The organism is Phycicoccus sp., from assembly GCF_035325325.1.
Classification (GTDB): Bacteria; Actinomycetota; Actinomycetes; order Actinomycetales; family Dermatophilaceae; genus Phycicoccus.
In genome coordinates, this window is sequence record NZ_DAOLAC010000003.1 from 143,374 (window position 1) to 239,151 (window position 95,778).

The window sequence follows — 95,778 nt, forward strand, 5'->3', positions numbered from 1 at the left end:
CCGCCGACGCCGCCGAGGCGCACGTGCGCGGCCTCTTCGACGGGTTCGACGTCACCGTCCGCGACAACGCCCCCGGCGCCCGTCCGGGGCTGGACCGGCCGGCGGCGCGGGCCTTCGTCGAGGCGCTCGGCCTGCCCGTCGTCGCCAAGCAGGGCTGGACCGACGTCGCGCGGTTCTCCGCGATGGGGGTGCCGGCGGTCAACTTCGGTCCGGGCGACCCCAACCTCGCGCACATGGACGACGAGCAGTGCCCGGTCGAGCAGTACGTGCGGTGCGAGGACGCGCTGCTGCGCTGGCTGCGCTGAGCCCGGAGGCCGCGGGCATAGGGTGGCGCCCGTGGAGACCCCCGAGCACCGTCAGGAGCACGACTACCACCAGGGTCCGGTCGTCATGCGGCGCTCGAAGGTGCCGCGCTCGACGACCGACCAGCGGCTCCTCGACTCCGCCGACTCGGCCGACTGGCTGCACACCGACCCGTGGCGGGTCATGCGCATCACCTCCGAGTTCGTCACCGGGTTCGGCGCCCTGGCCGAGCTCGGCCCCGCGGTCAGCGTCTTCGGGTCGGCGCGGACCCGTCCGGACAGCCACGAGTACGCGCTCGGCGAGCGGGTCGGGCGGGCCCTCGCCGAGGCCGGCTACGCCGTCATCACCGGGGGTGGCCCCGGCGCGATGGAGGCGGCGAACAAGGGAGCGCTCGAGGCCGGCGGCACCTCGGTCGGGCTCGGCATCGAGCTGCCCTTCGAGGCCGGGCTCAACGAGCACGTCGACCTCGGCGTCAACTTCCGCTACTTCTTCGCCCGCAAGACGATGTTCGTCAAGTACGCGTGCGGCTTCGTCGTCCTGCCCGGCGGCTTCGGCACCCTCGACGAGCTGTTCGAGGCCGTCACCCTCGTCCAGACCCAGAAGGTGACGAGCTTCCCGATCGTCCTCCTCGGGACCGACTACTGGGGCGGGCTGCTCGACTGGCTGACCCACACCGCGGCGGCCGCCGGCACGCTGGGCGCGGTCGACCTCGCGCTGCTCACCCTCACCGACGACCCGGAGGAGGCGGTCCGCGTCGTCGTCGAGGCCGACCGTGCCGTCGCGCGCCGGGCGGCCGCACGGCACCCGGAGTAACCGCAGGTCGCCGCCGTAGGATCGGCCCGTGGTCCCGGTCCTCCTCGCCCTCGTCGCGGTGGCGCTCGTCGCCGTCGTCCTCGCCGTGGCGACCGGTCGGGTGGGCGTCGACCCGCTGGCCCCGGCGGTCACGACGACCCCGGACCACGGCCTGCCCGACGAGCCGGTCGCCGCCGACGTCGACGCCGTGCGCTTCGACACCGCCGCGCGCGGCTACCGCCCGGAGGACGTCGACGCGCATCTCGAGCGGCTGCGCTCCGACCTCGCCGCCCGCGAGCGCGAGGTCGACGAGCTGCGCCCGGACGCGGCGGGGGAGCCCTGATGGCCTTCACCGTCCGCCGCGCGACCCGGCTCCCGCGGTCCGCGGCCTGGGCCGCCGTCACCGACCTCCCGGAGCACACCCGGCACGTCCCGCTCACCGACGTGCACGTCCCGGACGGCGGGCTGGTCCTCGGCGCGGAGGTCAGCGCCGTGACCCGGCTCGGCCCGCTCGCCGGTGCGGACCGGATGCTCGTCACCGCCCTCGAGCCCGGCCACCGGCTGCGGCTGGTCAAGACCGGCTGGTTCCTGCGCGGGTGGGCCGACATCACGGTGTCCGACGCGGGCGAGGGCTCGCAGGTCGTCTGGGTCGAGGAGATCTGGCTGCCCGGCCTGCGGCGGCTCACCCGGCCGCTCGGCGACCGCCTGGGGCCGGTGCTCTTCGGCCGCGTCGTCGAGGGCCTCGTCGCCGCCGCCGAGCGGGCCCGGCCCGGGGTCGCGCCGTGACGTGGTCGGTGCTCGCCGCCGTGGGGGCGGTCGGGGTGCTCCTCGCCGCGGCGTGGTGGTTGGGCCGTCAGCAGCCGGCCGCGGCCCGCGGCGGCGACCCAGAGGTAACCACCTACCGGCTCGCGTTCCGCGGCTACCGGATGGACCAGGTCGACGACGTCGTCGGCACCCTCGAGGCCCGGATCGCGGTGCGGGACGACGAGATCCGGCGCCTTCGCGGAGAGGCGCCGATGCCGGGCGCCCCGGCCACCCCCGACGCGGGGGACGACGGGTGGCTCACCCGGCTGACCCCCGACCCGGAGGACGAGCCGCCCCCTCGACACCGTCCGGCAACCGGGCGTGACCCGGTTGCCGGACACCCCGCCCCGCTGCGCCCGGCCGACCTCGTCGCGCCGCTGCTCCACCTCGCCGTCGCCGCCTACGTGACGATGCACCTGCTCGGCGCGGTGCGCACCGGCTACCTGTCGCAGGGCGTCCAGGACCAGCAGGCCTTCGAGTGGTACCTCGGGGCCACCGCGCACAACCTCACGACCTTCTCGAACCCCCTCGCCACCGACCTCCAGAACTTCCCGACCGGCGTCAACCTCATGGCCAACGCCTCGGTCATCGGCCTCGGGGTGCCGCTCGCTCCGCTGACCCTCCTCGCCGGGCCGCAGGTCACCTTCGTCCTCGTCGAGCTGCTCGGCCTGGCCCTGACCGCCTCCGCCTGGTACTGGCTCGTGCGCACCCGCCTCCCGGTGCACCCGGTCGCCGCGTTCCTCGGCTCCCTGCTCGCCGGCTTCGGCCCGGGCATGGTCAGCCACGCCAACGGTCACCCGAACTTCGTCGTCCAGGCCCTCGTGCCGGTGCTCCTCGACCGCCTCCTGCGCCTCGCCGAGGGCCGTCGGCCGGTCCGCGACGGCGTCGTCCTCGGGCTGCTCGTCGCGTGGCAGGTGCTCATCGGGGAGGAGGTGCTGCTCCTCACCGCCGTCGGGGTCCTCGTCGGCGGCGCCGTCCTCGCGGCGCACGGCCGGGTCCGGTGGCGCCCGCTCGGCACCGGGCTCGGCGTCGGCGCGCTCGTCTCCCTCGCGCTCGTCGGCCTCCCGCTGTGGTGGCAGTTCCGCGGCCCGGGCAGCTACGCGTCCATCTGGCACCCTCCGGCCGGCAACGACCTCGCCGCCCTCTGGGGTCGCGCCACCCGCACCGTCGGGGCCGACCCGTGGGCCTCGGCGGCCCTCTCGATGAACCGCACCGAGGAGAACGCGTTCTTCGGGGTGTGGCTGTGGGTGGCCGTCGCCGCCACGGTCGCCCTCCTGTGGCGCTCGGTCGCGGTGCGCGCGCTCGCGGCCGTCGTCGTCGTCACGTGCTGGCTCTCGCTCGGGGAGGAGGTGACCCTCCACGGCACGGCGCTCGGCATCCCCGGTCCGTGGGCGCTGCTCGAGCACGTGCCGGTCGTCCAGAACGTGCTCCCGACGCGGTTCACGCTCGTCGCCCTGCCGTGCCTCGGGGTGCTCCTCGCGCTCGGGGTCGAGGCGCTGCGCCGCCTCGTCGACCGCGCCGCCGAGGTGTCCGGTCCCGGGGTGGTGGCCGGCACGACGGTGGGCGTGATGGCCCTGCTGCCCGTCGTGCCCACGCCGCTGGTCGTCGACCCGCGGCCGGTCGTCCCCGCGTTCTTCACCGACGGGACGTGGCGCGAGCACGTCGACCCGGGCGGCTCGGTCCTCGCCGCGCCGCCGCCGAACGTCGCCGACGCCCGGGCGCTGGAGTGGCAGGCCGCGGCCCGCTGGGGGTTCCCGGTCGTCGCCGGGTACTTCGTCGGGCCGAACGGCACCCCCGAGCGGGTCGGCCAGTACGGCGCCACCCCGACCGCGCTGAGCCAGTGGATGCTCGAGATCGCCCAGGCCGACCAGCCGATGCCGCTCGGCACGGCCGAGAAGAGCGCGTTCACCGCCGACCTGCGGGCCGGTCGGGTCGACGCGATCGTCCTGCCCGAGGACCGGCCGGCCGCCGAGTCGCTGCGGACCTCGCTCGTCTCGGTGTTCGGCGAGCCGCAGCGGGTCGGCGGGGTGTACCTCTGGGACGTGAGGAGTCTGACCGATGGCCAGGGCTGAGCTCGCGCCCGCCGCCGACGCGCCCCCCGAGGCCGCCCGGCGCTCGGTGCTGCGCCGGCTGCTCACCTCGCAGGGCCGGCACGAGCTGGCCGGCCGGGCGCTGCAACGGCCGGTGCTCACCCTGCTCGTCGTCTACGCCGTCTCGCGCGTCGTCTCGCTCGTCGCGATCTGGGTGGCGGCCACCTGGTTCCAGAACCCCGCGGGCGTCGGGCACCCCGACCCCACGGTCGGCGACATGGTGGGCCTCTGGGACGGCGTCTGGTACCACCGCATCGTCACCGACGGCTACCCGGTGCCCCTCCCGCGGGACGCGGACACCGGCTTCGTCACCTACAGCGCGTGGGCGTTCTACCCGCTCTACCCCTACCTCGTGAAGGGCCTCATGGTCACGGGGATGTCCTTCGAGGTCGCCGGGGTCGTCCTCAACCTCGTCCTCGGTGCCGTCGGGGTCGTGCTCATCCACGCGCTGTTCCGCACCACCTACCACGCGGCCCGGCAGCCGCAGCGCGAGCGGCTCGCCCTCGTCGCCGCGTGCCTGTGGTGCTTCTACCCGACGACCTCGGTCATGCTCAAGCCGTACACCGAGGCCCTCGCGGTCGCGCTCGTCGCCGCGGCGCTGCTCGTGCTCGTGCGGCGGCACTACCTCCTCGTCGCCGCCGTCGCCATCCCGCTCGGCTTCACCCGGGGGGTCGCCCCCGCGCTCGGGCTCGCGGTCCTCATCCACCTGGTCGTCCGCTGGCGCGAGGAACGGGCGCTCGGGCTGCGCCCGCTGGCCGGGCAGGGGTGGCGGATCGTCGTCATGCTCGCCGCGGTCGGGGTCAGCGCGGTCGCGTGGCCGGCCGTCGCCGGCATCGCCACCGGCGTCCCGACGGCGTTCTTCGACGTCCAGGCCGCGTGGGGGCAGAAGCCCGCCGACGGCCCGTTCGTCCTCTGGTTCCAGTGGGCCTGGGACGCCAAGGGCGTCTTCGGCGTCGTCGTGCTCCTCGCGCTCGCCGCCACCTACGGGGCCCTCGTGCTCGGCCGGCACGGGCGCTGGATGAGCGTCGAGATGCGGGTCTGGGCGCTGGCCTACCCCTTCTTCCTCTTCGCCGTCGTCCGGCCGATCACCTCGATGTGGCGCTTCCTGCTCCTCGACATGCCGCTCGCGGCGCTGCTCGCCTCGGTGGCGATGCGCACCGCCGACGGCCAGCAGGTCGTACCGCACTGGAAGCGCCGGGTCGGCGTGGTCCTCCTCGTCCTCGTGGGCGGCGTCCTCTGGTGGACCTGCACCCTCCTCACGTACACCCCGTGGGGCTCGTTCCCGCCCTGACCCGGTGGTTCGGATTTCGTCGTGTCGCACGGCTACGCGATAATGGACGCCTACGTCCGGCGGTCCGGCGACCGGGCAGCAACGCGGCGCGACCCCCGCTGCCGCGATGAGGAAGGGAAACACGCCATGGCGGCAATGAAGCCGAGGACGGGCGACGGCCCGCTCGAGGTCACCAAGGAAGGTCGCGGCATCGTGCTGCGCATGCCCCTCGAGGGCGGCGGGCGGCTCGTGGTCGAGATGACCCCCGAGGAGGTCCGGGCGCTCGGCGAGGCGATCGACAACTGCGAGGGCCTGTCCTGACCCGCCTCCCCTGATCCGCTGACCGAGCCCCCGCCCACCCGGTGGGGGCTCCGTCGTGTCCGGGGGGTGCCGGGGGTGCTGGGTGAGACGCGGTGGCAGCCGGCGGCCCGGGCGCCTACCGTCGGGACTCCGGCCGGGTTCGGCCGGGGACGACCACGAGATCGCCGCCGTCGGCGGCAGGAGGACATGGATGAACGCCGGGTACGGGCTGACGGTGCGCTGGTCACTCGAGGACGCGCCCGCGGGCGCCGCCGAGGAGCTGCGCGAGTACGTCGTCGGCACCTCGATCGCGCGGTTCATGTTCCTCGACGGCCTCGCCTTCAAGGTGTGGCGGATGCGCGAGGGCGAGTGGTTCGAGGGGACCTACGTCTTCGACAGCGAGCAGGAGCGCCAGCACTTCCGCGAGGACTTCGAGCCCGGCGCGGACACCTCGCCGGGCAGCGCGATCATCGGCACGCCGCCGGTCGCCATCGAGGAGTGGGAGGTCGTCGCGATCGCCGAGGGGCCGGCCGGCTTCCGCCGGGGAGCCGGCCCGGCGGTCAGCTGAGCGGGCGCGGCGCGCTCAGCGGCGCACCGCGACCAGGACGCCGTCGCTCACCGGCAGCAGCGCGGTGACGAGGTCGTCGTGGTCGCGCAGCATCTTGCCGAGGTCGCGCAGCGTGCTCGTCGTGTCGTCGCGGGCGGCGGGGTCGGCGACCCGGTCGTGCCAGAGCATGTTGTCGACGACGAGGACCCCGCCGCTGCGCAGCAGCCGGACGGCGTGCTCGACGTAGGTGGGGTAGGTGTCCTTGTCGGCGTCGACGTGGACCATGTCGTAGCCGCCGTCGGCCATCCGGGGCAGCACCTCGGCCGCGGCCCCGGTGATGACGCGCGTGCGCTGGTGCGGGTAGCCGGCCTCCGCGTAGGCCTGCCGGGCGAGGCGCTGGTGCTCGGCGGAGACGTCGATCGTCGTCAGCACGCCGTCCTCGGGCATCCCGGCCAGCAGCCACAGGCCGGAGGTGCCGGCCCCGGTCCCGACCTCGAGCACGTGCCGGGCCCCGACCGTGGCGGCGAGCAGGCGCAGCACCGCACCGGCGCCGGTGCCCACGGGGGACGCCGCGCCGAGCTCGACGCCGCGCCGGCGCGCGGCCTCGACCACCTCGGGCTCGGGCACGAACTCCTCGGCGTAGGACCAGCTGGCCGGCTTCAGTCCGCTCATGGCGGCAACCCTAGTCCGCGTGGCGGGGGTCGGCGCGCCACCGGGTTCCCAGCCGGCGTTCAGGCTTTCCGGGAACAATTCCCGGTTCCGACACGTATCGATGGGTGACATGACCAGCCTGGTGAGGGACGAGCCGATGACGACCGACGACGCCGCGCGGGGGAGCGCGGGCGCCTGGGTTCCGCCGACGTGGGAGGAGGTCGTCGAGCAGCACTCCGCCCGGGTGTACCGGCTGGCCTACCGCCTGACCGGCAACGTCCACGACGCCGAGGACCTCACCCAGGACGTCTTCGTCCGGGTGTTCCGCTCGCTGCACACCTACCAGCCGGGCACCTTCGAGGGCTGGTTGCACCGCATCACGACGAACGTCTTCCTCGACCGGATGCGGCGCAAGCAGCGGATCCGCTTCGACGCGCTCTCCGAGGAGTCCGCGGCCCGCCTCCCGAGCCGCGAGCGGGGTCCCGAGCAGACCTACCACGACACCCACCTCGACGACGACGTGCAGCGGGCGCTCGACGGGCTCTCGCCCGACTTCCGGGCCGCGGTCGTCCTCTGCGACATCGAGGGGCTGTCCTACGAGGAGGTCGCGGCCACCCTCGGCATCAAGCTCGGCACGGTCCGCTCGCGCATCCACCGCGGCCGGGCCCAGCTGCGCGAGGCCCTCGCCCACCGCGCCCCGAAGCCGCGCCCCGAGGTCTCCGTCCCCGCTCGCCGCGGCCCGATCGTCCGCCGTCCCGCCGCGGGAGCCGTATGAGCCGGCCCTCCGTCCGCTGCCTCGACGACGAGCTCTCCGAGTACGTCGCCGACCGCCTTCCCGAGCGCCGGGCCGCGGCGTGGGACCACCACCTCGTCGCGTGCGAGCTGTGCCGTCACGCCGCGGACCAGGAGCGCCGGCTGCGGGTCGCCCTCGCCGGGGCGCCGTCGATGCCCGGGGACCTGCGCACCACGCTCCTCGCCCTCGGTCGCGACCTCGAGGCGCCGGCCCGCACGGCCGCGGGCCCCGAGCCGCTGCCGCTGCTCGCCCCGGGCGCCCCGCCGTGCCACCGCAGCGCCCTCCGGGCGACGGTCGTCGCCGCGGCGGCCGCCGGCGTCTCGGCCGCCGCGGCCTGGAGCCTCACCGTCATCGGCACGCCGGGCACCGTGCGCCCGGGGGTCGCCACCGGCCCCAGCACCCCCGCCTCGGTGACCAGCCGAGGCGGCTCGCCGGCCGGGACGAGCGCGTTCGCGCAGGTCGGCTGGACCTTCCGTACCTCCTCGCCCGCGCCGACGCGGCAGCAGGCACAATCGACCCCATGAGCGAACGGGACCCCGGCACCGACCAGTGGCAGCCGTGGGACCGGGAGCCCCGCGGCCAGGGGCAGGACCCCGTCCCGGCGCCCGCCGAGGGGCCGGTGTGGGCGGCGGCCCCCGGCGGCGAGCCGACCGTCGAGGCGCCGCAGGGCGCCGCCCACGAACCGCCGCCGGCGGCTCCCTCGACCCCGCCGGCGTCCACGACGACGACGGCCCCGTACCAGCCGATCAGCGGCTCGTGGGCCGCGCAGCCCCCGCCCCCGGGCGCGCTCCCCGCCCAGCCCGTCTCGTCGCCCGTCCCGCGGCGCGGTCCGGGCTGGGGGGCCCTCGTCGGGGCCACCGTCGCCGCGGCGCTCGTCGCGGGCACGACCGGAGGCATCGTCGGTGGGTACCTCGCCGACGGTGGCGGGTCGAGCGGTGGCACGCGCACGGTCGCCGCCCCGGCACCCGGCGCCGGCGCGACCACTCGTCCGCAGGGCTCGATCGCGAACATCGCCGCCACCGCGCTCCCGAGCGTCGTCACCCTCAAGGTCGAGGGCGCCGACGGCGGCGCGACGGGCTCCGGCTGGGTCTACGACGACAAGGGCCACGTCGTGACGAACAACCACGTCGTCGCGGGGGCGGGCGGCTCGGGGAGCATCACCGTCGTCCTCTCCGACGGCAAGCAGGTGTCGGGCAAGGTGGTCGGCAAGGACGCCTCGTACGACCTCGCCGTCGTCCAGGTGCAGGGCGCCACGCTCGACCCGCTGCCGGTCGGGCGCTCCGCCGACGTCGTCGTCGGTGACGAGGTGATCGCCGTCGGCGCGCCGCTCGGGCTCGACTCGACGGTGACCAGCGGCATCGTCAGCGCGCTCGACCGGCCGGTGACGCCGGGTGAGCAGGACGACCAGTCCTTCATCAACGCCATCCAGACCGACGCCGCGATCAACCCCGGCAACTCGGGCGGCCCGCTGCTCGACATGGACGGCCGGGTCATCGGCGTCAACTCCGCGATCGCCCGCGTCCCGGGCAGCACGATCGGTGGCCAGAGCGGCAACATCGGTGTCGGCTTCGCCATCCCCAGCGACCAGGTCGTGACGACCGTCGACCAGCTGATCTCGACGGGCCGGGCGGAGCACCCCATCATCGGGGTCTTCCTCGACAGCCAGTACGACGGCCAGGGCGTGCGCATCGCCGACAGCGGGCCGGGTGGCGATCCCGCCGTCAACCCCGGGGGCCCGGCCGACAAGGCGGGCCTCAAGGCCGGCGACGTCATCGTCGCCTTCGAGGGCAAGCCGGTCGCCGACGACGGCGAGCTCGTCGTCAAGATCCGCGCCCGCAAGGTCGGGGACTCCGTGAGGCTGACCGTGCGTCGCGACGGCCGGGAGCGGGATGTCACGATGGTGCTCCAGGGGTCGCAGTGACCCCGGCTCCGGCTGGGCTCGAGAGGGTGTGACGCGGTGTTCGGTGTGAACGGGTGGGAGCTCGTCCTCCTCGTGCTCATCGCGTTCTTCGTGCTCGGCCCGGACAAGCTGCCCGAGTACGCGGCGAAGCTGGCCCGGGCCATCCGCAAGCTGCGGGTGATGGCCGAGGGCGCCAGGGAACAGCTGCGCGACCAGCTCGGTCCCGAGTACGACGACATCGACTGGCGCCAGTACGACCCGCGACAGTACGACCCCCGCCGGATCGTGCGCGAGGCCCTCCTCGAGCCGCTCGAGGACGCCGTCGCCCCGGTGCGTGGCGAGGTCGACGCCGTGCGCGACGCCACCCGGCTGCGCAAGAGCCACGCGGCGGCGGCCGCCGTGGCTGCCGCCGACGCCGGTCGCACCGCCTCCGTGGGCGAGTCGGGGTACGAGCCGGCAGTCGACGACGGTCCGGTCGACGTGCGGCCGTGGTCGGCGCCGCAGGGGTTCGACCCCACCCTGCCGACGCCCTACGACACCGACGCCACCTGAGGCGCCGCCCCGGGACGGCGGCCGCGGGTCAGCGGCCGACCGGAGAGAGGCCGAGCGAGCGCCCGGCGAGCCCGCGCGAGCGGGTGGCGAGACCGGAGGCGATGCCGCGGAGGGCCACTGCCGCGGGCGAGTCGGGCTCGCCGAGGACCACCGGGGTGCCCTGGTCGGCGCCGACCCGCAGCCGGGTGTCGAGGGGGATCTGCCCGAGCAAGGGCACCTCGGCGCCGATCGAGCGGGAGAGCGACTCGGCGACCTCGCGGCCGCCGCCGGAGCCGAAGATCTCCTCGCGCGTGCCGTCCGGGAGCTCGAGCCAGCTCATGTTCTCGATGACGCCGGCGAGGCGCTGGTGGGTCTGCAGCGCGATCGAGCCGGCCCGCTCGGCGACCTCGGCCGCGGCCTGCTGCGGCGTGGTGACGACGAGGATCTCGGCCCCCGGAACGAGCTGCGCGACCGAGATCGCGATGTCGCCGGTGCCGGGCGGCAGGTCGAGGAGGAGGACGTCGAGGTCGCCCCAGAAGACGTCGGCGAGGAACTGCTGGAGCGCCCGGTGGAGCATCGGCCCGCGCCAGACGACCGGCTGGTTACCGGGCACGAACATCCCGATCGAGATGACCTTCACGTCGTGGCTGACCGGCGGCATGATCATGTCGTCGACCTGGGTCGGCTTGTGCTCGACGCCGAGCATCCGGGGGATCGAGAAGCCGTAGATGTCGGCGTCGACGACGCCGACCCGCAGGCCCTGGGCGGCCAGCGACGCGGCGAGGTTGGCCGTCACCGAGGACTTGCCGACCCCGCCCTTGCCGGACGCGACCGCGTAGACGCGGGTCAGCGAGCCGGGCTTGGCGAAGGGCACCTCGCGCTCGGCCGTGCCGCCGCGGAGCTTCGTCTTGAGCTCGGCGCGCTGGTCGTCGCTCATCACGCCGAGGGTGACGCTGACGTCGGTGACGCCGTCGACCGCCGAGAGGGCGTTCGTCGTGTCGCGGGTCAGGGTGTCCTTGAGCGGGCAGGCGGCGACGGTGAGCAGGACGGTGACGGCGACCCGGCCGTCGTCGTCGCAGGCGAGGTCGCCGACCATCCCGAGCTCGGTGATGGGGCGCCGGATCTCGGGGTCGATGACCGTCTCGAGGGCGGCGTGGAGGGCGTCGGTGCTGACCTGCGGCATGCCCTGAAGTCTAGGTCGGCTGCGGCTCGCCGGCGTCCTCGCCCCCGGAGTCGCCCGGGGGCTGCTGCACGACGACGAGCCCGCGCTCCTCCATCTCGTCGAGGAGGTCGCGCAGCTCGCTGCGGACGAAGTCGCGGGTCGCGGTGTCGCGCATGGCCAGTCGGAGCGCCGCGACCTCGCGGGTGAGGAACTCGGTGTCCGCGAGGTTGCGCTCGTCGCGGGAGCGGTCCTGCTCGAGGGCGACGCGGTCGCGGTCGGCCTGCCGGTTCTGGGCGAGGAGGATCAGGGGTGCCGCGTACGAGGCCTGGAGGCTGAGCATCAGGGTCAGGAAGATGAACGCGTAGGGGTCGAACCGCACCGACTCCGGGGCCAGGGTGTTCCAGAGCAGCCACGCCGCGACGAAGACGGTCATCCCGATGAGGAAGTACGCGGTGCCCATGAAGCGGGCGAACTTCTCGCTGAGGATGCCGAAGGTCTCCTCGGTGAGCAGGGCCGGCATCGTGAACCGGCGGCGGCCCACCTCGCGCGGCTGGTCGATGCGCGTCCGGCGCTCGCGCTCAGCCACTGCTCACCTCCGTGTGCGAGACGACGTCGTGGCGCTCCTCGCGCCAGTCGTCCGGGAGGATGTGGTCGAGGACGTCGTCGACCGTGACCGCGCCGAGCAGGTGGCCGTCCTCGTCGACGACCGGCATCCCGACGAGGTCGTAGGTGGCGAGCATCCGGGTCACCTGGCCGAGGCTCGCGGTCGGCAGGAGCGGCTCCACGTCCTTGTCGAGGATGCCGCCGATCGGCTGGTGTGGCGCCTCGCGCAGCAGCCGCTGGATGTGGACGACGCCGAGGAACTTGCCGGTGGGGGTCTCCAGCGGCGGACGGCAGACGAACACCGTGCACGCGAGGGCGGTCGAGAGCTCCTGGCGGCGCACGACGGCCAGCGCCTCGGCGATCGAGGCCTCCGGCCCGAGGATGACCGGCTCGGTCGTCATGAGACCACCGGCGGTGTTCTCGTCGTAGGTGAGGAGGCGGCGCAGGTCGGCGGCCTCGTCGGCGTCCATCTTCTCGAGCAGCTCCTCCTGGCGCTCCGGCGGCAGCTCGGAGAGGAGGTCGGCGGCGTCGTCGGGCTCCATCGCCTCGAGGACGTCGGCGGCCCGGCCGACCTCGAGCCCGACGAGGATCTCGACCTGGTCGTCCTCGGGCAGCTCCTCGATGACGTCGGCGAGCCGCTCGTCGGTGAGGGCGGCGGCGACCTCGGCCCGGCGCTGCGGGGTGAGGTCGTGGATGACCTCGGCGAGGTCGGCCGGCTTGAGGTCCTCGTAGGTCTCGAGCAGCTTCGCCGCGCCCTGCCCCTCGCTCGCGTCGCGCAGGCCACGGACGTCCTCGACGGGCGCCACGAAGGTCTCGCCGCGCCGCCGCCCGAGGCGCCCGAGCCGGCTGGGGCGCGAGACCTCGAGGCGCACCGCGACGCGGGTGACGTTCCAGCCCCGGGGGCCCAGCTGCTCGACCCCGACGTCCTGGACGGTGGCCGGCACGACGTCGCCGTCCTCGGTGCGCACCTGGACCTGGCGCTCGAAGAGCTCGGCGACGACGAGGGTCTCGTTGGGGCGCTGCTCGAAGCGGCGCATGTTGACCAGACCGGTGGTGATGACCTGGCCGCCCTCGACCGAGGTGACGCGGGTCATCGGGACGAAGACGCGGCGGCGGCCGGGCACCTCGACGACGAGTCCGATGGCCCGAGGTCGGGTGCGGGTGACGCTGAAGGTGACGACGACGTCGCGGACGCGGCCGACCTTGTCACCGAGCGGGTCGAAGACGTCCAGCTCGGACAGGCGGCCGACGAAGGCGCGGGTCGGCGTGCTCACGTCCGACAGGCTAGCCGTCGGGGGGCGGTCGGCCCGTGCTCAGCGGGCCGTGTTGCGCCGGGCCCCGGCGCGGCCGCGCCAGTGCCACGGGCGCCACCGGGCGGTGGTGGGCGCGGCGGGGCGCACCGGACGTGCTCCGCTGGCGTCGTCGTAGTGGCCGGGCTGCTCGACGGGCCGGCCGTGCGGGGTGATGACGTGGATCGTGTCGTGCTCGCGCCAGCGCTCGGCCACCTCCTCGGGCGTGCCGGTGGCGTTCAGGCGCTCGGGGCGCAGCACCTCGACGGCGGCGTCCCACTGGTCGGTCCCGGGGTCGAGGGTGCGGACGGTCGCGTGCGTCGTGAGGAGGCGGCCGCCGGTGTCCTTGCTGCGCAGGACGACCTCGACCTCGTCCGGGAGCCAGGGGAGGTGCTGCTCGCCGGGGCCGGACACGACGTAGGCGGCCGGGCCGGTGCCGCGCTCGTCGCCGTCGTCGTGCCACACGTGCCACACCGGATGGGTCGCGCCGTCGGGCGTGCGGACCCACAGCAGCCCGGACTTCGTCGCGGCCTCGTTGGTGAGGCGCGTGACGTCGGCGCCGGCCGGCGGGGTCGGCGCGGCCGGCGGGGTCGGCGGCGTGGTGGGCGGCGCGGTGTCGGGGGTGTCGCTGGGCGCCTCGTCGGGCATGGGTCGCACTCTCCCACATCGGGTCTTCGGCGTGTCGTCGTCGGCGGCCCGACGACCCGTCGACCTCGGTTTCCGGAAGATGGGGATTGTCGTCAGTTTCATTCTGCTGAGGGCGAACTGCCGTCCACAGGACCTTGCCGTTCGAACGTGAGTTCGGTACGATGAGGCATGGACAGGGGGACGATCTCGAGCCGCATCGCGGCACTTCGTGAGGAGTGCGCGGCGCTGGGTCGTGAGCTGTCCGAGGACGGTCTGGGGTTGGCGCCGGAGGACGCGTTCGCCGTCGCGGGTGAGGCGCAGCACCTGGCGAACTCCGCCGACGGCCTGGTCGCGGTGGCAGCTTCCTTGGGTGCTCGGGTGGAGGTGCGGCTGTCCGGGGCGGGCCCGGTGGAGCGCGTGCACCCGCTCGGGTTCGTGGACCCGATGTCGCCGGCGATGTTCTGCCTGGAGGCCGGCCTGACCGAGGGGGTTGCCGGTCGGAAGGTGACGCTCGGCGCCACCTTGGGTGAGCGGTTCCCGCGGGTGCGTGGGCTGCTGGTCGAGGGGTCGGTCGGGACGATTGCCGCGCAGAAGGTCGTCGACGCGTGCGCCGGCCTGGACGTCGAGGCGTGCCTGCGGGTGGATGCCGAGCTGGCGGGGCGGCTGGCGTCGATGGACCCGGCCCGGGTGACGTCCGAGGCGCGGCGGGTGGCGACGCGGGTGGCGGCCGACCAGGTCGCCGTCCATGCCGCGACAACCCGGCGGGGTCGGTGTGTGGAGGTGCGGGCCGGGGTGGACGGGTTGACCGACTGGTTCGGGTCGCTGCCGACCGCCACGTCGGCGGCGATGTGGTCGGCGGTGGAGGAGCTGGCCGGGCAGTACCGGACGGTCGATGCCGACCTGTCCCTTCCGGAGGCGCGCGCGGATGCGTTGGCCGACCTGGTGCTGCGCAACGTGACCGTCTCGGCTCAGGTGATGCTCGGGGTCCCGGTGGTCACCGACGCCGCGACGCCGGAGCCGGCGCAGGGTGAACGGTTCCGGGTCCAGTGGGACGACGAGGACACCGTCATCGACGCGGTCACCGGTGAGGTGACCCGTTACGGCGACCTCGACCCCGCCTCCCGCGAGGAGCTGTCCTGGCGGGAGGAGCCGCCGGAGCTGACCGGCGACCTCACCACCGTCATGGCCGCGCTGGGGCCCGGGTCCTGCGTCTCCGGGGCCCAGCTGCCGGGCGTCGGCTGGGTCGACGCCACGACCATGGCCAACCTGCTCAAGACCCTGCCGCTGGAGGTGGCCCGGGCCGTCCTCGACGCCGAGACCGGGACCCTGGCCTCCCTGACCACAGCCGCCTACCGGCCCACCCGTGCGATCGCCGACTTCGTCAGGACCCGCGACGGCACCTGCCGGATGTGGGGCTGCACCCGACCCGCCGAACGTTGCGACCTCGACCACGCCAGGGCCTGGCCCGACGGGCAGACCATCCCCACCGGGCTCGAGGCCCTGTGCCGCCACCACCACCGCTTCAAGCAGACCCAGCGATGGCGACCGGTCCTCGACCCCGACGGCACCCTCACCTGGCACGGCCCGAACGCCGCGACCCGCACCACCGAGCCCCAGCACCGTGTGGTGCTCTGAGGTGGTGACCCCCGAGCACATCGCGCTGACCGACGCGGACCTGCGCGAGGTGGCCGCGTTCGCGCTGGCCAGCGCCGAGGAGGTGCTGCACCTCGCCGAGGAGCGCCTGCCCGGCGACCCCCGCCCCCGCGAGGCCGTGGAGGCCGCCCGCGCGTTCGTCGCCGGGGAGCCACGGTCGCGACGGCAGCGGGTCGCGGCGCTCGACGCCCACCGAGCCGCCGGGGCCGCCGAGTCGGGCGCCGGCCACCACGCCGCGATGGCCGCGGGTGACGCCTCCGCGTCCGCCTACCTCCACCCGCTCGCGCAGGCGACCCAGGTGGGGCACATCCTGCGCGCCACGGCCCACGCCGCCCGGGCCCTCGAGCTGGTGGCCGACGACCCCGAGGCCGCCGACCGCCACCTCCGCGAGGCCGTCGCGCGGGCCACCTCCGTCCTGCTCGACGTCCTGCGCCGGTACCCGACGGCGCCCACCGGCCGCACCCGCGTGGCCCTCCTCATGTCCGACCTCGATCGCCGCCTGCGCGCCCGGAGGTGACCGCCCGCGGCGTGGGTCACACCGTGACCTGGCTCATGCGACCCGACCACCGGCCGCTGCTAGCGTCCGACGAGACCGTGCACCCGCCTCGGAAGGCTCGATGATGCGCAGCCCCAAGGACTTCTTCGCCCCCCTGGCCGTCGGGGCCCCGACGCCGCTGCGGGAGGTGCCGGCGCGGCCGAGCCGGATGATCCACTTCTTCGACCCGAGCAACCCGAAGATGGCCGCGAAGGTGCCCGAGATGGTGGGCACCGTCGACGTCCTGCTCGGCAACCTCGAGGACGCCGTCAAGGCCGAGAACAAGGAGGCCGCCCGGCAGGGGCTCGTCGACATCGCGAAGGCCACCGACCTCGGCGAGCACACGCAGCTGTGGACCCGCGTCAACGCGCTCGACAGCCCGTGGGCGCTCGACGACCTCACCACCCTCGTCACCGAGATCGGTGACCGGCTCGACGTCGTCATGGTCCCCAAGGTGCAGGGGCCGGAGGACATCCACTACGTCGACCGGCTCCTCGCGCAGCTCGAGGCGAAGGCGGGCGTCACGCGGCCGATCCTCGTCCACGCCATCCTCGAGACCGCGCGCGGGATGGCCAACGTCGAGGAGATCGCCGGGGCCAGCCCCCGGATGCAGGGCATCAGCCTCGGCCCGGCGGACCTCGCGGCCGACCGCCGGATGAAGACGACCCGCGTCGGCGGCGGCCATCCCGGCTACCTCGTGCGCCAGGACCCGGAGGGGGGCGACGTCCAGGGCCCTCGCGCCACCTACCAGCAGGACCTCTGGCACTACACGATCGCGCGGATGGTCGACGCCTGCGCGATGCACGGGATCTTCCCGTACTACGGTCCGTTCGGGGACATCGCCGACGTCGTCGCCTGCGAGGACCAGTTCCGCAACGCCTTCCTCCTCGGCTGCGTCGGCACGTGGACCCTGCACCCGGTGCAGATCGCCATCGCCAAGAAGGTGTTCAGCCCGAGCGCCGACGACGTCGCGCACGCGCGCCGGGTCAGGGCGGCGATGGGCGACGGCACCGGGGCGGTGATGCTCGACGGCAAGATGGAGGACGACGCGAGCCTCAAGCAGTGCCTCGTCATCCTCGAGCTGGCGGACCGGTTGTCCGCCAACGACCCCGAGCTCGCCGAGCTCTACGCCGAGGGGAGCGACGCGTGAGCGAGTACCGCCCCCGCCGCTCGGTCCTCTACATGCCGAGCAGCAACGAGCGGGCCCTGGAGAAGGCGAAGACGCTTCCGGTCGACGGGCTCATCCTCGACCTGGAGGACGCCGTCGGCCCGGACGACAAGCTGACCGCTCGTGAGAACGCCTGCGCGGCAGCCGCATCGGGCGCCTACGGCCACCGCGAGGTAAGCATCCGGGTCAACGCGCTCGGGACGCAGTGGCACGACGCCGACCTCGAGGCCGCCTGCGCTGCAGGCCCGGACGGCATCGTCGTGCCCAAGGTCGGCTCTGCGGAGGAGGTCCGCGGCCTCGTCGCGGCGATGGAGCGGTTCGGCGTGCCGGACCACACGTCCCTCTGGGCGATGGTCGAGACGCCCGGGGCGGTCCTCGACGCCCGGGCGATCGCCACGGCATCCGACCGGCTCACCGTGCTCGTCCTCGGCACCAACGACCTGGTCAAGGAGCTCCGCGCCCGCTTCGTGCCCGGCCGCGGTCCGCTGCTCACGGCGCTGTCCACCGTCGTGCTCGCCGCGCGCGGCGCCGGCGTCTCGGTGCTCGACGGGGTCTTCAACGACGTCAGGGACCTCGACGGGCTCGCCGACGAGTGCCGCCAGGGGCGTGACCTCGGGTTCGACGGCAAGACGCTCGTCCACCCCGGTCAGGTGAAGGCGTGCAACGCCGCGTTCTCCCCGAGCGAGGCCGAGGTCGAGGACGCTCGCGGCCTGCTCGCGGCGTGGGAGGCCGGCGCCGGCCGTGGGGTCGTGACCTACGAGGGCCGGATGGTCGAGAACCTCCACGTCGAGGTGGCCCAGCGGGTGCTGGCGGTCGACGATGCGGTGCGCGCTCGTTCCTGACCGCAGGCTGTGCGTCCGGCAACGATGCGGTCACGGCGAGCGCGGCGATTTGCGCCCGACCCTCCTGATGCCGTCTCGTGGGAGGTCGACACGTTCTTCGACACCTCGGGGGAGGGGCACCATGCCGACCGGCCGACGACCCGCACTCCTGGTCACGGCCGCGCTCGTGGCGGCGACGGTCCTGGCCGGGTGCAGCCGCCTCGACCAGCTCGCCGGCGGGCCCGTGGTCCCGAGCGCGGAGCCCAGCGCGACGGCCACCCCGACGTCCGCCGGGGCGTCGCCGACGCCCTCGGCCACCCTGACGCCGACGTCCAGCCCGACCCCGACCCCCAGCGCGACCCCCAGCGCGACGCCCACGGCCACGCCGAGCCCGACCCCGTCGACGCCGGCGTCCCTGTCCTACGGCTCGACGGGCGCGCAGGTGCTGGAGCTCCAGCAGCGGCTCACCGCCCTCGGGTACTGGCTCGGCACCCCGGACGGCCGGTTCGGCTCGCTGACCCAGCAGGCGGTCTTCGCCCTCCAGAAGTCGGCCGGGCTCTCCCGCGACGGCGTCGTCGGGCCGAGGACCCGGGCCGCGCTCGCCGCGGGGACCCGGCCGCGGGCCACCCTGTCCGGCGACGGCGTCGAGATCGACCTCCGGCGCCAGGTGCTCATGGTCGTGCGGAAGGGCCGCCCGGTCCTCGCCCTCAACACCTCCACCGGCAGCGGTGAGCCGTACACGTCCAACGGCCACACGTCCACGGCGTACACCCCGACCGGCAGCTTCACCGTGTTCCGCCAGGTCGACGGCCAGGACGACAGCGACCTCGGCGAGCTGTGGCGGCCGAAGTACTTCTACCGGGGCTGGGCCGTGCACGGCTCCCCGAGCATCCCGCCCTACCCCGCCTCGCACGGCTGTGCGCGGCTGAGCAACGCGGCCATCGACATGATCTGGGCCGAGGGCCTCATGCCCATCGGCTCCCGCGTCCTCGTCCGCTGAGCCGACGGGTCAGGCCGAGCGCAGCCCCCGGGCGCTGCGGTAGGCGTTCTCCGCCTCGCGCCACGGCCCGCGCCGGCCGGCGAGGGCCGGCACGAGCGGCACGAGGTCGGCGGAGAACGCGACACTCGCCTCGCGCGGCAGGAGCGAGGGCAGGTTGTCGACGGCGATGACGTCCAGCGGGGGGTCCTCGTGCACCCGGCGCGCCGGCTCCTCCCAGGAGGTGATCGCCCGGTTGACCGGGACGAGGTTGTGCTCGGAGGTCACGTCGCACGTGACGTCCGCGACGACCCGCAGGGCACGCTCGGCCGCGAGGTCCTGCGGGCGCACGAACGCCGGCTGGGCAGTGGTGGACAGGACGCAGTTGACGAGGAGCTCGTGGTCGAGCAGGGCCGCGCGGTCGAGGACCCGGGTGTCCTCCCGGTCCCATCCGTCGACCCTCGCGCCCGCCGCGAACAGCGCGTCGAGGGCGCCGTGCCCGCTGCGGCCCTGCGCCCCCACGACGAGCGCCTCGAGACCGTCGGCCCCGGTGGCGCGCACCAGCGCATCCAGCTCCGCCTTCTCCATCGGGTGGAGCGGCTGGAGCGCTCCACGCGTCGCGAGGACACCGAGCGAGGCGCCGACGTACCCGGCCCAGTAGCCGAAGGCGATGACCCGGCGGCCGTCGACGGTGAGGTACTCGAGGTCGAGCAGCTCGCCGCCGCCCTCGGCGAACCGCCGGAGCAGGTCGCCGGCGCCGGCCTGGCCCTTGTAGGCGTGGCCGAAGAAGATGTGGCGGTGCCGCAACGCGTCCGGGGCCGCCGGCAGCTCCTTGATGCCGAGCACGTAGGCGTCGTCGGGGGCCTGCGGCCACGAGTCGGCCGGCACGATCTCGCAGCCGCCGGTGCGGTAGGCCTCGCTCGTGAAGACGCGCTGGGGCGACTCCTCGACGGTGACGCGGACGCCGTCGGCGACGAGCCGGGCCGCATCGTGCGGGACGAGCGGAGCCCGGCGCTCGGTGGCGCGGGTCTCGTGGCGGAGCCACAGGTGGAGGTCGGCCATGCCGGTCATTCTCCCGGGTAGGTGACGCCGACCTGTCGGCGGACCTCGTCCATGACCGTCATCACCGCACGGGTGGCCGTCCACGGCACCGACCACGGCTCGTGCCGCCCCTCGGCGACCGCGCGCGCCACCTCGGCCACCTGGTAGCGGAACCCGTGCTCGGGGTGCTCCGGAGCGAACGTGTCGACGACCGATCCGCCGGGCTCGACGAGCCGGACCGTCGTGGCGGCGCCGTAGAACCAGCCCGGCCCGGTCAGCTCGACACGCGCGGCGGACCCGGCGACGAGCGCGGCGCACGGCGTGGCCGCGGCCATCGTCGAGGTCATCCGGGCCAGCGCTCCGCCCCGCCGCGCGGTGACGCCGAGGGTGGCGTCGACCCCCTCGGGCGTCAGCACGCCGAGAGCCGCGACGTCCTCGAGGCCGCCGAGGACGTGGTGGGCGAAGTGGATCGGGTAGACCCCGAGGTCGAGCAGCGACCCACCGGCGAGGGCGGGGTCCCAGAGCCGCCGGGGACCGTCGGGCCACAGCAGCTGGCCGTGGTCGGCCTGGACGAGGGCGACGTCGCCGAGCGTTCCCTCGGCGACCGTGCGGCGGACCACGTCGTACTGCGGGAGGTACCGGCTCCACATCGCCTCGGCGGCGAGCACGCCGGCGGCGCGGGCGGCATCGAGCACCTCGTCGGTCTCCCGGAGGCTGCGGGCGAAGGCCTTCTCGACGAGGACGTGGCGACCGGCGGCGACGGCGAGCAGGGCGTGCTCGCGGTGCTCGCTGTGCGGGGAGGCCACGTACACGACGTCGACGTCCTCGTCGGCCACGAGCTCCTCGTACGACCCGTAGGAGCGGGTGACCCCGTGCCGCCGGGCGAACGCGTCGGCCCGCTCGGCGGACCGGGAGCCGACCGCGACGACCTCGGAGCGAGTGCCCGCGCGGACGGCCTCGGCGAAGGTGTTCGCGATGCCGCCCGGCCCGAGCACCCCCCAGCGGACCCGGGGGGCGGCCATCGGGTCGGGGACGGTCGAGGGGGCGAGCGCGGGCGGCGACGGCATGGGTGAACCCTAGGCGTTGCCGGCGTCGGCGCGCTCAGAACCGGGCCGTCGCCTCGGCGACGAGGTCGGCGACCAGCTCACCGTCGTCGACCTCGAGCCCCTTGCGCCGGAACCAGGTCGTCATCGTCAGGGCGTCCCGTTCGAGGAACTCGAAACCCTTGGGGTTGCCGATGACGTCGACCACCTGCGGCCAGTCGATGAGGACCAGCCGCTCCTCGTGGACGAGGACGTTGTAGGGGCTGAGGTCGCCGTGCGTCCAGCCGTGGTGGGCGAGGGTGAGCATCGCCGAGCGCAGCTGCTCGAACAGGTCGGCGAGCAGGTCCGGCTCGGGCCGGGTCTGGACGAGCCGGGGTGCGGCCACGGGCGTCTCGCCGTCCACGTCGCCGACGAACTCCATGAGCATCTCGGTCTCGTCGAGCTGTACCGGGTACGGGACCGGGAGCTCGAGCTCCCAGAGCCTGCGGAGCGCGTCGAACTCGGCCATCGCCCACTGGCCGGCGATGACCTGCTTGCCGAAGTCGGTGCGCCGGGCCATCGCGCGCATCTCGCGGCTCTTGCGGACCCGTCGGCCCTCGAGGTAGCCCGAGTCGCGGTGGAAGAGACGGTGGTCGCCGCTGCGGTAGCGCTTGGCGGCCATCGTCACGACGCGGTCGGTGCCCGGTACCCAGCGTCGCAGGACGTGGACGTCGGCCTCCTTGCCGGTCTTGAGCACGCCGAGGTCGGCGTCGACGGCACCGAGCTGGGTGATGACCCAGTCGGGGCGAGGCTTCGGCCCGTGGGTCGCGCCGTCCCAGGAGGACCAGCGCTCGCCCTCGGGCGGGGCGTCAGGGGAGGTGTCGGTGGAGAAGGCTGCCTGCTTCTCCGGCAGGTGGAACGGCATGTGTGCCACGGGGGTGCTCCTGAGCGAGGAAGGGGATGAGGACCGGGGTACGGCCCGCGACGGTCGTCGACATCGGGTCCACCTCCACTGCTCGGGGCGCGGCCGGGCGCCGCGCGTCTCGTTCAGGGTGACGCAGAGGACCGGCGACGCGCGACCCCTTTTCCCACCAGCCCCGGCGGTATCGGGTGACCCGATATCCCTGCGCCTCACCCGACAACCGTTCCCGGGTGAGGCGCGGTCGTATCGGGTGACCCGATACGCGTGGGACACGGGGACGGGGGGCGGGGGACGGTGGGGCGCGTCACACGGTGGGGGGACTCACATCCGGCACGCGTTCCGACGGCTCGGAGCCCCGGGCACACTGGGCTGCGACCCCCCGACGAGACGCGAAGGCGGCGATCCGCGCATGTCCCGACTCCAGAGCACCGACGGCCTCACCGAGGAGCAGCACGAGCTCATCAAGCTGGTCCGCGAGTTCGTCGACGAGCAGATCCTCCCGGTCGCCACCGAGCTCGAGCACCAGGACGAGTACCCGACGCAGATCGTCGAGGGCATGAAGGAGATGGGCATCTTCGGGCTGATGATCCCCGAGGAGTACGGCGGCCTCGGCGAGAGCCTGCTGACCTACGCGCTCGTCGTCGAGGAGATCGCCCGCGGCTGGATGAGCGTCAGCGGCATCATCAACACGCACTTCATCGTCGCGTACCTGCTGCTCCAGCACGGCACCGAGGAGCAGAAGCAGCGCTACCTGCCGCGGATGGCGACCGGCGAGGTGCGCGGCGCGTTCTCGATGTCCGAGCCCGGGCTCGGCTCCGACGTCGCGGCCATCCGCACCAAGGCGGTCCGGGGCGAGGACGGCGGCTGGACGATCGACGGCCAGAAGATGTGGCTGACCAACGGCGGCTCGGCCAACCTCGTCGCGGTCCTCGTCAAGACCGACCTCGGCGAGTCCGACAGCCCGTACAAGAACATGACGACCTTCCTCGTCGAGAAGGAGCCCGGGTTCGGCGAGACCGCGCAGGGCGTCACGGTCCCCGGCAAGATCGAGAAGATGGGCTACAAGGGCGTCGACACGACCGAGCTCGTCCTCCAGGGCCACCGCACCACCGACGAGCAGGTCCTCGGCGGGGTGCCGGGCAGGGGTTTCTACCAGATGATGGACGGGGTCGAGGTGGGCCGCGTCAACGTCGCGGCGCGCGCCTGCGGCCTCTCGCGGCGCGCCTTCGAGCTCGGCATCGCCTACAGCCAGCAGCGCGAGACCTTTGGCAAGAAGATCGCCGAGCACCAGGGCATCCTCTTCCGGCTCGCCGACATGGCGACCAAGGTCGAGGCCAGCCACCAGATGATGGTCAAGGCGGCGCGGCTCAAGGACGCCGGGCAGCGCAACGACCTCGAGGCCGGGATGGCCAAGTACCTCGCCGCCGAGAACTGCGCCGACGTCGTCGAGCAGTCCTTCCGCATCCACGGCGGGTACGGCTACTCCAAGGAGTACGAGATCGAGCGCCTCTACCGGGAGGCGCCGATGCTGCTCATCGGCGAGGGCACCGCCGAGATCCAGAAGATGATCATCGGCCGCCGGCTGCTCGAGGACTACAAGGCCCGCTGAGGCGGCGTCCCGGCACCGCCGGGACGACCGACGGACGACACGCAGGAGACGGGGGTCGCCCGGTCCCGGGTGTCGAGCCGTGAGTGTGCTGCATCGTGTCGTCCGCCCGTCGGGCTCCGGCGGCGCCCGGGCAGTCGAGCCGCACAGCGGGCGTGCAGCCGACGTCCAGCCGGCGGTGACACACTGGGGGCATGAGCACCCAGCCCATGCGTCCGGGCCTGCGGGCCGCCCTGTCGCTGGAGTACCCGATGAGTCTCGGGGTCCACGACTCCTACGAGGAGGCCCAGAAGGCCGTCGACTACCTGTCCGACCACGAGTTCCCGGTCCAGGACGTGATGATCGTCGGCACCGACCTCAAGCAGATCGAGCGGGTGACCGGACGGCTCACCCAGGGTCGGGTCATCGGCGCCGGTGCGCTCTCGGGCATGTGGCTCGGTCTCTTCGTCGGGACGATCTTCGCCGTCTTCGACCCCAACGGGCTCAACCTCGTCAACATCCTCGCCACCGTCGTGTTCGGTGCCGTGTTCGGGATGATCTGGGCCTGGTTCGGCTATCGGCTGACCCGGGGCCAGCGCGACTTCACGTCGGTGAGCCAGGTGGTCGCGGCGAAGTACGAGGTCCTCGTCGAGCACCGGCACGTCGCCCGCGGACGCGAGCTCCTCACCCAGATGGACCCGATGAAGGCCGCCCAGGAGGAGGTGCGTCGCGCTCAGGAGGAGGAGCGGGCCCGCCTCGCGTCCGAGCACCCGGCGACCGCGCCCCAGGACCCTCCCCAGGCCTGAGCGGCGGGCGTATCGTCGGCGCATGTCCGACGAGCGCCCGTCCCTGATGCCCCTCGAGGGGCCGTTCACCTCCGTCCTCTGCGTCGTCGCGCACCCGGACGACATCGAGTACGGCACCGCCGCCGTCGTCCACCGCTGGGTCGGTGAGGGCGCGACCGTCGCGTACTTCCTGCTGACCCGCGGCGAGGCGGGCATCGACACGATGCCGCCGGAGCGGGCCGGCGCCGTCCGCGAGGCCGAGGAGCGCGAGAGCGCGCGGCGGGTCGGGGTCGACGTCGTCGAGTTCGGCGGCCTCACCGACGGGGCGATCGAGTATGGGGTGCCGCTGCGCCGCGCGATCGCCGCCGCCATCCGGCGCCACCGCCCGCAGCTCGTCGTCGGCCAGAGCTGGGAGATGTTCTTCGGCCCGAACATGGTCAACCAGGCCGACCACCGAGCGGTCGGGCTGGCCACGCTCGACGCGGTCGCCGACGCGGGCAACCGGTGGCTCCACCGCGACCTCGCCGAGGACGGCCTGGAGCCGTGGGGCGGGGTCGAGGTCCTCGCCGTCGCCGGGTCGGCCGAGCCGACCCACTACGTCGGGGTCTCCGAGGAGGAGTTCGAGGCGTCGGTCCACTCCCTGGAGGCCCACGACGCGTACAACTCGGTCCTCCCCGACGACTTCCCGAAGCCGCGGGCCCTCATCTCGATGATCCTCGGCCGCGGGGGCGAGGCGGCCGGCGTCGAGCGAGCGTGGACGGCCCGCGTGGTCGTCGACCGGCGCACCCCGCCTGCGGGAGAACCGGACTGAGTCAGCGCTGCTGGACCCGCGCCACCCACGCCTCGACCTCGTCGGCCGAGCGCGGCATCGCGGCGGAGAGGTTCTCGCAGCCGTCCTCGGTGACGAGCACGTCGTCCTCGATGCGCACGCCGATGCCGCGGAAGCGCTCGGGCGCCTTGAGGTCGTCGGCCTTGAAGTAGAGGCCGGGCTCGACGGTGAGGACCATGCCGGGGCGCAGCTCGGCGTCCATGTACTCCTCACGGGTGGCGAGCGCGCAGTCGTGGACGTCGAGCCCGAGGTGGTGGCTCGTGCCGTGGACCATCCAACGGCGGTGGTACTGGCCGTGCTCCTTGTCGAGGGTGTCCTCGACCGAGACGCCCTCGGGCAGAAGGCCCCAGGCGTGCAGGTGCTCGGCGATGACGCGGATGGCGGCCGCGTGCACGTCGGAGAACCTGTTGCCCGGCTTCACGGCCTCGATGCCGGCCTGCTGCGCGGCGTACACCGCGTCGTAGACCTCGCGCTGGGCGTCGGTGAACGTGCCGTCGACCGGCAGGGTCCGGGTGATGTCGGCCGTGTAGAGGCTGTCGACCTCGACCCCCGCGTCGATGAGGACGAGCTCGCCCTCGTGGACGTCGCCGGTGTTCTTGATCCAGTGCAGGGTGTTCGCGTGGTCGCCGGCGGCGCAGATGGAGTCGTAGCCGACGCCGTTGCCGCGGTGCCGCGCGGAGAGCCCGAAGGTGCCCTCGAGCCAGCGCTCTCCGCGGCCGCCCTCGACCGCCTCGGGCAGCGCCGCGATCATCGCCTCGAAGCCCGCGTGGGTCGCGGCGACGGCCTCGCGCATCTGCTCGACCTCGAACTCGTCCTTGCACATCCGCGCGTGGGAGACGAAGTGCGCGAGGGCGTCGTCGCTCTCGGCGAGCGACTCCTCGGTGGCGCCGTTCTCGACGCGCGCGGCATCGAGGCGGGCGGTCAGCTCGAGGTCGGCGTCGCGGACGACCCGGACGGTGACCTCGCCGGCGTCCTTGGCGACGGCGTCGACGAGGCCGTCGACGTGCCGCGCGGTGAGGCCGAGCTCGAGCTCGACGTCGTCGATCGTGGGCCGGGCGCCGACCCAGAACTCGCCGTAGCGGGCGTCCGCGAAGAACTCGTCGCTGTCGCGGTCGGCGAGCGGGCGGAACCAGAGGACCGCCTCGTGGCCGCCGTCGTCGAGCGGCTCGAGGACGAGCACGGCGTCCGGCTCGCGGTCGGCGCCGAGGCCGGTGAGGTACGCGAACGCGGTGTGCGGGCGGAAGACGTAGTCGGTGTCGTTGCTGCGGACCTTGAGGCCGCCGGCCGGCACGACGAGGCGCTGGCGGGGGAAGGCGGCACTCAGGACGGCCCGCCGGGCCGCGGCGTACTCCGCGGAGGGCGCCCGCTCGGTGACCGTCGGCCGCCGCGGCGCCCAGTCCTCCTGGATGAACGCCCGCAGCTCGTCGGTGGTCGCCCGGGCCCGGTTGTCGGCCTGCTTCTGCTCCTCGCTCACCCGGTCCATGCTGCCACGCGACGGGCGTGACCTCGGCCACGGGAGCCGTCCCGGGGTTTGCGGACGGCGGCGGCCGGTTGCGAGACTGCCCGGATGGGCAAGCACAGCGCACCACGCCGCCGGGGGGCCCTCGCCGTGACGACCGGGGCCGCCGCGGTCGCCGCGACGGCGGTGTTCGCGACCACCCTCGCCGACGGCGGGCACCCCGTGCCGTCGGCGGCCGCCGTGCCCCACGAGGCCGGGACGGAGGCGACGCCCACCTCCACCCCGGTCCCGACGAGCACCCGGGGCGAGGCTCCCGACCGGGCCTCGCGCAGCGTCCGGCGCACCGCGCCACCGGCGGGGGAGACCCCCCCGCCGGCCCCGCCCCCCCCCCCGCGGCGGGGGGCCCCGCCGCCGAGCCCCGCCCCCCGCGCGAGCCCGCCCCCGCCCCCGCGCACCCCCCCCCGCACCTCCCCCCCCGGCACCCCGACGGCGACCCCGACACCGTCGGTCACTCCGTCGGGCACCCCGAGTTCCCCGGGCGTGGTCACGCGCGTCGTCGACGGCGTCGCCGTCATCGTCGGCGGCCTCCTGCCGTGACCCCGGACGACGGTGCGCAGACGCTGGCGGACCGCTTTCGCGACCACTTCCGCCACCGCGACCACCTCTACGGCGTCCTCCTCGCCGAGATGGCCGACGACTGGGAGGCCGGTGGGGTCACCCGCGAGCTCTTCGAGGGCTGGGAGGAGTCCGAGACGCGTCAGTTCGTGCAGCTGCGGCTGCTCGCCGGCCTGTTCCGCATCGTCCTGCGCGGGGAGGCGCCGCAGCTCGTGCCCTTCTACCCGGTCCTCGGCGGTGACGCCGACCTCGACGAGGCCTGGGCGGCCGTGCGCCCGGTGCTCGCCGCGCACGTCGATGAGCTGCGGGCGTCGCTGCGGGAGGCGCCGCAGACGAACGAGCCCGCCCGCGCGGTCGCCCTCCTCGTGGGGGTGTCGGAGGCGGTGCGCCGCACCGGGATACGACGGGTCCGCCTGCTCGAGGTGGGGGCGTCGGCGGGGCTCGGACTGCACGTCGACCGTTACCGCTTCCTCGGTGACGGCTGGAGCGCCGGGCCGGAGGGCTCCCCGCTGGTCGTCGACGGGTGCGCGGCGGCCGGGTTCGTCCCCGAGCCCGTCGAGGTGATCGAGCGCCGCGGGTGCGACCTCGCCCCCGTCGACGTGACGACCGACGACGGGGCCGCGTACCTTCGGTCCTTCGTGTGGCCGTGGATGCTCGAGCGGCACCGGCGACTCGACGGCGCGATCGACGTGGCGCGCGAGCACCCGGCGACCGTCGACCGGGCACCGGCCGGGCGGTGGCTGGCCCACCGGCTCGCCGAGCCCGCCCCCGACGGCGTCCTCACCGTCGTGTGGCACTCCGTGACGCGGGTCTACTGGCCGGTCGAGGAGACCGAGGCGGTGGGCTCGGTCATCGAGGCCGCCCGTTCCCGGATGCCGGTCGCGCACGTCTCCCTGGAGACGCCGTGGGCCGCGTGGGAGTCCGCGTCGGCCCGCGACGTGCCGCACTGGCCGCGCATCGAGCTCGACGGCGACCTGCTCGGGACGTGCGACCACCACGGGCCGCCGGTGCACCTCGAGCGGTGACCCGCGGTCGGTCGCTCAGTCCTCGACCCAGTCGAGGGTGCGCTCGACCGCCTTCTTCCACCCGGCGTAGCCGTCGCGGCGCTGCGCGTCGGACCACGTCGGCTCCCACCGCTCGTCCTCGGCCCAGTTCGTGCGCAGCTCGTCGGTGTCGCGCCAGAAGCCGACCGCCAGGCCGGCGGCGTAGGCCGCACCGAGGGCGGTCGTCTCGGCGACGACCGGCTTGCTCACCGGGACCCCGAGGACGTCGGCCTGCAGCTGCATGCACAGCCGGTTCGCGGTGACCCCGCCGTCGACCTTGAGGCAGGTCATCTCCACGCCCGAGTCGGCGACCATCGCCTCCGCGACGTCGCGCGACTGGTAGCAGATCGCCTCGAGGGTGGCCCGGGCCAGGTGCGCGTTGGTGTTGAAGCGGGAGAGTCCGACGATGGCGCCGCGGGCGTCGCTGCGCCAGTAGGGCGCGAAGAGGCCGCTGAACGCCGGCACGAAGTACATGCCGCCGGTGTCCTCCACCTGGGCGGCCAGCCGCTCGACCTCGGAGGCACCGGAGATGATGCCCAGCTGGTCGCGCAGCCACTGGACGGCGCTGCCGGTCACCGCGATCGAGCCCTCCAGGGCGTAGACCGGTCTCGCGTCGCCGAGCTGGTAGGCGACGGTGGTCAGCAGGCCGTTCTGGCTGCGCACGAGCTCCTCCCCGGTGTTGAGGAGGAGGAAGTTGCCGGTGCCGTAGGTGTTCTTCGCCTCGCCGGGCTCGAAGCACACCTGCCCCACGGTGGCCGCCTGCTGGTCGCCGAGCACGCCGGCGATGCGCACGGCGCTCGTGCCCCGGCGTCCGCCGGTCTCGCCGTAGGCCTCCGCGTGGCTGCTCGGCCGGATCGCCGGGAGCATCGAGCGCGGGATCCCGAAGAAGCCGAGCAGCTCCTCGTCCCAGTCGAGGGTCGTGAGGTCCATGAGCATCGTGCGACTCGCGTTCGTCACGTCGGTGACGTGCAGGCCGCCGTCCGGACCGCCCGTGAGGTTCCACACCACCCACGTGTCGGGGGTGCCGAAGAGCGCGTCGCCGCGCTCGGCGGCCTCGCGCAGCCCGTCGACGTTCTCGAGCATCCACTGCACCTTGCCGGCACTGAAGTACGTGGCCGGCGGCAGGCCCGCCTTCTCGCGGATGACGTCGCCGCGGCCGTCGGCGTCGAGCGCCCGGGCGATGGCGGCGGTCCGGGTGTCCTGCCAGACGATGGCGTTGTGGAAGGGGCGCCCGGTGCGGCGGTCCCACACCACCGCCGTCTCCCGCTGGTTGGTGATGCCGATGGCGGCCAGGTCGGAGGTCGAGATGCCGGCGCTGGTCAGCGCCGACCCGATGACCGACTGGGTGCGGTCCCATATCTCGAGCGGGTTGTGCTCGACCCAGCCGGCCCGGGGGAGCACCTGCTCGTGCTCGAGCTGGTGCCGGGCCACCTCGCGTCCGTCGTGGTCGAACACCATGAACCGGGTGCTCGTCGTGCCCTGGTCGACCGCGCCGATGAAGTCCGCCATGACGGCGAGCCTATTCCCGGCCGTCCGTCCCGGACCGGCGCCGGTGTGGGGAACCGCACGTCGGTGTCGGCTGCCGCGGTCGGCGTCGGCACGGGAGGATGGCCCGGACCCGCCAACGAAGGAGACCTGACGTGCAGTTCGGACGCAGCTACGAGGAGTTCGAGGTCGGCGCGACGTACAAGCACTGGCCCGGCAAGACGGTCACCGAGTACGACGACCACCTGTTCTGCCTGCTGACGATGAACCACCACCCGCTGCACCTCGACGCCCACTACGCCGAGGAGACGACCCAGTTCGGGAAGAACGTCGTCGTCGGCAACTACGTCTACTCGATCCTCCTCGGGATGTCGGTGCCGGACGTCAGCGGCAAGGCGATCGCCAACCTCGAGATCGAGAGCCTGCGACACGTCGCCCCGACCTTCCACGGCGACACCCTGTACGGCGAGACGACCGTGCTCGACAAGTGGGAGAGCACGAGCAAGGACGACCGCGGCGTCGTGCACGTCGAGACCATCGGCTACAACCAGGACGGGAAGGTCGTCTGCATCTTCCGCCGGAAGGTCATGGTGCCGAAGCAGTCCTACCTCGAGGCCCGCGGGGGCGAGCAGCCCGGCCGGCCCGTGCCGCAGCCGGACCGGAACTGGCCCGGTCCGGCTGCTCCCGACGCGTGAGCGCGCTCAGGGCCGCTCGGTGACCGTGCGGCCGCCCTCGTCCCAGGTCACCGAGCGGTAACCGGAACCCTTCGTCGCCACGGGGTGGGAGAAGCGGGTCCAGAGGACGGCGAGGTCGGTCCCGGGGACGGGCACGACGGCGAGCGGGTTCGTCACGGTGGTCCCGGCGGTGGGGGTGAAGGTCCCCGGTGTCGTCCCGGCGGGAACGACGGCCGCGAAGAGGGTGTCGATGCGGTCGCCGTCTCCCCGGCCGGTGGCGAGGAACGGACGGCCACTGCTGTTGCGCGAGCCGTCCAGCTCCATCATCGTGTCGCCCCCCTCGGCCGAGAAGGTCCCCAGCCGCGCGAGGCCCTCGGAGACGAACACGACGGTTCGCTCCGCGTCGTCGAGCGTCACGGCGGGCACGACGGTGCCCTGCTCGTCGCGCACCGTCCCGCTGCCGTCCCACCAGAGGAGGTGCTGGACGGTGTCGGCGTCCCCGGCCACCTCGAAACGCACCGCGAAGGCCTTGCGGCCCGTCCCGCGCAGCGGTGCGGTGACCGAGGTGGAGGCGTGGCCCCCCTCGTCCGACATCGGGCTGACGAGCTGGAAGTGCTCGGCCTGCTCCGGGAGGACCCCGACGAGCACGTGCGCGCCCGGGCCGGCGCTGCCCCACGTGGCCCCGAGCGCCGGGACGCCGTCGAGGCTCGATCCGCCCATCACCGACGTACCCCCGTCGGTGTCGACCGACAGGTACTCGAGGTCGGGAGTCCGCCCGGGGACGACGCGCACGGCGACCCGTCGCGGCCCCGGGATGGAGAGCGCGCGGCCGTCGGTGCTGCTCGAGAGGTCGGCGAACTCGTCGAGGACCGCGGTGACCGGGTCGGTCGGCGTGGCACTGCGCGTGGCCGGGACCTCCAGGGCTCCGCGGTCGCCGGAGCGGTCGAGGACCGCCCAGCCACCGACGCCGAGGACGACGGTGGCGGCCAGCGTGCCGCCCACGAGGGCCCGTCGGCGCCGGCGCAGCACCCGCTGCCCGGTGCCGAGCACCTCGGCGGAATCGATGTCGACGAAGGCGTCGTGCTCGGCCTCCGTGGCGCCCCGCAGCAGTGAGCGCAGATCATCCTCGAACAGGTCGTGGGTCATCGGACTTCCTCCTCGGAGGTGGCGAGCCGGGTTCGCAGGGAAGCGAGCCCGCGAGAGGCGGCGGACTTGACGCTGCCCAGGGAGATGTCGAGCAGGTCGGCGACGGCCTGCTCGGGAAGGTCGGCGTAGTAGCGAAGGACGACGACGCGGCGCTGCTGCTCGGGCAGCGTCGCGAGCAGCCGCACGACGACGTCGCGGTCGTCGCTCGTCGTGGACGGCGGCCCGCCGGTGTCGGGGACCGCCTCGACGACGACCTCGCCCCGGCGACGCCGCCAGGTGTCCGTGCGCTCGTTGACGAGGACCTTGCGCGCGTACGCGAGGGCGCCCTCCGGTCGCACCCGCGGCCACGCGACGTAGGTCTTGACGAGCGCCGCCTGGACGAGGTCGTGGGCGGCGTGGTGCTCGCCGGTCAGCAGCCACGCGGTGCGCAGCAGCGACGGCGAGGCCTGCTCGACGAACGCGGTGAAGGCCTCGTCGCGCGCTGTGCGTCCCCACGTGCTCATCTGTCCTCCTGGTGGTCGGTCACACCCTCTCCTACGGAGCAGGTCCCCGGAAGGTTGCCGCGCGCGACCGGGTTTGTGCGCCACTACGATCGCGGGGTGATCGACCTGCACGCCCACTCGAGCGCGAGCGACGGCACCGAGCCGCCGGCGGGCGTCGTGGACTCGGCGGTCGTGGCCGGGCTGTCCGTGCTCGCCCTCACCGACCACGACACCACCCTCGGCTGGGCCGAGGCGTCCGACGCGGCGCGCGCGGCCGGCATCACCCTGGTCCCCGGTATCGAGGTCTCGTGCTCGCGTCGGTACCGCTCCGTGCACCTGCTGGCCTACCTTCCCGACCCGGCGCACCCCGAGCTCGTCGCCGAGCTCGAGGAGGCCCGGTCCAGCCGCGAGTCGCGGCTGGACCGGATGGTCACCCGGATGGCCGCCGACGGGCTCCCGGTGTCGGTGGAGTCGGTGCGTGCCGAGGTGGAGGAGGGGGCGACCGCCGGCCGGCCGCACATCGCCGACGCGCTGGTCCGAGCGGGCGCGGTCGCGCACCGCGACGAGGCCTTCGCCCGCTGGCTCGGGGACACCAGCCCCTACTACGTCTCGCACTACGCCCCCGACCCGGTGCGGGCGGTCGAGGTGGTGCGGGCGGCCGGGGGGGTGCCCGTCGTCGCGCACCCGCTCTCCCGCACGCGCACCGGCGTCGTCACCGACGACCTCCTCGAGGAGCTCGCCGCCGCGGGGCTGGCCGGGATCGAGGCCCGGCACCGCGACCACGACCCGGCGGCCGTCCGCCACCTCACCGACGTCGCCCGGCGGCTCGACCTCGTCGTCACCGGCTCGAGCGACTACCACGGGCAGGGCAAGCTGAACCGGTTGGGGGAGAACACGACCGACCCCGAGGCGCTCGAGCGCATCGAGGCCCTCGCGACCGGGACGGAGGTCGTGCGGCCGTGAGCTGGTTCGACCTCTCGGCGTTCACGACGACGTTCGTCACGCTCGTCGTCATCCTCGACCCCCCGGGGGCCATCCCGATCTTCCTCGCGCTCACCGGGCCCCTGCCGGTCCGGCAGAAGACCGCCGCGGCCCGCCGCGCCAGCCTCGTCGCGCTCGGGGTCATCGCCTCGTTCGCGGTGTTCGGCCAGCAGATCCTCGACTACCTCCACATCTCGCTCCCGGCCCTCCAGGCCTCCGGAGGGCTGCTCCTCCTCATCGTCGCGCTCCAGCTGCTGACCGGCGCCGAGTCGGAGCAGCACGCGGACGCCGGGGTCAACGTGGCGCTCGTCCCGCTCGGCACGCCGCTGCTCGCGGGGCCCGGGGCCATCGTCGCGACGATGCTCGCGGTCAAGGACGCCGACGGCGCGGCCGGGCTCGTCGCCGTGGCCGCCGCCCTCGTCGCGGCGCTCTTCCTCGTCTTCCTCGTCTTCCGGTTCGCCACCCCGCTGGCCCGGGTGCTCAAGGACAGCGGCATCGTCCTGCTCACCCGCATCGCCGGGCTGCTGCTCTCGGCCATCGCCGTGCAGATGGTCGCCGACGCGGTGACCGCCTTCGTCCGGGGGGCCGGCGTCAGCGGCTGAGCCCCCCGGTCGCGCGGAGCGTGGGCAGGTGCCCGCGGTGCGCTGGCACTGCGAGTCCCGGATCCTGCTCAACGCACCCGGGCAGTCGTGTGCGACCGAGCCTCACTGCATGCGGTGCCGGACCACGTGCAGGCGCAGCGGGTTCGCGCGGGGGAGCCGGAGGGTGCGTCGGCGCGGTGCGTGCTGGTGCCGGCGCGGGGTCAGGTCGGTCGGGGTCACGGAGCGGGCCACCGTCAGGGTCATCATCCTCATGCCCGGGAGGAGCGCCGCCGGGTCCGCCTGATACGTCCGGTCTCACCCTCGTGACGAGTCCTCGGGCGTGGCCGCGTGGCCCGGGCGGCCGTGGGTGCGCCGGTCCTCCTTCATCTCCGCCTCGAAGACGTGCCGTCGGCCCTCCATGAGCTCCTCCCGGGCTGTGCGCTCGTGCTCGCGGAACGCCGCGTAGTAGCCGTCGTCGTACTCCTCGACCACCTGGAAGGACCACCGGCCGGCGAGGACGTTGCGCCCGACGAGGTCGGTCTCGATGCGGTCCGCGAGCTCGGGATGGCCGGCGTCGCGCAGCTGGTCGACCGCCTCGCCGAGGGTGAGGTCGGCGGTGCCGCAGCGCCGGTGGAACGCGTAGAGGAACCCGCGGGCCTCCTCGACGACCTCGAGGGCCTCGGAGAGCCTGCCGAGGGCGGCGACGGTGGCGTCGGAGGTGCCGGCCGGGCGGGAGTGGGCGTCGTCGACGGAGTCGTGGGTCATGGAGCGACGCTACGACCGGAGGGTGTGGAAAACCCCGCGGCGGGACGGGCCGATCCGGGCATCCTCGCCGGCATGAGCTTCGAGGACCTGCCCGAGACCTGGGCCACCCAGCCACTGACCGATCCGCTCCTCGCCGCGGACGTCGTCGACCTCGTCGTCGGTCACGCCGACCGGATGGAGGGGTGCCTCGGCTTCCTCTTCCTCGACGACGACCTGCGTCTCGCGCAGCCGTGCGTCCTGGGTGAGGTCCCCCCGGACGGCGACCCCTGGGAGATGCGGGACTCGCTGCGCTCGGTGTTCGGGTCGCTGCCGTTCGCCGGCGTGGTCTTCGCGCGCGGGCGCGACGGCACCGTCCTGGTGACGGACTCCGACCGGGCCTGGCACGAGGTGGTCATCGACGTGTGCCGGCGGGCCGACCTCCGGCTGGTCGGCTCCTTTCTCGCGACGCCCTCGACGGTCCGGCCCTTCCCGGCGCCCCTCACCGCGGTGGAGCACCTCGCGTCCTGAGCCGGTGGGCAGCCGCCTTGACCCGGTTCTGGCAGCGCGTGGAGCAGAACCGGCGGTGGGTGTTGCGGCTGCGGTCCACCCACACCCGGTCGCAGGCCGGCGCATCGCAGACCCCGAGCCGGGAGCCGAGGTCGCCCCCGACGGCCATCGCGAGGCCGGCGGCGATCCCGGCGGCCCAGCCACGTGCGAACGTCGTGTCCGGGCCGTGGAAGTGGATGGCCCAGCGTCCGTCGTCCCCGCGGTCGAGCTCGGGGTGGGCCCCGGTGCGGCGGAGCATCGCGTTGACGAGTGCCGCCGCCGCGTCCTCGTCCCCGACGCCGAGGGCCTCGACCACGCGCCGGGCCTCGTGGACCTCCGCGACGAGGGCCACGACTTCCGGGTCGGAGGGCGATGGATCGTAGCCGTCGTGGCGGACCGCGCCGACGACTGCCGCGCGCAGGTCGGCGCCCTCCGGCGCGGGGTGCGCCCGGCCGCCGTCCTCGCCGGGCGTCACCGCGTTGACGAGCGCCACGGTGGCGTCGAGGACTGCATCGACGTGACTGTTGAAACGCATGTCAGAAGGCACCTAGGGTCGAGAGCGTGTCACTGCTCATCAAGTCTACGTCAGTCACCGGAGTCCTCGTGGCCGCCCGCGTCGTCAACCGGCTCGGTGGTGCCGGGATGGCCTTCCTCGGCGTGCGGATGACCCGCGACCTCGGGATGCCCCTCGCCACGACCAGCCTCGTCCTCGCCGCGTTCGGGCTCGCGACCATCCCCTCCCGTCTGGTCGGGGGGGTGCTGACCGCGCGGTGGGGGCCCCGGCCGGCCCTCGTCACGGGCCTCGCGGCCTCCGGGGTGGCGCAGGCGCTCGTCGCGCTCGGCCCCACCGCTCCCGTCGTCGTCGCCGGGGTCGTCCTCCTCGGGCTCGCCTACGAGGTCATCGAACCGGCAACGCAGACCGCCGTCGTCTCCGGGGTCGACCCCGCCCGCCGCGCCTCGCGATTCTCCCTGCTCTGGGCGACCATCTCGGTGGCCGGCGTCCTGGCCGGGGTGCTCGCAGCGTTCGTCACCCGCTGGGGTGTCGGCGCGCTCTTCGCCGTCGACGCCGCGACGAGCCTCGCCGCCGCGGCGCTCGTCGCCGGCCTCCTGCCGCGCCTGCCCCTCCACCGGGTGCACCGCGCCTGGCGCGCGGCGCTGGGCCCGCGCGTCCTCGGCTGGAGCGCACTGTGCACCGTGTCGGCGACGGTCGTCATGGTCGTCGTCCTCCTCCTGCCGGTCGTCGTCGAGGGGAGCGGGCACCCGCCGTCGTTCACCGCCTGGCTCCTCGTCGCGGGCGCGGGGAGCGCGCTGGGCACCCAGCGGCTCCTCGCCCGCGTCGAGGCCGGCGTGCCCACCCACGTCGTCCTGGCGGCCGGCTTCGGCCTGCTCGCGGCGGCGCTCGCCGTCTGGTCGGTCGGTGGTGGGCGCGCCCTCGTCGCCGGGGCCCTCCTCGAGGGCGCCGCGGGCAGCCTCGTCGTCGGGACCCAGATGGCCGTCGCCTCCCGGCTCGCCGCCCCGGGGTCCGAGGCCGCCGTGATGACCGTGCAGGGCCTGTCGTGGGGCGTGGCGACCGTCCTCGCCCCGCTCGTCGGCGGCGCACTCCTCAGCGGCGGCCCCCGGGTGCTCTGGCTCACCGCTGCCGCCGTCGCAGGTGGGCTTGCCGCGGCACACGCGGCGGGGCCGGCCGCCTGGGCGCTCAGCCGGTCGTCGTCGGCTCGGCGAGGCGCAGGAACTCGAGGTGCCGCTCGTAGTGGTCCAGGCAGTCGTGGATGACCTGCGCCGCCGACCAGCCCATGACGTCGTAGCCCTGCCCGCCGTCGCTCAGGTGCACCTCGAGCCGGGCGTAGGTGTCGCGGCTCTGGATCATCCGCCCGCCGTAGGTCGGGACCGGGGCCATCTCGAGCTCGACCCGGTAGACGAACTCGGGATCCACCCCGGCCGCCCGGAGGGTGACCGCCGGGGTGGCGGAGTCGATCTCGTTCTCGCAGGCGGTCGCCACCTCGTGCCGGCACAGCTCGTCGGCGACCTCGGTGAGGGCGGGCCCGACGACGTCGCGCAGGTGCTCGAGCGCGTCCGTGCGGTCGACGAAGTTGGTCGCCCGGGCCAGCCGGGAGCGCCACGACGCGGTGCGGTCCTCGCGCGGAACGGCTGCGGCGCGGGCGGAGAGCACCGCGTTGAGGGTCTGGTCGCGCGAGTCGGCCCGCCGGCCCTCGACCCGCAGTGCGCGCACCAGCCCCACCATGACGAGCACGAGGACGACCGCGAACGGCAGCCCGAAGATGATCGTCGCGTACTGGAGCGCGGTGATGCCGCCGACGAGGAGCATCGCGATGGTCAGCAGCCCCGTCGCCGCCGCCCAGGTGATCCGCAGCCACCCGGCGGCGTCCTCGGTGAGGTCGCCGAGGCGGCTGGTCAGGTTGGCCATGACGAGCGCGCCGGAGTCGGCGGAGGTCACGTAGAAGAGCAGCCCGACGAAGAAGGCGAGCCCGATGACCACCTTCCCGAGCGGGTAGCCGGCCACGAGGTCGTAGAAGCCGACCCCGCTGAAGTCCTGCGCGGTCTCGGCGAACGAGGTGTCGCCGCCGCGGATCCGCTCGATCGCCGCGTTCCCGAAGATCGAGATCCACATGACGATGTAGAGGAAGGGGATGACGAGCGTGCCGGCGACGAACTGCCGGATCGTGCGGCCCCGCGAGATCCGGGCGAGGAAGAGCCCGACGAAGGAGGCCCAGGCCACCCACCAGGCCCAGAAGAACAGCGTCCACGACCCCATCCACGAGGCGTTGTCGAGGAACGGGAAGGTCTCCATCGTCTTGGCCGGGAAGCTGCGCAGGAAGTCGCCGACGTTGGCGACGGCGGCGTTGAGCAGCAGGCTCGTGTTGCCGGTGACGAGCACCCACGCGGCGAGCCCGAGCGCGAGGAGGACGTTGAGCTGGGAGAGGAACCGGATGCCCTTGTCGACGCCGGTCGTCGCCGACACGGCGGCCATGACGACGGCCAGGACGGCGAGGGCGACCTGGGCGCCGGTGCCCACGCCGATGCCGAAGAGCACGTTGAGCCCGACGTTGAGGAAGACGACGCCGATGCCGAGGGAGGTGGCCACCCCGAAGATCGTGCCGAGCACCGCGGCGGTGTCGACGGCGTGGCCGAGCGGGCCGCCGATCCGCTTCCCGAGCACCGGCGCGAGGGCCGAGCGGACGGCGAGCGGCAGCCCGCGGCGGTAGCAGAAGTAGCCGAGCGCGAGGCCCATCAGGGCGTACATGCCCCAGCCGGTGATGCCGTAGTGGAAGAGCGTCCAGACCGTCGCGTCGCGGGCGGCGCCGACCGACTCGGCCGCCGGGCCGCCCTCCGGCGGGGCCATGTACTGGGTCGCGGGCTCGACGACCGAGTAGAACATCACGTCGGTGCCGATGCCGGCCGCGAAGAGCATCGAGGCCCACGCGAAGGTCGAGAACTCGGGCCGGGAGTGGTCCGGGCCGAGGCGCACGTGCCCGTACCGCGAGAGCCCGAGGTAGACGACGAACCCGAGGACGGCCGTCGCGAGGAGGACGTAGAACCAGCCGAACCACTCGGTGACCCACGAGGTGACCGCGCCGAGCGCGCTCTCCGCCGACCCCGGGCTGACGAGCGCCCAGACCGCCATGACCAGCACTCCGGTCAGCGAGGCGGCGAAGACCGGCATCCGCACCGGCGGACCTCCGAACCGCCCGGTGGCCGTCGTGTCCGTCGTGTCCGGTGCGTCGGTCGTCGTGCTCATCGGGTCCTCCTGGGCGGGGTGGTCAGGACGGTCAGGACGGTCAGGACGTCGGCGGGTCGAGCGGGCTCCCGGCGCGGTGGTCGTACCAGGGTGCGTCCGAGGGCGGCAGCGGGGTGACCCCGGCGATGAGGTCGGCCGCCTTCTCGGCGAGCATGACGACCGGCGCGTAGATGTTGCCGTTCGTCACGTACGGCATGGCGCTGGCGTCGACGACCCGCAGGCCCTCGGTGCCGTGGACCCGCATCGAGGTCGGGTCGAGGACGGAGAGGTCGTCGGTGCCCATCCGCGCGGTACAGCTCGGGTGGAGCGCGGTCTCGGCGTCGGCGCGGACCCAGTCGAGGATCTCCTCGTCGGTCTCGACCTTCGCCCCAGGCGAGATCTCACCGCCGTCGTAGGGGGCGAGGGCCGGCTGGGAGAGGATCTCGCGCGAGACGCGGACCGCCTCGATCCACTCGCGCCGGTCCTGGTCGGTCGAGAGGTAGTTGAACTGCATGGCCGGCTTCATCCGCGGGTCGGCGCTGCGGATCCGCAGCCAGCCGCGGGCGTCGGAGTACATCGGCCCGATGTGCACCTGGTAGCCATGGCCCTCGACCGGGCTCGAGCCGTCGTAGCGGATGGCGATCGGCAGGAAGTGGAACATGAGGTTCGGGTAGTCGACGTCGTCGTTGCTGCGCACGAAGCCGCCGCCCTCGAAGTGGTTCGTGGCGCCGAGTCCCTTGCGCAGGAACAGCCACTCGGCGGCGAGCTTCGGGCGGTTGCGGTACGCGAGCCCCGGAGCGATGGACACCGGCTGCGTGCAGGCGTGCTGGATGTAGACCTCGAGGTGGTCCTGGAGGTGCTCGCCCACCCCGCGCAGGCCGGAGACGACGTCGATGCCGAGCGGCCGGAGCAGCTCGGGGTCGCCGACGCCCGAGAGCTGGAGCAGCTGCGGCGTGTTGATCGCGCCGCCGGAGAGGATGACCTCGCCGGCCCGCACCGTGTGCCGACGGCCGAAGGCGCTGTACTCCACGCCGACCGCGCGGTTGCCCTCGAAGAGGATGCGCGTGGTCAGCGCGAGGGTGCGCACGTGGAGGTTGGGCCGGTCCATCACCGGGTGGAGGTAGGCCCGCGCAGCGGACAGGCGGCGGCCGCGGTGGACGTTGCGGTCGAAGGGGGCGAAGCCCTCCTGCCGGTAGCCGTTGACGTCGCTCGTGCGTGGGTAGCCGGCCTGCTCGGTCGCCTCGAAGAACGCGGTGAACAGCGGGTTGGTCGCCGGGCCGCGCTCGAGGACGAGCGGGCCGGACCCGCCGCGCCAGGTGTCCGCGCCGGCGAGGCAGGTCTCCATCCGCTTGAAGTAGGGCAGGCAGTGCGCGTAGTCCCAGTCCTCCATCCCCGGGTCGGCGCCCCAGCGCTCGTAGTCCTTGGGGTTGCCGCGCTGGAAGATCATCCCGTTGATCGAGGAGGACCCGCCGAGGACCTTGCCGCGGGCGTGGTAGATCCGGCGACCGTTCATGTGCGGCTCCGGCTCGGACTCGTACTTCCAGTCGTAGAACCGGCTGCCGATGGGGAACGGCAACGCGGCCGGCATGTGGATGAACGGGTCGAGCTTGAGGTCGTTGCGCCCGGCCTCGAGGACGAGCACGCTCGTGCCCGGGTCGGCGGAGAGCCGGTTGGCGAGGACGCAGCCCGCGCTGCCGCCCCCGACGACGACGTAGTCGACGGTCTCGGGGACCTCGGCCATCGTCGTGCGGTCGCGCAGCCGCCGGGCGGAGTCGGTGACGCGGTCGGTGATGCTCACGAGAACCACCCCGTCGGGGCCGGCTCGGTGTTCTCCCACACGTGCTTGGTCTCCTGGTACTCCTCGAGGCCGAGCTCGCCGAGCTCGCGGCCGATGCCGGACTGCTTGTGCCCGCCCCACTCGGCGGGGGCGACGTAGGGGTGGTAGTCGTTGACCCAGACCGTGCCGAGGCGCAGCGCGCGGGCGACCCGGCGGGCGCGCTCGGGGTCGCCGGTCCAGACCGCGCCGGCCAGGCCGTAGCGGGTGGCGTTGGCGAGGCTGATCGCCTCGTCCTCGGTGCGGAAGGTCTCCACGGTGAGGACCGGTCCGAACGACTCCTCCTGGACGACGTGCATCTCCACGCTGCACCGGTCGAGGACGGTCGGCAGGTAGTAGTAGCCGGAGGCGAGGCGCTCGTCGTCGGGGCGGGCGCCACCGCAGCGCAGCCGGGCGCCCTCGGCGAGGCCGGTGGCCACGTAGTCCTCCACCTTTTTGAGGTGCTCGGCGCTCGTCAGCGACCCGGTCTGGGCGTCCTCGTCGAACGGCGGACCCATCCGGATGGCCCGGGCCCGCTCGACGATGGTGTCGACGACCTCCTCGGCGCAGGACTCCTCGACGAGCAGACGGGCGCCGGCCGAGCAGACCTGGCCGGAGTGCAGGAAGACGGCGGTCATCGCGTTGTCGATCGCCGCCTCGCGCGGGGCGTCGGCGAAGACGATGTTCGGGTTCTTGCCACCGAGCTCGAGGGCGACTCGCTTGACGGTGTCGGCGGCCTGCTTCATGAGGTGCTTGCCGACCGCGAGGCTGCCGGTGAACGACACGAGGTCGACCCGCTCGTCGGTGGACATCGGTCCGGCACAGCCGGGGCCGGTCCCGAGGACGAGGTTGGCCACGCCGCCCGGCACGGCCGCCTCCTCGATGGCTCGCACCATGAGGATGGTCGAGTGCGGCGTGATCTCGCTCGGCTTGAGGACGAAGGTGTTGCCGGCGAGCAGGCACGGAGCGACCTTCCAGCTGGCCTGCAGCAGAGGGTAGTTCCACGGCGTGATGAGCGAGCAGACGCCGATCGGCTCCTTGAGGACCCGGCTGCGCACGTGCGGCTGGCCGGGGTCGACGTCCCGCGGGCGCTCGACGTCCTCGCCCTTGCCGGCGTAGAAGCGGAAGACACTCACCACGTCGGCGACGTCGAGCTTCGCCTCCTCGAACCGCTTGCCGGTGTCGAGGGCCTCGGCGCGGGCGATCTCGTCGGTGTCGCGCTCGAGGAGGTCTGCGACGCGGCCGAGGGCGGCGGCCCGCTCGGTGGGTGGGACGTCGCGCCATCGGCCGTCGTCGGCGGCGCGGCGGGCGGCGTCGATGGCCCGCAGGGTGTCGGTCTCGTCGGCCTCGTCGACCTCGCCGACGACCGTGCCGTCGGCGGGGCAGACGATGGTCCGGCGTCCTCCGGCGGCGGCGCCGACCCAGGCGCCGTCGAGGTACAGGTCGGCCATGCTCGTCCTGACTGTCGGGGTGGGTGGGACGGGGTGGCCAGCCTCTCGGAGGCGCGGTCCGGACGTCAAGGCGCGCAGGTCAGGCAGGGGGAGGAGTCCGGCCTCAGCACTCGATGACGTTGACGGCGAGGCCGCCGCGCGCGGTCTCCTTGTACTTGACCTTCATGTCCCGGCCGGTGTCGCGCATGGTCTTGATCGCCTTGTCGAGGGAGACCACGCTCGAGCGGCCGTCGCCGCGCAGCGAGAGCCGGGCCGCGGTGATCGCCTTGACCGAGGCGACGGCGTTGCGTTCGATGCACGGGATCTGGACCAGCCCGCCGACCGGGTCGCAGGTGAGCCCGAGGTTGTGCTCGATGCCGATCTCGGCGGCGTTCTCGACCTGCCGCGGGGTGCCGCCGAGCACCTCGGCGAGCGCTCCGGCGGCCATCGAGCACGCCGAGCCGACCTCGCCCTGGCAGCCGACCTCGGCGCCTGAGATCGACGCGTTCTCCTTGTACAGCGTGCCGATGGCGGCCGCGGTGAGGAGGAAGCGGACGACGCCGTCGTCGTCGGCACCCGGGACGAAGCGCGTGTAGTAGTGCAGGACCGCCGGGATGATGCCGGCCGCGCCGTTCGTCGGGGCGGTGACGATCCGACCGCCCGAGGCGTTCTCCTCGTTGACCGCGAGGGCGTACAGGGTGACCCAGTCCATCGCGGCGAGCGGGTCGCCGGCGTGCTCGCGGCGCAGCTGGCGCACGAGCCGCGGGGCGCGCCGCTGCACCTTGAGCCCACCGGGCAGCACGCCGTCGGTGCGGCAGCCGTTGTCGACGCACTCCTGCATGACCTCCCAGAGGTGCAGCAGGCCGGAGCGGACCTCGGCCTCGGTGCGCCAGGAGAGCTCGTTGGCGAGCATGACACCGCTGACCGGCAGGCCGCTCTCGTCGCACTGCTCGAGCAGCTGGGCCCCGGTGGTGAACGGGTACCGCACGGGGGTGTGGTCGGGGACGATCTCGCCCTGCCCCACCTCGTCCTGGTCGAGGACGAACCCGCCTCCGACGGAGTAGTACTCGCGCGTGCGCAGCGGCTCCTCACCCTCGGCGGGGTCGGTCGACGCCCACGCCGTGAAGCGCATCCCGTTGGAATGGAAGGGCAGGGTCGCCTTCCGGTGCAGGACGACGTCGGTGTCGGGGTCGCAGGTGACGTCGTGGCTGCCGCCGAGGTGCAGCACGCCGGCGGCGCGGACCTCGTCGACGCGGCCCTCGGCCGCCCGCGGGTCGGTGGTCTCGGGCGTCTCGCCCTCGAGGCCGAGCAGCACCGCCTTGACCGACCCGTGGCCGTGGCCGGTGGCACCGAGCGACCCGAACAGCTCGGCGCGCACGCGGCCCACCCGCTCGAGCAGGCCGTCCTCGCGCAGACCGGTCGCGAACGTGTGGGCGGCCCGCATCGGACCCACGGTGTGCGAGCTCGACGGGCCGATGCCGACGGAGAAGAGGTCGAAGGATGAGATCGCCATGTCCGCCTCAGTCTGTCATCCGTCGGCGCGCCCTGGGGACGAGCACGGGGGCCGGTCGGTGGCACCGGCTACCGTCGGTGGCGTGACGACGACGGGGGAGCAGGCGCGGCCGCAGCAGGCGGCCTTCCCGGGCATGCCCGAGCCGTTGTGGGGCGGCAGCCCGAGCAAGCTGCTCACCTTCCTCGACTGCCCGCGTCGCTACCGGATGGCCTACCTCGACCGCCCGCGTCCCGCGGCCCGCCCGCAGCGGGCGCACACCTCGCTCGGCATCGCGGTGCACAACGCGCTGCGCGACTGGTGGGACCAGCCCGAGCGCACTCCGCAGGCCGGCGGCCGGCTCGTCGCGAGGGCGTGGATCGACGTCGGCTTCCGCGACGCGGCCCAGTCGGCGGCGTGGCGGGGCCGGATGCGGGAGGCGGTCACCGGCTACCTCGAGCGCTCCGGCCCGCAGGCCCGCCCGGTCGGCATCGAGCGCACCGTCTCGTTCGTCAGCGACGACCTGCGCGTCCAGGGCCGCGTCGACCGCCTCGACGACCGCGACGGCGAGCTCGTCGTCGTCGACTACAAGACCTCCCGCCAGGTGCCCACCGACGACGACGCCCGCACCTCGCTGCCCCTCGCGCTCTACGCCGCGGCGGTCTGGAAGATGTTCCGCCGGCCGGTCCGCCGGGTCGAGCTGCACCACGTGCCGAGCGGCACGGTCGCCGCGCACGAGCACACGGGCGAGTCGGTCGGGCGGCACGTCGAGCGGGCCCGCTCGATCATGCGCGACGCCCGCCGCGCCGACGCCGACTTCGCCCGGCACGGGGCCGACTCGTCGATGTTCCCCGCCGTCACCGGCCCGCTCTGTGGCTGGTGCGACCTGCGGGCACACTGCCCCGAGGGGCAGGCCGCCGCCCCCGAGAAGGCCGACTGGGCCGCGCTCGAGGACTGAGGGCGACCCGCCGGTCAGCCCAGCTCCTCGAGCACGGCCGGCAGCACCTCGTGCATGTCGCCGATGACGGCGTAGTCGGCCTTGGTGACCATCGGGGCGTCCGGGTCGGTGTTGACGGCGATGATCGTCCGGCTCGACGCGCACCCGGCCCAGTGCTGGATGGAGCCGGAGATGCCGCAGGCGAGGTAGAGGTCCGGGGCGATCCGGGAGCCGGTCTGACCGACCTGCTCGTGGTGCGGACGCCAGCCGAGCGAGGTGACCACCCGTGACACCCCGACAGCGCCGCCGAGCCGCGCGGCGAGCGCGTCGACGGCCTCGAATCCCTCCGGTCCGCCGGCCCCGCGCCCGGCCCCGACGACGACCTTGGCGGCGGTGAGCCCCGAGGTGTCGCCCTGCTCCCGCTTCTCGACCCGGACCACCTGCGCCCGTAGGTCCGCGGGGTCGATCGTGACGGCCAGCGGCGCGACCCGGGCCTCGCCGGGGGTGTCGGCGGGAGCGACCTCGACGGCGTGGCCGGCCATGGTCAGCAGGCGCACCCGGCTCGGCACGGTGGCCCGCTCTAGGGCCGCGCCGCCGACGACCTGGCGCTGGACGACGAGAGGGACCAGCGATTCGACGGCGACGACGTTGGCGGCCATCCGCAGGTTCCGCCGGGCGGCGACGTGGGCGAGCACCTCGTTGCCGCGGCCGGTGCCCGGGGCGAGGACGAGGTCGGCACGGGCGGCCCGGCCGGCGGCCTCGACGACCGCCGCCCAGGCGGCGGCCGCGTAGCGCTCGAGCGAGGGGTCGACGGCCTCGTGGACCACCGCCACCCCGGCCTCGCGGCAGTCGGCCACGAGCCCCTCGGGGGCGGGGCCGACGACGACCGCGTGCAGGTCGCCCGCGCCGAGGGTGCGGGCGAAGGTGAGGGTCTCGCGGGAGACGAGCGAGGCGCGCCCCTCCTCGACCTCGACGAGGACGACGACGCTCACGAGTGGACCACCTTGAGCTCACGCAGGACGGCGACGAGCGCGGGCGCGGCGGAGGCTCCTTCGCCGAGGACGGTGACCTGGCTCGGCGGCGCTTCGGGGACCGACAGGGCCTCGCGCCCGGTCCCGCCGGCGCTGCCGGACCACGTCATCCGCTCGACCTCGGCCTTCTTGGCGCGCATCCGACCCATGACGCTGGGGTACTTCGGGGCGATCCCGCCCTCGAGGACCGTGGCCACCGCCGGCAGCCCGACCTCGTAGACCTCGGTGCCCTCGGGCCCCTCACCACGCAGCGTCGCGACCGCACCGGCCACCTCGACGGTCTGCACGCCCGCCACGACCGGCCGACCGAGGAGGTAGGCCAACCGGACGCCCACCTGGAAGTCGCCGGTGTCGGCGGCGTCGTTGCCGAGGAGGACGAGGTCGTACGTCGTCCCCGCGGCCTCGCGGGCCCGCACCGCCTCCGCCACCGCGTCGGCGACGTCGGCCGGGCCGAGGGTGTCGGCGTCGGCCTCGACGAGCACCCCGTCGGTGGCGCCGACGGCGATGCCGGCCCGGACCTGCTCGAGGCTGTCGTCGGAGCCGACCGACAGCACGGTGACCGTGCCACCGGAGGCCTCGGCGACCTGGACGGCGAGGGCCACCGCACACTCCTCGTGGGCACTCGTCGTGTGGCCGGCGTACCGCCCGTCGACGCGCATCCCGTCGGGGGTGAGGACGACCTCGCCGGTGGGGTCGGGGACGCGCTTGACGCAGACGAGGACGTTCGTCACGCCCGCCCCCGGATCCGCAGGTTCTCCGGGTCGAAGAGAGGCGTCGCGTCGACGGCCGCGACGGTGACGGGGTAGAGCTCCTCCATGTACGAGACGGCGAGCTGGTTGCCGAGCGTCGCCTGGTCCGGTGGGAGGAAGGCCATGAGCACGTGCTTGCCGAGGCTCGGGGCGGAGCCCGCGGTCGTCACGTACGGGTGGTGCCCGTGGCCGTCGGTCAGCGACTCGCCGGCGCGGGTGAGGATCGGCTCGCCACCGAGCATGTAGCGCTTCACACCGGAGGCCGAGGTGTGGTCGTCGACGGTGAGGGAGCACAGGACCGTCTTCGGCGCCTCGCCGGCCTGGGCGAGGACGGCGTCCTTGCCGATGAAGTCCTGGTCCTTCCACTTCGCCCGGGACATGCCGGTCTCCATGAGGGTGCGCTCGGTGTCGAGCTCGTAGCCGTAGGCCCGGTAGCCCTTCTCGATGCGCCCCGTCGTGCCGTAGACGCCGATGCCGACCGGCACCATCCCGTGCGGGGTGCCGGCGTCGAGGAGCTTCCGCCACAGGGCTGCTCCCACCTCCATCGGGACGTACAGCTCCCAGCCGAACTCGCCGACGTACGAGATGCGCGAGGCGAGGACGGGCAGGGTGCCGAGCTCGATGTCGCGGCAGGTGCCGAAGGCGAAGGCACCGGGGGAGACGTCGGCGTCGGTGAGCGAGGAGAGGATCTCGAGGGCCTTCGGACCCCAGAGCCCGATCGTCGTCCAGCTCGAGGTGAGGTCGACGACGACGGCGCCGCCGTCCTCGGGCATCCGGTCGGAGAACCACTTCTTGTCGGCCATGCCGTGCGCACCGCCGGTGACCACCCGGAAGCGGTCGTGGGCGAGGCGCATCACCGTGAGGTCGGAGCGGAACCCTCCGGTCTCGTCGAGCACCGGGGTGTAGACGACCCGCCCGATGCGCACGTCGGCCTGGGCGACGATGATCCGCTGGACGGCCTCGAGGGCGCGCGGGCCGACGACGTCGAAGATCGCGAACGCGGTGAGGTCGACGAGGCCGGCCGCCTCGCGCATCTGGAGGTGTTCGGCGTTGATGATCGGCGACCACCAGCGGGCGTCCCACTCGTGCTCGCGCGGCATGGTCTGCTCGGGACCGAACGTCTCGAGGAGGCCGGCGTTGCTCTCGTACCAGTGCGGGCGCTCCCAGCCGGCGGTCTCGAAGAACACGGCGCCGAGCTCGCGCTGCGAGGCGTGCATCGGCGCCAGCCGCACGTCGCGGTTGCTCGTGTACTGCTCGCTCGGGTGCACGATGCCGTAGGTCTTGATGAACGACTCGGAGGTGCGGGCCTTCACGTGGGCGCGGGTCTTCTGGTGCGGGTGGAACCGGGCGATGTCGCTGTGCCCGAGGTCGATCTCCGGGTTGCCGTGGGTCATCCACTCGGCGACCGCGCGGGCGGTGCCCGGCCCCTCCTTGATCCACACGGCCGCCGCCGACCAGAGACCCTTGACCTCGGGGGTCTCGCCGAGGACCGGGTAGCCGTCCGGCGTCAGCGAGAGCAGGCCGTTGATGGCGTAGCGGATCTCGGCCCGCTCGTCGCCGAGCAGCTCGGGCATCAGCTCGAGGGCCTGCTCGAGCTGGGGGTCGAAGTCGTCCTCGGTGAACGGCAGCTCGGTGGGGGAGAGCTTGCTCTGCTCGATCGACGGGATGTCCTCGGGGTCCCAGAGGATGGCGCGGTGGGCGTAGGAGCCGACCTCCATGTCCGAGCCGTGCTGGCGCTCGTAGCAGAAGGTGTCCATGTCGCGGACGATGGGGAAGCTGATCTCGCCCGGCCGCTCGGCGAGCACCTCGCACGGGCCGACCGAGATCATCTGGTGCACGGCCGGGGTGAGCGGGATGCGGGCGCCGGCCATCCGGGCGATCCGCGGGCTCCACACACCGCAGGCGATGACGACGGTCTCGGCCTCGATCCGGCCCTGGTTGGTCTCGACCGCGCGGATCCGGCCGTCCACGACCTCCATCCCGGTGACCTCGACGTTCGGGACGGTCGTCAGCGCCCCCCGGGCCACGGCGCCGTCGCGGAAGATCGTCCCGGCGCGGAGGCTGTCGACGACGCCGACCGTCGGGAACCACGCGGCGCCGATGATGACGTCCTTGTCGAGGAAGGGCACCTTCTCGGCCACCTGCTCCGGCGTCACGAGCTCGGCCGGGATGCCCCAGGCCTTGGCGCTGCTCATCCGTCGGCGCAGCTCCTCCATCCGCTCCTCGGTGCGGGCCACCTCGTAGCCGCCGGACTCGGTGAAGACGCCGAGCTCCTTGTACTGGCGCATCGAGTCGAGGGTGATGTCCGCGAACTCGCGGGAGTGGTCCACCGGGAAGATGAAGTTGCTCGCGTGCCCGGTGGAGCCGCCCGGGTTGGGCAGGGGGCCCTTGTCGATCTGGACGATGTCGGTCCAGCCGAGCTCGGCGAGGTGGTGGACGAGCGAGTTCCCGACGATGCCCGCGCCGATGACGACGCAGCGGGCGGAGGCGGGGAGAGCAGCCATCGGAGGTTCCTTCCGGTCACACCGCGAGGTGCGTAATACGCAACGCGGCGCTCATCGTGCAACACGTGCGGCCCAGCATGACAGACCGGCTCGCGGCTGCCAACCGTTGGTCCGGACCGTGGCGGGCGGCCCCGACGGGCGCGTGCCGCGGCGCCCGGGGGTGGGCGCCGCGGCACGGCGTTCGGGGGGCGGCGAGCCGCGGCGGGGTCAGGACAGCCAGGCGGCGACCTTGTCCGGGTTCTCGTCGACCCACTTCTTCGCGGCGTCGTCCGGGGTCATGTTCTGGTTGGCGATCATCTCGGACACGGCGTTCTGGTCGTCGTTGGTCCACTGGAACTTCTGGATGAGCCCCACGGCCGGTGAGCCGGAGTCGGCGAACTTCTTCGACATCAGCTTGTTGAGGGCGTAGGGCGGGTAGTCGCAGGCGACCTTCTTCGGGTCGGCGTCGCAGCCCTCGGTGTACTTGGGCAGGTTCACCTTGACGAGCTTGACCTCGGAGAAGAACCACTGCGGGTCGTAGAAGTAGGCGAGCAGCGGGGTCTTGTTCTTCTCGGCCTGGCGGAAGCTCGTGATGAGCGCCGCCTCCGACCCGCCGGTCACCACCTTGTAGTTCAGCTTGAGGTTGGTGACGAGGGCCTCGTCGTTGGTCACGTACGACGGGTCGCCGTCGAGGAGCTGGCCCTTGCCGCCGGACTCGGAGGTCTTGAACAGGTCGGCGTACTTGTTGAGGTTCTGCCAGTCGGTGATGTCCGGGTACTTCTCGGCCATCCACGGCGGCACGTACCAGCCGATGATGCCCTGGTTGCCGGTGAGGCCGGCGTCGACGACGGTCTTCTGCTCGTCGATGTACTTCTTCGTGAGGTCGGCGTGGCCCCAGTTCTCGACGATGGTGTCGATCGACCCGGACGCCATGCCCTGCCAGCCCACCTCCTCCTTGACGTCGGGGTAGGTGACGGTGCAGCCGAGCTTGGTCTTGGCGACGTAGCCGATGACGTGGGCGTTGCTCACGTAGCCGGTCCAGGGGTTGACCGCGATCCGGAGGGCGCCGCACTTGGCGCCCCCGGCCGTGCCGCTCCCCGAGCTGCCGGACTGGTCGATGTTGCCGCCCCCGCAGGCCGCGAGCCCGAGGGCGAGTGCGGCCGCGCCGGCGACAAGGGGGAGCCGGAGGATTCCTCGTGGCATGGACAGTGCCTCTCTCTCGTCCGCGGCGGTCCGCGGGTCGTGGTGGGGTGCCCGGGTCATCGGCCGTACCGGGCCGCCGCGTAGCGGGCGATGCGGTCGAGCATGATCCCGAGGGCGGTGATGGCGATGCCGGCGGCCAGGCCCTTGCCGAAGAGCTGGCCCTGGACGAAGCCCTGGACGATGAGGTAGCCGAGGCTGCCGCCACCGACCATCCCGCCGATGACGACCATCGACAGGACGTAGAGCAGGCCCTGGTTGGTCGCCAGGACGAGCGCCTCGCGGGCCATCGGCAGCTGGACCTTCGAGATCATCTGCCAGCGGGTGATGCCCGTGGAGCGGGCCGCCTCGACGGTGGTCGGCGCGACGCCGCGCACGCCGTCGGCGACGAGCTTGGTCGCGATGGGGACCGCGTAGGCGACGGCGGCCATGATCGCGGTGAACCGGGTGGCCGCGAACAGGGCGAGGGCGGGCACGAGGTAGACGAAGGCGGGGATGGTCTGGAAGCCGTCGAGGAAGGGCCGGATGACGGTGTCGGTGCGCCGGCCGCGCCCCATCGCGACGCCGAGGACGACGGCGACGAGCATGACGATGATCGTCGCGACGAGGGTCATCGTCAGGGTGACCATCGCGTCGTACCAGAGGCCGGTGCCGAGGATCACCGCCTCGCAGGCGACGGTGACGGCGGCCGGGCGCCAGCCGCCGAGGAGGTAGGCGACGGCGAGCAGCACGAGCGCCATGACCCACCACGGCAGGTCCGACATCACCGACTGCAGCGGGTTGAGCATCACCGAGGTGACGAAGTTCTTGAACCCGTTGGTCACGCCGGTCAGGGCGTTGACGACGGCGTCGGTGAGGTCGTTGATGTGCGTGCTCAGCGGTCCCGCGGTGATCTCGTTGAGGACGGGGACGCCGGACAGGTCGGGGAACTGCGAGAGCTGGAGGTAGCGGGTCGAGTAGAACGCGCCGACGAGGGCGGGCAGGAGGAGGAGGCCGAGGACGAGGCGGCGCCCGCCCGGGGTGAGGCGCATGCGGGCGGCGCTGCCGCGGCCGGTGTCCTCGGTGGCCCACCGGGGCAGCTTCTCGAGGACGAGCGTCCGGCCGCCGAAGACGCCGGGGGAGCCGACCGCCGCGACCCGCTGCCCGCCGGGGGCCGAGCGCTCGCTCGCCGCCGTCGTCGTCCGGTCGAGCATGATCGCGATGAGGACGATGCCGAGGCCGGCGACCGAGGCCGCGCCGACGTTGAGGGTCTGCAGGGCGGCGATGACCGGCTTGCCGAGGCCGGGCCCGTTGACGAGGGCGGCGATGGTGGCCATCGAGAGCGCGGCCATCGTGCACTGGTTGATGCCGACGACGATGGTCCGCTTGGCCATCGGCAGCTGCACCTGGCGCAGCAGCTGGCCCTTGGTCACCCCGAGCGAGCGTCCGGCCTCGACCGTGTTCTCCGCGACGGAGTTCAGGCCGTGCTCGGTGATGCGGACGAGCGGCGGCAGGGCGTAGATGAGGGTGAGGACGATGGCGCAGGCCGGGCCGATGCCGAAGAAGAGGGCGATGGGGGTGAGGTAGGCGAAGGAGGGCATCGTCTGCATGACGTCGAGGGCCGGCGTGACGATCGCGGAGGTGCGCCGGCTGCGGGACATCGCGATGCCGAGGGGGAGCCCGATGACGATGCAGATGACGACGGCGACGAGCGTGACGATGAGGGTGTCGAGCCCGTCGGTCCACAGGCCGGCCACCCCGAGGAAGAGCAGGACGGCGGTGACGAGCACCGTGGAGCGCAGGCCGGCGAGCGTGTAGGTGAGCCACATGGCCAGCGCGAGCACGCCGAACCACCCGAACCAGTCGCCCGGGACGACGGTGCTCACGTGGGCCTGGACGGCCCCGACGAACGAGTCGAGCCCGCTGGCGATGGTGCCGAGGACCCCGTGGAAGAACCAGTTGTCCTGGCCGAGCAGCTGGACCTTGTCACGGATCCCGTTGAACCACTCGTGCAGGCCGGTGGTGTCCGCGTTGGCCAGGGCCAGGGTCTGCCTGCCGCGCAGGACGGCCCAGGCCACCAGCCACAGGACGAGGACCACGAGCAGCTTGCGGCCGGTGTGCCGCGACGGGGCCGGCGCGCTGCGCGGCTGCTCCTCCTTGGTGCTCGCCGCCGGGGGCGGCGGCGCGAGGGTCGTCGTCACGACGCGCTCGCCGGCGCGGGTTCGTCGTGGCTCTCGACGACGACGACGCGCAGGATGTCCTCGTCGTCGACGACCCCGACGACGGTCCCGCTCGCGTCGACCACGCGCACCGGCCCGTCGGCGGCGAGGACCGCGCGGGCGGCCTCGCGGACGACGGTCGTGTCCGGCAGCGGCGGGGCGCCGGCACCCTCGTCCGGTGAGCTCGGAGCGCGCATGACCCACTTGAGCGTGAGGACGTGGGACTTCGGCACCTCGGCGGTGAAGTCGCGCACGTAGGAGTCGGCGGGTGCCCCGATGATCTCGTCCGGTGCCCCGACCTGGACGATCGCGCCGTCGCGCATGATGAGGATCCGGTCGCCGAGCTTGAGCGCCTCGTCGAGGTCGTGGGTGATGAAGACCATCGTCTTGCCCACCTCGTGGTGCAGCCGGATGACCTCCTTCTGCATGTCGCGGCGGATCAGCGGGTCGAGGGCGCTGAACGGCTCGTCGAACATGAGGACCGCGGGGTCGCCGGCGAGCGCCCGGGCCAGGCCGACCCGCTGCTGCATCCCGCCGGAGAGCTGGTCCGGGTAGTTCATCTCGTACCCCGAGAGCCCGACGAGGTCGACCATCTCCTGGGCGCGCGAGCGCCGGCCGGCCTTGTCCTCGCCGCGCACCTCGAGGCCGAACGCGATGTTGTCGATGACCTTGCGGTGGGGGAGCAGGCCGAAGTGCTGGAAGACCATCGAGACCTTGCGGCGCCGGATGTCGCGCAGCTGGTCCTCGCCCATCCCGGTGAGGTCCTCGCCGTCGAGGAGCACGGTGCCGGCGGTCGGCTCGATGAGCCGGGTCAGCAACCGGACGAGCGTCGACTTCCCCGACCCGGAGAGGCCCATGACGACGAAGACCTCACCGGGTGCCACGTCGAAGGAGACGTCGCGCACCCCGATGACGTGGCCGCTCTTGGCCTGCAGCTCCTGGCGGCTCAGCTCGAGGTCGGGGGTCCCGACGAGCTTGTCGGCGTTCGGCCCGAAGACCTTCCAGAGGCCGTGGACGGACAGCGCGGCCCGGTCCGACTCCGCCCCGGGGGTCGTCCTGGTGTTCTCTGCGAGCTCCGTCACCGTAACCTCCGCACCGTTGCGCGATGTGCAACACCGTGTGTCCTGCGCAACAGAATGGCCCCGGACGGGGCGGGGGTCAAGGAGTGTCCTGCGATCGGTCGCGGGACGGCTCAGCGGTTGACGGGCTGGTGCGCGAGCCGCTCGGAGACGTCGGCGGTCGCCGTGAGCAGCAGCGGGACGAGCTCGGCGACCCGCTCGGCGCCGAACCGGAAGGTCGGGCCGGAGACGCTGACCGATGCCACGACGTCGCCGTGGGCGTCGCGGACGGGAGCGGCCAGCGCGGTCAGCCCGACGTCGAGCTCGTCCGTGGCCAACGCCCAGCCGCGCTCGCGGGTCTCGGCGAGCTGCGCGTCGAGCCGCCGGCGGTCGGTGATCGTCGAGGGGGTGTACGCGGTCAGCTCACCGAGCGTGCGGGTCAGCTCGGGGTCCTCGAGCTCGCTGACGAGGACCTTGCCGTTGCTCGTGGCGTGGATCGGGATGTGCTGGCCGACCCAGTTGTAGGACGACAGGCTCGAGCCCGAGACCTGGTCGACGTAGAGGGCGGCGCCGCCGGAGAGCACGGCGAGGTTGACCGTCTCCCCGGTCTCGGACGCGAGCCGGCGCACGACCGGGCGGGCCTCCTTGGCGAGGTCGAGCCGCGCGTTGGTCGCGCCGGCCAGCTTGAGCACACCGACGCCGAGGCGGTAGCGGCCGCGTTCCTCGACCTGCTCGACGAGGCGCCGCCGTTCGAGCGCCGAGACGAGCCGGCTGGCGGTCGACTTGTGCACGCCGAGCTCGCGGGCGAGCTGGGTGGTGCCGGCCTCCCCGTGGAGGGCGAGCAGCTCGAGGATGGTCACGGCCCGGTCGACGGACTGGACGGTGCTCGCGCCGTCGCGCGTCGTGGTGCGCATGGCGCAACCGTAGCGAATGGCGAAACCCCGGGCGTCGCCCCCGGGGTGCCCGGTCAGTCGCCGAGCTCGCGGCGGCGGCGGACGACGTACTCCTCGAGCTCGGCGCGCACCGCCTCGTCGAGGGGCGGCTGCTCGTACTCCTCGAGCCGCTTGCGCCAGATGGCCGCCGCGCGGGTCGCGGTGTCCTGGGCCCCGTTCCGCATCCACCGCTCGTAGTTCTCGGAGCTGTTGAGGAAGGGCCGGTAGAAGCACGTGCGGAAGCGCTCCATCGTGTGCATCGAGCCGAGGAAGTGCCCGCCGTGGCCGACCTCCTGGTGCGCGTCGAAGCCGAGCGAGCCCTCGTCGATCTCGAGCGGGGTGAACTCGTGCTGGAGCATCTCGACGATCTGGCAGTCGATGACGAACTTCTCGAACCCGGCGACGAGGCCGCCCTCGAGCCATCCGGCGCTGTGCATGACCCAGTTCGTGCCGGCGAGGAAGGTCGGCAGCAGGGTCATCAGCGCCTCGTAGCCGGCCTGCGCGTCCGGCACCTGCGAGGAGGTCAGCCCGCCGCCGGTGCGGAACGGCAGCCCGAAGTGGCGCGCGATCTGGCCGGTGCACAGGAGGCCGATGCCGGACTCGGGGGTGCCGAACGTCGGTGAGCCGGACTGCATGTCGATGTTCGACAGGAAGGATCCGAAGATGACCGGCACGCCGGGGCGGATCAGCTGGGCCAGGGCGATGCCGGACAGCGCCTCGGCGATCTGCTGGACCAGCGCGGCCGGGATGGTCACCGGCGACATCGCGCCCATGAGGATGAAGGGGGTGAGGACGCACGGCTGCCCGGCGGCGGCGTACTCGAAGAGGGCATCGAGCATCCGGTCGTCCCAGCGCAGCGGGCTGTTGCAGTTGACGAGGCTGATGCTCACCGGCGTCTGCTCGATCGCCTCGCGCCCGCCGAAGAGGATCTCGGACATCGCGATGACGTCGCGCGCGTTGGGGCCCGAGACCACGTTGCCCATGAACACCTTGTCGGTGATCGTCATCAGCGCGTAGGTCATGTCGAGGTGCCGCGAGTCGAGCGGTGCGTCGTTCGGCTCGCAGACCACCCCGCCGGCGGAGTCGAGGACCGAGAACGACTGCGAGAGACGGGCGAAGTTGCGGTAGTCCTCCATCGTGCCGTCGCGGCGGGTCTCGCCCTCGCGGACGAACGGCGGCCCGTAGACGGCGCCGAAGGCCATCGAGTCGCCCCCGATGTGGATGCTCCGCTCGGGGTTGCGCGCCTGGACGTCGAACTCGCGCGGCGCCTTGGCCACCTGCTCGAGGACGAACTCGGGATCGAGGAAGACCGTGTTCTCCTCGACCCGCTGGCCCGCCGCCCGGAAGAGGTCGAGCGCCCGGTCGCTCATGAACTCGACCCCGATCTCGGTCACGAGCCGACGCCACCCGGCGTCGAGCTGGGCCATGGCGTCCGCCGAGAGGATCTCGTAGCGCGGCATCCGGTTCGTGAACATGCGCGGGCCTTTCCGGGGGCTGGACGACGTTGACGGTGAGCCGCGCCACATCCTAGCCTCATCATGTGGGCAGACGACGCCCACATGATGAGCAGCCTCCACCCCCGAAGGGACCCTTCCGTGCCGACCTCGCCGCCGACCACCGGCACCCAGTCGATCGACCGGGCCGCCGACCTCGTCGCGCGCGTCGTGCGCGCCGACGGCGACCTCACGGCGACGGCCCTCGCCGAGGCGACCGGCCTGGCCCGCTCGACGACCTCGCGCCTCCTCGCCGCCCTGGAGCGCGCCGACCTGCTGGCCCGCGACGACGCCGGGGCCTGGGCCCCGGGTCCCCTCTTCGACCTCTACGCCATCCGGCGGGGCGACGACGAGGTGCTCGCCGAGGTGGCCGGCCCGACGATGCGCGAGCTCGGCGAGCTGACCGGCGAGACGGTCAACCTCGGGGTGCCGCGGCGGGGCACGGTCGTGCAGATCGCCCAGGTCGACGCCGCGTACTACCTCGGCTCCCGCGACTGGGTCGGCACGGACGTGCCCGCGCACGCCTCGGCCCTCGGCAAGGTCCTCTACGCCCACGGCGCCCTCCCCGTGCCGACCGGCCCGCTCGACCCGCCGGCCGCGGCCGCCGTCACCTCCGGGGCGCGGCTGGCCGAGCAGCTGCCCGGCATCCGCCGCGCCGGGTACGCCACGACGGTCGACGAGCTCGAGCCCGGGCTCACCGGTGTCGCCGCGCCCGTGCGCAGCCACGGCACCGTCGTCGCGGCCCTCGGCATCTCCGGACCCACCTCCCGGCTGGCGGACGGCCTCGCCGCCACCGGGGCCCTCGTCGCCACCCACGCCGCGGCGCTCTCCGCCCGGCTCGACCACCCCCACGAAGGAGCGGCATGACACCCGACGAGATCCTCAAGGGCCTCTACGACGAGACGCTCGTCGGCAACGGCCCCGCGGTGCTCGACCTGACCCACCAGGCGCTCGCGATGGAGATGGCGCCCGGCAACCTCCTCTTCGACGCGCTCATCCCGGCGCTCGAGGAGGTCGGGGCCCGGTTCGAGCGCGGCGACTTCTTCGTCCCCGAGATGCTCATCGCCGGGCGCGCCATGGCCGGCTCGATGGAGGTGCTCCGGCCGCTCCTCGCCGACACCGGTGTCGAGACGATCGGCAAGTTCCTCATGGGCACGGTCAAGGGCGACGTGCACGACATCGGGAAGAACCTCGTGAACATCATGCTCGAGGGGGCCGGCTTCGAGGTGATCGACCTCGGGGTGCAGGTGGCTCCCGAGAAGTTCGTCGCCGCGATCGAGGAGCACCAGCCCGACATCGTCGGGTTCTCGGCCTTCCTCACGACGACGATGCCGATGTTCAAGGCGAACATCAACGCGCTCGAGAAGGCGGGGATGCGCGACTCGGTCATCGTCATGGTCGGCGGCGCCCCGGTGACCCAGGAGTACGCCGACGCGGTCGGGGCCGACGGCTACGCGGCCGACGCCTCGGCCACCGTCAAGCGGGCCAAGGCCCTTCTCTCCGCGCGTCGTTCGCAGGTCCCCGCATGAGCGCGCCGCTGCGCCACACCGTGCTCCGCTCGGCGAGCCGGGAGGTCGTCATCGGGGCGGACCGGCCGTTCTGCGTCATCGGCGAGAGGATCAACCCCACCGGCCGGCCGGTGCTCCAGGCCGCGCTGCGCGAGGGCGACCTGTCGATCATCGCCAAGGACGTCGCCTCGCAGGTCGCGGGGGGCGCCGACGTGCTCGACATCAACATGGGCGTGCCGCTCACCGACGAGGCCGAGCTGCTCGTCAAGGCGATCCGGATGGTCCAGTCGCTCACCGACCTGCCGATCTGCATCGACTCCTCCGTGGTCGAGGCGCTGGAGGCCGGGCTCGCCGCGTACGAGGGTCGAGCCCTGGTCAACTCGTGCACGGCCGAGGACGACCGGCTCGCCGCGATCCTCCCGCTCGTCAAGAAGTACGACGCCGCGATCGTCGCGCTGCCCAACGACGAGGACGAGATCCCGATGGAGGCCGAGAAGCGCCTCGCCCTCACCGAGAAGATCGTCCGGGTGGCCACCGAGGAGTACGGCATCGCGATCGACGACATCGTCATCGACCCGCTCGCCATGCCGATCGGCGCCGACTCGACCGTCGGGCGCACGACCCTCGAGGTGATCCGCGGCATCCGGGAGCGGTGGGGACTCAACACGACCTGCGGCGCCTCGAACGTCTCCTTCGGGATGCCCGGCCGGCACGCGATCAACGCCGCGTGGCTGCCGCTCGCGATGTCCGCGGGGATGACGAGCGCCATCATGGACGCCCGCACGCCGCAGATCGTCGACGCCGTCCGGGCCGCGGACCTCCTCCTCGGCAACGACGAGTGGGGGACGTCGTGGATCGCGACGCACCGGGCGCGCCAGGCCGCCGACGCGCAGGCCGCGGCCGCGGCCGAGGCGGCGGCCGGGGCGTGAGCGACGCGCGCGGACCGGACCAGCCCTTCGAGGACGTCGTCGAGCGGCTCCACCGGGAGGGCCTGCTCGAGCCCCCGGCGGCGCTGACCGGGGAGGGCGACGACGGGAGCGCCGGCGTCGGTCGGGTCACCCTGTCCTTCAGCCCGGCCGAGCGGGTCGTGCGCGTGCCCCCGGGGGTGTCGGTCTTCGACGCCGCCTCGTGGAACGGCATCGCCGTCGACTCCACCTGCGGGGGTCACGGCACCTGCCGCAAGTGCCGGGTCCGACTGACCCGGGGGGCGGCCCCGATCACCCGGCACGACGTGCGCACCTTCACGAACGACCAGCTGGAGGGGGGCTGGCGGCTGGCCTGCCTCGTGCGGGCCACCCACGACCTCGCGATCGAGGTGCCGCCGCTGGTCACCCGTCCCAAGGCGTCGACCGTCGGCGTCGGGCGCCAGGTCATCCTCCGGCCCTCGGTCCAGAAGCGCTACGTCGAGCTCGACGAGCCCACCCTCGCCGACCAGCGCACCGACCTCCAACGGCTGCGGGACGCCGTCGACGACCTCACCCTCGAGCCCGACCTCCACGCCCTGCGGCGGTTGCCGGTCGTGCTGCGACAGAACGACTTCAAGGTCACCGCCGTGGTCGTGGACGAGACGCTCGTCGACGTGGAGCCCGGTGACACGACGGCGCTCCGGCACGGCATCGCGTTCGACCTCGGGACGACGACGGTCGTCGCGACGCTCCTCGACCTCGAGACCGGGACCCCGGCGGCCGTCGCGTCGATGCTCAACAAGCAGCAGCCGTTCGGCGGTGACGTCATCACCCGGATCAGCGCGACGATGATGGACCCCGACGCGCTGCCCCGCCTCACCTCGCTCGCCCGCGAGACCCTCGCCGAGCTGGCCGCCGAGGTCTGCGAGGAGGGCGGGGTCGACCCGGGCGGCGTCTACGAGGTGGCGCTCGCCGGCAACGCGACGATGACCGCGCTGCTCCTCGGTGTCGACCCCGAGCCGCTCGGCGTCGCCCCGTTCGTGCAGTCGACCGCCGACTGGCCCGTGCTGCCCGCGACCGAGCTCGGGCTCACCGTGCACCCGGGCGCGCGTGCGGTCGTCTTCCCGGCCCTCGGTGCCTACGTCGGCGGCGACATCGTCGCCGGGATGCTCGCGAGCGGGCTCGACCGCGACAAGCGGGTACGGCTCTTCGTCGACGTCGGCACGAACTGCGAGATCGCGCTGACCGACGGCGAGCGCATCGTCACGACGGCGGCGCCGGCGGGACCGGCCTTCGAGGGTGGCGCGATCCGCTGCGGCATGCGGGCCGCCGACGGTGCCGTCGAGGTGGTCCGCCTCGACCCGTCGGCCGAGGAGGCCTCTGGCGCAGTCACGTTGGGTGTCATCGGCGACGTCGAGCCACGGGGGCTGTGCGGGTCCGGGCTCGTCGACGCCGTCGCCGAGCTCGCCCGCGTCGGGTTGCTCGACACCTCCGGCCGGTTCGTCACCGACGAGCAGGCCGCCTCCCTCGCCCCGGCCCTCGCCGACCGGATGGCCACGGTCCGCGAGGGCGAGCGCGTGTTCGTCCTCCACCGGCACGGGGCCGACGAGCCCGCGGAGGAGTCGGTGTACCTCTCGCAGAGGGACGTCCGCGAGCTCCAGTTCGCCAAGGCGGCGATCTCGACCGGATGGTCCCTGCTCCTCGAGGAGCTCGGGCTCGAGGCCTCGGAGGTGCAGCAGGTCCTCCTCGCGGGGTCCTTCGGCTCCTACCTCTCGCCGGCGTCGGCCGTGCGGATCGGGCTCGTGCCCCGGCTGTCGGTGCTGCGCATCGTCTCGGCGGGCAACGTCGCGGGGGAGGGGGCGAAGATGGTGCTCCTGTCGTCCCGCGAGCGGGCCGGCGCCGACGCGCTGCTCGAGGAGGTGCGCTATGTCGAGCTCTCCGACCGTCCGGACTTCAACGACCGCTTCGTCGACCAGCTCGCCTTCCCGGTCTGACGCCCGGGGGCGGGTCGCACTCGTCGCGTGCGGGGCGCTGGCGCAGCCGGCCGCCCAGGTGGCGGCCCTGCGGGGCTGGCCGCTCGACGTCCACCCGTTGAACCCGTTGCTGCACAACCGACCCGACCGGATCCCCGAGGCCGTGGAGGCGCTCGTCGTCGAGCTGCGAGGACGGTACGAGCGGGTCGTCGTCGGGTACGCCGACTGCGGCACCTACGGCGCGCTCGACGAGGTGTGCGAGCGCCTCGGGGTCGAGCGCCTGCCCGGGCTGCACTGCTACGACCTCTACGCCGGGCCCGCGGCCGTCGAGAGCCTCACCGCCGACGAGCCGGGGACCTACCTGCTCACCGACTTCCTCGTGCGCTCGTTCGCACGCACCGTCGTCCAGGAGCTCGGCCTCGACCGCCACCCCGAGCTGCGCGACGACTACTTCCGCCACTACACCCGCGTCGTCTGGCTCGCCCAGACCGGTGACCCCGCGGAGCAGGCCGAGCTGCGCACGCTCGCCCAGGAGGCCGCCGACCGCATCGGGCTGCCGCTCGAGGTGCGCCCCACCGGGACCGGTGGCCTCGAGCGCGCGCTCGCGACCTTGGTCAGCGGGTAGCGAGCGCCTCGGCCATCGCGCGCAGGTGCTCGGGGGAGGACCCGCAGCACGCGCCGACCACGTCGATGCCGAGCTCGCGCAGCTCGAGGGCGTGCTCGGCCATCGCCTCCGGGCCGACGGTGTAGACGAACCGGTCGCCGTCGAGCTCGGGGAGGCCGGCGTTGGACTGGGCGACGAGCAGGACGCCCTCGGGGCGGGCGTCGGCCAGCTGCCGTGCGATGACCCGCATGTCGTCCGGTCCGCGGCCGCAGTTGGCCCCGACCGCGTCGGCCCCTTCGTCGGCGAGCGCCCGGGCGGCGGTGGCCGGGTCGACGCCCATCATCGTGCGGAGGTTGGTGTCGAAGGACAGCGTGGCGACGACGGGCAGGTCGGGGGCCTCGGTGCGGGCGGCGGCGACCGCGGCGCGGGCCTCGTCGAGGTCGCTCATCGTCTCGACGAGGACCAGGTCGGCGCCACCGTCGCGCAGCCCGCGGACCTGCTCGGCGAACAGCGCGCGGGCGGCGTCGGGGGTGAGGGTGCCCAGGGGCTCGAGGAGCTCGCCGGTCGGGCCGACGTTCCCGGCGACCAGCGCGCCGTGCCGCTCGGCGACCGTCCGGCAGAGGGCCACCCCCGCGCGGTTCACCTCCTCGACCCGGCCGGCCAGCCCGTGCTGGGCCAGCCGGGGCTCGGTCGCGCCGAAGGTGTTCGTCGTGAGGAGCACGGCCCCGGCGGCGGCGTACTCGTCGTGGAGGGCGGCGACCGCCCCGGGGTTGTCGAGGTTCCAGGACTCGGCGCACTCGCCCATCGGCAGGCCGCGCTCCTGGAGCAGCCAGCCGTAGCCGCCGTCGGCGATGGCCGGGCGGCCGGCGAGGAGGGTGGTCAGCCGGTTCGTCACGCCACCACGCTACGAGCCCGCACCGACGTCCGCCGTCCCGTCCCGGCGGGCGGACGGGCCAGCGACTCTCAGGCCGGCGGTCGGACCCGCGCCGAGACGGCCTCGGAGAGCATCCGCTGGCGCCACGCCTCCACCACCGCCACCTGGTTGAAGGTGAACAGGTGCAGCCCCTCGATGCCGAGCGCCGGGTTCGCGGCGAGCGCGGCGACCCGGCTGACGAACCGGTCGGTGGAGAAGCCCGGTGCGGCGATCCGGGCGAACACCGACTTCTGCTTGCGGAGGAAGCGGAGCGACTCTCCCACACCGATCTTCGTGGCCATGCCGAGGAGCTTGGTGCGATCCACCGGGCCGGGGACGCCGACGATGACCGGGAGGGTCACTCCCCGGCGGCGGACCCGCTCGGCCCACGTGCCGAGGTGCTCGGCGTCGAAGGTCATGTTCGAGACGATGTGCGTCGCATAGCGGCGCTTGTCCCACATCGACTGCACCGTGACGTCGTCGTCGATCGTCGGGTGCGACTCCGGGTAGCCGGTGATGCCGACGTGGGTGAACGGGTGCTCGATCGTGGCGAGGTCCTCGAGCAGGGCGAGGGCCGAGGCGTAGTCACCGGCGGGCGGGTCGGCGTCACCGCCCGGGACGAAGACCGAGGTCACGCCCGCGGACCCGAGCCGGTCGACGAGCGAGAGGAGCTCGTCGCGGCCGGTGACCATCCGTGCCGCGAGGTGCGGGACGACGTGGAAGCCCTCGGCGGCCAGCGCGAGCGAGACCTCGACCGTCGCCTCGAGGCCCTTGCTCGGGGCGGCCGTGACGGTGACGGGCACGGTGGGCGGCACGTGCTCGAGGACGGCCCCGGTGACCGAGGGCGTGGGCATCACCTCGTAGCGCGCGCCCTCGAGGAGCCGCGTGAGCGCCACGGTGGGCAGTTCGTTGCTCATCATGCAACCCGTCTCGTCATACGCACCGACGGTCGTCAGCGTAGGGCCGAGCTGGCACCCCGCGCCAGAGCCCTGTCGGGATCTGGTGGGAGCCTCGGGCGCATGGAGCAGCGCATCTCGTTCGTCACTCTCGCCGTCGCCGACCTCGAGGCCTCCAGGCGGTTCTACGTCGAAGGCCTCCGCTGGCACCCGGAGCTCGACGTCCCGGGCGAGGTGGTGATGTTCGCGGCGGGCGAGCGCCTCGTCCTCTCGCTGTGGGACCGCGCGCAGTTCGAGGCCGAGGTCGGCGGGCGCACCGTCGAGGGGCCCGGGCTCCTCCCCGTCACCCTGGCCCACAACGTCGAGACCCCCGCGCTCGTCGACGAGGTGCTCTCACTCGCCGGGGAGGCGGGGGCCGAGGTCAGTGCGGCGACCGACCGGGAGTGGGGCGGCTACACGGGGTACTTCGCCGACCCCGACGGCGTGCGCTGGGAGGTCGCGTGGAACCCGGGACCCATCGGGCGACGGGTCGTCCCCGGTACCGACCCGACGCCGCGCCGCTGACCGGTGGGGCGTCGGGGGCGGCGGCTCAGAAGCCGGCCGCGCGGCGGGCCGGGGCCTGCTGCCCGTAGTAGGCCTGCAGGTTGTCCTGGAGGATGGAGCGGATGAGGACGGCGTCGGCGCTCGGGGCGTCCGGGGTGTCCTGGGCGTCGACGGCGGCGAGGAGGTCCTCGATCTCGTGCGGGGTCCGGTAGTGCGCGAGGTCCTCGCGCAGCCTGCGGGCCGCTGCGCGCTGCTCGCGGCGCTCGCGCAGGTCGTCCTTGACGCTGGTCCAGAGGGTGGTGGTCTTCGTCATGTGTCCAGTGTCCGGCCGGCGGCATCCATGCGTCCAATGAAATCCGTGCATGACACACATGCGGTAGCGTCATGGGATGGACACCGATGCGCTGCGCTGGTTCCAGCTGGTCGCCGACGGCTACACGGTGACCGAGGTGAGCGACGTCTTCGGCGTCAGCCAGCCGGGGGTGTCCCGCGCCCTGGCCCGCCTCGAGGCCGAGGTCGGCACCGCGCTGCTGCACCGCCAGGGTCGGGTGCTGCGGATGACCCACGCCGGAGCCGCCTTCAAGTCGCACGTGGACGCCCTCGTCAACCACCTCGACGACGGCCTCGCCGCGGTCGGTGAGCTCGTCGACCCGGAGAGCGGCGTCGTCACCCTCGCCTACCCGCTGAGCCTCGGGTCGTGGCTGGTGCCCGGTCTCGTCGGGGGCTTCCGCGAGGCGCACCCGCGGGTCCGGGTCGTCATCGACCGCACGGCGGCCGGGGAGGACGGCCGCATCTCGACCCAGCTGGCCACCCGGCGCGCCGACCTCGAGCTGACCGCCGCCCGGGTCGCCGGGCAGGGCGTGGTGTGGCAGCACGTCCTCGACGAGCCGTTCGTCCTCGCCGTGGCCACGACCCACCCGCTCGCCGGGCGCGACGCGGTCTCGCTCGCGGAGGTCGCGGACGAGCCGTTCGTCCTGCGCGCGCCGCCGTCGGGGATGCGGCATCAGACCCTCGACCTGTGCCGGGCGGCCGGCTTCGAGCCGGACGTCGCGATGGAGGCCGAGGACCTGCCGACCATCCGCGGGTTCGTCGCGGCCGGGGTGGGGGTCTCCGTCGTCCCGGCCCAGGGGCTGCCGGTGCCGACCACCTTCGCCCGCACCCGCCTGCTGCCGCTGACCGATGCCCGGGCGCACCGCGAGGTGGGCCTGGCCTGGGTCGAGGGCCGGCCGCTCCTGCCCTCGGCCGAGGCGTTCCGGCGGTTCGTGCTCGCGGGCCGCCACCCGCGCGGATGAGAGAATCGCGCCGACCCCGACGTCCGTCCGAAAGGCACCGCCCGATGGCGCCGAAGCGCAAGGCCAGGATCATCGCCCTCGCGAACCAGAAGGGCGGGGTCGCCAAGACCACCTCGGTCGCCTCGCTCGGCGCCGCGTTCGCCGAGGCCGGCAAGCGGGTCCTCCTCGTCGACCTCGACCCGCAGGCCTGCCTCACCTTCAGCCTCGGCGTCGACCCGGACACCGTCGAGGCCTCGGTCCACGACGTGCTCGTCGGCGGGGCCGACCTCGCCGACGTCGTCCAGACCTGTGCCGACGGGGTCGACCTCGTCCCGAGCTCCATCGAGCTGGCCGGTGCCGAGGCGGTCCTGCTCGGCCGGCCGGCCCGCGAGTACGTGCTGCAGTCGGCGCTCGACCCGGTCCGGCGCGACTACGACGTCGTCCTCCTCGACTGCTCGCCGAGCCTCGGCGTGCTCACGCTCAACGCGCTGACCGCCGCGCAGGGGGTCATCGTGCCGATGCCGTGCGAGATGCTCAGCCACCGCGGCGTCGGGCAGCTCCTCGACACCGTCGCCGACGTGAAGAAGATCCTCAACAAGAAGCTCGAGGTCGTCGGCATCCTCCCGACGCTCTACGACGGTCGCAGCACCCATGCGCGCGAGGTGCTCGAGGACGTCGGCGAGCGCTACGGCTTGCCGGTGCTCTCCCCGCCGATCCCCAAGACGGTCCGGTTCGCCGAGGCGCCGGCGGTCGGCCGCTCGATCCTCGCGACCGCCCGCTCCAGCAAGGGCGCGACGGCCTACCGCGAGGTCGCCGCGGGGCTGCTCCAGCGGCTCTGACCCCATTCCCGTCCGGCGCGTGAGAACGTTCACCGTCGAAGGTGCGCTCGCGGTTGGACCGCGCACCGCGCACGGTCCTAGCGTGGCGGGATGACCACTTCGACACCCGCCCTCATCGCCGACTCCGCGAGCTCGGGGTTCCGCCAGGGGACCATCGAGCGCCGCGCCCTGCGGCCCGACGACATCCGCATCGCCATCGCCTACGCGGGCATCTGCCACTCGGACATCCACACGGTCCGGGAGGAGTGGGGCCCGGCGCACTTCCCGCTCACCGTCGGCCACGAGATCGCCGGCACCGTCGTCGAGGTCGGCGACGAGGTGACCCGCCACCGGGTGGGCGACCGCGTCGGCGTCGGGTGCCTCGTCGACTCCTGCGGCGAGTGCGAGCCGTGCAAGGACGGCATGGAGCAGTTCTGCACCAAGCCGGCCGTCGGCACGTACAACGCGCAGGGCTACGACGGCGAGTGGACGATGGGCGGCTACTCGCAGGAGGTCGTCGTCAGCGAGCGCTTCGTCCTGCGCATCCCGGACGGCATCGACCTCGACGTGGCCGCCCCGCTGCTCTGCGCCGGCATCACCACCTACTCGCCGCTGCGCCGCTGGGGCGCCGGCACCGGGAAGCAGGTCGCGGTCGTCGGCGTCGGCGGGCTCGGCCACATGGGCGTCAAGATCGCCGCCGCCATGGGCGCGACGGTGACGACCATCTCCCGCAGCGACGCGAAGGCCGAGGACGCGAAGTCCCTCGGTGCCACCGCGCACATCGCCTCCCGTGACGAGGACGCCATGCGGTCGGCCAAGGGCACCTTCGACATCGTCCTCAACACGGTGAGCGCCGACATCCCGATCGCCGACTACGTCCGCCTGCTCAAGCCGGGTGGCGTCGTCGTCAACGTCGGCCTGCCGCCGGCCCCGTACGAGATCCCGCCGGGGTCCCTCATCGGCGGCAACCGGGCCGTCGCCGGGTCGCAGATCGGCGGCATCGCCGAGACCCAGGAGATGCTCGACTTCTGCGCCGAGCACGGCATCGCCGCGACGATCGAGGTCGTCGACGCCGCCGACGTCGACGCCGTCTGGGACCGGGTCGTCGACGGCGACGTGCGCTACCGCGCCGTCATCGACACGAGCACGTTGACCGGCTGACACCGGGTCACCGCACGACCGAGGGGCCGCATCCGGCAGGATGCGACCCCTCGTCGCGTCGGGTGCGCGGTCAGTTCGGGACGACCTCGGCCTCCTCGAGCTCGGCCTCCGCACGCGTCTCCTCGACGTTGCTCTCGACCTCCTCGGTGGACAGGCGGACCCGCCCGGCGAACCAGTACACGGCCGCGCTGAACACGAGGATGACCGGGATCGCGGTGTCGAAGTGCAGGACCCCGACTCCGCCGTCGTAGTCGCTGAGCCACGAGAGCAGGGCGAGGCCGGCCAGCCAGGGCAGGTACCAGGAGCCGGCGCGCCAGGACCAGTCGTACGGCTCCTCGCGGCGCTGGTGCACGACGTAGGTGATGCCGAGCACGACGACCCCGAGCAGGACGGCCACGAAGAGCTTCGAGTTCGTCGCCCAGCCGGTCCAGTAGACGATGAGGTTGCTCGAGAAGAACGCGAGGAACGGGATGACGTGCCCGCCCGGCACCCGGAAGGTGCGCTCGTGGTCGGGCAGCTGGCGACGGAGCGCGGCGAGCACGAGCGGGCCGGAGCCGAACGAGAGCACGGTGGCCGAGGTGATGAACCCGACGAGCTGCTGCCAGCTGGGGAACGGCAGGAAGAGGAAGAGCCCGACGACGAACGCGAGGAGCATGCTGACGAGGGGGACGCCGCGGTCGGTCGTGCGGCTGAGCGCTCGGGGGGCGTTGCCGTTGCGCGACATCGCGTGCGAGATGCGGGCGGTCACCGTGATGTAGATCAGCCCGGTGTCGGCGGGGGAGACCACCGCGTCGACGTAGAGGAGGACGGCGAGCCACGCGAGGCCGAGGAAGGAGGCGATCGCGGCGAGCGGGCCGAAGTCGTCCGTGAAGCTGACCGAGCCCCACCCGTTCGCGAAGTCCTGGGGACGGAGCGCGCCGATGAAGGCGACCTGCAGGAGAACGTAGATGACCCCGGTCGCCAGCACCGAGCCGATGACGGCGAGCGGCACGTTGCGGCGGGGGTTGTCGGTCTCGCCGGCGAGCTCGATGCCCTGCCGGAAGCCGAGGAAGCTGAAGACGATGCCCGACGTGGCGATGGCCGTGAACACCCCGTGCCAGCCCTGCGGCTTGAAGCCCTGCGAGGTGAAGTTGCCGGCGTGGAAGGAGGTGAAGAGGAAGGCGAGGACGACGATCGTGATGATCGCGAGCTTCCACCAGACGAGGATCGTGTTGATCCGGGCGAACCAGCGCACGCCGACGTAGTTGATGACGACGAAGACGGCCATGAGCACGACCGCCACGACGAGGCCCAACCCGGTCAGGGTGTGCACGGTGGCGCCGTCGGTGACCGTGTGCTTCTCGGTGAACGGCGCGTACTTCGTCGCGTACTGCAGCGCGCCCTCGACCTCGATCGGGGCGACGCTCAGGCAGGCGACCCAGGTGATCCAGCCGGTGACGAAGCTGGCCGTCGACCCGAAGGAGATGTGCGGGAAACGGACCACTCCGCCGGAGAGCGGGAACATCGTCCCCAGCTCGGCGTAGCAGAGACCGATGAAGAGGATCATCACCCCACCGAGAGCCCACGAGATGACCGCCGCGGGACCGGCCGTCTGCGCCGCGTTCATGGCCCCGAAGAGCCAGCCCGAGCCGATGATCGAGCCGATGCTCGCGAAGAGCAGCCCGATGCTGCCGACGTGGCGTTTCAGCTGATGTTCGTCCTGGGCCGGCTCTGTGGTCGTGGAGGTCGACATGGGGGATCCTTCCCGGTGGTGGTCGGGGTACCCCTCCAGTCAGTCAGGAAACGCAGCGGGGACCCATGACATCCGTCATGAGCCCCCGGCCTGCTGTCGTGCTCAGCCCTGCGCGCCCTCACCGGCCGGCCGGCCACCGCGCGTGCGGCGGCGGTTGCGGTTGCGCCGGGGGCGGTCCGCGCCCTCGCCGGAGCGCGGAGAGCGGTCCTCGGAGCGCTCGCCGCGGGCCTGGCCACCCCGGGCGCCGTCCCGGCCGCCGCGACCCGGGCCCCGCCCGCCGTCACGGCCGCCCCGGCCGCGCCCGCCGGACTTCCCGGTCTCGCCGAGGTCCTCGAGCACCTCGGCCTCGAGGCCCTCGCGGGTGCGCTGGGCCCGCGGCAGGCGGCCCTTCGTGCCCTCGGGGATGTCGAGGTCGCTGTACAGGTGCGGCGACGAGGAGTAGGTCTCCATTGGCTCGGGGATGCCGAGGTCGAGGACCTTGTTGATCATCCCCCAGCGGTGCAGGTCGTCCCAGTCGACGAAGGTCACCGCGGTGCCCGTGTTGCCGGCGCGGGCGGTGCGCCCGATGCGGTGCAGGTAGGTCTTCTCGTCCTCGGGGCACTGGTAGTTGATGACGTGCGTGACGTTCTCGACGTCGATGCCGCGGGCCGCGACGTCGGTGGCGACGAGGACGTCGACCTTGCCGTTGCGGAAGGCCCGCAGGGCCTGCTCGCGGGCGCCCTGGCCGAGGTCGCCGTGGATGGCCGCCGCGGCGAAGCCGCGCTCGACGAGGTCGTCGGCGACCTTGGCCGCGGTGCGCTTGGTCCGGCTGAAGACGATGGTCAGCCCGCGGTCCTCGGCCTGGAGCATCCGGGCCAGCATCTCGACCTTGTCCATCGCGTGCGCGCGGTAGACGAACTGCTGGACCGCCTTGACCGTGTGCGCGTTCTCCTGGTCGTCGCCCATCGCGCGGATGTGCGTCGGCTGGTTCATGTACCGGCGGGCCAGGGTGACGACGGCGCCCGGCATGGTCGCCGAGAAGAGCATCGTCTGGCGGCCGGCGGGGGTCATCGCGAGGATCTTCTCGACGTCCGGGAGGAAGCCGAGGTCGAGCATCTCGTCGGCCTCGTCGAGGACGACGATGCGTGCGTTGCCGAGGTCGAGGTGGCCCTGCTGGGCGAGGTCGATGAGCCGGCCCGGCGTGCCGACGACGACCTCGACGCCGCGACGCAGCGCCTCGACCTGCGGCTCGTAGGCCCGGCCGCCGTAGACGGTGAGGACCCGGATGCCGCGCCTGGAGCCGGCCCGCTCGAGGTCGCCGGCGACCTGCACCGCGAGCTCGCGGGTGGGGGCGACGGCCAGGGCCTGCGGCTTGCCGGCCTGCGGCAGGTCGGCGAAGGTCTCGTCGCCGGGGGCGACGACGCGGTTGAGGATCGGGATGCCGAAGCCGAGGGTCTTGCCCGTACCGGTCTTGGCCTGGCCGATGATGTCGTGGCCGCCGAGGGCCACGGGGAGGGTCATCGCCTGGATCGGGAACGGGCTGGTGATGCCGTGCTCGGCGAGCGCGGCGACGATGTCGGCGTGGATGGGGAAGTCGGCGAAGGTGGGCTCGGGCACGGCAGCGGTGTCGGCCTGCGGTTCGGTCGGGGCGTCGGAGACGTCGGTCATGGGGTCACTTCCGGATCGGCGGGCGCACGCGAGCGCACCAGCGCAGGGGCTGCGGGCCGATCGGAGGTCTTCGGGGGCGGTCGCGGCGTCGTGGACACCGGGCGTCCGACCGTCAAGGTCACTCACGGGTACGTGCCGACCGGGCACCGTGGACGGGCCCCACTCTACCGTTAGGCTCCGGTTCCATGGACCAGGACCCCGTGGAGACACCCGGCTACGACGCCGCGGTCGTCGACCTCCTCGGGGTCCTCGCCTACGGCGAGCTCACCGCGTTCATCCGGATGGCCGCCGACTGCGACCTCGCGCCGACGCTGGCGCTCAAGTCGGCGATGGGCCGGCTCGCGACGACCGACTACCAGCACTACGAGCAGCTCGCCGCCCACCTGCGCGGTCTCGGGGTCGAGCCGGAGGAGGCGATGTCGCCGTTCGTCGCCCCCTTCTCCGCCTTCCACGAGCGCACCCGTCCGCGGGGCTGGCTCGAGGGGCTGGTCAAGGCCTACGTCGGCGACGGCATCGCCAAGGACTTCTACCGCGAGATGTCGGCCCTGGTCGATGCCGACACCCGTGCCGTCATGGAGGAGGCCCTCGGTGACGAGGGGCACGCCGACTTCGTCGTGCAGATCGTCCGCGACACCATCCGCGCCGACCGCACGGCCGCCGGCCGGCTCGCGCTGTGGGGCCGCCGGCTGCTCGGCGAGGCACTCTCGCAGGCCCAGGCGGTCGCCGTGGAGCGCGACGCGATGGCCGCGCTTCTCGTCGGCGGCGGCCTCGACCTCGGCGAGGTCGGCCGGATGTTCACCCGGCTGACGGAGAACCACCAGAAGCGGATGACCCGGATGGGGCTCGACGCCTGAGGCCGCGACCGACCGGGCACGCGACGAGGCCCCCGCCGGTGCGGCGGGGGCCTCGTGTGCTCGAGCGGTGGTGCGCGGTGGCGTCAGACGCGGTGGCCCCGACCGGCCATGACCCGCTCGTAGATGACGACGAGGACCGCGGCGACGATGATCGAGATGATCCAGCGCAGCCAGTCGATGCCGCTCGTGGTGCAGACGCCGATCTGGGCGGAGAGCCAGTAGCCGATGAGCGCGCCGAGGATGCCGAGGACGACGGTGACGACCATGCTGATCGACTGCCGGCCGGGGAGGACCAGCCGGGCGAGGACGCCGATGACGGCGCCGAAGATGATCGTGCCGATCCAGCCGCCGACCCCGGAGGGGGCACAGCTGCTCGCCGCCAGGGGGAGGAGCTCGGTCATGCGATTCTCCGTTCCGGCCCGGATGGGGCCCGTCGTTGCGCCCGGGGGTCGGGCAGCAGGACGACGCTAGACCCTCGACGAAGATTGGTCAAACCTTCGACACCGGGGTGTCGCCGACCCATCGGTGCAGGTCAGCGGCCCGGTTGGTCCGGGACGCTCAGATCGCGCCGAAGCCGACCTTGCCCTTCTCGGACTCGCCGACCTGGATCCAGCCGACGGCGCGGCCGGGGACGAGGACCGTGCGGCCCTTGCTGTCGGTGAGGCGCAGCACGCCCTCGGGGGAGGCCAGCGCGGCGTCGACGGCCTTCGCGACCTCGGCCGCGTCGGCATCGGTCTCGAGGCTCAGCTCGCGGGCGACGTTCTGGACACCGATGGTGACCTCCACGGGCACGCACCTTTCGTTGCTCGCGCGGGCCGGGCCCGCGCTGGGATGGGGGTTCTCGCGCTCAGGCTAACCCGCGAGGAGCTGGCGCTGTTCCGGCGCCGGGGCGTGTTCGCCGAGGGCACAGCCGCCGACCTTCGGCGGCTCAGCCGCCGACCTTCGGGAAGGAGCCGAGCCCGCGCCAGGCGAGCGTGCTGATCGTCGCCGCGGCCTCCGCCTCGGGGATGTCCCCGTCCTGGGCCAGCCAGTGCCGGGCGGCCACCTGTGCCATCCCGGCGAGCGCGGAGCCGAGGAGGAGGGCGCGCTCGTCGTCGGCCCCGGTGTCCTCGGCGATGACCTCGGCGATCGCCTCGGCGCAGGCGAGCTCGACGGCGTCGAGCCGGGCGCGGACCTGCGGCACGCTCGTGAGGTCGGACTCGAAGACCATCCGGAAGGCGGCGTCCTCGCGGGTGACGAAGTCGAAGTAGGCCGCGACAGTGGCCCGCACCCGCTCCTCGTTGTCGCCGTCGCCGGTCTCGAGGGCCCGGCGGACGAGCTGCTCGAGGGTGTCGCAGTGGGTGTCGAGGAGGGCGAGGTAGAGGTCGAGCTTGCCGGGGAAGTGCTGGTAGAGGACCGGCTTGGAGACCCCGGCGCGCTCGGCGATCTCGTCCATGGCCGCCGCGTGGTAGCCGGACTGCACGAAGACGGCCTGGGCGGCCTCGAGCAGCTGGGCGCGCCGCTCGCTGCGCGGCATCCGCGTGCTGCGGGTGGTCGTCGGGGTGCTGGTCATCGGGTCCTCCGGTCGTGGCGTCCCGCAGCATCCTACGGACGGGTAGGCGCCGACCGGGGGTCGCGCCACACCCCGGTGTTAGCGTCCGGACATGGCGCGACCCCCGCTGGTGCCGCCCGGGCCCGAGCTGACCGCCGCCGAGCGGACCCGCTTCGCCCGCCACCTGCTCCTGCCCGACCTCGGCGTCGACGGGCAGCGGCGGCTGCGCAACGCGCGGGTCCTCGTCGTCGGTGCCGGCGGCCTGGGGTCGCCGGCGCTCCTCTACCTCGCGGCCGCCGGGGTGGGGACGATCGGGGTCGTCGACGACGACGTCGTCGAGGCGACGAACCTCCAGCGCCAGGTGGTCCACGGGGTGGCCGACGTCGGCCGGGCCAAGGTCGACTCCGCGGCCGAGGCGGTCGTCGCGGTGTCGCCGGACACGGTGGTGGTGCGGCACGCGGTGCGGCTCGACGCCGGGTCGGCCATGGAGGTGGTCGCCGACTACGACCTCGTCCTCGACGGCGCCGACAACTTCCCGACCCGCTACCTCGTCGGCGACGCGTGCGCCCGGCTCGGCATCCCGCACGTCTGGGGGTCGGTGTTCCGGTTCGACGGCCAGGTCTCGGTGTGGTGGGCGGGGGAGGGCCCCTGCTACGCCTGCGTCTTCCCGGCCCAGCCGCCCGCAGGCGCCGTGCCGTCGTGCGCGGTCGGCGGGGTCCTCGGCGCGGTGTGCGCCTCCGTCGGGTCGGTCATGGCGACCGAGGCGGTCAAGATCGTCACCGGCGTGGGGGACGTGCTCGTCGGCCGGCTGCTCGTGCACGACGCGCTCCGGCAGTCCTGGGACACCGTGCCGGTGCGGCGCGACCCCGGGTGCCGGGTGTGTGGTGCGGGGGCAGATGCGACCCGGCCGCTCGGGTGGGCGACCGAGCGCGAAGACGCTTGCACCGCAACCGTTCCCGAGTCTGCTGCCCGCCCGGAGGTGTCGGTCGTCGAGCTGGCGGGGATGCTCTCCGCGCGGGCCGCCGGCCGGGCGGACTTCGTCCTCCTCGACGTGCGGGAGCCGGGGGAGCGTGACGTCGCGGAGATCCCCGGCTCGGTGCTGCTGCCGGTCGGCGAGGTGCGGGCCGGCGCGGTCGTGCCGGGTGCCGCGGGGCGGGTCGTCGTGCACTGCAAGTCGGGCGGGCGCTCGGCCGAGGCGGTCGACCTGCTGCGCGCGCGTGGCGTCGACGCCTGGGACGTGCCGGGCGGCATCCTCGCCTGGTCGCACGAGGTCGACCCGTCGGTGCCGGTGTACTGAGAGGAGTCTCGGTGGGTGCCGTCGAGTCGGTCGACCTCGAGCGGTTCGTCGCGGCACAGGACGCGGGTGGGACGTACGAGGCGGCGCTCGCCGAGCTGCGGGCCGGCCGGAAGCGGTCGCACTGGATGTGGTTCGTGTTCCCCCAGGTGGCCGGGCTCGGGCGCAGCGCGACGGCGCAGTGGTTCGGGGTGCGTGGCCTCGCCGAGGCGCGGGCGTACCTGGAGCACCCGGTGCTCGGGCCGCGGCTGGCGGAGTGCGTCGAGGCGTTGCTCGGGCTGCCGGGATCTGACCCCGTCGCCGTGCTCGGCGGCATCGACGCGGTCAAGCTCCGCTCGTCGATGACCCTGTTCGCGGTGGCGGCGGGGGTTGGTCGTGACGGGCCGTTCCGGGCGGTGCTGGAGCAGTACTTCGGTGGCGAGGAGGACCCCTCGACGCTGACCCTGCTCGGGCTGTGACAGGTGGGCCTGTTGTGGTGAAGTCGGTTGTGCCGCAGCGCGTTGCCTGTGGATGACGGGGAGGGGTGTCGGTGGTCCCCGGTAGACTCGTGGCATGGACAGGGGGCAGCTCAGCAGCCGCATCGCGGACCTTCGTGCGGAGGTCTCGGCGCTGGGTCGTGAGCTGGCCGAGGGCGGGTTGGGGCTGGCGGCGGAGGACGCGTTCGCGCTCGCCGGGGAGGCTCAGCACCTGGCCAACTCCGCTGACGGGCTGGTCGCGGTGGCTGCCTCGTGGGGCGCGCGGGTCGAGGTGCGCCTGTCCGGGAGTGGTCCGGTGGAGCGGGTGCACCCGGTGGGGTTCGTGGACCCGATGTCGGCGTCGATGTTCTGCCTGGAGGCCGGGCTGACCGAGGGGGTTGCCGGTCGGAAGGTGACGCTCGGTGCCACGCTCGGCGAACGGTTCCCTCACGTGCGCCGCCTGCTCTTGCAGGGCGAGGTGACGGCCGTATCGGCGCAGAAGGTCGTCGACGCGTGCGCCGGCCTCGACGTCGACGCGTGCCTGCGGGTGGATGCCGAGCTGGCGGGCCGGCTGGCGGCGATGGACCCGGCCCGCGTCGCGAGCGAGGCGCGAAGGGTGGCGACGCGGGTGGCGGCCGACCAGGTCGCTGCGCACGCCGCGCAGACCAAGCGCGGTCGGTGCGTGGAGGTCCGGGCGGGGGTGGACGGGTTGACCGACTGGTTCGGGTCGCTCCCGACCGCCACGTCGGCGGCGATGTGGTCCGCCGTGGAGGAGCTCGCCGGCCAGTACCGGACGGTCGACACCGACCTGTCGCTGCCCGAGTCACGCGCGGACGCGCTCGCGGACCTGGTCCTGCGGAACGTGACCGTCTCCGCGCAGGTGACACTCGGGGTGCCGGTCGTCACAGACGCCGCGACGCCGGAGCCGGCGCAGGGTGAACGGTTCCGGGTCCAGTGGGACGACGAGGACACCGTCATCGACGCGGTCACCGGTGAGGTGACCCGGTACGCCGACCTCGACCCCGCCTCCCGCGAGGAGCTGTCCTGGCGGGAGGCGCCGCCCGAGCTGACCGGTGACCTCACCACCGTCATGGCCCCGCTCGGGCCGGGGTCCTGGGTGTCCGGGGCGCAGCTGCCGGGCGTCGGCTGGGTCGATGCGGCGACGATGGCCAACCTCCTCAAGACCCTGCCGCTGGAGGTGGCCCGGGCCGTGCTCGACGCCGACACGGGCACCCTGGCCTCCGTCACCACCGCCGCCTACCGCCCCACCCGTGCGATCGCCGACTTCGTCAGGACCCGCGACGGCACCTGCCGGATGTGGGGCTGCACCCGACCCGCCGTCCGCTGCGACCTCGACCACGCCAGGGCCTGGCCCGACGGTGCCACCACCCCCACCGGGCTCGAGGCCCTATGCCGCCACCACCACCGCTTCAAGCAGACCCACCGCTGGCGACCGGTCCTCGACCCCGACGGCACCCTCACCTGGCACGGCCCGAACGCCGCGACCCGCACCACCGAACCCCAGCACGGACGGTCGGAATGAGCCGTGGCCGGAAGCCGCCCGGGCCCCGAAAGTGCACGTCAGCGGTGGTTCTTGGCACAATCGGGGCCATGGAAGGAGAGCTCGTCGCCCAGGGCTCCGACGACCAGGAGCAGCTGAAGGCCATCACCGCGCGGCTGGACCGCAACGAGGCGAACATCGCGAGCCTGCAGGACGGTCAGAGGCGCATCACCTCCTTGGAGGAGCAGGTGGAGGTCGACCGCCAGCTGCTCGTCGCGCTGCAGGCCGAGGGGGTCCTGGAGCGCCAGCACTCCGAGCACCTCGAGACCGCCCTCCAGACCTCTCGGGTCATCGGTGCGGCCATCGGCATCATCATGGTCAGTGAGCACCTCACCGACCGGGAGGCCTTCGAACGGCTGCGGCGCGCCAGCCAGGACCGGAACCGAAAGCTGCGGTCGCTGGCCTCCCAGGTCGTGGCCACCGGTGACCTGAGCGCGTTGCGGGAGGAGTAGCGGCAGTCGCCCGACGGCTCGCGTCGTCAGGGCGGGGGGAGGACGCAGGTCTCGGTGCCGGCGGGGTCGGCGACGGCGGCCGAGTCGCCCTCGGCGAGCACCGCATCCACGGGCGAGGCGCCCAGGGCCACCAGCTCGACCACGGCGTCCGCGAGGTCGGTGCCCGAGGCGGCGGCGACCTCGAGCCGGGTGCGGCTCACACCGTCCTTCGGGTCGAACGGGTCGCCACCCCACGCGACCTTCGTCCCGCCGGACGGTGACTGGATCGCCGTCTCGTCGTCCTCGTCCCACACGAGCGGCCACCCCAGCGCCTCGCTCCAGAACACGCCCGTGGCGCGGCCCCCGTCCCCGGCGAGCTCGCCGAGCCGGCCTGTGTCCGCGAGGAACCGGCTCCACGGCGGGATGACGCACAGCGCGTTGCCCTCCGGGTCGGCCAGGACGACGTGGCCCTCCTCGGGCGTCTGCCCCACGTCGAGGTGGCGGCCGCCGAGGGCGAGGACCCGCTCGACCGTGGCGTCCATGTCGTCGGTCGAGCTGCTCGTCACGTGGAGGTGGTAGCGGCTGGTGCCACCGGGTGCGACCGCGGCGCGGAACCGCAGGGGGACGCAGGCCGGGTCGTCCGGGACGAGCGTCACCGCGCCGGGGCGGTCGTGGGTGACCTCCCAGCCGAGGACGTCCGCCCAGAACCGGGCGAGGGCGTCCGGGTCGGCGGCGTCGGTGCACAGGCCCTCGAGGTGCAGGGTCATCCGGGTTCCTCCCCGTCGTCGGTGACGCCTCGACGCTAGGTCCGCCGACGGCTGCCGGCAACGGGGTTTTGCGACCCCGACTCGCGGTGGACGAGCCGGGCGCGCCGGTGTCGGTCCGACGTGGTGGAATCGCGGGCGTGCTCGTCCTCCGTCGCCCCGCCACCGTCTCGGCGGCGGAGCCGGTGCTCGACACCGCCCAGCGGGCGGCCGTCGACGCGGACGCCGCCGTCGTCCGGGTCCTCGGGGCGCCCGGCACCGGCACGAGCACGGTGGCCGTCGAGCGCGTGGTGCGGGCAGTCCGGGAGGGTGCGCCCGCCGACTCGTGCCTGCTCCTCGCCCCGACCCGGCTGGCCGCCGCCCGGCTGCGCGACGTCGTCACCGCCCGGCTCGGCGGCACGACGACCACCCCGCTCGCCCGCACCCACCAGTCCTTCGGGTTCGGGCTGCTGCGCGAGGCGGCCGCGCTGGTCGGCGACCCCGCCCCCCGGCTGCTGAGCGGCCCGGAACAGGACGTCATCCTCCGCGAGCTGCTCGCCGGGCACGCCGACGGCACGGCCCCCGCCCCGCCGTGGCCCGCCTCGGTCACCGCGGCCCTGCCGACGCGGGGCTTCCGCTCCGAGCTGCGTGACCTCCTGATGCGCGCCCTCGAGCTCGGGCTGCGGCCGGCCGACCTCGACGCCCTCGGCCGCGAGCACGGCGTGCCCGAGTGGGTCGCCGGCGCCGTCGTCCTCGGCGAGTACGAGGACGTCACGGCCCTGTCGGCGCCCGGGGCCTGGGACCCCGCCACCGTCCTCACCGCCGCGGCCGACCTCCTCGAGGAGGATCCCGACGCCCTCGACCGGCTCCGCGCCCGGCTGCGGCTCGTCGTCGTCGACGACGCCCAGGAGCTGACGCCGGCCGGCGTCCGCCTGCTCGACCTCGTCACCCGCGGCAGCGGCATCCCGCTGCTCCTCGCCGGCGACCCCGACGCCGCGACGCAGACCTTCCGCGGCGCCGACCCGCGCCTCGTCGTCACCGGCTGGCCGGACGCCGCCGAGCACGTCCTGCGGACCGGCCACCGGTCGAACGCCGTCGTGGCGGCCGCCGCGGCCCGGGTGGTCGGGCACGTCGGTGTCGTCGGCGGCGGTGCCCACCGGTCGCCGACTCCGGCACCCGGCGACGGCGGCGTCGAGGCCCACCTCCTGCGCACCGGCGCGCAGGAGGCCGCATTCGTCGCCGGCACGCTCCGCGAGGCGCACCTGCTGCACGACGTGCCGTGGTCGCGGATGGCCGTCGTCGTCCGCGGGGGGTCGCGCACCGCCACCCTGCGCCGCGTGCTCCGCTCCGCCGGGGTCCCCGTCGACACCGCCACCGCCGACCTCCCGGTCCGCGACGAGCCGGCCGTCCGGCCGTTGCTCGCCCTCCTGGGCTGCGCCCTCGACGTCGCCGCAGGCGCCGACGCCCTCGACCCCGAGGTCGTCGTCGACGTCCTCGGCTCACCGGTCGGAGGAGCCGACGCGGTGGCGCTGCGCCGCCTGCGCCGCTCGCTCCGGCGCCTCGAGCTCGACGCCGGAGGTGGGCGCCCGAGCGACCTGCTCCTCGCCGAGAGCGTGCTCACCCCGGCGGCCCTCGACCACGTCGGCCCCGAGGCGCGTGCGGCCCGGCGGGTGCACCGGGTCCTCGCGGCCGCCGTCGACGCCCTGCGGGACGGACGGGGCGTCGAGGAGGTGCTGTGGGCGATGTGGTCGGCGAGCGGCCTCGCCGAGCCGTGGCGCGAGACCGCCCTCGCCGGGGGCCCGGCCGGGCAGCGCGCCGACCGCGACCTCGACGCCGTCCTCGGCCTCTTCGACGCCGCGGCCCGCTACGTCGACCGGCTGCCCGGCGCCCGGCCCGCCGACTTCCTCGAGCACCTCCTCGGCCAGGACGTCGCGGGTGACACCCTCGCCGCGCGCGCGGCGCCGGGGGAGTCGGTGGCGCTGCTCACCCCCGCCGCGGCGGCCGGGCTGGGCTGGGACCTCGTCGTCGTCGCGGGCGTGCAGGAGGGGGCGTGGCCCGACCTCCGGCTGCGCGGCTCCCTCCTGCGCTCGACCGACCTCGTCGACGTCGTCACCGGCCGGGCCGCCGGTCCTCGCGCGGCGCGCACCCAGGTCGCCCACGACGAGACCCGCCTCTTCCACGTCGCGGTCACGCGCGCCCGCTCCCGCCTCGTCGTCACCGCCGTCCGCAGCGAGGACGAGCAGCCGTCGCCCTACCTCGACGTCGTCGACCCCCGTCCCGACGCCCGCCCCTTCACCGACGTCCCCCGCCCGCTCACCCTCCCGGGGCTCGTCGGCGAGCTGCGGCGCTCCCTCCTCGACCCCGACCCCGCCGTGCGCGGGGCCGCCGTCACGACCCTCGGGCGGCTGGCCCGGGCCGGGGTCCCCGGGGCCGACCCCGCGCAGTGGTGGGCGCTGCGGGCCACCACCGACGACCGGCCCCGTCGCGCCCCCGACGCACCGGTCCGCGTCTCCCCGTCGATGATCGACCGGTTCGGCCAGTGCGGCCTGCAGTGGCTGCTGCGCGCGAGCGGCGGCGACGGGCCGTCGATGGGCGCCCAGGACATCGGCACGCTCGTCCACGAGGTGGCGCACGACCTCGGCGACGTCGACGCCGCGGCCTACGCCGCCGAGCTCGAGGCGCGCTGGGGTCGGCTCGGGCTGCCGCCCGGATGGCTCTCGCGCCGCGACCTCGGGAGGGCCCGCGAGATGACGGCGCGGCTGGCCACCTACCACCGCGAGGCGAGCGCCGAGGGCTGGCGGCGAGCTGCCTCCGAGGAGCGGATGCGGGTCGCGCTCGGCCGCGCCGTCGTCGCGGGCACGGTCGACCGCATCGAGATCGGGCCCGAAGGAGCCGTGCGCGTCATCGACCTCAAGACCGGCTCGCGCAAGCCGACGAAGGACGAGCTGGCGCGCAACGGCCAGCTCGGGGCCTACCAGCTCGCCGTCGAGGAGGGGGCCTTCGCGGCCCACGGCACCGGCTCCGGGGGCGCCGCCCTGCTCCAGCTCGGTCGGGCGGCGAACCGGACGACGACCCTCCAGGTGCAGGCGCCCCTGGCCGCCGACCCCGACCCGGCATGGGCCCGCGAGCTCGTCGAGCGCACCGCCGAGGGCATGGCCGCGGCCTCCTTCCGGGCCACCCCCGGACGCGACGTGTGCGGCACCTGCCAGGTCAAGGACTCCTGCCCCGCGCAGCCCGAGGGGAGGCGGCTGTGACCGGCACGGACGCGGCTGCTCCGCCGGGCGGTCCGCGGTGGGGCGCGGTCGAGCTCGCGAAGGCGCTCGACCAGCCCCACGCGCCGACCTCGGAGCAGGCCGCGGTCATCGAGGCGCCGCTGCGCCCGCTCCTCGTCGTTGCCGGGGCCGGGTCCGGCAAGACCGAGACGATGGCCGCCCGCGTCGTCTGGCTCGTCGCGAACGGCCTCGTGCGCCCGGACGAGGTGCTCGGGCTCACCTTCACCCGCAAGGCGGCCGGCGAGCTCTCCGAGCGCCTCGCGGCGCGGCTCGCCACGCTGCGCGACGCCGGCCTGTGGAGCCCTGCCCCCGAGGCCGGCGCGGCCGTCCTCGACGACACCCCCGAGGTCTCGACCTACCACGCCTACGCCGGGCGGATCGTCCGCGAGCACGGCCTGCGGCTCGGCGTCGAGCCGGAGAGCCGGCTCCTCACCGAGGCCGCGGCGTGGCAGTTCGCGCACGAGGCCGTCGTTTCCTGGGACGGCCCGATGGACGCCGTCGACAAGGCGGAGTCCACGGTCACCACCGCCGTCGTCGACCTCGCCGGCGAGATGGCCGAGCACCTCGTCGAGCCCGCCCGGGTCGCCGAGCACCTCGCGGACGTCATCGACGCCTTGGACTCGCTGACCAGGCCGGACGGCTCGCGCAAGCGCACCAACCCGATGCGCGACGTCGCCGACGTGCTGCGCCAGCGGGCGGCCGTCGTGCCGCTCGTCGAGGCCTACCACGCGCTCAAGCGCTCCCGCGACGCGATGGACTTCGCCGACCAGGTCGCCCTCGCGGCCCGGCTCGCGACGACCGTGCCCGAGGTCGGCGCGGCCGAGCGCCGGCGGTTCCGAGCCGTCCTCCTCGACGAGTTCCAGGACACCTCGGAGGCCCAGCTCCAGCTCCTCCGCGCCCTCTTCGTCGCCCCGGGCGAGCCGGTGCCGGTCACGGCGGTCGGTGACCCGCACCAGTCGATCTACGGCTGGCGCGGTGCCTCCTCGACGACCCTCGACCGCTTCCGCACCGACTTCCGCGACCCGGAGCCGGCCCGGGTGCTCCACCTCTCGACGAGCTGGCGCAACGACCGCGCCGTCCTCGGGGCGGCCAACGTCGTGGCCGCACCGCTGGCGGCGACCACCCGCGTGCCGGTCGAGGCCCTCGCCGAGCGTCCGGGGGCCGGCCCCGGCCACGTCGCCGTCGCCCGTCTCGCCACCCTCGAGGACGAGGCCCGGCACGTCGTCGGCTGGCTGCGCTCGCGGATGGCCCGCCCCGGCCGTCGCACGGCAGCCGTGCTGTGCCGCAAGCGCTCCCAGTTCGACGCCGTCGTCGAGGCGCTGGAGGAGGCCGGCCTGCCGCACGAGGTCGTCGGTCTCGGCGGGCTGCTGCACACCCCGGAGGTCGCCGACCTCGTGGCCCTCCTCCACGTCGTCGCCGACCCCACGCGCGGCGACCGCCTCATGCGGCTGCTCACCGGCCCGTCGTGTCGGCTCGGGGCCGCCGACCTCGACGGCCTCGGTGAGTGGGCCCGGGTGCGCCAGGGCTGGCAGCGCCCGCCCCGCGGCGCCGACCTCGCCCCGGACGCCGGGGACGCCGTGAGCATCGTCGAGGCCCTCGACGGGCTGCCGCCCGCCGACTGGGTGGGCGAGGAGGGGCAGCGGCTCGCCCCGGCGGCCCGCATCCGGCTCGAGGGCCTCGGGGCCACCGTGCGCCGGCTGCGCTCGCTGACCGGCCTCGGTCTCCCCGAGCTCGTGGCCGAGGCGGAGGTCGCCCTCGGCCTCGACATCGAGGTGCTGGCCCGTCCCGGGTACAGCCCGGGCGCCGCCCGCGCCCACCTCGACGCCTTCGCCGACGTCGCGGCCGGCTTCGCGGCGAGCGCCGACCGCGCCGGGCTCGGTGGCTTCCTCGCGTGGCTCGAGGCGGCGGTCGACGAGGAGCGGGGGCTCGACCTCGGCTGGGTCGAGGCCCGCCCCGACGCCGTCCAGGTGATGACCGTCCACGCCGCCAAGGGGCTGGAGTGGGACGTGGTCGCCGTGCCGGGGCTGGTCGAGTCCTCCTTCCCGGCGCACTCGGCCACCCAGAGCCGACCGGTCGGCGGCGACTGGGGCCACGGCGCCCCGAACGACAAGGCCTGGCTCGTCGGCCTCGCGACGCTGCCCTACGACCTGCGCGGCGACCGCGAGGGGCTTCCGCGCTTCGGCTGGGCCGACGGGCACGACTGGGACACCGCGGCCGAGGCCGTCGAGCGCTTCACCCGGGCCGCCGCCGAGCACGGCGTCGCCGAGGAGCGGCGGCTCGCCTACGTCGCGACGACGCGCGCCCGCTCCGACCTCCTGCTCAGCGCGCACGTGTGGGGCACGGCGTCCACGCCGCGGGTCACCTCACGCTTCCTCGAGGAGGTCCGCGCGAGCGCTCGCGTCGTCCCCGGTCCCTGGGTGCAGCTGCCGCCCACCGACGACCCGAAGCCCCAGAACCCGCGGACGGCCGAGTCCGTGAGCACGGCGTGGCCCACCCTGGACCACGTCGCGCGCCGCGAGCTGCTCCTCGGCCCGGCCCGCGAGGTCCTCGCGGCGAGCGCGACCGAGCCGGACCCCGCCGCCGGCGATCCCGTCGGTGCCGCGGGGCCCTGGGCCGAGGAGGTCGAGCTGCTCCTCGGTGAGCGCGCGCGACGGCACGCGAGCGCCGACACCGAGGTCGTGCTGCCGCCGCACCTGTCCACGTCCTCGCTCGTCTCCCTCGCCGAGGACGCCGAGGCGTTCACGAGCCGGCTGCGCCGCCCGATGCCCCAGCCGCCGGCGCTCGCCACCCGGCGGGGCACCGCCTTCCACGCCTGGGTCGAGGAGCACTACGCGCGGGCGGCCATCGTCGACGTCGACGCCCTGCCCGGTTTCGCCGACGACGACCCGGACCCCGCCGACCTCGGCGCGCTGCGCGCGGCGTTCCTCGCCTCCGAGTGGGCCGACCGCACCCCGCTGGAGGTCGAGACGAGCATCGAGACCGTCCTCGACGGCATCGCCGTCCGCGGGCGCATCGACGCCGTCTTCGAGGAGGCCGGTCCGGACGGCGCGCCGACCTGGACGGTCGTCGACTGGAAGACTGGCGCCCCGGCCTCCGGCGCCCGCGCGCGGGCCCGGGCGGTGCAGCTCGGGGCCTACCGGCTGGCCTGGGCCCGGCTCCGGGGGGTCGACCCGCGGCGGGTGCGCGGCGCCTTCTTCCACGCCGCCACCGGCGAGACGGTGTGGCCCGAGCTGCCGGGCGAGGCCGAGCTCAGCCGAGTCCTGTCCGCCGCTCGGTGACGTCGCCGACCTCGGGCAGCTCGTCCTCGTCGTCGTCGTCGACGACCAGCGCGGGCGGCGGGGTCGGGCGGGGGCGAACGGTCACCGGCGCGAGCGAGGTGCGGCGGTAGTCGTCGTCGCCGAGGTCCTCGGCGGCGTGCACCGCGTCGTCGAGGCGGCGCAGCTGGGTCGAGAGCACCTCGACCGCCGGCACGTCCTTGCGGGCGAGGGCGTCCATGAGGCGCGAGAGCATCCGCAGCTCGGCGCTGAGCCGGGCCCGGACGAGCAGGTTGGGGTCGGGGCGCTCGACCCGGACGTGGGCGTAGGCCTCGAGGACGGTCTCGACCGCGGCGGCCGGGGCCTCGGCGACGAGCGCGGCGAAGTCGTCGGCGGGGTCGGCGACCTTGGCGTCCTCCCAGCCGGTGAGTGCCTTGACTCGGCCGGTCGAGGCGTCGCGGGGGTCGTCGAAGACCGCGAGCACCTCCTCGCCGGTGAGGTCGCCGTGGGTCGCGGTGGCGGCGAAGCGCCAGAGCGCGACGTCCTCGAGGGCACCCTCCCAGCGGGTGAGCAGCGCGGTCGGCACCCGCCCGGTCTCGGCGGCCCGGTCGAGCTCGGCGAGGCGTCGGGTGCGGTAGGCGTCGGCGTCGTACGCCGGCAGGCCGGCCTCCTCGAACAGCGCGGGGTCGGTGTTGTGCAGGGCGCCGATGGCGCGGCCGAGGTCGGCGGCCAGCCCGGGGCCGTGGGGCAGCGAGGCGAGCTCGAGCGGGTGCCCGGGCAGGTAGGGGTAGACGGCCGCCCGCCCCCCGGTCTCGAGCCCGACGAAGCCCCTGGGGGCGGGGACGGCGAACGGCAGCCGGCGGGCGAGCAGCCCGAGGAGGACGACGGCGCGGTCCATCTCGGCCCCGGCGACCTCGGTGCGGGGGGCGCGGACCACCCACCTCCGGTGCTCCTGGTCCTCGACGAACGCGACGTCGAAGGACTGCCCGGGCAGGCTCGGGAGCGCCTCGACGCTCACCGGGTCGAGCCCGGGCACGGCGGCGCTCGCCAGCGCGGCGAGGAGAGAGGGGCTGCGGTCCACGCCCCCCACGGTAGGACGTGCGTGGCGCCTAGGCTGGGAACCGTGGCCCGAGCCGACCATTCTCTTCCCGACGTCGCCCTCACCCGGCGTACCCTCGACCGCCGCGCCGACCGCCGCGGCGACCCCACGCTCCTCACCGGGCTGCTCGCCGACCCCGCGACCCGGGTCTTCCGGCTGTGCGGCGACGCCACGGCCGTCGAGGAGGGTGAGGGCCACGTCGTGCGCGTCGTCCTCGGCGCCCCCGTCCCCGCCGACGCGGACCACCTCGTGGTCTACCTCGGTGAGCACGGTGGGGCCCAGCACCTCGGGGTCGTCGAGGACGTGCCGGCGGACGCCGAGCCGCGTCCCGGGCTGCGCACGCTGCGGCAGGTCGGGGCCCGCCTCGACGACCTCGGCGCCTCGCTCTTCGCGACGACGCTCGCGCTGGCCAACTGGCACCGCGCGCACGGGCACTGCCCGCGCTGCGGCGCCCCGACCGTGCCGGTGCTCGCCGGCTGGGTGCGCCGCTGCCCGGCCGACGGCAGCGAGCACTACCCGCGCACCGACGTCGCCGTCATCATGGCCGTCGTCGACGACGCCGACCGCCTCCTGCTCGCCCGGGGCCGGGGCTTCCGCAGCGCCGGCATGTCGGTCCTCGCCGGGTTCGTCGAGCCGGGGGAGACCCTTGCCGCCGCCGTCGCCCGCGAGGTCCACGAGGAGGTCGGGCTCGAGGTCGACGACGTCACCTACCTCGGTGACCAGCCGTGGCCCTTCCCGTCCTCGCTCATGGTCGGCTTCACGGCCCGGGCCCGCGGCACCGAGCTGCGCCTCCAGGAGGACGAGATCGCGGCCGCGCGGTGGTTCACCCGGGAGGAGCTGCTCGCCGCCGTCGCCGACGGCTCGCTCGTCATCTCCGGGCGGGTCTCGATCGCCCGGCGGCTCGTCGAGCACTGGTTCGGCGGCCCGATCGAGGCTCCCGAGGTGCCGCTGCGCTGAGCCGCGGGGTGCTCAGCCGAGGCGGCTGCGGACCTCCGCGATCGAGGGGTTGGTCGCGGCCGAGCCGTCCGGGAACAGGAGGGTCGGGACGGTCTGGTTGCCGCCGTTGACGAGCATGACGTAGTCGGCGGCGTCGGGCTTGCGCTCGATGTCGACCTCGGTGAACTCGATGCCCTCGCGCTCCATCTGGGACTTGAGGCGGCGGCAGTAGCCGCACCACGTCGTGGTGAACATGGTCACGGTGCCGGCGGCGGGCAGGGCGGGGGTGCTCATGGCCTCGTCAACGCCACGGGTCGCACGGTCCTTCCCGCCGGACGGGGCGTCGGCGCCGCGACCTAGGATCGGAGCCGATGACGACCCTCCCCGTGCACCCCGGCGCCGACGACGTCCTCGACGCGCTCGACCCCGAGCAGCGCGAGGTCGCCGCGCACCCCCTCGGGCCCATGTGCGTCCTCGCCGGGGCCGGCACCGGCAAGACCCGCGCCATCACCCACCGCATCGCCTACGGCGTGCTCTCCGGCGCGTACCAGCCGCAGCGCGTGCTCGCCGTCACCTTCACCGCCCGGGCCGCCGGGGAGATGCGCACCCGGCTGCGCGACCTCGGAGTCGGGGGGGTGCAGGCCCGCACCTTCCACGCGGCCGCTCTGCGCCAGCTGCACTACTTCTGGCCGCAGGCCGTCGGCGGGGCGGCGCCCGAGGTCATGCCGCACAAGGCCGGCGCCGTGGCCGAGGCGGGCGGACGGCTCCGGCTGCGCCTCGACTCCCCGGCCGTCCGCGACGTCGCCGCCGAGATCGAGTGGTCGAAGGTCTCGATGCTCACCGCCGACAGCTACGCCGCGGCGGTCGCCCGCGAGCGCCGCGAGCCGCCGGCGGGGCTGGACGCGACGGCGATGGCCCGGGTCATCGCCGCGTACGAGGAGGTCAAGACCCAGCGGGGGGTCATCGACTTCGAGGACGTCCTGCTCCTCATGGCCGGCATCCTCGGCGAGCACGACCAGGTCGCCCGGGCGGTCCGCGGCCAGTACCGGCACTTCGTCGTCGACGAGTACCAGGACGTCAACCGGCTCCAGCAGCGCCTCCTCGAGCTGTGGCTCGGCGAGCGTGACGACGTGTGCGTCGTCGGCGACCCCGCGCAGACCATCTACTCCTTCACCGGTGCCTCCCCCCAGCACCTCCTCGGCTTCCGGTCCCGCCACCCGCAGGCCCGGGTCGTCGAGCTCGTCCGCAACTACCGGTCGACCCCCCAGGTCGTCGGCCTGGCCAACCTCGTGCTGCGCTCGCCGGGTGGCGGCCGCCGCTCCGGGTCCGTCGAGCTGCGGGCCCAGCGCGCCGACGGCGCCGCCCCCGAGCTCCTCGTCGCCGACGACGACCCCGCCGAGGCCGAGCAGGTCGCCGAGCGGGTGCGGGCGCTCGTCGACGCCGGGCACCCCGCCGCCGAGGTCGCGGTCCTCTTCCGCACCAACGGCCAGAGCGAGCTGTTCGAGTCGGCGCTCGCCGAGCGGGGCATCCCCTACCTCGTGCGCGGCGGCGAGCGGTTCTTCTCCCGCAAGGAGGTCCGCGACGCCCTCGTGCTGATGCGCGGTGCGGCGCGCAGCGACGACGGCGAGGTCCCGCTCCCCGACCTCGTGCGTGACGTGCTCCTCGGCGCCGGCTGGACCCGCGAGGCCCCGACCACCGGCGGCGCGGCCCGTGAGCGGTGGGAGTCGCTCGCCGCCCTCGCGGCCCTCGCCGACGACCTCGCCGCCGCCGACCCGGAGGCCCGCCTGCCCGTCTTCGTCCGCGAGCTCGACGAGCGGGCGGCCGCCCAGCACGCGCCCACCGTGCAGGGCGTCACGCTCGCCTCGCTGCACGCGGCCAAGGGCCTGGAGTGGGACACCGTCTTCCTCGTGGGGTGCTCCGACGGCCTGCTCCCGATCACGATGGCCGAGACGCCGGACGAGATCGAGGAGGAGCGGCGCCTGCTCTACGTCGGGGTGACCCGGGCCCGTGAGCGGCTCGTCCTCTCCTACTCGCGCGCGCGCACGCCCGGGGCCAAGGGCACCCGCCGTCCCTCGCGCTTCCTCGACGGCACCGAGTCCGTGCTGGGCGCCGCCGCTCGCAGCCAACCACGACGGAAGAGGGCGACGGCCAAGGAGCGCGCGGCGCTGCCCTCGGTCTGCCGCGTCTGCGGCGGGGGGCTCGCGACGGCCAAGGAGCGCACCATCGGCCGCTGCACCGTCTGCCCCCCGACGATGGACGAGCAGCTCTTCGAGGAGCTGCGCGGGTGGCGGCTCGAGACGGCGCGCGAGCTCGACGTGCCGGCCTACGTCGTGTTCACCGACGCCACGCTCACCGCGATCGCCGAGCGCGAGCCGGCCGAGCGCAGCGACCTCGCGCGGATCGCGGGGGTCGGGCCGGCCAAGCTCGAGCGCTTCGGCGAGGCCGTCCTCGAGATCGTCAAGAATTTTTCTGCGGCCACGAACGGTTGAGCCACAACGGCTTTCGGGCCGGTTCGCCAGAATCTCGCAAAACACCCGCCTAAATGCGTTGCTGCCGCTCCAGCGGCCCCCCTACAGTTGTCGCGAACACCTCGCGTGCCCGCCCGGGCACGGACCACGACCAGGACGCGAAGGAGGGTTGGAGCAATGGAGAAGACGATGTCGAACGGCGCGACGGCGATGGCCGCTGCCTGCCCGACCACCGATGCCGTCTGGTACGGCTCCAACACCGCCCACGCGGTCGAGCTCGGTCGGGTCCAGGGGAGTGGTGTGTCCGCCGCCGGCCTCGTGACGCGTCAGCGCATCGATGCCGCCGCCGGCTTCGGCATCACCGACCCGACCACGGGATCCGTGTACCCCCGCCTCGAGGGACCACCTGTCTGACCCACAGGTAGTCGCCACCTCGAGGCCGCGGATCCCCCCAGGGATCCGCGGCCTTTCTCGTATCCCCACCCGGGCACCCGGGCTCTTCAGACCACCAGCACACGCGAGGACCACCAGCGATGACCGCACAGAGCGAGCGCACCGACCGCGACCGCCCACCCAGTACCCAGCGCCTCACCCGGCGCGACGGAACCGACCAGCGCCCCACCCGGCGCGCCGAGCAAGGAGGTGACACCCCGATGCAGCTGACCGATCTCCTCGACCAGCACGAGGCGGCCGTCATCGACGGCGAGGGAATTCCCTGCCGCGAGAACGACGCCGAGCTGTGGTTCGCCGACACCCCCGAGGGAGTCGAGTTCGCCAAGGCCCTCTGCCGGACCTGCCCGGTCCGGGAGACGTGCCTGGCGGGCGCCCTCTCCCGACGCGAGCCGTGGGGTGTCTGGGGCGGGGAGTACTTCGTCCAGGGCGTCACCGTGGCCCGGAAGCGTCCGCGGGGCCGCCCCCGCAAGACCGAGGTCGCCGCCTGATGGCCGCCTCGACCATCAACCGAGACAAGCACTTTCGACAGGAGAACGTCATGTACCACCGCCGGATGCAGCGGATCCGTCGCATCGTGCACCAGCGCAACGTCCACGAGACGCAGCGCATGGAGCGCGAGGCGGCCAACCGCGAGCAGATGCAGGCGGTCGTCCACGCCATCGTCCGATGAGGACCGGCGTGGACGCCGCACCACGCACCGCCCCCGACGCCGCGTCGGGGGCGGTGCCCGTTCCGGGCGGCGGCCTGCCCGTGCCACCGCTGCGCGAGCGCGACTTCTGGCGGGCGGTGGCGGCGAGCCTGCTGGCTACGCTGGCCCCATGGCCGCGCTGACGATCGCCCAGGACCCCGCCGCCGACCAGGTCCTCTCGGAGGACCCGTTCGCGCTCCTCGTCGGGATGCTCCTCGACCAGCAGTTCCCGATGGAGCGCGCGTTCGCCGGGCCCGCGAAGGTGCTCGAGCGCTTCGGCACCCTCGACCCGGCGGCGGTGGCGGCCGCAGACCCGGAGGCCTTCGCCGACCTGTGCGCCACGCCGCCGGCCGTGCACCGGTACGGGCGCTCGATGGCCGGCCGCATCCAGGCCCTGGCCGCCGTCGTCCGGGACGAGTACGGCGGCGACGCCGCCCCCCTGTGGTCGACCGCGGCGACCGGCCGCGAGCTGGTGGCCCGGGTCAGGGCACTGCCCGGGTTCGGCGACCAGAAGGCGCGGATCTTCGCCGCTCTCCTCGGCAAGCAGCTCGGCGTGCGCCCGGAGGGTTGGGAGGAGGCCTGTGGCGCCTACGCGGAGCCGGGCTCCTTCCGGTCGGTCGCCGACGTCGTCGACCCGGACTCGCTCCAGAAGGTCCGCGACTTCAAGAAGGCGGCCAAGGCGGCCGCGAAGGCGCAGGCCTGAGCGTGCCGGAGGTGCCGGGGGAGCCCGCCGTCCCGGTCTGCGCGACCTGCGGTGCCACCCCGCCGGATGCCGATGCCGCGGCCCTGGCCCGGCTCACGTGGAGCCGCGGCACGGAGAGCGGACGCGAGGTCTGGACCTGCGACGCGTGCAGCCGGCGGCACCTGCGCAGCATCGAGGGGAAGCTCGACTCCGCCTGGTGGTGAGCGCCGCTCAGCCGCGGCTCGGGTCCGGCGGCAGCCGCGACTCGTCGACTCCCGGCAGGTAGGCGCAGATCATCTCGCGCAGCGGCACCGTGCCACCCACCTGGCTGAGCACCCCGATGCCGCCGAGCCAGACCCGGTGGATGAGCAGGTACTCGGGCGGCAGGTTGAGCTTGAGGCCGACGAGGAACTGCGGCCGGCGGGGGTCCTGGATCTGTGCGGCGGCCCCCCGCAGCCAGGCCCGGTTGGGGGTGAACTCCTCGTGGAGGATCGGCTCGACGAGCGGCTCGAGGTACTCGACGAGCCCCTGCGGGTCGATCTCGATGCCCGGCCGGATGAACCCGGCCCGGCGCAGCACCCGGACCAGCTCGTCACCGTCGCCGGCCAGGGCGGCGGTGAGGATGCGACCCATCTCCGGGGGCAGGCCGTCCGGGAGCCGGTTGACGGCGCCGAAGTCGAGGACCCCGAGCCGGCCGTCGGGGGTGATCCGGAAGTTGCCGGGGTGGGGGTCGGCGTGGAGGAGCCGGGCGCGCGTGGGGGCGCGCAGCTGGAACTCGAGGTAGAGCGAGGCGGCCTCGTCACGCTGCTCCTGGGTGCCGTCGGCGATGACCCGGGCCAGCGGCGTCCCCTCGACCCACTCGGTGACGAGGACCTGCGGCGACTCGACGAGGACGTCGGGGACGAGGACGTCGTCGTCGTCGCGGAAGGCGCGGGCGAAGTGGCGCTGGTGGCGGGCCTCGAGGGAGTAGTCGAGCTCCTCGGACATGCGGGCCCGCAGCTCGTCCATGATCGGCTTGACGTCGATGCCGGGCACCATCGACCCGGCCATCCGGGCCACCCGTGCGATCTGGTTGAGGTCGGAGAGCAGGGCCTTCCCGGCGCCCGGGTACTGGATCTTCACGGCGACCTCGCGGCCGTCGCGCCAGACGCCGCGGTGCACCTGGCCGATCGAGGCCGACGCGGCCGGGGTGTCGTCGAACTCGACGAGCTTGGTGCTGGCCCACCGTGGCCCGAGCTCCTCGGCGAGGATGGCGTGGACGCGGTCGGCGCCCATCGGCGGCCCGGACTCCTGGAGCCGGGTCAGGGTCGCGCGGTACGGGCCGACGACCTCCTCGGGCATCGCGGCCTCCATGACCGACAGGGCCTGCCCGAACTTCATCGCGCCGCCCTTGAGCTGGCCGAGGACGGAGAACAGCTGCTCGGCCGTGCGCGCCTGGATCTCGGCCGCCACGGCCTCCGCGGGACGACCGCCCACGCGCTTGCCGACCCCGAGGGCCGCCCGCCCCGCGTGCCCGAGGGGCAGGCCCGCCAACCGCGCCGCCCGCGCGATCGAGGACCCCGGGATGTCCCGCTCGCGCTCGCTCACCCGGCCATTCTCACCGACGAGCACCGACAGCCGGGCAGGGAGGTCCACACCCGGTGCACGACCGTCGCACCCGCGGGCCCGATGTCGGTCGAGACCGCGCCGAGCGAGAGGTCGCCGCGCAGCACGCCGAGGGCGGTGACCGTGGCCACCGCGGCGGCGAGGACGACGGTCGCGGGGTCGGGGTGAGCGAGCGGGCTCGGTGTCGGCGGCAGCGTGACGCAGTCGAGGCACGGGGTGCGCCCCGACACGACGAGTGGGCCCACGACGACGTCGTCGCCGCGTCCGGTGACCGGTAGCAGCGGCACGCCGCGGACCTGCCAGGGAGCGGCGGCCGACGGGACCCGCCACCACCCCGGCGCGTGACCGACCGCGACGAGGACGAGCACCGCGGGCGGGTCGAGCCCGGCCGCGAGGTCGAGCTCGGCGGCGTCCGCCTCGTGCGCACCCGCCCGCACCGGGACCCCGCACCGCCGCAGCTGGGCGGCGGCCTCGGCCGCGACCGGACCCCACCCGTCGACGACCACCCCTGCCCGCTCCATCCGCGACCTCCTCGTCCGGCCCGCCCCCGGCATCCTGCCCCGCGGCGTCGGCCACGCGCCGGCGTCGTCCACAGGCCCGGGGACGCCGGCGGCCCCGGACCACGAGGGTCCGGGGCCGCCGGGCTCGGCGAGGGCGCTCAGGCCTTGCCGAGGATGCGGTTGAGGTTGGTGCCACACACCGGGCACTGCCCCTTGGCCATGCGCCGTCCGTTCTCGGAGACCACGACCTTCCCCTCGGCCTCGCGCTTCTCCTTGCACTTCACGCAGTAGAACTCGCCCTTGTAGGTCTCGTCAGCCATCGACGTTCTCCTTGTCACCGGCGACGGCCAGCCGCCACCGCAGTGGTGTGCCGCCCCGGGGGCGGTCTGGACCTTCACACAGTAGCCACGCCGGGGCCCGTCGCCCCCTCGACGCGCGGCGCCACGCGGGCGGAGGCGTTCCTGCAGGTCACGTGCGTCACACCGGTCCCAACCGCCTCGTGATCGTAGAGTTGGGGGGTGTCCGCGCGCGACGTCGAGGTCCGCCGCAGCCGGAGGCGCCGCCGCACGGTGAGCGCCTACCGCGACGGCGGACGCACCGTGGTGCTCATCCCGGCCTCGTTCTCGGCCGCCGAGGAGGCCCGCTGGGTGGAGCGGATGCTCGCCCGGCTGGCCCGCGGGGAGAGCCGCCGCCCGGTCGGCGACGAGGCGCTCCAGGCGCGCGCCGCGCGCCTGTCCGAGCGCTACCTCGGCGGGCACGCCCGCCCGCAGAGCGTGCGCTGGGTCTCGACGATGGAGAAGCGCTGGGCGTCGTGCACGCCCTCGGACGGCACGATCCGGGTCTCGGACCGGCTGCAGGACGTGCCGACGCACGTCCTCGACTACGTCCTCCTCCACGAGCTCGCCCACCTGCTCGTCGCCGGCCACGGGCCGGCGTTCTGGCGCCTCGTCGCGTCCTACCCGCGGCTGGAGCGGGCGCGGGGCTTCCTCGACGGGCTCGCGCACGCCACGGGCATGCCGCCGTCAGCCGAGCCCGAGGGCGCGCCGGGCCAGCCCGACGAGGGGTGAGAGCTCGGCGCGGGTGCCCTCCGGCAGCGCACGGACCGGCCACCAGCGCACGTCGTGAGACTCGGCGCTGGCCCGCGGTTCGGCCCCCTCCGGTGCCAGCGCGGCGTACCGGACGTCGAGGTGCTCACGACAGTGCCCGAAGTCGCCGACGAGGACGTGCCGGTCGAGCTGGACCGGGTCGGGGAGCGGCTCGAGCTCCGCGAGGCCGGACTCCTCGCGGCCCTCGCGGCGGGCGATGATAAGGTCCGAGGGGTCGCCCGCCTCGAGGTGCCCGCCGAACTGGAACCACTGCCCGGCCCTGCGGTGGTGGGTCAGGAGCACCCGGTCGCCCGAGGCGTCGAGGACCACGCACGAGCCGGTCAGGTGCTCCGGCGGGCCAGCCTTGGCCACGGCGTCCGGGTGGGAGGCCAGGTGGGCCAGGTAGCCGCGACGCAGCTCCTCCTGGCGGGCGTCGGGCGCGTCCCAGCCGCCGAGGACGCGGGCGGCGTCGGCGTGCAGGTGGGCGTACGTGCGGGCGACCTCGGCGGCCCGGCTCACCGCTCGCCCTCGCCGCGCAGCAGCGCGTCGAGCTCGGCGTCGAGGTCGTCGGCGGCCGGCCGGGCCGTGCGCTCGACGTAGCCCAGCGGGTCGTCGAGGTCCGTCGCGGACGGCGCGAGGTCCGGGTGGCGCCACGCGGCGTCGCGGGCCGCAGGGCCACCGGAGTCCTCGAGTGCCCGGAAGAGGTTGGCGGCGTCGCGCAGGCGGCGCGGCCGCAGCTCGAGGCCGACGAGGGCGCCGAAGGCCTTCTCGGCGGGGCCGCCCGTGGCGCGGCGCCGGCGGACCGCCTCGCCGAGGGCGTCCGCGGACGGCAGGTGCCCGGCGACGGCGCGCTCGGTGACGACGTCGACCCAGCCCTCGACGAGCGCCAGCAGGGTCTCGAGCCGCCCGAGGGCCGCCTGCTGGGCGGGGGAGTGCTGCGGCGAGAAGAGCTGGCCCTGAAGGGCCTCCTGGACCGCCTGCGGGTCGGAGGGGTCGATCGATCGGACCGCCTCCTCGATGCCGTCGGTGTCGATCGTGATGTCGCCCGCGTAGTCGCGGACCGCGGCGAGCAGGCCGGCGGACAACCACGGCACGTCGGCGAAGAGGCGCACCCGGGCGACCTCCCGGACCGCGAGGTAGAGCCGCGCCTGCGGCTCGTCGACCTCGAGGCCGGCGGCGAGCTCGCGCAGGGCCTGCGGCAGGAGGACGACGTCGGGGGCCGCCACGAGCGGCAGCGAGACCTCGCAGCCGGTGACCACCTCGCCGGCGAGCGTCCCGACGCCCTGGCCGAGCTGCAGGGCGAACATCGAGCCGTGCATGCGGCGCAGCATCGGGCCGGCCTGGTCGAGCATCCCGGCCATTCCCTCGGGCAGGGAGTCCTCGGGGACCTCGCCGAGCTGGCGGGCCATCGCCTCGGACACCGCGTCGGTGACCCCCTCGGCGACCGGCTCGACGAGGTCGGTCCACACCGGCATCGTCGCCTCGACCCACTCGGCGCGGCTCCAGGCGGTGCCGCGCACGGTAGGGGCGGACAGGTCGGTGACGGCGTCGAGCCACAGCCCCGCCACGTGGACGGCCTCGGCCGCGGCGCGCCGGTCGGCGGCGGAGGCGAGCGCGTCGCCGGCCGCCGCGACGGTCTTGCGGGCGGTGTCTGTGGCGAGGACGGGGTCGACCGTCGTGTCGCCGGCCGGTGCGGCGAACATCGCCTGCACCTGCCCGACGACCATCTGGAGCATCTGGGGGTCGACCTTGTCCAGGCCCATGCCCCGCACCATCTCGGCGAGCTGTGGGTCGAGCTCGCCGCCCCCGGTGAGGCCACGGAGCACCTGTTCGAGCTCGGGAGGGAGGTCGGGGGTCTCGTCGTCGTCGGCGTGGTCGGTCACGGCCGGTCTCCTGCGGATCGGATGAGAAGATGTCGTTCCTGTCGTACCCAACCACGCTCGCCCGGGAATCGTTCCGGCGGGCGGCCCCGCGAGGAGCCCCATGCCCACCGATGACGCCGCGGTCGCGCTCGTCGCCGTCCGTGACGAGCCGCTGTCCGTCGACGAGGTGCTCGATGCCGTCCGGCACCCGGCGTGCGGTGGCGTCGCCCTCTTCGTCGGGGTCGTCCGCGACCACGACCACGGCGACGCCGTGACCGGGCTCGAGTACTCCGCGCACCCGAGCGCGCTGGAGACGATGAGCGCGGTCTGCGACGAGGTCCTCGCGTCCTCGCAGGCGCTCCGGGTGGCGGCGGTGCACCGCACCGGCACGCTGACCGTCGGCGACCTCGCGGTCGTCGTCGCCGCCGCCGCGCCCCACCGCGGCCAGGCCTTCGACGCCTGCCGCGCGGTCATCGACACCCTCAAGGCCCGCACGCCGATCTGGAAGCACCAGTCCCTCGGCGACGGCTCGACGGAGTGGGTGGGGCTGCCGTGAGCCGCGCCCCCGGCGAGACGGTCCACGACACCGGCACCGTCGGTCCCGTCCCCCGGCCGGCCCCGCCGGGCGGTCGGGCCGCGGCGATCCTGCTCACCGGCATCTTCCTCCTCGTCGTTCTCGCAGCCGGGCTCCCCTTCGTCGGCCTGCCCTACGTCGTCCTCTCGCCCGGGCCGGCCACCAACGTCCTCGGCGACGTCGACGGCAAGCCCGTCCTCTCGGTCTCCGGTGCCACGACCTACCCCACGCAGGGCGCCCTCGACTTCACGACGGTCGCCTTCGACGGCGGCCCGGGGCGCACGGTCACCGTCTACGACCTCCTCGAGGCGTGGGTCCGCGACGACGTCGACGTCGCCCCCGAGAGCGACTACTTCCCCGACGACGCCACGGCCGACCAGGTCGAGGCCGAGAACGCGGAGATGATGACCGAGTCGCAGACGGTGGCCGCCGCGACCGCCCTGCGCGCCCTCGGGAAGACCGTCCCGACCCACGTGACCATCGCCGACGTCCCGGCCGGGAGCCCGTCGACCGGCATCGTCGAGAAGGGCGACGTGCTCGTGAGCGTCGACGGCGTCGCCGCCACCGACGCCGACGCCGTCCGCCAGGCCATCCGCACGCATCGTCCGGGCGACGAGGTGCCCCTCGTCGTCGAGCGGTCCGGCACCCGGAAGACGGTGACCGTGAGGACCGGTGACGCCGACGGCACCGCCTACATCGGGGTGCTCCTGCGCACCGACTACGACCTGCCGGTCACCGTGACCCTCAACACCGGGCGCGTCGGCGGTCCGTCGGCCGGGCTGATGTTCACCCTCGCGATCTACGACGCGCTGACGCCCGGCTCGCTGACCGGCGGCCAGCGGATCGCCGGCACCGGCACCATCGAGGACGGTGGCACGGTCGGCCCGATCAGCGGCATCCGCCAGAAGATGGTCGGTGCGCACCGGGCCGGGGCGCGCTGGTTCCTCTCCCCGGCGCAGGACTGCGCCGACGCCGTCGGCCACGTCCCCGAGGGGATGACGCTGCTCAAGGTGACCACGTTCGACGACGCGCGCACCGCCGTGCAGGGCATCGCGAAGGGCGACACCGCAGGCCTGCCGCGCTGCGGCTGAACCGAACCCGTCAGACGGTATGGCGTGACGCCCTCGCGGTGAGGGGTTGCGGGCCGGGGCCTCGC

98 protein-coding genes are annotated in these 95,778 nt (G+C 74.1%); 55 read left to right on the top strand and 43 right to left on the bottom strand.

Annotated elements, in window-relative coordinates; all coding sequences use genetic code 11:
* From PKA89_RS03620 to PKA89_RS03655, 8 genes are all read left to right on the top strand, one after another.
* Positions 1-305, top strand: a 305-nt coding sequence (locus tag PKA89_RS03620; protein WP_324416705.1) for a M20/M25/M40 family metallo-hydrolase, incomplete at its 5' end; no start/stop codon positions are given.
* Positions 306-390: 85 nt separating this feature from the next.
* Positions 391-1,116 carry a TIGR00730 family Rossman fold protein gene (locus PKA89_RS03625; RefSeq protein ID WP_324416844.1) on the top strand — a complete coding sequence of 242 codons (726 nt, stop codon included), beginning with the start codon at positions 391-393 and terminating at the stop codon, positions 1,114-1,116.
* A gap of 28 nt (positions 1,117-1,144) precedes the next feature.
* Complete coding sequence (locus PKA89_RS03630; RefSeq protein ID WP_324416707.1) at positions 1,145-1,438, top strand: DivIVA domain-containing protein; 294 nt, start codon at positions 1,145-1,147, stop codon at positions 1,436-1,438.
* Complete coding sequence (locus PKA89_RS03635; protein ID WP_324416709.1) at positions 1,438-1,881, top strand: hypothetical protein; 444 nt, start codon at positions 1,438-1,440, stop codon at positions 1,879-1,881. Before PKA89_RS03630 ends, PKA89_RS03635 begins: the two co-directional genes overlap by 1 nt.
* Positions 1,878-3,971 carry a hypothetical protein gene (locus PKA89_RS03640; RefSeq protein WP_324416711.1) on the top strand — a complete coding sequence of 698 codons (2,094 nt, stop codon included), beginning with the start codon at positions 1,878-1,880 and terminating at the stop codon, positions 3,969-3,971. The genes PKA89_RS03635 and PKA89_RS03640 overlap by 4 nt, the downstream gene beginning before the upstream one ends.
* On the top strand, positions 3,958-5,280 hold the full coding sequence (locus PKA89_RS03645; protein WP_324416713.1) for a hypothetical protein: 1,323 nt from the start codon (positions 3,958-3,960) through the stop codon (positions 5,278-5,280). The genes PKA89_RS03640 and PKA89_RS03645 overlap by 14 nt, the downstream gene beginning before the upstream one ends.
* 126 nt (positions 5,281-5,406) lie before the next feature.
* A complete protein-coding gene (locus PKA89_RS03650; RefSeq protein ID WP_204131309.1) occupies positions 5,407-5,580 on the top strand; it encodes a DUF3117 domain-containing protein in 174 nt (57 codons plus the stop codon).
* A 190-nt stretch (positions 5,581-5,770) separates the two neighbouring features.
* On the top strand, positions 5,771-6,127 hold the full coding sequence (locus PKA89_RS03655; RefSeq protein WP_324416715.1) for a hypothetical protein: 357 nt from the start codon (positions 5,771-5,773) through the stop codon (positions 6,125-6,127).
* A gap of 15 nt (positions 6,128-6,142) precedes the next feature.
* Here the strand turns inward: PKA89_RS03655 and PKA89_RS03660 are convergent, their stop codons facing one another.
* Positions 6,143-6,778 (bottom strand): O-methyltransferase, encoded by a 636-nt coding sequence (locus PKA89_RS03660; protein ID WP_324416717.1) that lies wholly within the window; start codon positions 6,776-6,778, stop codon positions 6,143-6,145.
* A gap of 136 nt (positions 6,779-6,914) precedes the next feature.
* Between PKA89_RS03660 and sigE the strand changes: the two genes are divergently transcribed.
* From sigE to PKA89_RS03680, 4 genes are read left to right on the top strand one after another with little or no spacing between them, the layout of a single operon-like run.
* On the top strand, positions 6,915-7,532 hold the full coding sequence (sigE, locus tag PKA89_RS03665; RefSeq protein ID WP_324416845.1) for an RNA polymerase sigma factor SigE: 618 nt from the start codon (positions 6,915-6,917) through the stop codon (positions 7,530-7,532).
* Complete coding sequence (locus tag PKA89_RS03670; RefSeq protein ID WP_324416719.1) at positions 7,529-8,074, top strand: hypothetical protein; 546 nt, start codon at positions 7,529-7,531, stop codon at positions 8,072-8,074. Before sigE ends, PKA89_RS03670 begins: the two co-directional genes overlap by 4 nt.
* Positions 8,071-9,471 (top strand): trypsin-like peptidase domain-containing protein, encoded by a 1,401-nt coding sequence (locus tag PKA89_RS03675; RefSeq protein WP_324416721.1) that lies wholly within the window; start codon positions 8,071-8,073, stop codon positions 9,469-9,471. Before PKA89_RS03670 ends, PKA89_RS03675 begins: the two co-directional genes overlap by 4 nt.
* A 36-nt stretch (positions 9,472-9,507) precedes the next feature.
* On the top strand, positions 9,508-10,002 hold the full coding sequence (locus tag PKA89_RS03680; protein WP_324416722.1) for a Sec-independent protein translocase subunit TatB: 495 nt from the start codon (positions 9,508-9,510) through the stop codon (positions 10,000-10,002).
* 28 nt (positions 10,003-10,030) lie between these two features.
* On the opposite strand, the gene PKA89_RS03685 is transcribed toward PKA89_RS03680, so the two are convergent.
* From PKA89_RS03685 to PKA89_RS03700, 4 genes are read right to left on the bottom strand one after another with little or no spacing between them, the layout of a single operon-like run.
* The gene (locus PKA89_RS03685; RefSeq protein WP_324416724.1) at positions 10,031-11,164 is read right to left on the bottom strand and encodes a P-loop NTPase; all 1,134 of its coding nucleotides are present in this window, start codon (positions 11,162-11,164) and stop codon (positions 10,031-10,033) included.
* Positions 11,165-11,174: 10 nt separating this feature from the next.
* Positions 11,175-11,729 carry a DUF1003 domain-containing protein gene (locus tag PKA89_RS03690; RefSeq protein WP_324416726.1) on the bottom strand — a complete coding sequence of 185 codons (555 nt, stop codon included), beginning with the start codon at positions 11,727-11,729 and terminating at the stop codon, positions 11,175-11,177.
* Positions 11,722-13,020, bottom strand: a complete 1,299-nt coding sequence (locus tag PKA89_RS03695) for a CBS domain-containing protein (protein ID WP_324416728.1) — start codon at positions 13,018-13,020, stop codon at positions 11,722-11,724. The genes PKA89_RS03690 and PKA89_RS03695 overlap by 8 nt, the downstream gene beginning before the upstream one ends.
* Positions 13,021-13,059: 39 nt before the next feature.
* Positions 13,060-13,683: a hypothetical protein gene (locus PKA89_RS03700; protein ID WP_324416729.1), complete on the bottom strand. Its 624-nt coding sequence runs from the start codon at positions 13,681-13,683 to the stop codon at positions 13,060-13,062.
* A 168-nt stretch (positions 13,684-13,851) separates the two neighbouring features.
* On the opposite strand from PKA89_RS03700, the gene PKA89_RS03705 reads away from it, so the two are divergent.
* The 5 genes from PKA89_RS03705 to PKA89_RS03725 all read left to right on the top strand — a co-directional run bounded on the left by PKA89_RS03705 (position 13,852) and on the right by PKA89_RS03725 (position 18,839).
* A complete protein-coding gene (locus PKA89_RS03705; protein WP_324416730.1) occupies positions 13,852-15,297 on the top strand; it encodes a DUF222 domain-containing protein in 1,446 nt (481 codons plus the stop codon).
* A gap of 4 nt (positions 15,298-15,301) precedes the next feature.
* Positions 15,302-15,832: a putative immunity protein gene (locus tag PKA89_RS03710; protein ID WP_324416731.1), complete on the top strand. Its 531-nt coding sequence runs from the start codon at positions 15,302-15,304 to the stop codon at positions 15,830-15,832.
* Positions 15,833-15,935: 103 nt separating this feature from the next.
* Complete coding sequence (locus tag PKA89_RS03715) at positions 15,936-17,000, top strand: CoA ester lyase (protein ID WP_324416732.1); 1,065 nt, start codon at positions 15,936-15,938, stop codon at positions 16,998-17,000.
* Complete coding sequence (locus PKA89_RS03720) at positions 16,997-17,860, top strand: CoA ester lyase (protein WP_324416733.1); 864 nt, start codon at positions 16,997-16,999, stop codon at positions 17,858-17,860. The genes PKA89_RS03715 and PKA89_RS03720 overlap by 4 nt, the downstream gene beginning before the upstream one ends.
* 121 nt (positions 17,861-17,981) lie before the next feature.
* The gene (locus PKA89_RS03725; RefSeq protein WP_324416734.1) at positions 17,982-18,839 is read left to right on the top strand and encodes a L,D-transpeptidase family protein; all 858 of its coding nucleotides are present in this window, start codon (positions 17,982-17,984) and stop codon (positions 18,837-18,839) included.
* A 9-nt stretch (positions 18,840-18,848) separates the two neighbouring features.
* On the opposite strand, the gene PKA89_RS03730 is transcribed toward PKA89_RS03725, so the two are convergent.
* From PKA89_RS03730 to PKA89_RS03740, 3 genes are read right to left on the bottom strand one after another with little or no spacing between them, the layout of a single operon-like run.
* The gene (locus PKA89_RS03730) at positions 18,849-19,877 is read right to left on the bottom strand and encodes a saccharopine dehydrogenase (protein WP_324416735.1); all 1,029 of its coding nucleotides are present in this window, start codon (positions 19,875-19,877) and stop codon (positions 18,849-18,851) included.
* Positions 19,878-19,882: 5 nt separating this feature from the next.
* Positions 19,883-20,923 (bottom strand): Gfo/Idh/MocA family oxidoreductase, encoded by a 1,041-nt coding sequence (locus PKA89_RS03735; protein ID WP_324416736.1) that lies wholly within the window; start codon positions 20,921-20,923, stop codon positions 19,883-19,885.
* Between the two features lie 34 nt (positions 20,924-20,957).
* Positions 20,958-21,803, bottom strand: coding sequence for an RIO1 family regulatory kinase/ATPase (locus tag PKA89_RS03740; RefSeq protein ID WP_324416846.1), 846 nt, complete (start codon positions 21,801-21,803; stop codon positions 20,958-20,960).
* 406 nt (positions 21,804-22,209) lie between these two features.
* Between PKA89_RS03740 and PKA89_RS03745 the strand changes: the two genes are divergently transcribed.
* The 3 genes from PKA89_RS03745 (at position 22,210) to PKA89_RS03755 (ending at position 24,981) form a co-directional block, all read left to right on the top strand.
* Positions 22,210-23,409, top strand: a complete 1,200-nt coding sequence (locus PKA89_RS03745) for an acyl-CoA dehydrogenase family protein (RefSeq protein ID WP_324416737.1) — start codon at positions 22,210-22,212, stop codon at positions 23,407-23,409.
* A gap of 191 nt (positions 23,410-23,600) precedes the next feature.
* Positions 23,601-24,191 carry a general stress protein gene (locus PKA89_RS03750; protein WP_324416738.1) on the top strand — a complete coding sequence of 197 codons (591 nt, stop codon included), beginning with the start codon at positions 23,601-23,603 and terminating at the stop codon, positions 24,189-24,191.
* A 22-nt stretch (positions 24,192-24,213) separates the two neighbouring features.
* Positions 24,214-24,981, top strand: a complete 768-nt coding sequence (locus PKA89_RS03755; RefSeq protein WP_324416739.1) for a PIG-L deacetylase family protein — start codon at positions 24,214-24,216, stop codon at positions 24,979-24,981.
* A gap of 1 nt (position 24,982) precedes the next feature.
* Here the strand turns inward: PKA89_RS03755 and PKA89_RS03760 are convergent, their stop codons facing one another.
* A complete protein-coding gene (locus PKA89_RS03760; protein ID WP_324416740.1) occupies positions 24,983-26,473 on the bottom strand; it encodes an aminopeptidase P family protein in 1,491 nt (496 codons plus the stop codon).
* A gap of 93 nt (positions 26,474-26,566) precedes the next feature.
* Between PKA89_RS03760 and PKA89_RS03765 the strand changes: the two genes are divergently transcribed.
* Positions 26,567-27,055 carry a hypothetical protein gene (locus PKA89_RS03765; RefSeq protein ID WP_324416741.1) on the top strand — a complete coding sequence of 163 codons (489 nt, stop codon included), beginning with the start codon at positions 26,567-26,569 and terminating at the stop codon, positions 27,053-27,055.
* Entirely contained in the window at positions 27,052-28,098 is a 1,047-nt protein-coding gene (locus PKA89_RS03770; protein ID WP_324416742.1) for a DUF2332 domain-containing protein, read from the top strand. The genes PKA89_RS03765 and PKA89_RS03770 overlap by 4 nt, the downstream gene beginning before the upstream one ends.
* 15 nt (positions 28,099-28,113) lie before the next feature.
* On the opposite strand, the gene glpK is transcribed toward PKA89_RS03770, so the two are convergent.
* The gene (gene glpK, locus PKA89_RS03775) at positions 28,114-29,625 is read right to left on the bottom strand and encodes a glycerol kinase GlpK (protein ID WP_324416743.1); all 1,512 of its coding nucleotides are present in this window, start codon (positions 29,623-29,625) and stop codon (positions 28,114-28,116) included.
* Positions 29,626-29,756: 131 nt separating this feature from the next.
* Between glpK and PKA89_RS03780 the strand changes: the two genes are divergently transcribed.
* Entirely contained in the window at positions 29,757-30,296 is a 540-nt protein-coding gene (locus tag PKA89_RS03780) for a MaoC family dehydratase (RefSeq protein ID WP_324416744.1), read from the top strand.
* A gap of 6 nt (positions 30,297-30,302) precedes the next feature.
* On the opposite strand, the gene PKA89_RS03785 is transcribed toward PKA89_RS03780, so the two are convergent.
* Together PKA89_RS03785 and PKA89_RS03790 are read right to left on the bottom strand one after the other, a co-directional pair.
* Entirely contained in the window at positions 30,303-31,421 is a 1,119-nt protein-coding gene (locus tag PKA89_RS03785; protein WP_324416745.1) for a hypothetical protein, read from the bottom strand.
* Positions 31,418-31,924: a SigE family RNA polymerase sigma factor gene (locus PKA89_RS03790; protein WP_324416746.1), complete on the bottom strand. Its 507-nt coding sequence runs from the start codon at positions 31,922-31,924 to the stop codon at positions 31,418-31,420. Before PKA89_RS03790 ends, PKA89_RS03785 begins: the two co-directional genes overlap by 4 nt.
* 96 nt (positions 31,925-32,020) lie before the next feature.
* Between PKA89_RS03790 and PKA89_RS03795 the strand changes: the two genes are divergently transcribed.
* Together PKA89_RS03795 and PKA89_RS03800 are read left to right on the top strand one after the other, a co-directional pair.
* Positions 32,021-32,866, top strand: a complete 846-nt coding sequence (locus PKA89_RS03795) for a PHP domain-containing protein (protein WP_324416747.1) — start codon at positions 32,021-32,023, stop codon at positions 32,864-32,866.
* A complete protein-coding gene (locus PKA89_RS03800; RefSeq protein ID WP_324416748.1) occupies positions 32,863-33,486 on the top strand; it encodes a MarC family protein in 624 nt (207 codons plus the stop codon). Before PKA89_RS03795 ends, PKA89_RS03800 begins: the two co-directional genes overlap by 4 nt.
* 102 nt (positions 33,487-33,588) lie before the next feature.
* Here the strand turns inward: PKA89_RS03800 and PKA89_RS03805 are convergent, their stop codons facing one another.
* Positions 33,589-33,738, bottom strand: coding sequence for a hypothetical protein (locus tag PKA89_RS03805; RefSeq protein ID WP_324416750.1), 150 nt, complete (start codon positions 33,736-33,738; stop codon positions 33,589-33,591).
* A gap of 42 nt (positions 33,739-33,780) precedes the next feature.
* The gene (locus PKA89_RS03810) at positions 33,781-34,230 is read right to left on the bottom strand and encodes a hypothetical protein (RefSeq protein ID WP_324416752.1); all 450 of its coding nucleotides are present in this window, start codon (positions 34,228-34,230) and stop codon (positions 33,781-33,783) included.
* Between the two features lie 72 nt (positions 34,231-34,302).
* Here PKA89_RS03810 and PKA89_RS03815 point away from each other — a divergent pair, with 72 nt between their 5' ends.
* Complete coding sequence (locus tag PKA89_RS03815) at positions 34,303-34,737, top strand: hypothetical protein (RefSeq protein ID WP_324416754.1); 435 nt, start codon at positions 34,303-34,305, stop codon at positions 34,735-34,737.
* On the opposite strand, the gene PKA89_RS03820 is transcribed toward PKA89_RS03815, so the two are convergent.
* Positions 34,709-35,290, bottom strand: coding sequence for a CGNR zinc finger domain-containing protein (locus PKA89_RS03820; RefSeq protein ID WP_324416756.1), 582 nt, complete (start codon positions 35,288-35,290; stop codon positions 34,709-34,711). The genes PKA89_RS03815 and PKA89_RS03820 overlap by 29 nt on opposite strands.
* Positions 35,291-35,316: 26 nt before the next feature.
* Here PKA89_RS03820 and PKA89_RS03825 point away from each other — a divergent pair, with 26 nt between their 5' ends.
* Complete coding sequence (locus PKA89_RS03825; protein WP_324416758.1) at positions 35,317-36,528, top strand: MFS transporter; 1,212 nt, start codon at positions 35,317-35,319, stop codon at positions 36,526-36,528.
* Here the strand turns inward: PKA89_RS03825 and betT are convergent.
* The 4 genes from betT to PKA89_RS03845 form a co-directional block, all read right to left on the bottom strand.
* Entirely contained in the window at positions 36,452-38,512 is a 2,061-nt protein-coding gene (betT, locus tag PKA89_RS03830) for a choline BCCT transporter BetT (protein ID WP_324416760.1), read from the bottom strand. The genes PKA89_RS03825 and betT overlap by 77 nt on opposite strands.
* A 40-nt stretch (positions 38,513-38,552) precedes the next feature.
* Entirely contained in the window at positions 38,553-40,232 is a 1,680-nt protein-coding gene (betA, locus tag PKA89_RS03835) for a choline dehydrogenase (RefSeq protein ID WP_324416847.1), read from the bottom strand.
* A gap of 53 nt (positions 40,233-40,285) precedes the next feature.
* A complete protein-coding gene (locus tag PKA89_RS03840) occupies positions 40,286-41,755 on the bottom strand; it encodes an aldehyde dehydrogenase family protein (protein ID WP_324416762.1) in 1,470 nt (489 codons plus the stop codon).
* A 103-nt stretch (positions 41,756-41,858) separates the two neighbouring features.
* Positions 41,859-43,247 carry an L-serine ammonia-lyase gene (locus tag PKA89_RS03845; RefSeq protein ID WP_324416764.1) on the bottom strand — a complete coding sequence of 463 codons (1,389 nt, stop codon included), beginning with the start codon at positions 43,245-43,247 and terminating at the stop codon, positions 41,859-41,861.
* Positions 43,248-43,329: 82 nt separating this feature from the next.
* Between PKA89_RS03845 and PKA89_RS03850 the strand changes: the two genes are divergently transcribed.
* The gene (locus PKA89_RS03850; RefSeq protein ID WP_324416766.1) at positions 43,330-44,181 is read left to right on the top strand and encodes a PD-(D/E)XK nuclease family protein; all 852 of its coding nucleotides are present in this window, start codon (positions 43,330-43,332) and stop codon (positions 44,179-44,181) included.
* A gap of 14 nt (positions 44,182-44,195) precedes the next feature.
* Here the strand turns inward: PKA89_RS03850 and PKA89_RS03855 are convergent, their stop codons facing one another.
* The 8 genes from PKA89_RS03855 to PKA89_RS03890 form a co-directional block, all read right to left on the bottom strand.
* Complete coding sequence (locus tag PKA89_RS03855) at positions 44,196-45,152, bottom strand: electron transfer flavoprotein subunit alpha/FixB family protein (RefSeq protein ID WP_324416768.1); 957 nt, start codon at positions 45,150-45,152, stop codon at positions 44,196-44,198.
* Positions 45,149-45,922: an electron transfer flavoprotein subunit beta/FixA family protein gene (locus PKA89_RS03860; RefSeq protein WP_324416769.1), complete on the bottom strand. Its 774-nt coding sequence runs from the start codon at positions 45,920-45,922 to the stop codon at positions 45,149-45,151. The genes PKA89_RS03855 and PKA89_RS03860 overlap by 4 nt, the downstream gene beginning before the upstream one ends.
* On the bottom strand, positions 45,919-48,444 hold the full coding sequence (locus PKA89_RS03865) for an FAD-dependent oxidoreductase (protein ID WP_324416771.1): 2,526 nt from the start codon (positions 48,442-48,444) through the stop codon (positions 45,919-45,921). The genes PKA89_RS03860 and PKA89_RS03865 overlap by 4 nt, the downstream gene beginning before the upstream one ends.
* 207 nt (positions 48,445-48,651) lie before the next feature.
* The gene (locus tag PKA89_RS03870; protein WP_324416772.1) at positions 48,652-49,626 is read right to left on the bottom strand and encodes an ABC transporter substrate-binding protein; all 975 of its coding nucleotides are present in this window, start codon (positions 49,624-49,626) and stop codon (positions 48,652-48,654) included.
* 56 nt (positions 49,627-49,682) lie between these two features.
* Positions 49,683-51,803 (bottom strand): ABC transporter permease subunit, encoded by a 2,121-nt coding sequence (locus PKA89_RS03875; protein ID WP_324416774.1) that lies wholly within the window; start codon positions 51,801-51,803, stop codon positions 49,683-49,685.
* Positions 51,800-52,903 (bottom strand): glycine betaine/L-proline ABC transporter ATP-binding protein, encoded by a 1,104-nt coding sequence (locus tag PKA89_RS03880; protein WP_324416776.1) that lies wholly within the window; start codon positions 52,901-52,903, stop codon positions 51,800-51,802. Before PKA89_RS03880 ends, PKA89_RS03875 begins: the two co-directional genes overlap by 4 nt.
* 110 nt (positions 52,904-53,013) lie before the next feature.
* Entirely contained in the window at positions 53,014-53,793 is a 780-nt protein-coding gene (locus tag PKA89_RS03885) for an IclR family transcriptional regulator (RefSeq protein ID WP_324416778.1), read from the bottom strand.
* 53 nt (positions 53,794-53,846) lie between these two features.
* Positions 53,847-55,337 carry a trimethylamine methyltransferase family protein gene (locus PKA89_RS03890; RefSeq protein WP_324416780.1) on the bottom strand — a complete coding sequence of 497 codons (1,491 nt, stop codon included), beginning with the start codon at positions 55,335-55,337 and terminating at the stop codon, positions 53,847-53,849.
* 69 nt (positions 55,338-55,406) lie between these two features.
* On the opposite strand from PKA89_RS03890, the gene PKA89_RS03895 reads away from it, so the two are divergent.
* Genes PKA89_RS03895 through PKA89_RS03915 form a run of 5 tightly spaced genes read left to right on the top strand, consistent with a single transcriptional unit; the run spans position 55,407 to position 60,315 of the window.
* Positions 55,407-56,171, top strand: a complete 765-nt coding sequence (locus tag PKA89_RS03895) for an IclR family transcriptional regulator (protein WP_324416782.1) — start codon at positions 55,407-55,409, stop codon at positions 56,169-56,171.
* Positions 56,168-56,833, top strand: a complete 666-nt coding sequence (locus tag PKA89_RS03900) for a corrinoid protein (protein ID WP_324416784.1) — start codon at positions 56,168-56,170, stop codon at positions 56,831-56,833. The genes PKA89_RS03895 and PKA89_RS03900 overlap by 4 nt, the downstream gene beginning before the upstream one ends.
* On the top strand, positions 56,830-57,741 hold the full coding sequence (locus PKA89_RS03905; protein ID WP_324416786.1) for a dihydropteroate synthase: 912 nt from the start codon (positions 56,830-56,832) through the stop codon (positions 57,739-57,741). The genes PKA89_RS03900 and PKA89_RS03905 overlap by 4 nt, the downstream gene beginning before the upstream one ends.
* Positions 57,738-59,711, top strand: coding sequence for an ASKHA domain-containing protein (locus PKA89_RS03910; RefSeq protein ID WP_324416787.1), 1,974 nt, complete (start codon positions 57,738-57,740; stop codon positions 59,709-59,711). Before PKA89_RS03905 ends, PKA89_RS03910 begins: the two co-directional genes overlap by 4 nt.
* Positions 59,712-59,769: 58 nt before the next feature.
* Positions 59,770-60,315 carry a DUF1638 domain-containing protein gene (locus tag PKA89_RS03915; RefSeq protein ID WP_324416789.1) on the top strand — a complete coding sequence of 182 codons (546 nt, stop codon included), beginning with the start codon at positions 59,770-59,772 and terminating at the stop codon, positions 60,313-60,315.
* Here PKA89_RS03915 and PKA89_RS03920 read toward each other — a convergent pair.
* Both PKA89_RS03920 and PKA89_RS03925 read right to left on the bottom strand, forming a co-directional pair.
* Positions 60,305-61,189: a homocysteine S-methyltransferase family protein gene (locus tag PKA89_RS03920; RefSeq protein WP_324416791.1), complete on the bottom strand. Its 885-nt coding sequence runs from the start codon at positions 61,187-61,189 to the stop codon at positions 60,305-60,307. The two genes, PKA89_RS03915 and PKA89_RS03920, sit on opposite strands and share 11 nt — an antisense overlap.
* 68 nt (positions 61,190-61,257) lie before the next feature.
* Positions 61,258-62,124, bottom strand: coding sequence for a methylenetetrahydrofolate reductase (locus PKA89_RS03925; RefSeq protein WP_324416793.1), 867 nt, complete (start codon positions 62,122-62,124; stop codon positions 61,258-61,260).
* 102 nt (positions 62,125-62,226) lie between these two features.
* Between PKA89_RS03925 and PKA89_RS03930 the strand changes: the two genes are divergently transcribed.
* Positions 62,227-62,667 (top strand): VOC family protein, encoded by a 441-nt coding sequence (locus PKA89_RS03930; protein ID WP_324416795.1) that lies wholly within the window; start codon positions 62,227-62,229, stop codon positions 62,665-62,667.
* 25 nt (positions 62,668-62,692) lie between these two features.
* Here PKA89_RS03930 and PKA89_RS03935 read toward each other — a convergent pair whose 3' ends face one another.
* Positions 62,693-62,959 carry a hypothetical protein gene (locus PKA89_RS03935; protein ID WP_324416797.1) on the bottom strand — a complete coding sequence of 89 codons (267 nt, stop codon included), beginning with the start codon at positions 62,957-62,959 and terminating at the stop codon, positions 62,693-62,695.
* Positions 62,960-63,035: 76 nt separating this feature from the next.
* On the opposite strand from PKA89_RS03935, the gene PKA89_RS03940 reads away from it, so the two are divergent.
* From PKA89_RS03940 to PKA89_RS03950, 3 genes are all read left to right on the top strand, one after another.
* Complete coding sequence (locus tag PKA89_RS03940; RefSeq protein ID WP_324416799.1) at positions 63,036-63,938, top strand: LysR family transcriptional regulator; 903 nt, start codon at positions 63,036-63,038, stop codon at positions 63,936-63,938.
* Positions 63,939-63,982: 44 nt separating this feature from the next.
* The gene (locus tag PKA89_RS03945) at positions 63,983-64,756 is read left to right on the top strand and encodes a ParA family protein (protein ID WP_324416801.1); all 774 of its coding nucleotides are present in this window, start codon (positions 63,983-63,985) and stop codon (positions 64,754-64,756) included.
* A 90-nt stretch (positions 64,757-64,846) separates the two neighbouring features.
* Entirely contained in the window at positions 64,847-65,896 is a 1,050-nt protein-coding gene (locus PKA89_RS03950) for an NAD(P)-dependent alcohol dehydrogenase (protein ID WP_324416803.1), read from the top strand.
* A 70-nt stretch (positions 65,897-65,966) separates the two neighbouring features.
* On the opposite strand, the gene PKA89_RS03955 is transcribed toward PKA89_RS03950, so the two are convergent.
* On the bottom strand, positions 65,967-67,628 hold the full coding sequence (locus PKA89_RS03955) for an APC family permease (protein WP_324416805.1): 1,662 nt from the start codon (positions 67,626-67,628) through the stop codon (positions 65,967-65,969).
* 102 nt (positions 67,629-67,730) lie between these two features.
* On the bottom strand, positions 67,731-69,275 hold the full coding sequence (locus PKA89_RS03960; protein WP_324416807.1) for a DEAD/DEAH box helicase: 1,545 nt from the start codon (positions 69,273-69,275) through the stop codon (positions 67,731-67,733).
* 185 nt (positions 69,276-69,460) lie between these two features.
* Between PKA89_RS03960 and PKA89_RS03965 the strand changes: the two genes are divergently transcribed.
* Positions 69,461-70,129 carry a ferritin-like fold-containing protein gene (locus tag PKA89_RS03965; RefSeq protein WP_324416809.1) on the top strand — a complete coding sequence of 223 codons (669 nt, stop codon included), beginning with the start codon at positions 69,461-69,463 and terminating at the stop codon, positions 70,127-70,129.
* Positions 70,130-70,212: 83 nt separating this feature from the next.
* Here the strand turns inward: PKA89_RS03965 and PKA89_RS03970 are convergent, their stop codons facing one another.
* From PKA89_RS03970 to PKA89_RS03980, 3 genes are all read right to left on the bottom strand, one after another.
* Positions 70,213-70,530 carry a GlsB/YeaQ/YmgE family stress response membrane protein gene (locus tag PKA89_RS03970; protein WP_324416811.1) on the bottom strand — a complete coding sequence of 106 codons (318 nt, stop codon included), beginning with the start codon at positions 70,528-70,530 and terminating at the stop codon, positions 70,213-70,215.
* A 157-nt stretch (positions 70,531-70,687) separates the two neighbouring features.
* Positions 70,688-70,915 carry a DUF3107 domain-containing protein gene (locus PKA89_RS03975; protein ID WP_324416813.1) on the bottom strand — a complete coding sequence of 76 codons (228 nt, stop codon included), beginning with the start codon at positions 70,913-70,915 and terminating at the stop codon, positions 70,688-70,690.
* 142 nt (positions 70,916-71,057) lie between these two features.
* Entirely contained in the window at positions 71,058-71,681 is a 624-nt protein-coding gene (locus PKA89_RS03980; RefSeq protein WP_324416815.1) for a TetR/AcrR family transcriptional regulator, read from the bottom strand.
* A 91-nt stretch (positions 71,682-71,772) separates the two neighbouring features.
* On the opposite strand from PKA89_RS03980, the gene moeB reads away from it, so the two are divergent.
* The 4 genes from moeB to PKA89_RS04000 all read left to right on the top strand — a co-directional run bounded on the left by moeB (position 71,773) and on the right by PKA89_RS04000 (position 75,422).
* A complete protein-coding gene (moeB, locus tag PKA89_RS03985; protein WP_324416817.1) occupies positions 71,773-72,957 on the top strand; it encodes a molybdopterin-synthase adenylyltransferase MoeB in 1,185 nt (394 codons plus the stop codon).
* Positions 72,958-72,968: 11 nt separating this feature from the next.
* The gene (locus PKA89_RS03990; RefSeq protein WP_324416819.1) at positions 72,969-73,412 is read left to right on the top strand and encodes a DUF1810 domain-containing protein; all 444 of its coding nucleotides are present in this window, start codon (positions 72,969-72,971) and stop codon (positions 73,410-73,412) included.
* A 94-nt stretch (positions 73,413-73,506) separates the two neighbouring features.
* Entirely contained in the window at positions 73,507-74,952 is a 1,446-nt protein-coding gene (locus PKA89_RS03995) for a DUF222 domain-containing protein (RefSeq protein ID WP_324416821.1), read from the top strand.
* A 68-nt stretch (positions 74,953-75,020) separates the two neighbouring features.
* Complete coding sequence (locus PKA89_RS04000) at positions 75,021-75,422, top strand: ANTAR domain-containing protein (protein WP_324416822.1); 402 nt, start codon at positions 75,021-75,023, stop codon at positions 75,420-75,422.
* 26 nt (positions 75,423-75,448) lie between these two features.
* Here the strand turns inward: PKA89_RS04000 and PKA89_RS04005 are convergent, their stop codons facing one another.
* The gene (locus tag PKA89_RS04005) at positions 75,449-76,168 is read right to left on the bottom strand and encodes a VOC family protein (RefSeq protein WP_324416823.1); all 720 of its coding nucleotides are present in this window, start codon (positions 76,166-76,168) and stop codon (positions 75,449-75,451) included.
* Positions 76,169-76,305: 137 nt separating this feature from the next.
* On the opposite strand from PKA89_RS04005, the gene PKA89_RS04010 reads away from it, so the two are divergent.
* Together PKA89_RS04010 and PKA89_RS04015 are read left to right on the top strand one after the other, a co-directional pair.
* Positions 76,306-79,398 (top strand): PD-(D/E)XK nuclease family protein, encoded by a 3,093-nt coding sequence (locus PKA89_RS04010; protein WP_324416824.1) that lies wholly within the window; start codon positions 76,306-76,308, stop codon positions 79,396-79,398.
* Positions 79,395-82,694: an ATP-dependent DNA helicase gene (locus PKA89_RS04015; RefSeq protein WP_324416825.1), complete on the top strand. Its 3,300-nt coding sequence runs from the start codon at positions 79,395-79,397 to the stop codon at positions 82,692-82,694. Before PKA89_RS04010 ends, PKA89_RS04015 begins: the two co-directional genes overlap by 4 nt.
* Here PKA89_RS04015 and PKA89_RS04020 read toward each other — a convergent pair.
* Positions 82,666-83,751 (bottom strand): phosphotransferase, encoded by a 1,086-nt coding sequence (locus tag PKA89_RS04020; protein WP_324416826.1) that lies wholly within the window; start codon positions 83,749-83,751, stop codon positions 82,666-82,668. The genes PKA89_RS04015 and PKA89_RS04020 overlap by 29 nt on opposite strands.
* A 42-nt stretch (positions 83,752-83,793) precedes the next feature.
* On the opposite strand from PKA89_RS04020, the gene nudC reads away from it, so the two are divergent.
* Entirely contained in the window at positions 83,794-84,726 is a 933-nt protein-coding gene (gene nudC / locus PKA89_RS04025; RefSeq protein ID WP_324416827.1) for an NAD(+) diphosphatase, read from the top strand.
* A gap of 12 nt (positions 84,727-84,738) precedes the next feature.
* Here nudC and PKA89_RS04030 read toward each other — a convergent pair whose 3' ends face one another.
* The gene (locus tag PKA89_RS04030; RefSeq protein ID WP_324416828.1) at positions 84,739-84,999 is read right to left on the bottom strand and encodes a mycoredoxin; all 261 of its coding nucleotides are present in this window, start codon (positions 84,997-84,999) and stop codon (positions 84,739-84,741) included.
* A gap of 77 nt (positions 85,000-85,076) precedes the next feature.
* Here PKA89_RS04030 and PKA89_RS04035 point away from each other — a divergent pair, with 77 nt between their 5' ends.
* The 7 genes from PKA89_RS04035 to PKA89_RS04065 all read left to right on the top strand — a co-directional run bounded on the left by PKA89_RS04035 (position 85,077) and on the right by PKA89_RS04065 (position 89,220).
* Complete coding sequence (locus PKA89_RS04035) at positions 85,077-87,194, top strand: ATP-dependent DNA helicase UvrD2 (RefSeq protein WP_324416829.1); 2,118 nt, start codon at positions 85,077-85,079, stop codon at positions 87,192-87,194.
* Positions 87,195-87,350: 156 nt separating this feature from the next.
* Positions 87,351-87,587 (top strand): hypothetical protein, encoded by a 237-nt coding sequence (locus PKA89_RS04040; RefSeq protein WP_324416830.1) that lies wholly within the window; start codon positions 87,351-87,353, stop codon positions 87,585-87,587.
* 239 nt (positions 87,588-87,826) lie between these two features.
* Positions 87,827-88,114: a WhiB family transcriptional regulator gene (locus PKA89_RS04045; RefSeq protein WP_324416848.1), complete on the top strand. Its 288-nt coding sequence runs from the start codon at positions 87,827-87,829 to the stop codon at positions 88,112-88,114.
* Positions 88,114-88,296: a hypothetical protein gene (locus tag PKA89_RS04050; RefSeq protein WP_324416831.1), complete on the top strand. Its 183-nt coding sequence runs from the start codon at positions 88,114-88,116 to the stop codon at positions 88,294-88,296. Before PKA89_RS04045 ends, PKA89_RS04050 begins: the two co-directional genes overlap by 1 nt.
* A gap of 8 nt (positions 88,297-88,304) precedes the next feature.
* The gene (locus tag PKA89_RS04055) at positions 88,305-88,457 is read left to right on the top strand and encodes a hypothetical protein (RefSeq protein ID WP_324416832.1); all 153 of its coding nucleotides are present in this window, start codon (positions 88,305-88,307) and stop codon (positions 88,455-88,457) included.
* A complete protein-coding gene (locus PKA89_RS04060) occupies positions 88,445-89,017 on the top strand; it encodes an HhH-GPD-type base excision DNA repair protein (protein ID WP_324416833.1) in 573 nt (190 codons plus the stop codon). The genes PKA89_RS04055 and PKA89_RS04060 overlap by 13 nt, the downstream gene beginning before the upstream one ends.
* 11 nt (positions 89,018-89,028) lie before the next feature.
* The gene (locus PKA89_RS04065) at positions 89,029-89,220 is read left to right on the top strand and encodes a hypothetical protein (protein WP_324416834.1); all 192 of its coding nucleotides are present in this window, start codon (positions 89,029-89,031) and stop codon (positions 89,218-89,220) included.
* A 7-nt stretch (positions 89,221-89,227) separates the two neighbouring features.
* On the opposite strand, the gene PKA89_RS04070 is transcribed toward PKA89_RS04065, so the two are convergent.
* From PKA89_RS04070 to PKA89_RS04080, 3 genes are all read right to left on the bottom strand, one after another.
* Positions 89,228-90,583, bottom strand: a complete 1,356-nt coding sequence (locus PKA89_RS04070) for an AarF/ABC1/UbiB kinase family protein (RefSeq protein ID WP_324416835.1) — start codon at positions 90,581-90,583, stop codon at positions 89,228-89,230.
* Positions 90,580-91,122, bottom strand: a complete 543-nt coding sequence (locus tag PKA89_RS04075; RefSeq protein WP_324416836.1) for a hypothetical protein — start codon at positions 91,120-91,122, stop codon at positions 90,580-90,582. Before PKA89_RS04075 ends, PKA89_RS04070 begins: the two co-directional genes overlap by 4 nt.
* A 137-nt stretch (positions 91,123-91,259) precedes the next feature.
* Complete coding sequence (locus tag PKA89_RS04080; protein ID WP_013493366.1) at positions 91,260-91,421, bottom strand: DUF5679 domain-containing protein; 162 nt, start codon at positions 91,419-91,421, stop codon at positions 91,260-91,262.
* Positions 91,422-91,619: 198 nt separating this feature from the next.
* Between PKA89_RS04080 and PKA89_RS04085 the strand changes: the two genes are divergently transcribed.
* Entirely contained in the window at positions 91,620-92,168 is a 549-nt protein-coding gene (locus PKA89_RS04085; RefSeq protein WP_324416837.1) for a M48 family metallopeptidase, read from the top strand.
* Here PKA89_RS04085 and PKA89_RS04090 read toward each other — a convergent pair.
* Both PKA89_RS04090 and PKA89_RS04095 read right to left on the bottom strand, forming a co-directional pair.
* The gene (locus PKA89_RS04090; protein WP_324416838.1) at positions 92,124-92,705 is read right to left on the bottom strand and encodes an NUDIX domain-containing protein; all 582 of its coding nucleotides are present in this window, start codon (positions 92,703-92,705) and stop codon (positions 92,124-92,126) included. The genes PKA89_RS04085 and PKA89_RS04090 overlap by 45 nt on opposite strands.
* Positions 92,702-94,069, bottom strand: a complete 1,368-nt coding sequence (locus PKA89_RS04095; RefSeq protein ID WP_324416839.1) for a zinc-dependent metalloprotease — start codon at positions 94,067-94,069, stop codon at positions 92,702-92,704. The genes PKA89_RS04090 and PKA89_RS04095 overlap by 4 nt, the downstream gene beginning before the upstream one ends.
* A 100-nt stretch (positions 94,070-94,169) precedes the next feature.
* On the opposite strand from PKA89_RS04095, the gene PKA89_RS04100 reads away from it, so the two are divergent.
* Complete coding sequence (locus tag PKA89_RS04100; protein ID WP_324416840.1) at positions 94,170-94,604, top strand: molybdenum cofactor biosynthesis protein MoaE; 435 nt, start codon at positions 94,170-94,172, stop codon at positions 94,602-94,604.
* Entirely contained in the window at positions 94,601-95,713 is a 1,113-nt protein-coding gene (locus tag PKA89_RS04105) for a PDZ domain-containing protein (protein ID WP_324416841.1), read from the top strand. The genes PKA89_RS04100 and PKA89_RS04105 overlap by 4 nt, the downstream gene beginning before the upstream one ends.
* Positions 95,714-95,778: the final 65 nt, after the last annotated feature.

Coding starts and splice junctions, on each gene's coding strand:
- PKA89_RS03940 (WP_324416799.1), top strand. CDS start 63,036: ATGGACACCGATGCGCTGCGCTGGTTCCAGCTGGTCGCCGACGGCTAC.
- PKA89_RS03945 (WP_324416801.1), top strand. CDS start 63,983: ATGGCGCCGAAGCGCAAGGCCAGGATCATCGCCCTCGCGAACCAGAAG.
- PKA89_RS04100 (WP_324416840.1), top strand. CDS start 94,170: ATGCCCACCGATGACGCCGCGGTCGCGCTCGTCGCCGTCCGTGACGAG.
- PKA89_RS03645 (WP_324416713.1), top strand. CDS start 3,958: ATGGCCAGGGCTGAGCTCGCGCCCGCCGCCGACGCGCCCCCCGAGGCC.
- PKA89_RS03725 (WP_324416734.1), top strand. CDS start 17,982: ATGCCGACCGGCCGACGACCCGCACTCCTGGTCACGGCCGCGCTCGTG.
- PKA89_RS03960 (WP_324416807.1), bottom strand. CDS start 69,275: ATGACCGACGTCTCCGACGCCCCGACCGAACCGCAGGCCGACACCGCT.
- PKA89_RS04005 (WP_324416823.1), bottom strand. CDS start 76,168: ATGACCCTGCACCTCGAGGGCCTGTGCACCGACGCCGCCGACCCGGAC.
- PKA89_RS04050 (WP_324416831.1), top strand. CDS start 88,114: ATGGCCGCCTCGACCATCAACCGAGACAAGCACTTTCGACAGGAGAAC.
- PKA89_RS04030 (WP_324416828.1), bottom strand. CDS start 84,999: ATGAGCACCCCCGCCCTGCCCGCCGCCGGCACCGTGACCATGTTCACC.
- PKA89_RS03785 (WP_324416745.1), bottom strand. CDS start 31,421: ATGACCCACGACCTGTTCGAGGATGATCTGCGCTCACTGCTGCGGGGC.
- PKA89_RS03625 (WP_324416844.1), top strand. CDS start 391: ATGCGGCGCTCGAAGGTGCCGCGCTCGACGACCGACCAGCGGCTCCTC.
- PKA89_RS03755 (WP_324416739.1), top strand. CDS start 24,214: ATGTCCGACGAGCGCCCGTCCCTGATGCCCCTCGAGGGGCCGTTCACC.
- PKA89_RS04000 (WP_324416822.1), top strand. CDS start 75,021: ATGGAAGGAGAGCTCGTCGCCCAGGGCTCCGACGACCAGGAGCAGCTG.
- PKA89_RS04080 (WP_013493366.1), bottom strand. CDS start 91,421: ATGGCTGACGAGACCTACAAGGGCGAGTTCTACTGCGTGAAGTGCAAG.
- PKA89_RS03925 (WP_324416793.1), bottom strand. CDS start 62,124: ATGAGCAACGAACTGCCCACCGTGGCGCTCACGCGGCTCCTCGAGGGC.
- PKA89_RS03675 (WP_324416721.1), top strand. CDS start 8,071: ATGAGCGAACGGGACCCCGGCACCGACCAGTGGCAGCCGTGGGACCGG.
- PKA89_RS03935 (WP_324416797.1), bottom strand. CDS start 62,959: ATGACGAAGACCACCACCCTCTGGACCAGCGTCAAGGACGACCTGCGC.
- PKA89_RS03655 (WP_324416715.1), top strand. CDS start 5,771: ATGAACGCCGGGTACGGGCTGACGGTGCGCTGGTCACTCGAGGACGCG.
- glpK (WP_324416743.1), bottom strand. CDS start 29,625: ATGGCGGACTTCATCGGCGCGGTCGACCAGGGCACGACGAGCACCCGG.
- PKA89_RS03865 (WP_324416771.1), bottom strand. CDS start 48,444: ATGGCTGCTCTCCCCGCCTCCGCCCGCTGCGTCGTCATCGGCGCGGGC.
- PKA89_RS03900 (WP_324416784.1), top strand. CDS start 56,168: ATGACACCCGACGAGATCCTCAAGGGCCTCTACGACGAGACGCTCGTC.
- PKA89_RS03715 (WP_324416732.1), top strand. CDS start 15,936: ATGCGCAGCCCCAAGGACTTCTTCGCCCCCCTGGCCGTCGGGGCCCCG.
- PKA89_RS03970 (WP_324416811.1), bottom strand. CDS start 70,530: ATGACCGAGCTCCTCCCCCTGGCGGCGAGCAGCTGTGCCCCCTCCGGG.
- PKA89_RS03635 (WP_324416709.1), top strand. CDS start 1,438: ATGGCCTTCACCGTCCGCCGCGCGACCCGGCTCCCGCGGTCCGCGGCC.
- sigE (WP_324416845.1), top strand. CDS start 6,915: ATGACGACCGACGACGCCGCGCGGGGGAGCGCGGGCGCCTGGGTTCCG.
- PKA89_RS03885 (WP_324416778.1), bottom strand. CDS start 53,793: ATGCGCACCACGACGCGCGACGGCGCGAGCACCGTCCAGTCCGTCGAC.
- PKA89_RS03790 (WP_324416746.1), bottom strand. CDS start 31,924: ATGAGCACGTGGGGACGCACAGCGCGCGACGAGGCCTTCACCGCGTTC.
- PKA89_RS03950 (WP_324416803.1), top strand. CDS start 64,847: ATGACCACTTCGACACCCGCCCTCATCGCCGACTCCGCGAGCTCGGGG.
- moeB (WP_324416817.1), top strand. CDS start 71,773: ATGGCGCGACCCCCGCTGGTGCCGCCCGGGCCCGAGCTGACCGCCGCC.
- PKA89_RS03980 (WP_324416815.1), bottom strand. CDS start 71,681: ATGACCAGCACCCCGACGACCACCCGCAGCACGCGGATGCCGCGCAGC.
- PKA89_RS03740 (WP_324416846.1), bottom strand. CDS start 21,803: ATGCCGTTCCACCTGCCGGAGAAGCAGGCAGCCTTCTCCACCGACACC.
- betT (WP_324416760.1), bottom strand. CDS start 38,512: ATGAGCACGACGACCGACGCACCGGACACGACGGACACGACGGCCACC.
- PKA89_RS04075 (WP_324416836.1), bottom strand. CDS start 91,122: ATGGAGCGGGCAGGGGTGGTCGTCGACGGGTGGGGTCCGGTCGCGGCC.
- PKA89_RS03705 (WP_324416730.1), top strand. CDS start 13,852: ATGGACAGGGGGACGATCTCGAGCCGCATCGCGGCACTTCGTGAGGAG.
- PKA89_RS03815 (WP_324416754.1), top strand. CDS start 34,303: ATGAGCTTCGAGGACCTGCCCGAGACCTGGGCCACCCAGCCACTGACC.
- PKA89_RS03750 (WP_324416738.1), top strand. CDS start 23,601: ATGAGCACCCAGCCCATGCGTCCGGGCCTGCGGGCCGCCCTGTCGCTG.
- PKA89_RS03905 (WP_324416786.1), top strand. CDS start 56,830: ATGAGCGCGCCGCTGCGCCACACCGTGCTCCGCTCGGCGAGCCGGGAG.
- PKA89_RS03840 (WP_324416762.1), bottom strand. CDS start 41,755: ATGGCCGACCTGTACCTCGACGGCGCCTGGGTCGGCGCCGCCGCCGGA.
- PKA89_RS03845 (WP_324416764.1), bottom strand. CDS start 43,247: ATGGCGATCTCATCCTTCGACCTCTTCTCCGTCGGCATCGGCCCGTCG.
- PKA89_RS03650 (WP_204131309.1), top strand. CDS start 5,407: ATGGCGGCAATGAAGCCGAGGACGGGCGACGGCCCGCTCGAGGTCACC.
- betA (WP_324416847.1), bottom strand. CDS start 40,232: ATGGCCGAGGTCCCCGAGACCGTCGACTACGTCGTCGTCGGGGGCGGC.
- PKA89_RS03810 (WP_324416752.1), bottom strand. CDS start 34,230: ATGACCCACGACTCCGTCGACGACGCCCACTCCCGCCCGGCCGGCACC.
- PKA89_RS04040 (WP_324416830.1), top strand. CDS start 87,351: ATGGAGAAGACGATGTCGAACGGCGCGACGGCGATGGCCGCTGCCTGC.
- PKA89_RS03730 (WP_324416735.1), bottom strand. CDS start 19,877: ATGGCCGACCTCCACCTGTGGCTCCGCCACGAGACCCGCGCCACCGAG.
- PKA89_RS03965 (WP_324416809.1), top strand. CDS start 69,461: ATGGACCAGGACCCCGTGGAGACACCCGGCTACGACGCCGCGGTCGTC.
- PKA89_RS03805 (WP_324416750.1), bottom strand. CDS start 33,738: ATGAGGATGATGACCCTGACGGTGGCCCGCTCCGTGACCCCGACCGAC.
- PKA89_RS03660 (WP_324416717.1), bottom strand. CDS start 6,778: ATGAGCGGACTGAAGCCGGCCAGCTGGTCCTACGCCGAGGAGTTCGTG.
- PKA89_RS03995 (WP_324416821.1), top strand. CDS start 73,507: ATGGACAGGGGGCAGCTCAGCAGCCGCATCGCGGACCTTCGTGCGGAG.
- PKA89_RS04060 (WP_324416833.1), top strand. CDS start 88,445: ATGGCCGCGCTGACGATCGCCCAGGACCCCGCCGCCGACCAGGTCCTC.
- PKA89_RS03930 (WP_324416795.1), top strand. CDS start 62,227: ATGGAGCAGCGCATCTCGTTCGTCACTCTCGCCGTCGCCGACCTCGAG.
- PKA89_RS04035 (WP_324416829.1), top strand. CDS start 85,077: ATGACGACCCTCCCCGTGCACCCCGGCGCCGACGACGTCCTCGACGCG.
- PKA89_RS03765 (WP_324416741.1), top strand. CDS start 26,567: ATGGGCAAGCACAGCGCACCACGCCGCCGGGGGGCCCTCGCCGTGACG.
- PKA89_RS04045 (WP_324416848.1), top strand. CDS start 87,827: ATGCAGCTGACCGATCTCCTCGACCAGCACGAGGCGGCCGTCATCGAC.
- PKA89_RS03670 (WP_324416719.1), top strand. CDS start 7,529: ATGAGCCGGCCCTCCGTCCGCTGCCTCGACGACGAGCTCTCCGAGTAC.
- PKA89_RS03870 (WP_324416772.1), bottom strand. CDS start 49,626: ATGCCACGAGGAATCCTCCGGCTCCCCCTTGTCGCCGGCGCGGCCGCA.
- PKA89_RS03890 (WP_324416780.1), bottom strand. CDS start 55,337: ATGTGGCGCGGCTCACCGTCAACGTCGTCCAGCCCCCGGAAAGGCCCG.
- PKA89_RS03745 (WP_324416737.1), top strand. CDS start 22,210: ATGTCCCGACTCCAGAGCACCGACGGCCTCACCGAGGAGCAGCACGAG.
- PKA89_RS03685 (WP_324416724.1), bottom strand. CDS start 11,164: ATGCCGCAGGTCAGCACCGACGCCCTCCACGCCGCCCTCGAGACGGTC.
- PKA89_RS03735 (WP_324416736.1), bottom strand. CDS start 20,923: ATGCCGTCGCCGCCCGCGCTCGCCCCCTCGACCGTCCCCGACCCGATG.
- PKA89_RS03955 (WP_324416805.1), bottom strand. CDS start 67,628: ATGTCGACCTCCACGACCACAGAGCCGGCCCAGGACGAACATCAGCTG.
- PKA89_RS03700 (WP_324416729.1), bottom strand. CDS start 13,683: ATGCCCGACGAGGCGCCCAGCGACACCCCCGACACCGCGCCGCCCACC.
- PKA89_RS03820 (WP_324416756.1), bottom strand. CDS start 35,290: ATGCGTTTCAACAGTCACGTCGATGCAGTCCTCGACGCCACCGTGGCG.